Below are 114696 nucleotides of genomic sequence, written 5' to 3' on the forward strand. Positions count from 1 at the left end.
CCCCGGACAGCGTCACCGTCAGCAGCAATGGCAACGACGCCACACTGACCTTCGCCGACGGTCACACGCTGAGGTTGTCGAACCAGGTAGCCACGTGGCAAGCCAGCGACAGCGCTAACCAGTACGGTGTCCAGGAAGTGCACTTTGCGGACGGTACGATCTGGGGCCGTCAAACGCTGCGCGAGATGGCCGGCTACTACATCGGTACGGATGCGGGCGGCGATACCATCAACACGGGTGGTGGCACACAGTACCTGTACGGTTATGCCGGAGATGACAACCTATCGGCCGGCGACGGTAACGACACATTGTATGGTGGCAATGGCAACGATGTGATCAATGGAGAAAGTGGCAACGATACGCTGACCGGCGATGACGGCAATGACACGCTGGATGGGGGTAGCGCCCAGAACACGCTGTATGGCGGTAACGGCAACGACACGTTGACTCTGGGGAGTGGTGCCACCGACTACAGCTACGCTAGTGGTGGGAGTGGCAATGATGTCTTGGTTGCTACCGGGTTGGCGACTTCCAGCTATGGTTCTGTGACACTTTATGGTGAAGACGGCAGCGATACCTTCCGGCTCGACGGCAGTGGCAATGTCAACCTCTACGACTATGTGAATACCACCAACGCCAGTGACAGCAACATCGTCGAATTGGCGGCAGGCATCACCCCGGACAGCGTCACCGTCAGCAGCAATGGCAACGACGCCACACTGACCTTCGCCGACGGTCACACGCTGAGGTTGTCGAACCAGGTAGCCACGTGGCAAGCCAGCGACAGCGCTAACCAGTACGGTATCCAGGAAGTGCACTTTGCGGACGGTACGATCTGGGGCCGTCAAACGCTGCGCGAGATGGCCGGCTACTACATCGGCACGGATGCGGAAGGCGATACCATCAACACGGGTGGTGGTACACAGTACCTGTACGGTTATGCCGGAGATGACAACCTATCGGCTGGTGCTGGTAACGATCAGCTTGATGGAGGTAGTGGCGATGACACCCTTAATGGTGGTCAAGGCAGCGATACCTTGATTGGTGGTGTCGGTATCGATACGTTCAAGTGGGACTTATCCGATGTTGGGTCGGTGGGCGCTACCGCGTTCGATACTGTGCAAAATTTTTCTACCAGCGATCACGATATTATTGATCTTTCTGACCTATTGGACGGAGCCAATAACTACAACTTGTTTGTGAGTAGTGGTACCAATACGACCATTCACCTGACGGATGTCGTTGGTCAAGAAATTCAAACCATTGTTCTCGAAGGCTATGGCACATCGGATACAGCGGCAACCATGCTTCAGAACCTGCTAAGGGCAAACGAAACATTTACAGGCTAGCCATCTTTTTTGTTTGTGACGCTTTACAGCCTACCTCGAACTTAATGCGATCCAGTTAAGGAAAGTAAGCTTCGAACTCTATCGAGAAAGCAGGATGTTTTCTATGTTGAAGTGGTTGCAAATACCTAAGCTGTTGGTGAGTGTCGAACACTGACCATTGGTCAAAATTCAATGCGCATCAATAATTACGGCTGATGTACCCATTGTTTGCCAGTTACTCTTATGGCTGCTTCCAATGCGACAGCAGCCATCTTTCATCTGATATGTGAAGGACCGCTCTGGCCGAGAAGCGGGCCGATCGAATGCTCCAGTAAGCGGTTACATCTGATTGCACCATGAAAAAGGCCCTGTAAAAACAGGGCCTTTTCTTCGTGCAAAGCAAGCTTTCATGTTTGGGCTGTCGGGAATTGCAAATTTTGACTACAAAATTTCAACCTTTCCGATTTCTGACAATTAATGTCGGAGTGGTCAAAACTTGAAAATGACATTCATTGAAATTCAGTAGCTTATGAGAGGTTGTTTGCGAAATGTTTGATCGATAATGCAGGCAAAAATTGAAATGTCTGGTTGCTGCAGCCAAAGGCTGAAATGATCAAGGAAAGAGGCTGAGCAAAGCGGCGAAACGACGGAGGGTATTTGTATGTGTAGTCTCTGGGGCCATCTGACTGTGGCAGATAGTTGTGTGCTCATCTCTCACGCGAGATTAGGGTACGCCCCTTTTATGGAGTAAGCCACTGGCTGAAGTAGCAAGGGCTATCAGATCCCGCATGACAGCTTGGAGGTGACGTTGAAGGTCAGAAAATCTATGCTGTTCTATTTGATGTCCAAATTTGATCTGGCTAACCAGGGCAATCCGGCGTCACAGCAGCTATTTGTGACCATCTTGGAGTGAGCACTCTACCAACGAGCTGCCATGCTATCGTCCAAAATTAGTGCATTTTGGTCATGTCTTGGCTCATTCTGACCAGAAAAACGCGCATGCAGCCATGTAGCCCAGTCAGATGCCCACAGCAGAGATTGAGGAGGCTGGTCTTCTTCCTTTGCTTCTTAGCGCAGTCTCGGGCGCCGCTGCATTCTGCTTGGCATCACGGTCGATTCATCGAGTTGCGCATGGCGGTGTCTTTGGTATTCTCGTACTTATTGGCTTGTGGCTTGCTGGCATGCAATTCGAGGTTTTAGGCATTCAATGGTGTTTCATACGCTAGCATGACACTCACAGGAATACGTTAGGTATCTAATGGCAAAGCGACCGAAGCAACGTGCCACGCTGGCAGTAATCTTGGCTTCCACATCCGATGTCCTATTCCCAGAACACCTCGGCAATGCTCCAGTAATGCTCGATAGCGCAGGATGCGATGGTGACACGCCTCTGCATGTCGTGGTGCGGCGAAACGATCTCTACGCAGTCCAAACCCTCCTTCAAGCCGGAGCAAAGGTCAACGCAATTGGCGACATGAGTGAAACCCCGCTGCACGTTGCCGTCGGGCAGGAGAACACTGCCATCATCGAAGCTCTTCTTAGGGCCGGGGCGCGCTCTGATGTTCGTTCCGAATTCGGTGAAACCGCGACCGAGCGCGCAGCCAGAATGGGAGGTGAAGTTGCCAAGATTTTTGCTCGCAAGCGTGACACCTAACGTTAGTGTCCGCTTTTCCATGAAGGCATCGACTACTTTGGGTCGATACCTGACGTGAGCCCTACGCATTCTACTTAGCCGAAGCACATTGTCATGCTATTGTGCTAGCATGACAGCTGACGGCCAAGAGCCGTCATCCACCCAGCCACACCCATAGCAGACGGTGGAGCTGCCCATATGATTACAGCTGGATAATCAGACAGCGGTCAGATAGTGGGTCTGCCATGCATCGACTTGGAGCCTGACAATGGTGGTCCAGATGATGTCAAATAGCACGGCAGTTTTGCGTCTGAATAACTGTTGGCACCACTGGGGCCATACCCGCCGCCAGCGCCAATTACATTTCTAAGGCTTGAACATGTGTGCCTGCTACTTCCGCGCCCAAGGTGAAGACTTCGACGTCGACTCATTTCTCACTGACTCGCCATGGCACGCAACTGCTACGGCTTATCGAAAAGGCGAATCGAAGTCGAGGGGTGTTCAGCCAAGAGAGCGCTCAGGACTCTCCCTTACGGTCATTGACGACGACAACGCAACAATTTCGCAACAGGTCATCGCTTGCCGTACGTTCATGAACGACCACTTGCAAGAACTCATACGGCTGAAATCGTACGCTGGGGTGGATGCCCGTTGGTTTAGCCTCGCGTATTACCTTCCCATTGGTGAGGTCTACGCTGTTTGCCCATATTTTGAGAGTGATTTTCTCTCTGAGCTAGTGGGCATCGGCGCGGAGTTTGAATTCAATGTGTTTTGCAGTTCGACAGAGTAAGGGCAGAGCATCGTGACGTCTAACTGGTCTGTCCCACTCCACCTGACGCCCAACTGCGGCTCTGGACACCGCTGTTAGGTAGCCTCCGCGGCTTCGCCGCTCCGGCTCAGGTTAACTTCACGTTCCTGAGCGTCCGCTTTCCCTACTCGACTATTTCTGCTTCGGGTCGATTGCTGACGCCCACATTCTCGTCTAAGTATGTCTTCTCTATGTTGGCCAGCGGGCACCAGCGCTCTGGTCAGGTACGACCGGCACGGCGGTCAACGACCACCAGCGCCCGCAGTGCGCATCAGTGTCCAGTACCGGCGCCCTTCCATGCTGGCATACCGCGTCTGGGGCAATGCACCATCAATGTCCAAGAACAAAATCATGAGCAAGCTTTCGATTTGTCCGCATACCAAGCCAGATATCCCGCCCGTAAAGCGCGGGCATCCGCTAGCGCGTGATGAGGCTGCCAATTTCCACCGTATGCCGCTTGAGATGCATGTCTAAAAATGGGATCTCTCACGACGTCGTACTGTAATAGCCATTTTTCTTCGATGCACTGTGGTAGCGGTTGACTACCATTGCCCTGAAGAGCATCAGCCAGGAGCTCCCAGTCGGATGCGTAATCAAAGACTACAGTGATGGGCTCTCTATGTGATGCAAACCATTGATGCAACCGATGGGTGAGATGGGCGGCACTACATCGTGCCTCAGGTACTTTATGCATCAACGGCAGTACCGAAGCCCGCACAAAGTCGCTGCAGGCCTCGAGCATATAATCGTTGCGCTCACCATAGAACTCTCGCCCGTCCTCGGCGACAAGCCCGACACTTATCAGATCCATCTGTACAAAATCAGTGAATTCGGTATCAAGAAATACCAGCATCGGACATTCCTCCTATTGCATTGGCAGCAGCGTTCATTCTTGCTGCTGCAGCTCTCTTGAGCTTTTCGATCGTTTCACGGCGAAAGAAGACTCGAGGCAACTTTCCATAATGCCTGCAGGCAACCGTTCGTAGCTTGGGGCTTGGTAGTGCAGTGACTTAGCTCGCAGGCTATTATAAATTCTTGGTGCAATCGATGACTTATAATATGTTCGGCCTTTATTTTTTTCCATATGATTTATCAATCATTTGAGTTTTTCTGCCGAATTTCTTCCGCTAAAATAATGAGAAAATAACTAAGTTCCATTTTTAGGCCGAAGCTAATTTTCAAGAGACTGTCAAGTGTTGGTGATCTTTGCCCTAGCTCTAATAAAGATACATATGACTTGCTTATTTCAGCCCTGAAGCTCAATTCCTCCTGTGATAACTGCATTTCTCTTCTAATTCGCCTTAATGCCTTGCCAAATATCTGGTTATGGTTCATTTGGATTTCCTTTTCTTGATGGCCCACCTATGGGACTCTGAGAGTAATGCCAATATACCAATGGCGCGAGAGTGGAATTGAAACGCTTTTTTGCTTGACGTCATGTTGATGACTGCTTCTGATAAACAGCCATACTTAGCTTCGTGCTGAATGGTTGCAATGCTAATCCCTGTTTTTACTGATAGCTCTAAGGTTGTGAAAGTTTCCTGATCAGTGCCAAGCTGGGTATTCGTCGGTTTTACGATTTTTCGCCCTCTCCCTGTGCGGCTTTTGTAAGTGTTGCAATCATTTATTCTAAGCAATACTTCAGCTGTTATGTCACTCCGCCGGAAAACATACGTTAAGCCGCCATCAATGGCGGGTCCATGAATTGGAATAATGCCTATTGATATTATTCGATCTGCAATATTGGTTGGGTTGCACATTAATTTACGAGCAATTTCATGGGTGAATATGTAATTTTCGCGAAACGTAGTAAGTTCGTCGATTTCAATGCAGGCGCGCCGCTCATCAAGCCCTCTTGCAGTAAGGAGTTTTGCTTTTATTAATCGATAGATGGCATCTGGATATACTTCCAAAAATTCAGCAGACTTTCGGATGGATAGTGAGCTACTTCTCTCTCCAATGGTCCTGAGTGTTTTGCTTAACGCGAGGCTGGGTAGACCAACAGTAAAGTTGAAGGCAGCAATCCTAATGTACTCTCCGTCAATTTCATTTAGCAGATCCAATCGCTTGGCGTGATCAATTCCATAATGGTCAAAACGGACGATTTTGCCGTTTGGTACAGACTCGTTGAGACTTGATAACCGATGCAAAAGCCTCGCTACACTCTTCCCGTCAATAACTTCCTGTTTATCAATTCGCTTTCGATGGGCTAAGTAGTTATCAGGGACATATATCAGGATTTCTTTTCTTAGCAGCGTCTTGATGATGTGTGATGACACGTTCAATGTGGTGGCAACCGTCGCTATGGACAGAGCAGGGGCTTCATCGTCTGGCGTGTAGTTGTTCACTACCGGAATGGGATGCACTGTGTGCAGCCAATGGTTTGCAATCGATTCCAGCTTCGCATCAAAATTCTCACACAGCCCTAGGCCATGCAGTAAGCTAGTAACGGCATACCGTGGCCCGAGAGAGGGGTACGCTATATATCGTTTTTCAACCAGGTTGATTACTGCGCGCTGACCCTACGGGTGTAGCTGGATACATTTATGCCTGCAATACCGAACCCCAAAAAACAGATGCACTTTCTAAGTTGAAAACAGCAGCTATCCGTGCTGAAAAGGCACGTACAGCGACAGCCAATGGGGACATCAAGGATGCTTTTGATTGGTGGAGCTTGCTTTATAATGATAAATTTCCGAGCTACTACCTATGAGCATCGTCCAAAAGCAGGAGCTGCCAGAAAACATTGAACTTCTGGCGGCTCAAAGAAACCTTTATTCCAAGGCAAAGAACATCATTGGAATACAAATGTTGCTTAGTGTTCCTATTGCCATTGGTGCTGCAATTACCACAATATTGAAGCCAGAATTCAAGGGCTATGTAGCTCTCTGGGGTATCTTGGTTGTGGTTTTTGACCTGTTTGTATTCACACCTTGGGTAAAAAATCTACGCGACAATGCCGCTAGGGTCCAAGAGCTATTTGATACTAGAGTTCTAGGCTTGGATTGGAATGAAATTTCGGTTGGAAAAAAACCAGAGCTCGAAATGATTCATGAAGAAGCACAGGAACATGGACTGACCGATGAAGAAATTTCTGGCTTGCGAAGATGGTATCCCGTAGCAATAAATGAGGTTCCAGAAATATTTGGAATTATTCTCAGCCAACGATCCAATGTATGGTGGGATGCAAGGATGAGAAGGAAGTACACCTTCGCTATCCATATCATCCTGGTTAGTATTGCATTGGGATTGATTGGCTATGGCTTATATGAAAAGAAGGATATTTTTGAGTTTCTGGCATACATCATTGCACCTTTAGTCTCAACCTATGTCTTCGGCTATCGTCAGATGATGGAGCACGGCGCTGCTGCTAATAGATTAGATAAACTGAAAGAGATTTCCGAAAAAATTTGGTCTGATGCTATTGCAGGTAAAGACGTCAATGTACTGAAACTGAAATGCAGAACACTTCAAGATCAGATTTTTGACCATAGAAAGAAAAACCCTCCAATCTTTGATTTCTTGTTCCGCTGGTTTAGAGATGACAATGAAGCTTTGATGAATAAAGGAGCAAAGGTGCTTTTGGCTGAAGTTAAAAATCAAAAATGCACCCTATAGTGCCTTTTTAAGGAATCACTGTGATTGATAAGGAAATTTCTTCTATTATCTGGCCACCGTATCATGCCTTCTATATCCAATCAATGCTATTCAATACATCATCAGCACTTCAGGCATGTGAAAGAGCATCAAATTACGTAAAGGCGATCACTGAAGGAAAGGTCGCCCCTCAAGATAGAAAAGATGAATTGCTTGATTGTCTACAAAATTTCATCAATCACAGTGGAGCTGTGGCACGATATTTTTTCCCATCGTTGATTGGTGGAAAAGGAGACAAAAAGCTATTGCACAAGCAAAGAGCTGAATATTTGTGTAAGGTGTTTTCTATTGACCAGAGCAGTCCTCTGCATGATAAGAAGCTCAGAAATGCCATAGAGCACTTTGACGAGCGGCTAGATAGATATCTTGAAGACGGTATTGTTGGACATATCTTCCCCAGTCTTATTCTTGATAAACCTGAAGATACCGCGATTCCACATCATATTTTTAGAGCTTACCATCTTAATGATGGTATCTATCAGGTTCTAGGTGAGCGGCACCACGTTCAACCAATTTTGGATGAGATGATAAGAGTACACGACATGCTGGTTAAGTTTGATAGAAACGGTGGCAGTTTTCGTGGGGCATGAATATGAATCAACCTAAAAATTTAGTAGAACAAATCAATGCAATGAGCTCAGATGATATTTCAAAGTTTATCCTTGAGTGCATGGGACTAAGAGTGGAAAAACTAGAAGAGCCTGGTGACAGAAAGGAGGCGGACTTTCTTGCATATTATGAGAGTGAGATTTTCATAATAGAGGCGAAGCTGAAAGTGGATGATGAAAAAGAATTGAGTAGACGAGAGCGCGTTTTGACTCAAGGCGAAGTGTATGTGAAAGATGATGTTCTGGGGAGGGATAATACTGTATCTGGAGCACTGAGTAATGCAAGGGATCAGTTAATATCTTCTGCAAAGGTCCATAGGCATGATCTCAGAATTATTTTCCATCTTTCAAAAGGGATCAATGTAAAAGCGAAATATGAAAAAACTACGGACCCATTACTTGGGCGCACAAATATAATTGACATGACAACCCAAAAATACAAGCCGTGCTATTTTTTTAGATATAGCGACTTCTATAAATTCAGACACGCATTTGACGCGGCTATTGTTGGATATGTAGATGGTCACTTCGAATTGCACGCAAATTTATATGCAAATCCCCATTCGCCCAGATACGAGAAGACAAAGAAAAGTAAATTTCTAGCTCGTTATAAATGTAAGGATCCTATGGTCGAAGAAGCCCAAGGAAGGGCATACATTCCAGATGCCAATATTAGCATTAGAGAATCAGAGGAAGTTCTTAACCATCTCCGTATTAAATACAAAAATGCAATGTTAGAACAAATAGATTTTTTTGCTCCAGAAATTACAATCAGAGTTGCAAATGAGTGAATAAAAAACAGTACAAAGAAGGAAAAGTGCCCAATTGAGAGTTGTTCCATACATTGCTTGCCAGTTGTAATTGCTGAAACTTGGCTTTGTTGCACAAATCGGAGCTTGAGCATGCTCGGTAAAATGATGGTATGAGCAAGTCCATCCCACCCAAGTACCAAACTGAGTAGTCCCAACTCCCAAAGTTACTTTTCGATGGCTGATAAACCCCGCAAAGCGGTCGACTATTACACTTAAACTGGAAGGCAGCTCTGGCCGAGAAGCGGGCCGATCGAATACTCCAGTAAGCGGTTACATCTGATTGCGCCATGAAAAAGGCCCTGTAAAAACAGGGCCTTTTCTTCGTGCAAAGCAAGATTTCATACTTTGGCTATCGGAAATTGCAAACTTTGACTACAAAATTTCAACCTTTCCGATTTCTGACAATTAACTCAATCCCAGCTCAGCGCGCCACCAGTCTGATATTCAGTCACTCGCGTCTCAAAGAAATTCTTCTCTTTCTTCAAGTCGATCATTTCGCTCATCCACGGGAACGGGTTGTTCACGCCGGGGAACATCTGATCGAGGCCAATCTGCTGCATGCGGCGGTTGGCGATAAAGCGCAGGTATTCCTTGAACATGCTGGCGTTCAGGCCCAGCACGCCGCGCGGCATGGTGTCTTCGGCGTAGGCGTATTCCAGATCCACGGCTTTTTTGAACAGGTCGGTGATTTCGGCCTTGAAGTCTTCGGTCCAGATTTCCGGCTGTTCCAGCTTGATGGTGTTGATCAGGTCGATGCCGAAATTGCAGTGCATGGATTCGTCGCGCAGGATGTACTGATACTGCTCGGCGGCGCCGGTCATCTTGTTCTGGCGGCCCAGCGCCAGGATCTGCACGAAGCCGACGTAGAAGAACAGGCCTTCCATGATGCAGGCGAACACGATCAGCGACTTGAGCAGTTTCTGGTCGTTTTCCAGGGTGCCGGTCTTGAATTCCGGGTTGCACAGTACGTCGATGAACGGGATCAAGAATTCGTCTTTGTTACGGATGGACGTTACTTCGTGATAGGCGTTGAACACTTCGCCTTCGTCCAGGCCCAGGCTTTCCACGATGTACTGGTAGGCGTGGGTGTGGATGGCTTCGTCAAACGCCTGGCGCAGCAGGAACTGGCGGCATTCTGGGCTGGTGATCTGGCGATAGGTGCCGAGCACGATGTTGTTGGCGGCCAGGCTGTCGGCGGTAACGAAGAAGCCGAGGTTACGCTTGACGATGCGCATTTCGTCTTCGGTGAGCTGGCCGGTTTTCCACTGTTCGATGTCGCGCTGCATGTTCACTTCTTGCGGCATCCAGTGGTTGGCGCACTGCGCCAGGTATTTTTCCCACGCCCATTTGTGCTTGAACGGCACCAGCTGGTTTACGTCGGTGGTGCCGTTGATCACCTTTTTGTCTACCACGTTGACACGGTTGGTGCCGTGCGCGTCCATGGAGTTGCTCGGGGTGGCGGCGGCCAGCGGGGTATCGTCAAAGCTCAGCATGTTAGCTCCAGTTATTCTTAAAGTTGCTTGGTTTCGGTTGCGGCCAACGTTGAGGTTGGCCGCAGTTTGTTCTGTCTTGCCTGCAGCGGGTGGGCTAGTAGCCGCGGCCGACTTTGCCGCTGAACGGCTGCAAGCGGATGGTGCTCAGGTCGTTTACCTTCCACACGCGTTTCATGTGGCCGAAGTCCCGTTTTTGCTCATCGCCAAATTCCACGTCCGGCCGGTAATCCAGGTTGAAGCGCACCTGGCCTAGGTACACGGTTTGGCCGGCGCGTACTTCAAACTGTTTGTCCAGCCGGAAGCTGGCGTTGCCCTGGTAGCCAAACGGCCAACGTTCTGGATCGTCGTTCCATTGTGCGTAGGCCTGTTGCAGCTGGTAGCGTCCGGGCGGCAGCGCCAGCAGTTGCAGCTTGCCGTCTACCGGTGTCATGCCTTCTTCGCCAAACACGGTATCGGTGCCGAAGTTGGCGTACACGACGCCGCGCTGGCCGTTGTCCAGCCCGCGCCAGCTCAGGTTGGCCGAGGCGTAGCTGGGGTTGTAGGTACGCGCGGTCATGGAAAACACGGCATAACCCAATCCCGCCGGCGGTTGCAGGCTGCCGTGCAGCTGGTCCGCCATGGTGCTGCAGCCGGCCAGCAGGGCGGCCAGGCACAGTGTCAGTAAGCGACGCATGGTTGTCTCCTTGGTGACGGGGGTCACTGCGGTTGGACTGGCTGGGTGGAACCGGGTTCGGTGCATCCTGCAGCCGCCTCGCGGGAAGCGGCTGGGAGATGCAGGTTGGCCGCATGCGGCCAACAGTTAAATTAATATTTATTTGTATAGGCGAGCTAACAACACTCTACTAAGCCACTATATTCCTTAGATTTCTTGTCGGTGTTTAGGGCGGCAATTAAGCCGCCCTCCCGACTGACTTTTATTTCATTGTTATTGTCTGCTCAACACCTCTGTGACTTACTTTGTGACGAATTTCGCCGACACAATGCTTTTTCATGTATTCAAACTTCTTAATCGACTGCAAGTGGTGCAGTCTTAAAAGCGTAAGAAGTGCAAATAGAGGAAATGCTAAGAAAAACATTGTTTCGGATAAATTTAGCCAATAAGTAAATCCTATTAGCGCCAAACAGACAGCAACTAAACCCAAAAGAGGCCAGTCGGGGTTTGTCTTGCGTCGTCGCATGACTCACCCCTTTTCTTAAATTACTGGCAGCTCTCGCAATCCGGGTTGTCGATGGAGCAGAACTTGGCGTCGGTGGCCGGAGTGGTGTCCACCACGGCTGCTGGTGCGGCGGCTGCAGCCGGGCCGGAGGCTACCGCGTTCAGTTCGCCGCCGCGGCCAGTGGATTTCTCCGCCGAGCTGGCGCCCAGGGTGCGCAGGTAGTAGGTGGTCTTCAGGCCCTTCACCCAGGCGTGCTTGTACAGCTCGTCCAGTTTCTTGCCGGATGCGCCAGCCATGTACAGGTTGAGCGACTGCGCCTGGTCGATCCATTTCTGGCGACGGGAGGCGGCTTCCACCAGCCAGCGCGGGTCGACTTCGAACGCGGTGGCGTAGATGGCTTTCAGCTCGGCCGGTACGCGGTCGATGCGGCCCAGGCTGCCGTCGAAGTATTTCAGGTCGGCGACCATTACTTCATCCCACAGGCCCAGTTTCTTCAGATCGCGCACCAGGTATTCGTTGGTGACGGTGAATTCGCCGGACAGGTTGGATTTCACGAACAGGTTCTGGTAGGTCGGCTCAATGGAGGCGGACACACCGATGATGTTGGCGATGGTGGCAGTAGGGGCGATGGCCAGCACGTTGGAGTTACGCATGCCGTGCTTGGCGATGCGCTCGCGCAGCTTGCTCCATTCCATGCGTTCGGTGCGGTCTACTTCCAGGTAGCCGCCGCGCTCTGCCGCCAGCAGGTTGATGCTGTCGTGCGGCAGGATGCCGCGATCCCACAGGCTGCCCTTGTACGACGGGTAGCGGCCGCGCTCTTCGGCCAGCTCGGTGGAGGCCATGTAGGCGTGGTAGGCCACGGCTTCCATCGATACGTCGGCAAATTCCACCGCGGCTTCAGAGGCGTAGGCCACGCGCATCTGGTGCAGGCAGTCCTGGAAGCCCATGATGCCCATGCCCACCGGACGGTGCTTCAGGTTGGAGTTGCGCGCCTTCTTCACCGGGTAGAAGTTGATGTCGATGACGTTGTCCAGCATGCGCAGCGCTACGCGCACGGTGCGGCCAACCTTTTCGGTGTCCAGCTCCAGGCCATTGGCGCCTTGCTTCAGGTGGCGCGACAGGTTTACCGAGCCCAGGTTGCACACGGCGATTTCGTCGTCGTTGGTGTTGAGGGTGATCTCGGTGCACAGGTTGGAGCTGTGTACCACGCCCATGTGCTGCTGCGGGCTGCGCACGTTGCACGGATCTTTGAAGGTGATCCACGGGTGGCCGGTTTCAAACAGCATGGTCAGCATCTTGCGCCACAGGCTCAGTGCCGGAATCTGCTTGAATACTTTCAGCTCGCCACGGCGGCCTTTTTCTTCGTAGGCGGTGTAGGCCTTCTCGAATTCCTTGCCCACCAGGTCGTGCAGGTCCGGGCATTCGGACGGCGACAGCAGGCACCACTCGCCACCTTCCATCACGCGCTTCATGAACAGGTCCGGAATCCAGTTAGCGGTGTTCATGTCGTGGGTGCGGCGGCGGTCGTCACCGGTGTTCTTGCGCAGCTCGAGGAATTCTTCGATGTCGGCGTGCCAGGTTTCCAGGTAGGCGCACACGGCGCCTTTGCGCTTGCCGCCCTGGTTGACTGCCACGGCGGTGTCGTTGACCACTTTCAGGAACGGCACTACGCCTTGCGATTTGCCGTTGGTGCCCTTGATGTGGCTGCCCATGGCGCGCACCGGGGTCCAGTCGTTGCCCAGGCCGCCGGCAAACTTGGACAGCAGCGCGTTTTCCTTGATGCCTTCGTAGATGCCGTCCAGGTCATCGGCGATGGTGGTCAGGTAGCAGCTGGACAGTTGGCTGCGGCGGGTGCCGGAGTTGAACAGTGTCGGGGTGGACGACATGAAATCGAAGCTGGACAGCACGTTGTAGAACTCGATGGCGCGGTCTTCGCGGTTCACTTCGTTCAGTGCCAGGCCCATGGCGACGCGCATGTAGAATGCCTGCGGCATTTCGATGCGGGTGCCGTCCACGTGCAGGAAGTAGCGGTCGTACAGGGTTTGCAGGCCCAGGTAGCCAAACTGCAGGTCGCGTTCCGGCTTCAGCGCGGCGCCCAGTTTTTTCAGGTCGTACTCGCCCAGTTTTTCATCCAGCAGCTCGGCGGCGATGCCTTTCTTGATGAAGTCCGGGAAGTACAGCGGGTAGTGGGTGTCCATCTCGGCCTGGCTGATGGCCTCGCCCAGGATTTCCAGGCGGATGTGGCCCAGCAGCAGGCGGGCGGTCACGTAGTCGTAGGCCGGGTCCTGCTCGATCAGCGCGCGGGCGGCCAGAATGGCGGATTTGTTGACTTCTTCTTCCGACACGCCGTCGTAGATGTTCTTCAGCGTCTCGGACAGGATGGCGTCCACGTCGGTGTTGGCCAGTGCCACGCAGGCGGCTTCGATGGTGCCACGCAGACGGGCGACGTCCAGCGGCAGCTTGCGGCCGTCCTTGCGCACCACGTTGATCTGGATCTGGTGCAGCGCTTCGCCACGGGCGGCGCGCTCTTGCGAACGCTGTTCGCGGTACAGCACGTAGGCGCGGGCCACGTCGTGCTCGCCGGCACGCATCATGGACAGCTCTACCTGGTCCTGGATGTCTTCGATATGGATGGCGCCGCCTTCCGGCTTGCGACGCATCAGCGCATTGACCACGCCCTCGGTGAGCTGCGCCACCTTGTCACGGATGCTGGCGGAATTGAGGCTTTCGGCGCCCAGCACGGCCAGAAAGGCCTTGGTCATGGCGATGGAGATTTTCACCGGCTCGAATGCAACAACGGCGCCGTTGCGACGAATGGTCTTGTACTGGCTGAAATCCGCCTGCGGTGCGGCGGCGCGACCCAGTTCGGCGGCGGTGTTCGCTTCGGTAGTGGTCAGTGGCATTGTCTTTCCCTCGTGGTGGGGTGGTTATTCGTATCGACCTGACGGCCCGCTGGCGGGCGGCCATCACGTTGGCCGCGTGTGCGGCGTCGGGCTGACGACCCGGTGGTGGCCCCGTCCGGCGGGTGGGCCGGGCAGGGCGCGAGGTATGGCGCCGGCTGTGGACAATTCTGTTGAAAAGCTGTGAGCTGGCTGTGCACAAACACAATATAGTGGGTTGGCACGTGAGAACGACGCAAATTCTAGTGGTGAAGGGGCGTTGGGACAAGTCTTGACAGGCGGCTGAAAAACCGAAATCCGCGCCAGTATTGGCTTGGCGGGTGGTTCGATTTTTTTAAGAAAATTTCCTGCCGCGGTGGCGTCGGTGCGACATGCCTGTTGCATCAAGGCTTTGCGGCCTGCTCTGCATCGAGGACTGTCCGGCGGTAATCGGGGCTGTGGCAATTTCGATACGGCCAAAACGCAACAAGGGGCGGCCTGGGCCACCCCTTGAACACAATATCTTGTGTCTGTTTGAGTCAGATCAGTTGAGCCAGATCAGACTGGCCATTCGACCAGTGATCTGGTCACGGCGGTAGGAGAAGAAGCGGTCGCGGTCGATCACTGTGCACGCATCGCCACCGTACACCTCGCTGATGCCGAGCGCGGCCAACCGTTGCCGCGCCAGCTGGTAGATGTCGGCCAGGTATTTGCCGTCGTCTATCGGCTGGAAGGCGGTTACAGCATGGATGTCGTGCGCCAGAAAGGCTTCGCGTACCTCGGCGCCTACTTCGAAGGCGTCCGGGCCAATGGCCGGCCCCAGGTAGGCGATCAGGTTGGCCGCCGGCTCGTTCATCGCCTGCACGGTGGCCTCGATCACGCCGCCACACAGCCCGCGCCAGCCAGCATGAGCGGCGCCCACGACTGTGCCGGCACGATCGGCCAGCAATACCGGCAGGCAGTCGGCCGTCATGATGCTGCACACCACGCCGGGGCTGCGGCTGAAGCTGGCGTCGGCTTTGGGCTTGCTGCCGGGGGGCACCGTGGCGGCATCCACCACCACGGTGCCGTGCACCTGCTCCAGCCAGGCCGGCTCGGCCGGCAGTTGCTGGCGCAGCAGCGCGCGGTTGGCGCTAACGTTGGCCGCATCGTCGCCCACGTGGTCGCCCAGGTTTAGGCTGGCATACGGGGCAGGGCTAACGCCGCCTTTGCGGGTGGTGATCAGGCTGCCGACATTGGCCGGCAGCGGCCAGGCCGGGGTGATCCACTCATGGGACATAGTGCACCTCAACGTCGTAATCGTCGTCGTCCCAGTCGTCGTCATCGTCATCGGCGATTTCCGCGCTCTTCAGCGCCTGCTTGGCGTTGGCCGCGGCCAGTTTTTCCTCGGCCTCGGTGCGCAGCACTTCCAGCACCGCTTTCATGTCGTCCGGCACCGAGGCTTTCCAGCTACGACTGATGCCGGTGGCCGGGTGCACCAGTGCCAGGGTGTAGGCGTGCAGTGCCTGGCGCCCCAGCTGCTTGATGATGGCGTCGGCGGCTTCGCTGCCGTGGTGGCGCGGGTTGCCGTAGGAGGGGTCGCCGGCCAGCGGGTGCTTGGCCTCGCGCATGTGGACGCGAATCTGGTGGGTGCGGCCGGTTTCCAGCTTGCATTCCACGTAGCTGAAGTCGGCAAAGCGTTCCAGCACGCGCAGGTGGGTGATGGCCGGCTTGCCGCCAAAACGCACCACCGCCATTTTCAGGCGGTTGTGCGGGTCGCGGCCGATCAGGGTTTCGATCTTGCCGTCGAACGGCACTACGCCGGTGGCAATGGCGCGGTACACGCGTTTTACCGTGCGGGCTTGCAGCTGTTGCACCAGATTGGTTTGTGCCTGCAGGGTGCGGGCCACCACCATCAGGCCGGAGGTGTCCTTGTCCAAACGGTGCACGATGCCGGCGCGCGGAATCTTGGCCAGCTCCGGGTAGCGATACAGCAGACCGTTGAGCAGGGTGCCGCTCCAGTTGCCCACCGCCGGGTGGACCACCATGCCAGCCGGCTTGTTGACCACAATCAGGTGCTCGTCTTCGTACAGCACCGGGAAATCCACCGGCTCCGGCTGGTAGCTCTGCTCGTCCGGCAGGCGGACGATTTCCAGATCGACGATTTCGCCGCCCAGCAGCTTGGTCTTGCCGGCAACCACCTTGCCATCCAGCTTGACCTTGCCGTCCTTGATCCATTGCGTCATCCGGCTGCGCGAATAGTCGGGCAGCATCTTGGATAGCGCGCCGTCCAGGCGTTCGCCGCCCAGCTCGTATGGCACGGTCAGCTGTTTCATCTCGGCTACGGGCTCGCTGCCGGTGTCCAGTGTTTCGTCGTCCAGCAACTCGTCGCCGAGCATGTCTTGTTCGTTCATGGTGTTGGTGCGTGTTCTTCTAAAGGAGTGATTTTAAAGGTTTCGGCGGGGGTTGTCCTGCCGGCCTTTGTGCTGGTGGCTTATGCCGGGCGGGCCGCGCTACTGCACGGGGCGTGCGCGGCGGGCTGTTTTGGTTATAATCGTCCGCAGCCTAAATAGGGACGTCTCATGAAAAAACGCTTTGTATCCTTGCTCGCCGCGCTGTTGCTGGCGGGTTGTGCCACGGTAGACACCCAGGATGAAACCCGCGGCTGGTCGGTAGACCGCATTTATTCCGAAGCCCGCGACGAGCTCAACGGCGGCAACTATACGCGCGCCATCAAGCTGTATGAGACGCTGCAAGCCCGCTACCCGTATGGCAAGCATGCCCAGCAGGCGCTGATGGAGCAGGCTTACACCCATTACAAGGATGGCGAGCCGGAACTGGCGGTGGCAGCGGCCAACCGTTTCATTCGTCTGTACCCGACGCACCCGAGCGTGGACTACATGTACTACCTGAAGGGCCTGGTGTACTACAACGATGACACCTCCTTCCTGTCGCGCATGACCGGCCAGGACATGAGCGAACGCGATCCGAAGGCGGTGCGTGATTCCTACTCCGCGTTCCGCGAACTGATCGTCCGCTTCCCGCAAAGCCAGTATGCCGACGATGCCACCGAAAAAATGCAGCGCCTGGTGGTGGCGCTGGGCGGCAACGAAATGCACGTGGCGCGCTACTACATGAAGCGCGGCGCCTGGATGGCGGCAATCAGCCGTGCGCAAACCGTGCTGAAAGAGTACGGCAATACCGGCTACAACGACGAGGCGCTGGCGATCATGACCGTGGCTTACGACAAGCTGGGCATGAAGGACCTGAGCCAGGACAGTCTGCGGGTGCTGAAGCTGAACTATCCGCAAAGCCAGTTTGCTACCCAGCAATGGCGTGGCAAAGAACTGCCGTGGTGGCAGTTCTGGGGTTGATCTCCACACAATGAAAAACGGCGCCTGCACAGGCGCCGTTTTGTTTGCTGTCGCGTGGCCTAGACCGCGTCTTCGCCAGTCTCGCCAGTACGGATGCGCACCACCTGTTCTACCGAGGTCACGAAAATCTTGCCGTCGCCGATCTTGCCGGTGCGGGCGCTGCTGACAATGGATTCAAGGGCGCGGTCTACCAGGTCGTCGGCAATGACTACCTCTATTTTCACCTTGGGCAGGAAATCCACCACGTATTCGGCGCCGCGATACAGCTCGGTATGGCCTTTCTGGCGGCCGAAGCCCTTGACCTCGGTGACGGTCAGGCCATTGATGCCGATTTCGGATAGCGCCTCGCGCACTTCGTCGAGCTTGAATGGCTTGATGATGGCTTCTATCTTTTTCATGTTCGCAACTCCTTGATTTTTCTTGGCTAACCGGATGGGTGGCATGGCGGCTGTCAGACAATAATCTGGATGCGGCCTTAAAAATATGAGTGATTCCGTGTATTATGACGCGCTTTCCAGATCCTTGTCTCACCTTGTTGCGGGAACCCAATGTCGCACATTCTCAAGCTGCGGGGCGGTGCTGCCCTGTCCCAGTTCCGACTTGATAAACTCCTCCAGGCTGCACGCGAAGCGGGTCTACCCGATCTGACTATCGCTGCGGAATACTGGCATTTCGCCGAAAGCGACATGCCGCTGACCGAGTCGCAAGTCGCCGTTCTGGAAAAACTGCTGACCTATGGCGAGCCGCCGCTGGCGCAAGAGCCGACAGGCGAGTTGTTCCTGGTTACCCCGCGTCTGGGTACGCTGTCGCCGTGGGCCTCCAAAGCCACCGATATCGCCAGTCACTGCGGTCTGGAAGTCATCCAGCGCATCGAACGCGGTATTGCGTATCGCGTGCAATCCGCCACTACATTGAATACCGAGGCTCGCCAACGTCTGGCGGGCCTCTTGCACGATAGAATGACCGAAACGGTGCTGCCGTCGCTGGACGACGCGGGCCGCCTGTTCGTGCACGTCGATCCGCAACCGCTGACCAGCGTGGACATCCTGGGCGGTGGCAAAGCGGCTCTGGATGCGGCCAACGCCGACATGGGCCTGGCGCTGTCGCCGGACGAAGTCGACTACCTGGTGGAAAACTTCATCAAGCTGGAGCGCAACCCGACCGACGTCGAGCTGATGATGTTTGCGCAGGCCAACTCCGAGCACTGTCGCCACAAGATCTTCAACGCCCAGTTCATCGTGGACGGTGAAGAGAAGGCCAAGTCGCTGTTCCGCATGATCCGCGATACCCACGACGCGCACCCACAGGGCACCCGCGTGGCGTACAAGGACAATGCCTCGGTAATCGAAGGTGCCACCATTGAGCGCCTGTATCCGCAGCCGGGTAGCAACACCTATGCCTACAGCGAAGAGCCGACCCACATCCTGATGAAGGTGGAAACCCACAACCACCCGACCGCGATTTCCCCGTTCCCCGGTGCTTCCACCGGTAACGGTGGCGAGATCCGCGACGAAGGAGCCACCGGCCGCGGTTCGCGTCCGAAGGCGGGTCTGACCGGTTTCACCGTCTCCAACCTGAACATCCCTGGCTTTGAACAGCCGTGGGAGTCGCCGTCCTACGGCAAGCCGGGTCGCATCGCCTCCGCGCTCGACATCATGCTCGAAGGCCCGATCGGCGGCGCCGCATTCAACAACGAATTCGGCCGCCCGAACCTGACCGGTTACTTCCGTACCTTTGAAGAAGACTTCCAGGGCGAGCGCCGTGGCTACCACAAGCCGATCATGATCGCCGGTGGCCTGGGCAGCATCCAGGAACAGCAGATCTTCAAGAACGAGATTCCGGAAGGCGCGCTGCTGATCCAGCTGGGTGGTCCCAGTCTGCTGATCGGCCTGGGCGGTGGTGCGGCATCCTCGATGGATACCGGCGCCAACAGCGAGAACCTGGACTTCGACTCGGTACAGCGCGGCAACCCGGAAATCGAACGCCGCTGCCAGGAAGTGATCGACCGCTGCTGGCAGCGCGGTGCGGCCAACCCCATCGTGTCGCTGCACGACGTTGGCGCCGGCGGCCTGTCCAACGCCTTTCCGGAGCTGGTGAACGACGCCGGCCGTGGCGCCATCTTCCATCTGCGCAAGGTGCACCTGGAAGAAAAGGGCATGACCCCGATGCAGATCTGGTCCAACGAATCGCAAGAGCGTTACGTGCTGGCCATCCTGCCGCAGGATCTGGACACCTTCACCGCCATCTGCGAGCGCGAACGCTGCCCGTTTGCCGTGCTGGGCGTGGCTACCGATGACGGCCACCTGCAGGTACGCGACGACCACTTCGACAACAACCCGGTAGACATGCCGCTGAACGTGCTGCTGGGCAAACCGCCGCGTATGACCCGCGACGTGAAGTCCAAGACCGTGGTGACCGGCGAGCTGAACGGCGCCCAGTACCAGCTGAAAGAATCGGCCTACCGTGTGCTGCGCAACCCGACCGTGGCCGACAAGTCGTTCCTGATCACCATCGGCGACCGTACCGTGGGCGGCATGACCGCGCGCGACCAGATGGTCGGCCCGTGGCAGGTGCCGGTGGCCGACGTGGCGGTGACCACCATGGGCTTCAACACCACGCTGGGCGAAGCTATGGCCATGGGTGAGCGTACCCCGGCCGCGCTGTTCGATGCGCCGGCTTCCGGCCGCATGGCGGTGGGCGAGTCGCTGCTGAACCTGGCCGCGGCCAACGTGGGCGAGCTGGGCAACGTCAAGCTGTCCGCCAACTGGATGGCCGCTGCCGGCCACCCGGGCGAAGAGGCCAACCTGTACGCCACCGTGCAGGCGGTATCGGATATCTGCCAGCAGATCGACGTGAGCATTCCGGTAGGCAAGGACTCGCTGTCGATGAAGACGGTATGGCAGGACGGCGACGACAAGAAGGCCGTTACCGCGCCGCTGTCGGTAATCATCTCCGCGTTTGCGCCGGTAGCCGACGTGCGCAAGACCGTTACCCCGCAGCTGCAGGCCGCCGACAGCGCGCTGCTGCTGCTGGACCTGGGCGCCGGCAACAACCGCCTGGGTGGTTCGGTATTCGGCCAGGTATGGAAGGACATGTCCGGCCAGGCGCCGGACGTGGACAGCGCCGAACAGCTGGCTGCCGCCTTCACCGTGATCCAGTCGCTGGTGGACGATGGCAAGCTGCTGTCCTACCACGACCGTTCCGACGGCGGCCTGTTCGCCACCGTGGCCGAAATGTGCTTTGCCGGCCACCTGGGTGCGCAGATCGAGCTGTCGGTACTGACCGGCGGTGATGTAGCCAAGGTCAATGCCGTACTGTTCAACGAAGAGCTGGGCGCGGTGCTGCAAGTGGCAGCCGACGAGATCGACAACGTGCTCAAGCGTTTCGACATCATGGGCCTGTCGCAGCTGGTAACCGTAATTGGCACCCCGTCCGACGACGGCGTGCTGCGCCTGGTGCACGGCGACGCCGAACTGTTTGCCGAAAGCCGCGTAGCCCTGCAGCAGGCCTGGTCCGAGACCAGCTACCGCCTGCAGCGCCTGCGTGACAACCCGGCCGGCGCCGACAGCGAATACGCGCAGATTGCCGACAGCAACGTGCGTGGCCTGTTTGCCGAGCTGACCTTCGATACCGAAGAAAACCCGGCGGCACCGTTCATCGCCACTGGCGCGCGTCCGCGTATCGCCGTACTGCGCGAGCAGGGCGTGAACGGCCAGATCGAAATGGCCGCCGCCTTCACCCGCGCCGGCTTCGAGGCGGTGGACGTGCACATGTCCGACATCATCGCCGGCCGTGTACAGCTGGCCGACTACAAGGGCCTGGCGGCCTGCGGCGGCTTCAGCTACGGCGACGTGCTGGGCGCTGGCGAAGGCTGGGCGAAGAGCATCCTGTTCAACAGCCAGGCACGCGAGCAGTTCGAGGCCTTCTTCGGCCGCGGCGACACCTTCGCGCTGGGCGTGTGCAACGGCTGCCAGATGATGTCCAATCTGTCGGACATCATCCCGGGGGCGCAGTACTGGCCGAAGCTGAAGCGCAATGCTTCCGAGCAGTTCGAAGCCCGCTTCGCCATGGTGGAAGTGACCGAGTCGCCGTCCATCTTCCTGCAGGACATGATCGGCTCCAAGCTGCCGGTAGTGGTGTCGCACGGCGAAGGCCGCGCTGTATTCGCACCGGGTCACCAGCAGCAGGTGCTGACCGCGCTGCGCTACGTGGACTTCAACGGTCAGCCGACCGAAACCTACCCGCTGAACCCGAACGGTTCGCCGGCAGGCATCACCGGTGTCACCACGGCGGACGGTCGCTTCACCATCATGATGCCGCACCCGGAGCGCGTGTTCCGCAGCGTGCAGAACAGCTGGCACCCGCAGGGCTGGGGCGAAAACGGCGGCTGGTTCCGCATGTTCGCCAGCGCCCGCCGCTGGATCGGCTAAGCCGGATACTGCCAGTTACATAAACGCCCCGTTTGGGGCGTTTTTTTTGTCCGCTGCCAGAGTTGCGCCGTGGACACGTTGGCTGCAAGCGCGTGGTTGACCACGGCGGACGACAGCTCCGGCTTTTTTCTGTCGTTATCGGCGGCATGTCTCGCAAGGTGGCATGCCGCTTGCTGTATGTCCGGTATGCAAAAACAGCAGACAAGGAATCAGGCGGTGCTGACGGTGATGCTGGTCAACGATGGCTCGGGCAAGGCAGCGGCGCTGAAGCAGGCGCTGGCCGCTGCCGGCGTGCGCGTGGTGGCGGAGGTGGAGGCCAACCTGCACCTGGCCGACGTGCTGGCCGCCGCGCGCCCGGACGTGGTGCTGATCGACAGCGATGCCCCGTCGCGCGACATGCTGGAGCAAGTCTGCGTGATGGGCGACCAGCATGGCCAGCCGGTGGTGATGTTCACCGGCGACGACAACCGCGACACCATTCGTGCGGCGCTGCAGGCCGGCGTGGCGGCCTATGTGGTGGGAGAGGTGGAGTCCAGCCGCATTCAGGCCCTGCTGGAAGTGGCGATCGCCCGCCACCAGATCGAACAATCCCGCCGTGCCGAGCTGGCCGATGCCCAGCGCCAGCTGGCCGATCGCAAGCTCGTCGAAAAAGCCAAGGGTCTGTTGATGCAGATGAAAGGCCTGGACGAGCCGACGGCGTATAAACAATTGCGCGAACGCGCGATGAAACAGCAGAAAAAACTGGTGGAAGTGGCGCAGGAAATCATCAGTCTGGCCGAATGGCTGCAGAACTGATGGCTGGTGCGTGCTGCGCCATGGTGCGGCGATGCACCAAGCTGATGCAGCCTGCTGCCCGACCGTGCCGTGCCGGCACGGTCTCAAACAAGGAGCACGAGCATTGATTGCCGCTAACAGCATGCCGGTGGGAACGCCGGAAAAAACCGTGGTCAAGGTAGGCTACCTGCCGCTGACCGACTGTGCCGCGGTGATCGTGGCCGCGGCGCTGGGGTTCGACAAACGCTACGGCATCACCATCCAGCCATCGCGCGAGGCCAGTTGGGCCGCCGTGCGGGACAAGCTGCTGATGGGCGAGCTGGATGCCTCGCACGCGCTGTACGGCCTGATCTACGGCGTACATCTGGGGCTGGGTGGCCTGCAAAAAGACATGGCCGTGCTGATGACGCTCAACCAGAACGGGCAGGGCATTACCCTGGCGGCACAGTTGGCCGCAGAGGGGGTACGTGGCGGAGCCGAGCTGGCGCGGCTGCTGCAGCGGGCGCCGCGGCAGTTTACCTTTGCGCAGACCTTTCCCACCGGCACCCACGCCATGTGGCTGTACTACTGGCTGGCGGCGCACGGCATCCATCCGCTGGCTCAGGTGAAAACCATCGTGGTACCGCCGCCGCTGATGGTGGCGGCGCTGCGCGCCGGGCAGATGGATGGTTATTGCGCCGGCGAGCCGTGGCACAGCCTGGCGGCGGCCGAGGGCGTCGGCTTTACCGTGGCCAGCAGCGGCGACATCTGGCCGGATCATCCGGAAAAAGTGTTGGGGACCACGGCCGAATGGGCGGTGGCCAACCCGGCAACTGCGTGTGCGCTGATTGCGGCACTGCTGGATGCCTCGCGCTTCGTGGACGATGTGCGCAACCGCGAGGTGGTGGCCGGGCTGCTGGCGGAAAACGCCGGCCTGCCGCTACCGGCCGGGGTGCTGAATGCTGGCTTGTCCGGCACCTGCGTCGCCGGCGGGTTGAAGTGTTTCGACGATGGCCGGGTGAATTATCCGTATCTGTCGGACGGCATGTGGTTCCTCACCCAGTACCGGCGCTGGGGGCTGCTGCGTGAGGAGCCGGATTACCTCACCGTTGCCCGGCAGATCAACCAGCTGGCGCTGTATCAGCAGGCGGCGCAAATGGCCGGCGTGGCGTTGCCGGCTAGCAGCATGCGCAGCAGCCGCCTGATCGATGGCGTGCTGTGGGATGGCCGCGATCCTGCCGGCTATGCGGTGGGTTTCCCGGTGCAGGGGGCAACGCAGGAAGAATGGGATGCCAGCCAGCGCCAGGCGGCGTGGCAATAACACGCCGCGCCGGCAACGCGGCAGCCTTGCGCTGTGCGGCAGCAGGCCGGGCGCCAAGTCGGGGACGGGCAATAAAAAACCGGGCGCGAGGCCCGGTTTTTATCATCACAGCGGCGACGGCTTAGCGTGCCTGGCGGCGCAAGCCGAACAAGACGCTGCACCAGAACACACCATAGGCCAGCACCACACTCAGCGCCGGCTGCGCGCGGTAGCCGGTGAAAGTGGCCAGGAAGCCCCCCACGCTGCCGTTGTCGCTCAACAGCGCGCTGCTGTCCCATACCGGGTCCAGCAGGGTAGGCAACAGGTCGAGGTTGATCGCCCGTTCGCAGGCATTCACCAGTAGCGAGGCGGCCAGCAACAGCAGCAACACTTCGCTGATGCGGAAAAAACGCTGCCAGGTCAGGAAGCGGCTGCTTTGCTGCAACAGCCAGAACGTTCCCCAGGCCAGCAACACACCCAGTGGCAGCATCAGCCAGAACAGCGGGTTGCCGCCTTCACCGGTGCCAAGGCCATAGAGAAACACCACCGCTTCCGAGCTTTCGCGCGCCACGGCCAGCGCCACCACCACCAGCATGCCCCACCAGTTGGCCTGCTGCTGCGCCTGCGCCAGGCTGCTTTCCAGCTCGCGCTTGAGCTTGCGGCCATGGGCGCGCATCCAGAACACCATCTGCACGATCAACACGGCGGCAACGCCCACCATGCCCAGCTGGAAGTATTCCAGCCCGGTATCGGTCAGCACATCGGCAATGCCGACAATGGCGAAGGCCAGCAGAATGGCCAGCCCGACGCCAACTGCCACGCCGCCCCACAAGAAGCGCATGCCGGTGCCGTGGCCGTGCTGTTTCAGCCAGCTGTGCAGGATGCCTACCACCAGCATGGCTTCGACGGTTTCCCGCCAGACGATGAAAAGTGCGTTACCCATGATGTGCCTGCTGCTTACTTGGCGACAACTTCGCCCTTGGCTTTGTCTTCGTTGAACTCGTCAAAGAACTTGTAGCTGCCGGCTTTCAGTGCCTTCACTTTCACCTGGGCGGTCTTGCCGGCGGCAATCACTTTTTCCACGTGCAGCTGCTTGCTCTCGAACTCCACTGCTTTCTTGCCGGTGTTCTGCACTTCGATCACGAAGGCCTGGCCGGCGGTCACATTCAGCTGCGCCGGGGTGAAGCCGTTTTCGTTGGCGGTGATCTTTACCACGTTGTCGGCAGCGGCAGCCGACAGGGCGATGGTGGCAAGGGCGAGGGCGGCGGCAAATTTGCGCATGGTCTACTCCGGTTAAGCGGTGTTGGGATTCGGGGTTATTGTAATACAGCTACAAACAAGAATGAATCGCGATAGTGTTCTGTTACAAAACAACCCAAGCTGGCGCCGTAAGTATCGCTTCGGTGCGGCCGTGCACCACATTCTGGCGAAAACGTCGGCAAAACCGCGAAAATTGATGCTTTGCAGCAGGCACGGCGCTTGCTCAGTAGTCGGCACAGACCTGGCTGCCAATGGCGGCGCCGGGCCCGGACAACGAGGTCCGCCGCGCAGCACTCCATGCTGCGTCGCGGGCCTTTTTTGCGTTTTGTGGCGACGACTGGCAAGGGAGCAATACAAATGAGCAAGGACTTCTGGAAAGCAGGGCATACCCCCACGCTGCTGATGGCGTTTCTGTATTTCGATCTGAGTTTCATGGTGTGGTACATCCTGGGGCCGTTGGCGATCCAGATCGCCGCCGACCTGCACCTGAGTGCGCAGCAGCGCGGGCTGATGGTGGCAACGCCGATTCTGGCCGGCGCCATTCTGCGCTTCGGCATGGGCTTGATCGTGGACCGGCTGTCGGCGCGCACCGCCGGCATTATCGGCCAGGTGGTGGTGATGCTGGCGCTGGGCGCGGCCTGGGTGCTGGGCATTCACAGCTTTGAGCACGCGCTGCTGCTGGGCGTGTTCCTCGGCGTCGCCGGGGCGGCCTTTGCGGTATCACTGCCGCTGGCGTCGCAGTGGTATCCGCCGGAGCATCAGGGCAAGGCGATGGGCATTGCCGGTGCCGGCAACTCCGGCACGGTATTCGCCGCGCTGCTGGCGCCAGGGTTGGCCGCAGCTTTCGGCTGGGAGAACGTGTTCGGCATGGCGGTGCTGCCGCTGGGCATCGTGTTCGTGCTGTTCTGCCTGTTTGCCAAGAACGCGCCGCAGCGTCCGGCGCCCAAGGCCATGGCCGACTATCTGCGCGTACTGGGCGACAAGGACAGCTGGTGGTTCATGTTCTTCTACTGCGTGACCTTTGGCGGCTTTGCCGGCCTGGCCAGCGCCTTGCCCGGCTACTTCCATGACCAGTACGGTCTGGGCGCCGTCACCGCCGGCTACTACACCGCGGCCTGCGTGTTTGCCGGCTCGCTGATGCGCCCGCTGGGCGGTGCGCTGGCCGACCGTATCGGTGGCATTCGCACCCTGCTGGTGGTGTACACCCTGGCGGCGCTGCTGATCGCCGTGGTCGGTGTCGGGCTGTCGCAGAGTCTGGCGCTGGCGCTGTTTGTCGGTGCCATGCTGGCGCTGGGTTGCGGTAACGGCGCGGTGTTCCAGCTGGTGCCGCAACGCTTCCGCAAGGAAATCGGCGTGATGACCGGCCTGATCGGCATGGCCGGCGGCATTGGCGGCTTCCTGCTGGCGGCCGGCCTGGGTCTGGTCAAGCAGCACACCGGCAACTACCAGCTGGGGCTGTGGCTGTTCGCCAGCCTGGGGCTGGTGGCCTGGGTGGGCCTGTACGCGGTGAAACTGCGCTGGCGCACCACCTGGGGCTCGTCCAGCGTGACGGCAGCCCGGGTATAAGGCAGCGGCCGGGCCGGCAGCGCTGGCCTGGCGATTAAGCGCCACCCGTTCCCTCCCACCGCCAGCCTGAGGCCGGGCGCAGGGAGGGAACGGCGTGGCAGCAAGCAAACCGGCAGTGGGCGCGGCAACCAGCCGTCGCCCACCGCGTTGTTAACGGCGCCGTCTGGGCGGTTGCCGCGCGCCGGCCGCGCTGAGCGGCTTGGCGCAACTGCATTGCAGGGAGACACCATGGCGTTGCAACTGACTATCGGCCAGTGCTCGGAACCGGGCCGGCGCGAGCGCAACGAAGACGCGCTGGGCTGGTGCCTACCGGATGGCGAGGTGCTGGCCGGCAAGGGCGCCTTGTTCGCGCTGGCCGACGGCGTCTCCGGCTGTGCCGACGGCAAGTTGGCCGCCAGCTCCAGCGTGCGCGCGGTGTGCGCCGATTACTACGCCACGCCGGAAACCTGGGAAGTCTCCGCCGCGCTGGACCGGCTGCTGGGCGCGCACAATCGCTGGCTGCGCAGCCAGGGGCGCTCGCTGGTGGCCACGCTGTCGGTGCTGGTGCTGCGCGGGCGGCGCTTTACCGTGGCACACGTCGGCGACTGCCGCGTCTACCGCCTGAACCGCGACGGCCTGCGCTGCCTGACCGTCGACCACGTGTGGGAAGAACCGTCGCTGCGGCATGTGCTCAAGCGCGGCATGGGGCTGGATGCCCACGTGGTGGCAGATTTCAGCGATGGCGACCTGCAGCCGGGCGATGTGTTCGCGCTGCTGTGCGACGGTATCTGGAACGCGCTGGGCGATTTGCGCATCGACGAGTTGCTGCGGCTGCATGCCGATCCGCAGCGGGCGGCGGCGGTGCTGGTGGAGGCGGCGCTGGCCGCCGGCAGCCAGGACAATGTGTCGGCGCTGCTGCTGCGGGTGGACGAACTGCCTGCGGCCAACCTTGGCGACGAATTCTCGCGCGGCGAGGCGCTGCTGCCACCGCCGGCGCTCAAGCCCGGCCAGCAGTTCGAAGGGCTGAAGGTAGAAGAAAAACTGCATGCCTCGCCATCCGGCATCGCCTATCGCGTCAGCGATGCCGCCGGCCGGCGCTGGGTGCTGAAGACGCTGCCGGCGACGCTGGCCGGCGACCGCGAGGCGGCGCAGTCGCTGCTGGTGGAAGAATGGCTGCAGCGCCGTGTCAGCTCGCCGTATTTTGCCGAAGTGGCGCCGCTGCCGGCGCGCAGTCACCTGTACTACCTGCTGCGCTGGTACGACGGCCACACCCTGACGCAACGTGCCGGCGACGGCCAGAGCAGTGTGGCCGAGGTGGTGCTGACCGGGCTGGCGCTCACCCGCGCGCTGGCCACCCTGCACCGGCTGGGCATCGTGCATCGCGATGTGAAGCCGGACAATGTGCACCTGGGGCGCGATGGCCAGCTGCGCTTGCTGGATCTGGGCGTGGCCTGGTGTGCCGGCATCAGCGGCGAGGAGCAGGGCGGCAGCGCCGGCACGCCATCGTTCATGGCGCCGCAGCTGTTCGACGGCGCCGCGGCCGATGCCGGCAGCGATCTGTACGCGCTGGGCGTCACCCTGTACTGGCTGCTGTGCGGCCGCTACCCGTATGGCGAGATCGAGGCGTTTCAGCGTCCGCATTTCGGCGCCCCGCAGCCGGTCAGCCGCTACCGGCCGGATGTGCCGCTGTGGCTGGAACGGGTGCTGGCCAAGGCAGTGGACCCGAACGCGGCGCGCCGTTTCGAAACCGCCGAGGAATTCCGCCTGGCACTGGAGCGCGGCGACAGCCAGCCGGTTACCGCCCGCCAGCACGTGCCGTGGGCCGAGCGGCTGTCGATGCGGGTGTGGCGCCGCGTGGCGCTGTGGTCGCTGCTGATCAATTTGCTGTTGTTGTACGCGCTGCTGCTGCACTGAGCCGCGTGTTCCCCTGTTCGCCCCGGCCTTGCCGGGGTGTTTTTTTGGGGGAGCAGGCCGGCGGGCGAGGGCGAACGGCCGCCCGGCTGCCCACCAGCGGTGCGGTTTCCCTGTTTTCGTGCCGCAATGCACCAAGCCAAGGCAAAGGTTGGCCGCAAACGGCGGAAACCAGTGCCGGCAAGCTGGCACGCCAGTTGCTAAACAGTGTCACGTAAAGGTCTCTTGTGCCAATGGCGGCGCAGGAGCGGGACAAAGAGGTCCGTTGCCGTGGGGGTTCCCCGTGGCAGCGGGCTTTTTTTTTTGGTCTGTACCGCAGCAATGCCGCGGTGGTGCAGCCGGCAAGAAAGGATGCAACGCGATGGACAAACAGAAATTGGTCATGGTGGGCAATGGCATGGCCGGGGTGCGCACGCTGGAAGAGCTGCTGAAACTGGCCCCCGATGCCTACGACATCACCGTATTCGGCGCCGAGCCGCACGCCAACTACAACCGCATCATGCTGTCGCCGGTACTGACCGGCGAGCAGACGCTGCCGGAAATCATGCTCAACGACGTGGACTGGTATGCCGACAACGGCATCACCCTGCATTTGGGCAAGCCGGTGGTGGAGATCGACCGTGGCCGCCGCACGGTGCGCGCCGCCGACGGCACCGCGGTGCCGTATGACCGCCTGCTGCTGGCCACCGGCTCCAACCCGTTCATCCTGCCGGTGCCCGGCAAGGACCTGCCGGGGGTGGTGACTTTCCGTGACATCGCCGATGTGAACCAGATGATCGACGCTGCCGGCAGCCATCAGCATGCGGTGGTGATCGGCGGCGGCCTGTTGGGGCTGGAAGCAGCCAACGGCCTGTTGGCGCGCGGCATGAGCGTGACCGTGGTGCACCTGGGCGAATGGCTGCTGGATCGCCAGCTGGACAAGACCGCGGCGCAGCTGCTGCAGCAGAGCCTGGAAGCCAAGGGCCTGAAGTTCCTGCTGCAGAAGCAGACCGCCGAGCTGGTGCAGGGCGAAAGCGGCCGCGTGTGCGCGGTGCGCTTCAAGGATGGCGATGCGGTGCCGGCCGATCTGGTGGTGATGGCGGTGGGCATTCGTCCCAACTACACCCTGGCCGAGCAGTCCGGGCTGTACTGCGACCGCGGCGTGGTGGTGAATGACTTCCTGCAGACTTTCGACCCGCGCGTGTACGCGGTGGGCGAGTGCGTCAGTCACCGTGGCGTCAGCTACGGCCTGGTGGCGCCGCTGTTCGACATGGCCAAGGTGGCGGCCAACCATCTGGCCAACTACGGCATCGCCCGCTACGTGCCGGCGGCCACCTCCACCAAGCTCAAGGTGACCGGCATCGACGTGTTCTCCGCCGGCGATTTCAACGGCGGCGATGGCTGTGAGCAGATCACCCTATCCGACCCGATGGGCGGCGTGTACAAGAAGCTGATCGTGAAGGAAGACAAGCTGGTGGGCGCCTGCCTGTACGGCGACACCGCCGACGGCGGCTGGTACTTCCGCCTGATCCGCGAAGGCCACGCGGTGCACGAAATCCGCGACCAGCTGATGCTGGGCGAAGGCGCCATCGGCGATACCGGCCACGCCGGCCAGAATCGCGCCATGAGCATGCCGGACGAGGCCGAAGTGTGCGGCTGCAACGGCGTGTGCAAGGGCACCATCGTCAAGGCGATCCAGGAAAAGGGCCTGTTCACCGTCGACGACGTGAAGAAGCACACCAAGGCGGCCAGCTCCTGCGGCTCCTGTACCGGCCTGGTGGAGCAGATCCTGATCAACTGCGTCGGCGGCGCCGCCGACGTGAAGCCGAAGGCGGAGAAAGCCATCTGCGGTTGCAGCGACATGAACCACGGCCAGCTGCGGCAGGCGATTCGCGACAAGCACCTCATCACCCTGGCCGACACCTTCCGCCAGCTGGCCTGGCGCAGTCCGGACGGCTGTGCCAGCTGCCGCCCGGCGGTGAACTACTACCTGATTTCCACCTGGCCGGGCGAGGCGAAGGATGACCCGCAGTCGCGCTTCATCAACGAGCGCGTGCACGCCAACATCCAGAAGGACGGCACCTACTCGGTGGTGCCGCGCATGTGGGGCGGGGTGACCAACCCGTCCGAGCTGCGCCGCATCGCCGACGTGGCCGACAAGTATGAAATCCCGATGGTGAAGGTGACCGGCGGCCAACGTATCGACCTGCTGGGGGTGAAGAAGGAAGACCTGCCCAAGGTGTGGCAGGAGCTGGACATGCCGTCCGGCCACGCCTACGGCAAATCCTTGCGCACGGTGAAAACCTGCGTCGGCAGCGAGTTCTGCCGCTTCGGCACCCAGGATTCCACCCAGATGGGCATCGACCTGGAAAAAGACCTGTTCGGCATGTGGAGCCCGGCCAAGGTCAAGCTGGCGGTGTCCGGCTGCCCGCGCAACTGCGCCGAATCCGGCATCAAGGACGTGGGCATCATCGGCGTGGATTCCGGCTGGGAGCTGTACATCGGCGGCAACGGCGGCATCAAGACCGAGGTGGCGGAGTTCTTCTGCAAGGTGAAGACCCGCGAAGAAGTCATGGAATACAGCGGCGCCTTCCTGCAGCTGTACCGCGAGGAGGCGTTCTACCTGGAGCGCACCGTGCACTTCCTGCAGCGCGTCGGCATGGACTACATCAAGCAGCGCGTGCTGAGCGACAACATTGGCCGCAGCGAGCTGTATGCGCGGCTGAAGTTCGCGCTGTCCTTCGAGCAGGACCCGTGGGCCGAGCGCTACGCCAAGGGCGTGGCCAGCCACGAATTCGCCCCGCTTACCGTGTAATGCCGTGCCCCCGGCGCCTGGCCGGGGGCCGCTCTCAAGCAAAGGAAACCAACCATGTCCGAATGGAAAGCCGTCTGCCAGCTGGCCGACATCCCGTCGCAGGGCGCCCGCGTGCTGAAACGCGAAGGCAAGGTGGACATCGCCATCTTCCGCACCGCCGATGACCAGCTGTTCGCGCTGCACGACAAGTGCCCGCACAAGGGCGGCCCGCTGTCGCAGGGCATCGTCTCCGGCCGCAGCGTGGCCTGCCCGCTGCATAACTGGCATATCGATCTGGCCACCGGCCAGGCCTGTGCGCCGGACGAAGGCTGCACCGGGCACATCGCGCTGAAGCAGGAAGCCGGCACCGTGTTCCTGGCGCTGGACTGATATTCACCCCCGGCAGGCAAGGTTGGCCGCAAGGAGACAAGACATGACAGCAACAACGGGACACAACAACACGGTCTCCTCCATCTGCTGCTACTGCGGCACCGGCTGCGGCGTGCAGGTCACCCCGCTGGGCGATGGCACGGTGCGGGTGATCGGCGACGATAGCCACCCGGCCAACTTCGGCCGCCTGTGCAGCAAGGGCCGCACCCTGGGCGACACCACCGGCCGCCCCGGCGCGCGCCTGTTGCGGCCAACCCTGCGGCTGGCGAAAGACGCGCCGGCGCAAGCAGTCAGCTGGGACAGCGCACTGGCGACGGTCAGCGACAAGCTGGCGGCGGCAATCCGCGAGCACGGCCCGGATTCGGTGGCGTTCTACCTGTCCGGCCAGCTGCTGACCGAGGACTACTACCTGTTCAACAAGCTGGCGCGCGGCCTGGTGGGCAGCAACAACATCGACACCAACTCGCGGCTGTGCATGTCCAGCGCGGTGACCGGCTACAAGCTGACGCTGGGCGCCGATGCGCCGCCGGCCTGTTACGACGACCTGGAGCTGGCCGGCTGCGTGTTCATTGCCGGCGCCAACATGGCCTATGCCCACCCGGTGCTGTTCCGCCGGCTGGAAGAGGCCAAGGCGGCCAACCCGGACATGAAGATCATCGTCGCCGACCCGCGCCGCACCGATACCGCCAGCATCGCCGACCTGTACCTGCCGGTGCTGCCCGGCACCGACGTGGCGCTGTTCCACGCCATGCTCAACGTGATGATCTGGGAAGAGCTGATCGACCGCGACTACATCGCGCAGCACACCGAAGGCTTTGCCGCATTGCGCCAGCGGCTGCGCGAATTCACCCCGCGCGCCGCCAGCGAACTGTGCGGCGTGCATGAGGACGACATCGTCACCGCGGCGCGCTGGTTTGCCAGCAGCCCGGCCACACTGTCCTGCTACACCATGGGCCTGAACCAGTACAGCAACGGCAGCGACAAGAACGCGGCGCTGATCCACCTGCACCTGGCCACCGGCCACATCGGCAAGCCCGGCGCCGGCCCGTTCTCGCTCACCGGCCAGCCCAATGCCATGGGCGGGCGCGAGGTGGGCGGGCTGGCCACCGTGCTGCCGGGCCATCGCGATCCGGCCAATGCCGCGCACCGCGCCGAGGTGGCCGCGCTGTGGCAGGTGCCGGCCCTGCCGGCGCAGCCTGGGCTGTCGGCGGTGGAGATGTTCGAGGCTGCCGCCGAGGGCAAGATCAAGGTGCTGTGGATTGCCTGTACCAACCCGGCGCAATCGCTGCCGGATCAGGCGCTGGTGCGCGCGGCGCTGGAAAGGGTGGACTGCGTCATCGTGCAGGAAGCCTTTGCCGGCAGCGAGACGCTGGCCTACGCCGACATCGTGTTGCCGGCCGCCACCTGGCCGGAGAAGGACGGCACTGTCACCAATAGCGAGCGCCGCATCAGCCGCGTGCGCGCCGCGCTGCCGGCGCCGGGCGAAGCGCGCGAGGACTGGCGCATCGTCGCCGCGGTGGCACAAAGGTTGGCCGCAACCATCGCGCCGCAGCACGTGGCGAAGTTCGCCTTTGCCGATGGCGGCAGCGTGTTTGCCGAACATGCCGCCACCACTGCCGGGCGCGATCTGGATTACAGCGCGCTCAGCTACGCCATCCTTGATGTGCACGGCCCGCAGCAATGGCCGTTCGACGGCAAGGTTGGCCGCAGCCGGCTGTACGGCGATGGCGTATTCCCCACCGCATCCGGTCGCGCGCAGTTTCTGGACGTGGCCTGGCGCACGCCGGCGGACAAGGTGTCGGCGCATTTCCCGATTCGGCTGACCACCGGCCGCCTGCGTGACCACTGGCACAGCATGAGCCGCACCGCGCTGGTGCCGACGCTGACCCGCCATGTGGAAGAACCGGCGCTGGTCATGCACCCGCGCGACATGCAGCGCCACAAGCTGCAGGCCGGCGAGCTGGTGAAGGTGCGCAACAAGCGTGGCGCCATCTACCTGCCGGTGCAGGCCGACGACAGCCTGCGTGCCGGCGTGGCCTTTATTCCCATGCATTGGGGCGGCGCAGCGTTGGGCGGGCAGGGCATCAATGCGCTGACCAGCCGCGCGCTGGACCCGCAATCGAAACAGCCAGAGCTGAAGCTGGCCGCCGTCAGCGTGGAGCCGGCCAAGCTGCCGTGGCGCGCCACACTGCTGCTGCGCGGCGACGTGCAGATGCTGCGCCCGCAGCTGGAGGCGCTGCGTGCCAGCTTTCCGTATGCGGTAGCGGTGCCGGTGAACCTGGCCGGGGCCGAACACCTGCGCCTGCGCTTGGGCGCGGCCAGCGCGCCATCGGGCGAGCTGCTGGCCGAGCTGGCTACTCGGCTGCTGCCGGCGGCGGCGATGCAGGCAGCGTTCGACGATCCGGCGCGCGGCGTGCTGCGCCGGGTGTGGCTGGAGGGCAAGACGCCGCTGGGCTTCGTGCTGGCCGGCGACGTGCGCGCCGACGCCGCGCTGACGGCGTGGCTGGATGGCGGCGACGCGCCGGAAAGCCTGGCCTCGCTGCTGCTGGGGCGCAGTAGCGGCGCGGTGCGGGCGCGGGTGGTGTGTGCCTGTGAAGGCGTGCGCGAAGACGCCATCTGCGCCGGTATCCAGCGCGGACTGGACGTGGACGGCCTCAAGCGCGAATTGCGCTGCGGCACTGGTTGCGGCTCCTGTGTGCCGGAGCTGAAGCGGCTGTGCGCCGCCTAGCGCAGAGCGGCACGGTGCTTGCTTCAGTACGGGGCCGGCGCCGGCGCTGAATATGGCTATTTGGTTATAAAAAAACGGTCTGGCAGAACTTTCGGTATTCGGTATCGTGGCAGCCTGTGCCATTGGCACAGCCGCCCGCACACGCAAAGGAAGCAGCATGAATGGCAAGGTATGGTTGGTAGGCGCCGGTCCCGGTGATGCGGAACTGTTGACGCTCAAGGCGCTGCGCGTGATTCAGGCCTGCGACGTGTGGCTGGTGGACGATCTGGTTGGCCGCGACATCCTGGCGTTTGCCCGTCCCGGCACTCGCATTGTCGAAGTGGGCAAGCGCGGCGGCTGTAAGTCCACGCCGCAGGATTTCATCCTGCGACTGATGGCGCGCTACGCCCGTCAGGGCCGTCAGGTGGCACGGCTGAAAGGCGGCGACCCGTTCATCTTCGGCCGCGGTGGCGAGGAATGGGCATGGCTGGCCGAGCGCGGCATCGAGGTCGAGGCCGTTGGCGGCATTACCGCGGCGTTTGCCGCCGGTACCGATCTGGGCCTGCCGCTGACCCACCGCGGCGTGGCGCGCGGTGTGGCGCTGGTAACCGCGCACACCATGGATGGCTCGCGTCCGGACTGGCAAGGCCTGGCTGCGGCCAACCTTACCGTGGTGTGCTACATGGGCATGGCCAATATCGACGCGCTAAGCGCCGAACTGCTGGCCGCCGGCTTTGCTGCCGGTCTGCCGGTAGCGGTGGTGCATCGTGCCGGCTGTGCCGACCAGCGCCATATCGTCTCCAGCCTGCAAACGTTGGCCGCAGACGTGACCAGCAGCGGCCTGGCCAGCCCAGCGGTGATCGTGCTGGGCGAGGTGGTGGCGCACGCCTGTGCCGTGCAGAGAGCGGACGGGCCGCAAGTGGTGGCGGCCTGATTGGTTGTTTTGTGCCTGTAAAATGCGCAATTTCGAGTTTGAAATTGCGCATTTTTATTTGTAGGCATCGCAAGGCTGCCGTGATGGTGGTTTTGTGCTAGTTTTACTGTCGCTTTTCGTGGTGGCCCGCTGTATGGCGGGCTACGGCCCGTATCAAGAGAGAGAAACCACAAGATCATGTTTGCTCATGTCGAAGCCTACGCCGGCGACCCGATCCTGACCCTGGTTGAAACCTTCAACAAGGACACCCGCAGCCCGAAAGTGAACCTGGGCATTGGCCTGTATTACGACGAGGAAGGCCGCATTCCGCTGCTGCCGTCGGTGCAGAAGGCCGAAGCGCAGCGCGTGGCGGTGGCCGGTAACCGTTCTTACCAGCCGATGGAAGGTGCGGCCAACTATCGTGCCGCGGTGCAGGCGCTGCTGTGGGGGGCCGGTCACGACGCGGTGCAGGCCGGCCGCATCGCCACCATCCAGACCATCGGCGGCTCCGGCGCGCTGAAGATCGGTGCCGATCTGCTCAAGCGTTACTTCCCGCAAAGCGAAGTGTGGGTCAGCAGCCCGACTTGGGATAACCACCGCGCCATGTTCGAAGGCGCCGGCTTCGTGGTGCACGACTACCCGTACTACGATGCAGCCACCGGTGGTGTGAAGTTCGACGACATGCTGGCCTGCTTCAAGCAGCTGCCGGCCAAGAGCGTGGTGCTGCTGCACCCGTGCTGCCACAACCCCACCGGTGTGGATCTCTCCAATGCGCAGTGGGAGCAGGTGATCGAGGTGGTGAAGCAGCGCGACCTGCTGCCGTTCCTGGACATCGCCTACCAGGGCTTTGGCGATAGCCTGGAAGCCGACGCTTTTGCCATCCGCGCCATGACCGCGGCCGGGGTCAGCTTCTTTGTCAGCAACTCGTTCTCCAAGAACCTGTCGTTCTACGGCGAACGCTGCGGCGGTCTGTCGGTGGTATGCCAGGATGCCGAGGAGGCCGAGCGCGTGCTGGGCCAGATGAAGGCCACCGTGCGCCGTAACTACTCCAGCCCGCCGACCCACGGCGGCCAGGTGACGGCACTGGTGATGAACGAGCCGGCGCTGCGCAGCGAATGGGAAGGCGAAGTGACCGAGATGCGCGAACGCATCAAGGCCATGCGCCAGAAGCTGTACGAGGTGATTTCCGCCAAGGTGCCGGGCCGCGATTTCAGCTACTTCATCAAGCAGCGCGGCATGTTCAGTTACACCGGCCTGACCCCGGAGCAGGTGGATCGCCTGCGCGAGGAGTTTGCGGTGTATCTGGTGCGCTCTGGCCGCATGTGCGTGGCCGGCCTCAATAGCCGCAACGTGGAATACGTGGCGGATGCGATGGCCGAAGTGCTGAAAGCCTGAGCAATTTTTGTGTGAACGAATGCCCCGTTGCGACGGGGCATTTTTCATGGAGCGATAAAATGCCCATTCGTCCGTGGTTATGGCTGCTGCTGTTGCTGGGCGCGCTGCCTGTCGCCCATGCCGGCTGGCTGGCCGACAGGTTGGCCGCACGGCTGGAGGCACAGATGCTGGAGCAGGATGCGGTGCCGTGGCGGCTGCGCAGCGCGGACGTGGCCAGGGTTGCTGGCCTGGCCTACGGGCAGGATGCCCGGCAGCTGCTGGATGTGTATTGGCCGCAGGCGGGCGGGCAGGGCATGCCGGTACTCGTCATGGTGCATGGCGGTGCCTGGCGCAGTGGTAGCCGGCAGTCGGCCGCCGTGGTGGCGCACAAGGTCGAACGCTGGGTGCCGCGAGGCGTGGTGCTGGTGGCGATCGATTACCGGCTGCTGCCGCAGGCCACGCCCTTGCAGCAGGTGCAGGATGTGGCGGCGGCGCTGGCCTGGGTGCAGCGCGAGGCCGCGCGCTGGGGTGGCGATGGCCGCAAGCTGGTGTTGATGGGGCATTCCGCCGGCGCCCACCTGGTGAGCCTGCTGAGCGCTTCGCGCGAATTGCAGCGACAGGCCGGGGTGCAGCCGTGGCTGGGAACGGTGGCGCTGGATAGTGCGGTCTACGATGTGGCGGCGGTGATGCAGCGGCCGCATTACCGCTTCTACGATCAGGCGTTTGGCGGCGATCCAGCGGCCTGGTCGGCGCTGTCGCCGATGGTGCAGCTGCAGCAGGCGGTGCCGCCGTTGCTGGCGGTGTGTTCGCAGCAGCGTCCGGATCGGCCCTGCGACGAGGCGGCCAACTTCGTGACACGAGCACGGCAGTTGGCTGGACGCGCAGAGCAACTACCGCTGGCCATGTCGCATCGCGACATCAATCAGCAGCTGGGCGCCGACTCGGGCTACACCCGCGCGGTGGAGCAGTTCCTGCGCGGGCTGGACGTCGCGCTGGCGAGCCGGCTGGCGCGTTAGCCCACCATTGGCGGCGAACACCGCCAGCCGGAAAAGCACAAGGCACCCCTCGGGGTGCCTTGTTCGTTGCGCTTATTCGCGGGCGTCGCGCTCCAGTCGCCGCCGTTCTATCTCGCGCCGGGCGTTGGCGTTGCGCACATCCTTGGGCGTGGTGCGCGGCATCGGCTTGCCGGCCAGTTCGTTGCTGCGCACTTCGGCGCGTACTTGCAGGTATTCGGGGCTGGGATTAAAGCGACGCATGAGGCTTCTCCATTCAACGACCAGAAGTAGTGGTAAGGCAGTTGCCGGGTATTTCCAAGCACACCCTATGCCTGACACTTTGCTACTGTATTACAGCCGTTTGTTATCTGGCACCTCGCCGATGATGCAGTTGCCATTTTGGTCTGTCTCTGTGGTGTCAATGCCGCAAACTACAACATGATGGGCCATAAAATGACCACGGCCCGACAGCTTGTGGCTGGCGGGCCGTGGTGCTACGGGCTGGCGCCGGGTCAGTGGCTGCTGCGACCAACGATGGAGGCAGTGGCAATCAGCTCTTCCAGCAGCGCCAGTGCGCTGCCGCCGCTCATGCAGAACGGGTCCAGCTGCGATTTTTCCGAATAGCGCAGCAGCAGCGACGGATTGACCTTGTTCAGGTTCACTTGGCCCATGGTCCAGCCGGCAAAGCGGCGCTCGCCGATTTCCTCGAAGCTCAGCAGCTCGACATCCTGATGCCGCGGGTCGCTGGCGATGTGGTTGTACAGGGCGGAGACTTCGCTGCGGCCGCCTTCCAGTACTTGCATGAAAATATCGCCGCTGTAGCACAGCACCCCGGTGATGCCGTGGCTGGGGTTGTGCTGCTGCGAGCGGCTCAGGATGGCCTCCAGCAGTTCCTGGGTGTGCGGCTGGGCACTGCGACTGGCGTAGAGCAGGCGAACGAGCATGATGGTTTCTCTCTGGCTTATTTCTTGGGCAGCAGGGACAGGAATTCGCGGCGCAGATCCGGGTTGGTCAGGAACACGCCACGCATCACACTATTCACCATCTGCGAATTACTGTCCTTGACGCCGCGCCAGTGCATGCAGAAATGATCGGCTTCCATCACGATGGCCAGGCCATCCGGATTCATCTTGTCCTGCAGGGTGTTGGCCAGCTGGATCACGGCTTCTTCCTGGATCTGCGGGCGATTCATGATCCACTCGGCGATGCGTGCATACTTGGACAAGCCGATCAGGTTGGAGTGCTCGTTCGGCATCACGCCGATCCACAGCCGGCCCAGAATCGGGCACAGGTGGTGCGAACAGGCGCTGCGCACGGTGATCGGGCCGACGATCATCAGCTCGTTCAGGCGCTCGGCATTGGGGAACTCGGTTACCGCCGGCTGCTGCACATAGCGGCCGCGGAACACTTCATTCAGGTACATCTTGGCCACGCGGCGGGCGGTGTCCTGGGTGTTGTGGTCGCTTTCGGTGTCGATCACCAGGCTTTGCAGCACGTCGCGCATCTTGGCTTCGACTTCGTTCAGCAGCTCGTCCAGCTCGCCCGGCTCGATGAAATCGGCAATATTGTCATTGGCATGAAAACGGCGTTGTGCGCCTTTCAGTCGCTCGCGGATGCGGGCGGATACCGGTACCCGGTAGTCGGCTGGATGTTGCTTCGGGCTTTCTTTGCTCACGCGGTTCATCTCCTGGGCGTGCCGGCGGGCGCGCCTCGGGTTTGTATAGTAGACAGGCGTCTGGAAGATAGCCGCGAAGCAGGGGAATGGCAACTGTTCGGCAGGTAGGGTTATGCGACAAGGATGCGGCCAACCTGGCAGGTTGGCCGCAGTGCCTGGCATCAGTCCACCTTGAACTGCGTCATCAGCGCGGCCAGCCGCTGGCTGGCGGTGGCGGTCTGCTCGCTGCTGTACTGGCTGTGATCCAGCACCGTGCTGATGCTGTGGGTGGCGGCGTTGACCTGCTGCACCTTCTCGCCATAGGCGCGGCTGGCAGCGGCAATGCCGTCGATGGAGGCCACCAGGGTGCCGATCAGCTGCTGTGCATCGCCGTTGTCGCTGGCGGCGTGTTCCGCCAGCCGCAGGCCGTCCTCCATCTCGTGCATGCCGTTGTCCATGCTGCTGACGGCGCCGGTGGCCTGCTGCTGGATGCTGCCGATCATGTCGCCGATCTGCAGCGTGGCGCTGGCGGTGCGGTCCGCCAGCTTGCGCACCTCGTCGGCGACCACGGCAAAGCCACGGCCGGATTCGCCGGCGCGGGCCGCTTCGATGGCGGCATTCAGTGCCAGCAGATTGGTCTGGTCGGCAATGTCGCGAATCACCGCCACGATCTGGCCGATTTCGCGCGCGCTGTCCTGCAGCTGGCGCAAGGTGTGCGACGAGCTGCTGACCGATTGCCGGATGCCCTCGGAGCGTTCGCGAATCAGCGCCACCTGCTTGCCGGAACCTTCCGCCAGCAAGGCCAGCTGGGCGCGGATGCCGCTGGCGCTGTGGCTGGCGTGGTCGATCTGGCGCTGCTGGCTGTCCAGCAGTTCCAGCATGCCGGCCATCTGCGCGACGACGCTCAGCACGCTGCCGGTGGTGTCCTGCTGGCTATGCTGCAGCTGCAGGTTGGCCACCGAGATGTCACGCGAGGAGTGCTGCACCAGGCGGATGGTGCATTCCAGTTGATCGATAAAGCTGTTGAACCAGCTGGCCAGCGTGGTCAGCTCGTCCGGGCGGCGATCACTGCGGTTCAGCCGCTGGCGCAGATCGCCGCCGCCCTCGGCAATGCTGCGCACTGCACGAATCAGCGAGCTGACGCGGTCGGTGACCTGGCGCGCGCCCAGCAGGTAGAACACCAGCACCCCCAAGCCCTGCAGCAGCCAGAACAGGAACAACGACAGCGCCGGCGGCAGCGCGACAAACTGGTCCAGCGCCCAGCCGGCCAGCCCGGCCGGAATGGCAGTCAGCAGGTACAGCCGGGTCAGCCGGTAGCTGAGCGGCCGGCTGCGATACACCTCTTCCAGATCGGCCTCGCACATCATGCCCCAGATGTCGTCGCTACCCGGCAGCTGGAAGGTGAGGCCGCGGCCAACTACCGGGATATGGCGGTAATCGGCATAGCCGGGGTAGAGCACATAGGTGTTGTCGCCATGGCGGATGGTTTCGCGCACGCCCGGGTGCAGCTGGCCGGTAGCCGGATCGTTGAAGGTCAGCTCCAGCTCGGTGTGCTGCTGCACGCGCACGGTGCCAAAGCCGGTGCGGATGCCGTCTTTCAGGTTGTCGCCCAGCGAAAAGGTGTTGTCCTCAAACCGCGAGCGCGACAGCGCGGTGCCAGGGGCGATGCTGTGGTCGAAGCCGGCGCGTGCCATGAACAGGTAGTTGTCACCGGACTCATTAAAGATATGTCCGGCTTCGCGCTGGATCAGATCGCCCAGCACATCGTTGGGTACCCGCCCGCACAGGCAGCGGCCATCGCCCAGCGGCAGGTAGAACATCAGCGTGACAGCGTCGTGAAAGCGCGAGCTGGACGGGCCGATGCGTTCGGTGTCGATGTCGCGGTAGGGGCCGTGCAGAAAGCGCGCGTGCAGGCCGCGCTGCAGTGCCGCCGGCTGGCTGTGACGTTGGCCGCTGCGGCCGCCGGCGGTGGATGCCACCACCACGCCGCCGGTATCGAGCAGGAACAGCTCGGAGAAATCCGGCGCCAGCTGGCGGCGACGCGCCAACACGGCGCCATCCAGCGTATTGCCGGCCCGCTGCTGCGCTGCCAGGCTTTCCAGCTGTTGCCATTGTTCCGTGGCCCAGCGCTGCAGAATGTCCACCCGGGTGGCGGCAATGCTGCCGAATACTTGCTCCAGTGCGGCGTAGCGGTGGCGGTTGAGGGCGCAGCTCCAGCGCATGGCCAGTTTGCCGCTTTTGCCGAACCAGGGGAGCCAGCGCTGTTCCGTAGCGCTCAGGGGCATGGAGAGACTTTTTGCTGACATGGCGATCCAGTAAGTGGAAGAGGAAAATGTCGCAATTCAGCAAAAAGTAGACCAGATTTCGATAGTTTTTGGCAGCTTATGCCAAGTCGCCAGCAGATGGCCGACCCAAATCGGGGCGCGGCAGGGTTGCCATGCGGCAAGATGGTGCTGACATTCGCCGCCGCGGGGATGTGGCCACTGAAAGAAAACAGCGCACGGCGATGACGCGGTGCGCTGTGGTCTGGACAGCTGGCGATCAGCGGTTGTGGAACACGATGTCGCAATCCAGATTGGTTTTCTGCAGCCCCTGCAGCTTGGCAAAGTTGATGATCAGCGGATTGCGCACATTGGCGCGCAGGTGCGTCAGCAGCGGCTGTTGCGGGTCTTCCTGGCCATCGCGATAGATGATCAGCAGCACGCCGACGTCTTCCGGGCGGGTCAGCTGCAAGGAGGCCACTTCGGTATCATCCAGCTGTACTTCGTAGCGGATGCCCAGATTGCCCGGCTCGGTCACGCTGAACAGCACGTCCGGCTCGTCCAGCGACTGCAGCCAGTGCACGCGCGGGCTGTCGCAGTCGGCATCGTGAAACAGCTTGAAACGCTTGCAGTGCTCGAATGCCGGCAGGCCATCGGCAAAAGTGATGATGCTTTGCTCGTCGACATCCACTTCGCCCAGCAGGCTGGTGTTGAACAGCATGGTGTTCTCCTCAGGTCTTTGGTGGCTGAATTATGCATCATGGCAGTTTGCTGGCAATGACAAATCGCAAGCGTGCCACCGGCTGTGCCGCTGGCTGCCGGCACAGTACAATGCCGCCCCATGAATGCAGATGCTTCCCTATATCCGGCCATCGAGCAGCAGCTGCTGGCGACGGATATCGATCACAAACCGTCGGCGGTGCAGGCGCTGTATGCGTGCTGGCAGCAGCGTGCATTGCGGCGCGATGCGACGGCGCCGTTGTACCCGGTGCCGGAGCCGGGGCGGCCGTTGCGGCCAACCCTGGTGCGGCCGGCGGACGTGCCGCGGCGGCGGATGGGCAGCCCGGAAGGGCACGCCGCGATGGTGCATGCCATCGCCCATATCGAATTCAACGCCATCAACCTGGCGCTGGATGCCGCCTGGCGCTTTCGCGACATGCCGGACAGCTATGTGGACGACTGGCTGCGTATCGCCGCCGAAGAGGCCGAGCACTTCCAGCTGCTGCGTGCGCGGCTGCAGGCGTTGGGCTTCGACTACGGCGATTTTCCCGCCCACAATTCGCTGTGGGAAATGGCGGAGAAGACCGATCACGATGTGCTGGTGCGCATGGCGCTGGTACCGCGGGTGATGGAGGCGCGCGGGCTGGATGCCGTGCCTGGGGTGCAGGACAAGTTGCGCCGCATCGGTGACCTGGAAACCGCTGCGGTACTGGACATCGTGCTGCGCGATGAAGTGGGGCATGTGCGCGCCGGCAATTACTGGTTTACCACGCTGTGCGATGCACGCGGGCTGGAGCCACTGGCGACCTTCCGTGACTTGCTGTGCGACTACCGCGTGGGCGAGCTGCGCGGCGCGTACAACTGGGATGCGCGTATCGATGCCGGTTTCAGTGCCTTGGAATTAACCATGTTGCAAGACTTCACCGTGACACGTGAACGTCGGGAGAAAGACACAGATGCAAGCGCTGTTTGACAAGATGAAGAGCAATCGCCGGCTGGCGATTGCCGTGGTGGTAGCGGGAACGCTGCTGTTCATGCTGGCGTCCGCCAGCCGTCAGGCCGCCGCTGGCTCGTGGCTGGTGGAGCTGCTGTCCTCGCTGTGCATGCTGCTGGGCATCGCCGGCCAGTTCCTGGGCCTGGTGGCGCTGCTGAAAAACCCGCGTCGCTGAAATGGCATTAAAAACAGCAGCTTAATGTCGCGTTGTTGACCGGTGGTGTCCTTGACGCCCCACAGGGTGGCGCGCATAATCGCACCGCAACAAAACACATGTAAAAGGCTCCGGATCGGGGCCTTTTATGTTTTGTCTTGTACCCGGAGACACGCATGGATTACCAGGCATTTCTGCGCGCGCTGGAAACACACGCGCTGCCTGCAGAGCAGTTCGATCACCAGGCCCACCTGCAGGCGGCCTGGGCCTATCGTCGCAGCTACACCGCCCGCGAGGCGGCGGCACGCTGTGCGCGGGCACTGTCGCGCTACGCCATGGCCAAGGGCGCGCCGCAAAAATACCACCACACCGTTACCCTGGCGTTTCTCACCATCATCTACAGCCGGCTGGAGCAAGCCCCGGCCCAGGCGATGGACTGGCAAGCCTTTGTAGCGGCCAACGCCGATTTGCTGCACGATGCGCGCAGCCTGCTCGGCCAGCATTACTCCGAGCAAAAATTGCAGGACGACAATGCGCGCCGCCGCTTTGTCGAACCGGACCTGGCACCGCTACCAGTGTCCTGTCTTACCCACTGAATACGCGAAAGACCACCCACCGATGAAAGCCCCCGAACTGCTGCTGCCAGCCGGTACGCTGGACAAGATGCGTGCCGCCTACGACTTTGGCGCTGATGCCGTCTACGCCGGCCAGCCGCGTTACTCCCTGCGCGCGCGCAACAATGACTTCAAGCTGGAAGAACTGCGCATCGGCATCGAAGAAGCGCATGCGCGCGGCAAGAAGCTGTTTGTGGCCAGCAACATCCTGCCGCACAACAGCAAGATCAAGACCTACATGTCGGACATGGAGCCGGTGATTGAGATGAAGCCGGACGCGCTGATCATGGCCGATCCGGGTCTGATTATGATGGTGCGCGAACGTTGGCCGCATGTGCCCATCCACCTGTCGGTGCAGGCCAATACCACCAACTACATGGGGGTGAAGTTCTGGCAGAAGATGGGCGTGGAACGCATCATCCTGTCGCGCGAGCTGAGCCTGGACGAGATCGCCGAGATCCGCCAGGAATGCCCGGACATGGAGCTGGAGGTGTTCGTGCACGGCGCGCTGTGCATTGCCTACTCCGGCCGTTGCCTGCTGTCCGGCTACTTCAACCACCGCGACCCGAACCAGGGCACCTGTACCAACGCCTGCCGCTGGGACTACAAGGTGCACGACACCCAGGGTGACGACGCTGGTGACGTCAAGCCGCAGAAGATCGATTTCGACTTTGGCAAGGCGCTGGAAGAAGCCAACCAGAGCTTCTCCTCCTGCGGCAGCCAGCAGCGCCACCCGCTGGCCGACAAGACCTACCTGATCGAAGAAGCCAACCGTCCGGGCGAGCTGATGCCGATCATCGAGGACGAGCATGGCACCTACATCATGAACTCCAAGGACCTGCGCGCGGTAGAGCAGGTAGAGAAGCTGGTGAAGATCGGCGTGGATTCGCTGAAGATCGAAGGCCGCACCAAGAGCCTGTACTACGTGGCGCGTACCGCCCAGACCTACCGCCGCGCCATTGACGATGCCGTGGCCGGCCGCCCGTTTGACTACAGCCTGCTGGCCGAGCTGGAAGGCCTCGCCAACCGTGGCTACACCCCGGGCTTCCTCGAGCGCCACCAGACGCAGGAGCACCAGAACTACCTGTCCGGTCACTCCATTGCCAAGCAGAGCCAGTACGTCGGCGACGTGATGGAAGTGGATGCCGATGGCTGGGCGCTGATCGACGTGAAAAACCGCTTCGCCGTCGGCGACCGCGTGGAAATCATCCACCCCAGCGGCAACCGCACCGTGGAACTGACCGCCATGACCCGCAATGGCGAGGCCATCGAAGTGGCGTCCGGTAACGGCTTCAAGGTACGAATTCCGGACATGGCCGGCATGGAAAAGGCGCTGCTGGCGCGCCTGCTCTAAGCCGCCCCGGTTGGGTTGCTAGCAAAGCCGCGCCCTGGCGCGGCTTTTTGCTGCCGGCTGATAGCGGCCGCGGCACATTCAAGGTTGGCCGCAGCCCGCTTTGGCCGTAAAATTGCTGCATTGCATTCACGCCGGACGCCCGCAGCGTCCGGCTTTGATTTTCCAGAGGCCCCATGACCATTCAGCAACTGATCAACGACCGTGTCGCTGCCGCGCTGGCAGCTGCCGGTGCGCCGGACGCTCCGGCGGTGGTACAACCCGCATCCAAGCCGGAATTCGGCGACTATCAGGCCAACGGTGTAATGGGCGCGGCCAAGGCGCTGAAAACCAATCCGCGCGCACTGGCCGAGCAGGTAATCGCCAAGCTGGATCTGGCCGGTATCGCCGACAAGGTGGAGATCGCCGGCCCGGGCTTCATCAATATTCATCTGGATCCGGCCTTTCTGGCCGGCCGTGTCGAGGCCGCGCTGGCCGACGACGCGCTGGGTATCACCAAGGCCGCCAGCAAGAAGGTGATGGTGGAGTATTCCTCGGTGAACCTGGCCAAGGAAATGCACATCGGCCACCTGCGCGGTGGCATCATCGGCGATGCGCTGGTGCGCGTGAACAGCTTCATCGGCCATGACGTGATTCGCCAGAACCATGTCGGCGACTGGGGCACCCAGTTCGGCATGCTGGTGGCGCACATGGTGGAATCCCGTGCCGCGGGCGAGGCCGATTTCGAGCTGAAAGACCTGGACGTGTTCTACAAGCACTCCAAGAAACGCTTCGACGAAGACCCGGCGTTTGCCGATCTGGCCCGCGACTACGTGGTGAAACTGCAGTCTGGCGATGCCGAAGTGTTGGAGCTGTGGCACCAGTTCGTGGCGCTGTCGCTGGCACACTGCAACGCCATCTACCAGAAGCTGGGCCTGCTGCTGAACGACGGCGACGTGCGCGGCGAGAGCTTCTACAACGACGACCTGCCGGTGCTGGTGAACGAGCTGCGCGAGAAGGGACTGCTCACCGAGGACCAGGGCGCGCAGGTGGTGTTCCTCGACGAGTTCAAGAACAAGGAAGGCGAGCCGGCGGCGTTCATCGTGCAGAAGCAGGGCGGTGGTTACCTGTACGCCACCACCGACCTGGGCGCCATCCGCTTCCGCGTCGGCACGCTGGGGCTGGACCGTGCGCTGTACGTGGTGGACTCGCGCCAGAGCCTGCACTTCCAGCAGCTGTTTACCACCGCGCGCAAGGCCGGCTGGCTGCCGGAGGGGGCCGATTTCGAACACATCGGCCATGGCACCATCATGGGCCCGGACGGCAAGCCGCTGAAAACCCGCTCCGGCGAGAACATCAAGCTGGTGGAGCTGCTGGACGAGGCGATCTCCCGCGCTTATCAGCTGGTCAGCAGCAAGAACCCTGATCTGGCCGAGGCCGAGCGCCGCCAGATTGCCGAGGCGGTGGGCATCGGCGCACTGAAGTACGCCGACCTGAGCAAGAGCCGCAATACCGACTACATCTTCGACTGGGATTCCATGCTCAGCTTCGAAGGCAATACTGCGCCGTACCTGCAGTACGCCTACACCCGCGTGCAGAGCGTGTTCCGCAAGGCCGACGATTTCAACCCGGCTGCCCGCGTGCTGATTACCGAGCCGGCGGAAAAGCAGCTGGCTGTGGCGCTGGCGCAGTTCGAAGATGTGGTGTTCGCCGTGGCCGACAGCAGCCAGCCGCATCATCTGTGCAGCTATCTGTACAACGTGGCCACGCTGTTCTCGCGCTTCTACGAAGCCTGCCCGATCCTGAAGAGCGAAGGTGACGTGCGTCAGAGCCGCCTGCAGCTGGCCGCCGCCACTGCCAAGACGCTGCAGACCGGTCTGGGCCTGCTGGGTATCGCCGTGCTGGAAACCATGTAAGCGCCGGGTATCCGGTGTCGGACAGCAAAAAGCCCCGCACTGCGGGGCTTTTTTTGGGCTTGCGGCCAACGTTGGCCGCAGGTTCAGCTGGCCGGGTGGCGTTCCTGTAGCGCGTGGAAGGCCGGCAGGAATTCCGGGGTGACGTAGGGCTTGAGCAGTGCCAGCACCTGACGCACGCCGCGGTGGCCGGACGCCTCGGTGATCGGCGCCTTGGGGCGCGCGGTCTGCTCGAAGGCGAACCAGAACTTCACCACCAGCCAGATATTGACCGACACCGGTGCGATATCGTCCAGCGACATGCGCAGTAGTCCTAGGCGGATGAACTCGCGGAAGTGGCCCTCCAGGATGTCTGTCAGCTCGCTATGGACGAACTGCTGGTAATCGGTCTGCAGCTGTGGGTTGCGCGCCATCAGCCCCGGCAGATCGTAGAACATGAAGCGGAAGCGCCACATCGCCTCGAAGGCGGTTTCCAGGTAGTTCACCAGATCGGTGACCTCCATGCTGCGATGCTGCGGCACCGCCAGTCGCTCGGTGATGAAGCGGCGGTACAGCTGGAAGATCTGGTGGACGATCTCTTCTTTGTTGCGGAAGTGGTAGTACAGATTGCCGGGGCTGATGCCCAGGTGGGCGGCGATGTGGTTGGTGGTGATGCTGCGTTCGCCGTGCTCGTTGAACAGCACCAGGCTTTCCTCAACGATGCGGTCGTAAGTCTTGATCCGGGGCTTGGACATGGTCAGGGCGTATCGGCGTGAGTGTCGGGGTGGGGCGCATCGGCTTCCGGGAAGCAGGCAAACAGGAAGCGGTGCAGAATGGCCTGCTCCACGCGCTGGCGCTCACGCGGTGGCACCGCGTAGCGCAGGATGGCGCGGTATTCTTTTTCGCTGGCCGGCTGCAGCGAGATGCGCGGCGTCACCGATGGTGTATCCAGCAGCAGCTTGCTTTCCAGCATCGCCATGTGGGCGCGGGCGCCTTCCAGGTAGGGGGCGCACACCTCGTCGGCGATGTCCTGCAACACCCGCTCCGCCTTGGCCGGCTTCAGGCTGTACGGCAGCGGGATGGTGAGGATGTGCATCACGTAATCGCCGGTGAAGTTCTCGCGCGCCACCGGCTGGGTGAGTAGCATGCTGTTGGGAAAGCTCAGCATGCGGCCGGTGATCTGGTGCGCATCGTGGCGCGGGCCGATTTCCAGCACCGTAGTGGACAGCATGGTGATGTCCATCACCCGGCCGCGCAGGGTGCCGATCTCGATGATGTCGCCCAGCTGATAGGTGTTGCCCAGCGAGCGCACCAGGCCGCCGCCCAGGCACATCAGCAGTTCCTTGGTGGCCACCACCAGCGCGGCGGCGAACGCCACCATCGACAGCGCGATGGTCTGCAGCTCGCGCGCCCAGATCACCACCATGCCGGCCAGGCCGATGATGATCATGGCGTTGCGCAGGTTTACCGTCCAGCGGCGGCGGGTTTCCACCGGCACCCGCGGGTTGGCCGCAATGGTGCGCACGATGCTGCTGTGCACCAGCAGCAGTACCACGATCAGCACGCCGGTGCGGGCGATGTCGGTACCGTATTCGTGCAGCAGTTGGGCAAACCAGGCGGGCATCGGCACTCCTTATCAGTCGTTGAGTTTCACTGCGTGTTCGCGGGTTTCGTGGAACACGATGTCCGGCCAGCGTTCCTGCGTCAGCGCCAGGTTGACGCGGTTCGGTGCCAGGTAGGCGAGATTGCCGCCGGCGTCGGTGGCGATGTTCATCACCAGCGCGTCGGTAAAATCGCCGAGCTTTTTGCGCTCGTCGCAGCTGAACCAGCGCGCCGACCAGATGTTGCACGATTCGAACACTGCGTCCACGCCGTACTCTGCGGCCAACCTGGAGGCAACCACCTCGAACTGCAGCACGCCCACCGCGCCCAGAATCAGGTCGCCGCCGCTATGCGGCTTGAACACCTGCACCGCGCCTTCCTCGCCCAGCTGTTGCAGACCCTTTTGCAGCTGCTTGAGCTTCAGCGGGTTCTTGATGCGTACGCTGCGGAACAGTTCCGGCGCAAAGAACGGAATGCCGGTAAAGGCCAGCTCTTCGCCTTCGGAGAAGCTGTCGCCGATCTGGATGTTGCCGTGGTTGGGGATGCCGATGATGTCGCCGGCAAACGCTTCTTCCACGATCTCGCGGTCGTGCGACATGAAGGTCACCACCGAGCTGGCGGCGATGTCACGATTCAGGCGCAGGTGCTTCATCTTCATGCCGCGCTCGAAGCGGCCGGAGCACACGCGCAGGAAGGCGATGCGGTCGCGGTGCTTCGGGTCCATATTGGCCTGGATCTTGAACACGAAGCCGGAGAATTTTTCTTCCGTCGGGTCTACTTCGCGCAGGGTGGCATCGCGCAGCTGCGGCGCCGGCGCCCAGTTGATCAGCGCATCGAGGATTTCGCGCACGCCGAAGTTGTTGATGGCGGAGCCGAAGAACACCGGGGTCAGTTCGCCGGCCTGGAACTCTGCCAGGTTCCACTCGTTGGAGGCGCCTTTCACCAGTTCGATCTCCATGCGTAGCTGTTCCATTTCCAGCGGGAACAGTTCGTCCAGGCGCGGATTGTCGATACCCTTGATGATCTCGATGTCGCTGATCAGCTTCTCGCTACCGGCTTCGAACAGGATCACCTCGTCCGACAACAGGCTGTACACGCCGCGGAACGATTTGCCCATGCCGATCGGCCAGGTGATCGGTGCGCAGCGGATTTTCAGGATGCTTTCGACTTCGTCCAGCAGCTCTAGCGAATCGCGCACTTCACGGTCGTACTTGTTCATGAAGGTAACGATGGGGGTGTTGCGCAGGCGGCAGACGTTTAGCAGCTTGATGGTCTGTTCTTCCACGCCCTTGGCGGCGTCGATCACCATCAGGGCGCTGTCCACCGCGGTCAGCACGCGGTAGGTATCTTCGGAGAAGTCCTGGTGACCCGGAGTGTCCAGCAGGTTGACGGTGTGGTCGCGGTAGTCGAACTGCATCACCGACGATGCCACCGAGATGCCGCGCTGCTTTTCGATTTCCATCCAGTCGGAGGTGGCGAACTTGCCGCCTTTCTTGCCTTTCACCGTGCCGGCCATCTGGATGGCGCCGGAGAACAGCAGCAGTTTTTCGGTCAGCGTGGTCTTACCGGCGTCAGGGTGGGAGATGATGGCGAAGGTGCGGCGTTGCGCAACTTCGGCGGCAATACGGGTCAATTCGGCGGACATGGCTCGGGTCGGGTAAAAAATGCGGGAAAAACAGCAGATTGTACTTGAGTTTGCCCGCGGCGTAGAGGGGCGCTGCCTTGTCGCCGCAACGCGCCATGCCGTTGTCGCCGCCATGCGGCCAACCTTGATGCCGGCAGGGTCGGCATTTGCCGTGCGCCGCGCTACAATTGCTGCTTTGCCGCAACGGAGATCAGCCGATGTTTACCGGTATCGTGCAGGGAATGGCGCCAGTGGTGGCCATCGAGGAAAGACCGGGGTTTCGCACCCACCAGGTAGCCTTGCCCGCCGAGCTGTTGCCCGGCTTGCAGATCGGCGCCTCGGTGGCGCACAACGGCTGCTGCCTGACGGTGACGCGCATCGACGGCAATGTGGTGGCGTTCGACCTGATGGCCGAGACACTGCGTCTGACCAATCTGGGCGCGGTAAAGGTGGGTGACAGCGTCAACGTGGAACGCGCCGCGCGCTTTGGCGACGACATCGGCGGTCATGCCATGTCCGGTCACATCATGTGTACCGCCACGGTGAGCGAGGTGATCATCACCCCGGACAATCGTACGTTGTGGTTCCGTCTGCCGGCAGAACTCAGCAAATATGTGCTGAAAAAGGGCTATATCGGCATTGATGGCTGCAGCCTGACCATTGGTGACGTGCAGGGCGATACTTTCTGCGTGCACCTGATTCCAGAGACGCTGCAACGCACGCTAATGGGCGTGCGCCAGACCGGCGATGTAGTGAATATCGAGATCGATCCGCAGACGCAGGCGATTGTCGATACCGTGGAGCGCGTGTTGGCCGCACGGGCAGGGCAGTGACGCGGTGACGCTGTTTGTCGAGATTCCGGATTCGGCGCGTGGGCTGGTACAGGAAAACGCGTGGCAGCAGCATTGTCGCGAACAGCAGCAGCCGTTTGTCGCCGTGCGCATCACCGGCATGGGGCATGCCGATGTGTGCTGGGATCACATTACCTATAACCCGCTGCTGGATCAGGCGCTGTTCGCCATCAGTCGGCAGGTGGTGGAAACAATCTTTCGGCGCCATGCCGGCAGTCGTTCCGGCTGCTTCATCGAAGACGGCATGGTGACTTTTACCCGACTGGAATTGAACCGGGCACGACTGGCCGCCGCCGATCTCTATCATCTGGTGCAGCGGGCCGTGAACCAACAAACGGACAAAGAGGGCAACACAATGACTATTTCCCCGATCCAGGACATCATCGCCGACATCAAGGCCGGCAAGATGGTGGTGCTGATGGACGCCGAAGACCGCGAGAACGAAGGCGATCTGGTGATGGCTGCCGAGCACGTGACGCCGGAGGCGATCAACTTCATGGCCAAGCATGGCCGCGGCCTGATCTGCCTTACCCTGACCGAAGAGCGCTGCAAACAGTTGAACCTGCCGATGATGGCCAGCAACAACGGCACCAGCTTCGGCACCAACTTCACGGTGTCGATCGAGGCCGCCGAGGGTGTCACTACCGGCATCTCCGCCGCCGATCGCGCGCATACCACGCTGGTGGCGGTGGCGCGCGATGCCCGCCCGACCGATATCGTGCAGCCGGGACATGTGTTCCCGCTCAAGGCGCAAAAGGGCGGTGTGCTGGTGCGTGCCGGTCATACCGAGGCCGGCTGCGACCTGTCGCGCCTGGCCGGGCTGGAACCAGCATCGGTGATCTGCGAAATCATGAACGACGACGGCACCATGGCGCGCCTGCCGGAGCTGCTGGAGTTCGCGCAACTGCATGGCCTGAAGGTGGGTACCATCGCCGACCTGATCCACCATCGCAGCCGTACCGAATGCTTTGTGGAAGAAGTGGGCCAGCGCTCGGTGGACACCCCGTTCGGTACCTTCCGCCTGCATGTGTTCCAGGATGTGCTGACCCGTGCCACCCATCTGGCCCTGGTCAGCGGACAGCCGGATGCCGAGCGGGAAACGTTGGTTCGCGTGCACGAACCATTGTCGGTGATGGACATCCTGGACCCGATGGCGGGCCAGCACAGCTGGACCGTGCCAGGCGCACTGGAAGAAATCGCCGAGCAGGGCTGCGGCGTGGTGATCCTGTTGCACCGCCCGGAATCCGGTACCGACCTCTTGGCGCGTGCGCTGCCGGAAAAGGTGGATAGCGGTGTGCGTGCACGCTGGGACAGCAAGACCTTCGGCATCGGTGCGCAAATGCTGCGTGCGCTGGGCGTGGGCAAGATGAAGCTGATGGCGTCGCCGGTGAATCTGCCGTCGATGACTGGCTTCGAGCTGGAAGTGACCGGCTTTGCACAGCCGGAACACGTGCACATCGATTTGGATTAGAATAGACCCCTTTTGTGATTGGTTTTTGCCGCGAGGAGCTGCCGCATGCTGGATCAGGTCAACACTATCGCCCCCGATGTTTTTGGTAAGGGTCTGAAAATCGGCGTGGTCATGGGTCGTTTCAACGAAAACGTCTGCCATGGCCTGCGTGATGCCTGCCTGGCCGAGCTGGTTAACTTGGGCGTGGCAGCCGGCGACATTACTCTGGCTACCGTGCCGGGGGCGCTGGAAGCGCCGCTGGTACTGCAAACCATGGCCAAGTCCGGCCGTTTCGATGCCTTGATCGCGCTGGGCGCGGTGATTCGCGGCGAGACCTATCACTTCGAGCTGGTATCCAATGAATCCGGCGCGGGCATTACCCGTGTCGGCCTGGATTTCAACATTCCGATTGCCAACGCCATTCTCACCACCGAAACCGACGAGCAAGCCGAAGTGCGCATGACGGTCAAAGGGCGTGAAGCGGCGCAGGTGGCGATCGAAATGGTCAATCTGCACAAAGCCCTGCGCGCCTGACCAGGCAGCGCCTGCTCTTTACCGAAGGAATTGCCGTAATGAAAACCGCCCGTCGCCGTGCCCGTGAATATGCCGTTCAGGGTATTTACGAGTGGCAGCTGAATGCCGACCGTCCGGCTTCGCTGATCGAAAAGCACCTGCGCGAAAACGATTACTTCCCCAAGGCCGATGAGGCCCTGTTCCGCGAAATCCTGTTTGGCGTGCTGAACGATTCCGCGCATCTGTCCAAGCTGCTGGTGCCGTTCTACGATCGCGATGCCGCAGAAGTCAGCCCGGTGGAACGCGCCATCATGCTGATGGCTGCGTTCGAGCTGACCGCACACCCGCAGACCCCGTGCCCGGTGATCATCAACGAGGCTATCGAGATCGCCAAGACGTTTGGTGGCACCGACGGCCACAAGTTCGTTAACGGTGTGCTGGACAAATTGGCCGCAGAAGTGCGCGCTGACGAAGTGCAAGCCATCCGCACTCGTCGTCAGGGCGCATAAGCGCGCTGCCGTCGAAGCGTGATGTACCGCTGCTTGCGGCCAACGTTGGCGGCATGGCAGGACAAGGCCCGGCAACGCCGGGCCTTGTCATATGTGCGGTGCGGCGCTGAAGTCTGACGTAGTGAGACCCGCAGTGGTGGGCAGCCTGCAAGTGACGTTACGCTTTGCTCGATAGTCTGAGGTAGTGATGAACGAGTTCGATCTGATTCGCCGCTATTTCACCCATGGCACGCCGGGTGCGGTGCTGGGGGTGGGGGATGATGCGGCCATCCTGCGGCCGACAGCCGGCCATGATCTACATGTTTCTGCCGACATGCTGGTGTCCGGCCGCCATTTTTTTGCCGACGTCGATCCGGAGGCGCTGGGCCACAAGGCTCTGGCGGTGAATCTGTCCGATATGGCAGCCATGGGCGCCACGCCACGCTGGGCCTTACTGGCGCTGGCCTTGCCGCAGCTGGACGAGACCTGGGTGGCGGCCTTCGCGCGCGGCTTTTTCACGCTGGCCGCCGCGCACGGTGTCGGCGTGGTGGGGGGCGACACCACTCGCGGCCCGTTGACACTGTCGGTCACCATCATGGGTGAAACCCCGCAAGGGCAGGCGCTGCGCCGCGATGGCGCACGTGCCGGTGATGATATATGGGTGTCCGGCCAGCTGGGGTTGGCCGCCGCTGCGCTGCAGCAGCGGCTGGGCAAGTTGCCGGGTGTCACGCTGCCGGCGGACTGCCTGCGGCAACTGGAGCGGCCGCAGCCGCGGGTGTCACTGGGCAAGCTGTTGCTGGGTATTGCCCATGCCGCGCTGGATGTGTCCGATGGGTTTGCCGCTGACTTGAGTCATATCCTGGCGCGCTCGCACTGCGGAGCCGAGGTGTGGCTGGATGCATTGCCCGCCCATCCGGCGCTGCAGCCATTGCGCGCGCAGCTGTTGCCCTGCATCGCCGCCGGTGGTGACGATTACGAGCTGTGCTTTACCGCGGCGCCGGAGCGCGCAGCCGCCGTGGAGGCAGCTGCCGCTGCCGCTGGCGTCATGGTCTGCAAGGTTGGCCGCATCAGCATGGTGCCGGGTCTGCGCCTGCTGGCAGGCGACGGCAGTGCCGTGCAGCTGGAAAGGCTGGGTTATGACCACTTTGTCTAAGCCGGATCGACACTTTCTGCTGGCCAGCCCGGCGCATTTTCTGGCGTTGGGTTTCGGTAGCGGGCTGATTACGCCGGCGCCAGGGACCTGGGGCACACTGGCGGCATTGCCGCTGGCCTGGGGGCTGCTGCAGCTGGGTCTGGGTGGCATCTGGCTTGCGCTGCTGTCGCTGCCGCTGTTTGTGCTTGGCGTGTACGTGTGCGAGGTCACCGGCCGCGCGCTGGGGGTGGCGGACAGTGGTCATATCGTGTGGGATGAAATCGTCGCCATGCTGCTGGTGCTGGCGTTTGTGCCGGCGACACCGCTGGCATGGTTGGCCGCCTTCGTTGCCTTCCGCGGTTTCGACATTATCAAGCCGTGGCCCATCCGCTGGCTGGATGCAAAGGTGCATGGCGGTTTTGGTGTCATGCTGGATGACATCGTGGCGGGCATCTTTGCCACAGTTGTATTGAAACTGCTGGCGTTTTTATGAAATAGGCATTGTTCTGCCGCTTTTGTCTGCGTAGCATGTGGCAAAAATTCGAGCGGCTATGGCTATGCAGTTTCATGTGGACGATGGCTTGATCGCAAGCCTGGAACAGACGGAGCAATGCTGGCTGGTGCTGGATGCGCATGGTGTCGTTCGCCATCGCAACCCGCCGGCCAGTTTGCTTTTGGGCGAGACGTTGTCGGCGGGGCAACCGTTGCCGGCGTTGCTGTCTGGTCCGCTGTTGCGGGACTGGTGTGCTCCACTCGATCTGGCGCAGTTGCACGTGGGTGAGCTGACGCTGGGGGTGCAGTTGCAGCCGGCAGTGGGTGGTCTGCAACTGTGCCGGGTGCTGGATCTGGCGCCGGTACTGCAGCAGGAGCGTGAGCGGCGCCAGCGCGAGCAGTATCTGTCGGTACTGTCGGCGCTTTCCAGTCTGGCGGAAAAAAACCGCGTACGGCGGCTGGATCAGGCATTGGCACAGGCGGCCGAGGCGCTGGGCATGGAGATGGGGCTGGTGCTGCGCCGCAATGGCGCGCAACTTGAGGTGGTTGCCCATAGCGCGCCGCAATTGCTCAACCATGGCATGACCCTGCCGCTGGAGCTGGCTTACTGCGAGCAGACTTTGCGCAGCGAGGGCCTGTTGGCGTTGCACGACGTGCTGGAGAGCACCCTGGCGCACAGTGGTTGCTATCAGCAAACCGGTATTCGCAGCTACATCGGTGTGCCGCTGGAAGTGGACGGGCAGTGCTACGGCACGCTGGCGTTCTGTGCCGTGCCGCCGCACGCCCCGTTTACCGAGGCAGATGCGCAGTTTGTGCGCCATCTGGCGCGCTGGACCGGGGCGGTGCTGGAGCGCAAGTTGGCCGCAGACGAGCTGTCGCTGTCCTATCGCATTCTGGAAGAACAGCTGGACTGGCTGCGGCTGGCCGGGCAGGTGGCGCGGCTGGGGCATTGGAGTTATTCGCCGCGCAGCGGCTGGGTGACGCTGTCAGCCGAGGCTTGTGCGCTGCTGGAGTTGCCGCGGCAGCACTTGCCGCTGAGCGAGGTGGAGCGGCGCATGGTGGTGGAAGACCGCCAGCGTTGGCGCAAGGCCTTTGCCAGCTGCTTGTACGAAAGTGGCGAACTGCAGCAGGAGGTGCGGCTGCGGCAGCAGGAGGACCGCGTCAGCTGGCTATCACTGCGAGCGCAATTGGTGGAGCGGGATGATGGCCCATTGCTGTTCGGCGTGTTGATGGATGTGACCGAGGCCAAGGAGTCGCAGCAGCTGATCCTGTACCAGGCATCGCACGACGGCCTGACCGGCTGTGTCAACCGCGTGCTGCTGTTCGACCGGCTGACGCAGGAAATCCGGCGCTGTGAGCGCCTGCAGCAGTCGTTCAGCCTGCTGTTTATCGATCTGGATCACTTCAAGCAGGTTAACGACCATCATGGTCACGATGCCGGCGACAAGGTGCTGATGGCGATTGCCGACCGTTTGCAGCGAATGCTGCGCAGCTCGGATACCGTGGCCAGGGTTGGGGGCGACGAATTCGTGCTGCTGTTGCCCGGTCTGGCGCCGGGGCGCAATCTGCTGCGCCTGCAGCAGGAGGTGTTGGCGCAGATCGAACGCCCGGTGCGTGACGGCCGTCATCATTATCGGGTGTCCGCCAGTATCGGTGTGGCCAGCTACCCGCAGGATGGGGGCGACGCCGGTGCCTTGCTACGCTTTGCCGATGGCCGCATGTACCAGGAGAAAAGGCCGGCGGCACGGCGCAGTTAGCAGTGTTTGACAGCTTGGCCGCAGGGCATAAAAAAACGCCGCAGATCACTGCGGCGTTTGTCGTTGGAGCCGGGGCGCTTACACCTTTACGGTGTCGGCGATGTCCTGGTAGTCCTTGATCTGGTCGAAGTTCAGGTACTTGTAAACCTCGGCCCCCTTCTCGTTGATGATGCCGATGTTGGCCTTGTACTCTTCCACGGTCGGAATCTTGCCCAGCTTGGAGCAGATGGCGGCCAGTTCGGCGGAGCCCAGGAACACGTTGGTGTTCTTGCCCAGACGGTTCGGGAAGTTACGGGTCGAGGTGGACATCACGGTGGCACCTTCGCGTACCTGTGCCTGGTTGCCCATGCACAGCGAGCAGCCCGGCATTTCGGTGCGCGCACCAGCCATGCCGAATACGCCGTAGTGACCTTCGTCGGTCAGCTGCTGTGCATCCATCTTGGTCGGCGGGGCCAGCCACAGTTTTACCGGCAGGTCGCGCTTGCCTTCCAGCAGTTTGGAAGCGGCACGGAAGTGGCCGATGTTGGTCATGCAGGAGCCGATGAATACTTCGTCGATCTTGGTGCCGGCCACTTCGGACATGAACTTCACATCGTCCGGGTCGTTCGGGCAGGCCACGATCGGCTCTTTCACGTCGGCCAGATCGATTTCGATCACCGCGGCGTACTCGGCATCGGCATCGGCCTGTAGCAGTTCGCCATTGGCGATCCACTCTTCCATCTTCTTGATGCGGCGTTCCAGCGTGCGGGCATCGGCGTAACCGTCGGCGATCATGGTCTTCATCAGAGTGATGTTGGAGCGCATGTATTCGGCGATCGGTGCCTTGTTCAGGTGCACGGTGCAGCCGGCGGCGGAGCGCTCGGCGGAGGCATCGGACAGCTCGAATGCCTGTTCCACTTTCAGATTCGGCAGGCCTTCGATTTCCAGCACGCGACCGGAGAAGATGTTCTTCTTGCCGGCCTTGGCCACGGTCAGCAGGCCCTGCTTGATGGCGTACAGCGGGATGGCGTTAACCAGATCGCGCAGGGTCACGCCCGGCTGCAGTTCACCCTTGAAGCGCACCAGTACCGATTCCGGCATGTCCAGCGGCATTACGCCGGTGGCGGCGGCAAACGCTACCAGGCCGGAGCCGGCCGGGAAGGAGATGCCGATCGGGAAGCGGGTGTGCGAGTCGCCACCGGTGCCGACTGTATCCGGCAGCAGCAGGCGGTTCAGCCAGCTGTGGATCACGCCGTCGCCCGGGCGCAGTGCCACACCGCCACGGTTGCTGATGAAGGCTGGCAGCTCTTTGTGCATCTTCACGTCTACCGGTTTCGGGTAGGCGGCGGTGTGGCAGAAGGACTGCATCACCAGATCGGCGGAGAAGCCGAGGCAGGCCAGGTCTTTCAGTTCGTCGCGGGTCATCGGGCCGGTGGTGTCCTGCGAGCCAACGGTGGTCATGCGCGGTTCACAGTAAGTGCCCGGGCGCACGCCCTTGCCTTCCGGCAGGCCACAGGCGCGGCCAACCATTTTCTGTGCCAGCGAGAAGCCCTTGCCGCTGTCTACCGGATCTTTCGGCAGGCGGAATTCGGTGGAGGCCGGCAGACCCAGCGCTTCGCGTGCCTTGGCGGTCAGGCCACGGCCGATGATCAGGTTGATACGGCCACCGGCGCGGACTTCGTCCAGCAGCACGTCGGATTTGAGGCTGAATTTCTCAACCAGTTGGCTGTCTTTTTCGATCTTGCCGTCGTACGGGTAGATGTCGATCACATCGCCCATTTCCAGCTTGGAAACGTCCACTTCGATCGGCAGCGAGCCGGAGTCTTCCTGGGTGTTGAAGAAGATCGGCGCGATCTTGCCGCCCAGGGTTACGCCGCCAAAGCGCTTGTTCGGCACGAATGGGATGTCCTGGCCGGTGGCCCATACCACCGAGTTGGTGGCGGACTTACGCGAGGAACCGGTGCCGACCACGTCGCCGACGTAGGCAACCAGGTTGCCTTTTTGCTTCAGATCTTCGATGAATTGCATCGGGCCGCGCTTGCCGTCTTCTTCCGGCGTGAAGGCCGCGTCCGGGCGGGTGTTCTTCAGCATCGCCAGGTAGTGCAGCGGGATGTCCGGGCGGGACCAGGCATCCGGTGCCGGCGACAGGTCGTCGGTGTTGGTTTCGCCCGGCACCTTGAATACGGTGACGGTGATTTTCTGCGCCACTTCCGGACGGCTGGTGAACCATTCGGCGTCGGCCCAGCTTTGCAGCACGGCCTTGGCATTGGCATTACCGCCTTCGGCAAGTACTTGCACGTCGTGGAAGAAGTCGAATACCAGCAGGGTTTTCTTCAGGCCTTCGGCTGCGACGGCGCCGACTTCGGTATCGGCCAGCAGGTCGATCAGCGGCTTGACGTTGTAGCCGCCCAGCATGGTGCCGAGCAGTTCGGTGGCCTTGGCACGGGAGATCAGCGGCGACTTCACGCTGCCTTCGGCAACGGCGGCCAGGAAGGAGGCTTTTACCTTGGCGGCATCGTCCACGCCCGGCGGAACACGGTGGGTAATCAGCTCAACCAGGGTCTCCTCTTCGCCGGCCGGCGGGTTCTTCAGGAGTTCAACCAGTTCTTCAACCTGTTTGGCGTTCAGCGGCAGCGGCGGAATGCCTAGTGCAGCGCGCTCTGCAACGTGTTGGCGGTAAGCTTGTAGCATGGCTCGGGACCTTTGTGCTTGGGTTGTTTGCAACAAGTCTGTCGGCAGCGGGGTGTCTGCGACAGCCACCCGGGGACGCTATGGTTCTACCCGGTGGTGACTACAGGAAGATTACGCGCAAGCACAGGTGAGCACAAACGAGTAATCGAAACACTGGCTGTGAGTTAAAATCACATCATGAGCACTTACCCCCCTCTCAATGCATTGCGTATTTTCGAGGCGGCAGCAAGGCTGGAAAGCTTTTCTGCGGCGGCCAACGAGTTGCACGTTACCCATGGTGCTGTGAGCAAGCAGATCAAGCAGCTGGAAGAATGGCTGGATGTGCCGCTGTTCGAGCGTGCCAGCGGGCGCGTCAAGCTGACCGAGACCGGCTGGCGCTATCTGGTGCAGATTCAGGATGGGCTGGATCTGATTGCCAACGCCACCTCGCAGCTGCTGCAGCCGGACCGCCAGCGCCGGCTGTCGATCAACTCCACGCCCACGCTGGCCATGTTCTGGCTGCTGCCGCGGCTGGCCAGCTTCCGGGCGCAGTATCCGGACATTGATCTGCACCTGGTGACCTCCGATCGCGACATCAGCCGGCTAGAGGCGCCGTTCGATATCGCCATTCGCCGTGGCCCGGGCGACTGGCCTGGACATATTGCCAAGCCGTTCATGAAAGAGTGGGAGCTGCCGCTGTGCAGCCCGGCGCTGCAGGCGGCCAACCCGCTGCAGACTGCTGCCGATCTGGCGCGACACACGCTGCTGTATGCCGATACCCGTCCGACCGCCTGGCAGCGCTGGTTCACCCTGGCCGGGGTGCCGGATCTGAAGCCGGCCAGTAGTCTGCATTTCGACCGCTTTTCGCTGGCGCTGCAAGCGGCGATCGATGGGTTGGGGGTGGTGTTGGGGCCGTTGCCAATGGCGCAGCAGGCGCTGGATGGCGGCCAGCTGGTGGCACCGTTGGCCGCACCGGTGGTGCCTGTGCGCGATTACTGCTGGATCGCGCCGCGCGCGGCGCTGGACGATGGTGCGATCCACGCCTTTTGCCAGTGGCTGGAACAGCAGGCGGCGGTGGTGTAAAAGCCGCACTGTTAAGCATTGGCTTTTTAATAAATGTGCTTTTATGCGGTGTTGGCATTAGCCGGCGTCGGCTTTGTCGGTATGCTGACGGGTAGATAGCTACAGGACAGAGACACAATGTTTGATCTGCACCATCTGACCGTTTGCCTGGTCGAACCGTCGCGCCCGCAGGGCACCATCATCCAAGGCTACCTGCAGCAGTTGGGTATCGAAAGAGTGACGATCTGTACCGATGGTGCCGCCGCACTGGCCTGTATGCGCGCGGTGCCGCGTCCGGACATCGTGGTGAGTGCAATGTACCTGCCGGATATGACCGGCGCCGATCTGGTGGTAAGCATGCGCGCCGACGAAGATCTGCGCGAGATGCCCTTTGTGCTGATCTCCAGCGAAACGCGGCCGCAACAGCTGGATGCCATTCGCCAGGCCGGCGCCATGGCCATCCTGCCCAAGCCGTTCACGCTGGTCCAGCTGGATCGCGGCCTGTGCTCGGCGCTGGACTACCTGAACGCGGAAGAACTGCGTTCCAGTCTGGAAGGCTTCGATCTGGATGCGCGTCAAGTGCTGCTGGTGGACGACAGCGTGACCTCGCGCCACTACCTGCGCTCGGTGTTGGAGCGCATGGGTTTCGAACACATCAGCGAGGCCGGCAACGGTGCCGAGGCGGTGCCGCTGCTGGATGCGCAGCGCTTCGATCTGATTCTTACCGACTACAACATGCCGGAAATGGATGGCAAGGCGCTGATCGAATACATTCGCAGCCATCCGGTGAATATGGCCAGCCCGGTGTTGATGATTTCCGGCGAGCAAGACTTTGCCCGCCTGGCGGCAGTGGAGGAGGCGGGGGTGTCGGCTATTTGCGACAAGCCGTTCGAGATCGACACCCTGCGCCAGCTGGTTACACAGTTTCTGTAGTGGTCTCGGCGCGCGGCGCCACCCACACCAGTTTTTCTGCCGCGGTGGTCTTGCCGGCCTGGCTGCGCCAGTAGCCGGCGCGCACCGTTTGCGGCCAACTTGCCGGCAAGCCGGGCATGCTGGCCAGCAGTACTTCCTGATTGCCACATTTCAGTTGTTCTGCGCGCAGCTTTTGCCGCTCCTTCTGGCCGCCATTGGCCAGCAGCGTGCATGCGGCGGCAGGCAAGGGCTGCAGCCAGTCGCTGTGCAGCTGCAGGCGCGGCTGGGTCAGTAGTGCCAGGGTGCCGAACGCGGCTTGCAGCCACGGCCGCCAGCCCGCCAGTGCCGGGGTGTCCGGCACCTGCACCGAATCCGGATAATTCACCCCCAGCGTCAGGGCCGCTTCCATGCGGGCAAACCACGGCTTGTCCGCCGGGGCGAAGTCCGGCTGTAGCAACAGCATGTCCAGCCGCTTGGCGGTGGCATCATGGGTAACGAAGGCGGCGCCATGTTGGCCGCCGTGTGCCAGTTGCAGCATGAAGGTGCCGTCCGGCAGGGCCGGCTGCGACGGCAGGGCGGCGGGAGCGCGGGTGTGTGCCAGCGCGGCCTGCAATGCGGGCGCCAGTACGTAAATGCGGCGGCCGTCACGAATGAACTGTCCGTAAGCCTCGGCTAGCACGAACTCGGTCTCACGCTGGGTATCGTTCAGGGGATACAGGCTGGCAGCCTGTTCCAGCTCGCGCTGCACGATGCTGGCGGCTTCGGTGCAGGCCTGCGACGCGCTGGCGGCCTGCTGGAAAACCTGGGCGATGCGCTTGGCCCAGGGGCGGCTTGCCTGGTAACGGGAGCTGTGAAAATCCATGCGACTACTGTCCTGCATCATTCAAAAGGGCGCGATTGTAGCGCAAAGCGACGGCAGGCTTGCGCCGGCGTGTCATTGAAATGTCATGGTGTTGCGGGTAATCTGCCGGCACGTCGAGATTTTGCTATCTCTTCGTGGAGTGATCAGCGGTACCACCGTGCCGTTATCAGTCCTTCCCTTGTTGCAATACCTTGACGGGCTGGCCATGTGGCCGGCCCGCTTTTTTTGCGCTGCGCCATTTGGCGCTGGCATCATCGCGGTTCATCGACATGGCGGCAGGGTTGGCCGCAGCGGAGGAGACGTGCGTATCGGATTCATCGGTCTGGGGCTGATGGGGGTGCCCATGTGCCAGCGGCTGTTGCAGGCGGGGGTAGCGCTGACGGTGTGGAACCGCAGCCCGGGCAAGGCCGATGGCTTGTGCCGGCAGGGCGCAGTGCTGGTGCAGAGCGTTGCCGAGCTGGTGGTCAGTTGTGACGTGGTGATGCTGTGCGTGTCGGATACCGATGCGGTGCAGCAGCTACTGTTTGCCGCTGACGGCATCGCCCGCCATGCCCGTGGCGGCCAGCTGCTGGTGGATTTCTCCAGCATCGCGCCGGCGGCGACCCGCGACATGGCGGCCAGGCTACTGGCGCAGACTGGCATGCGCTGGGTGGATGCGCCGGTGTCGGGCGGCGTGCGTGGTGCGGAGAGCGGCCAGCTGGTGATCATGGCCGGCGGCGAGGTGGCGGATATCGATGCCTTGCGCCCACTGCTGGCGCAGCTGGGGCAGCGTGTCACCCGCATGGGGCCGGTAGGGGCCGGGCAAGTGACCAAGGTGTGCAACCAGCTGATTGTCGCCAGCAACGCCATGCTGATCGCCGAAACCGTGCGTCTTGCCACCGCGGCTGGCGTGGATGCGGGCCAGCTGGCGCCGGCGCTGGCCGGCGGCTTTGCTGATTCGCTGCCATTCCAGATTCTGGCGCCACGCATGGCGGCGCACTGTTTCGAGCCGGTGCAATGGCGGGTGGCCACGCTGCTGAAAGACCTGGGCAATGCGCTGGCACTGGGGCAGGAGAGTGGCAGCACACTGCCGATTGCGACGCTGGCGCAGCAACTGATGCAGCAGCACGCCGGGCAGGCAGGCAATGCGCAGCGTGACCTTGCCAGCGTGATCGAGCTATATGACGGAGCGGGGGCATGCTGAAGTTTGCGGCCAACCTGAGCCTGCTGTTTGCCGAGTTGCCGCTGCCGCAGCGTTTTGCCGCCGCGGCAGCGGCGGGCTTTCCGGCGGTGGAAATCCAGTTTCCTTATGATTATCCGGCAGACGTGCTGGCAACAGCGGCACAGGCGGCTGGGGTGCAGGTCATTCTCATCAACGTGCCCGCCGGTGATTTGATGCAGGGCGGGGCGGGGCTGGCCGGCCATCCGGCGCGGGTGGCTGAGTTTGCCGCCGCCTTGCCTGTGGCGCTGGCCTATGCGCAGGCGCTGGGTGCACGCATGGTCAATGTCTTGCCGGGTCGGCTGCCGGCTGGCGTGTCGCGCGCGCAAGCGCTGGTGGTGCTGGCGGCCAACCTGGCGCGTGCGGCGGACTACTTCCGCCCGTTTGGCATTCGCGTGCTGTGCGAGCCGATCAACGATCTGGATATGCCGGGTTTACTGCTGCGTACCGCCGATGAATTGGCGGCACTGCTGGCGGATGGCAATTGTTGTGACGTTGGCATGCAAGTAGACCTGTATCACATGGCGCGCATGCAGCAGGATATTCCGGCGCTGTTGCGCCGTTATCTGCCGGCCATCGCCCATATCCAGTTTGCCGATGCCCCGGGCAGGGGGGAGCCGGGCAGCGGTGCGCTGCCGTTGGCACAATACTTTGCTTTGTTGGGCGAGCTGGGCTACACCGGCTGGTGCGCGGCGGAATATCGCCCCACTGCGCGCACGCAGGACACCCTGCACTGGTTGTCGGAACTTGCTTGATGTTTTTTTGCATACAATCTTGACCGGCGCTGAAAAATCAGGGGCTTGTCGCGGCTTGTCATGAAAATGTCTTGCAATAAAAAAATATTTTCGTTATAGTGCGCCCTCTTCGAAATTAGCCGACGGATTCAACCCGCGCCGCCGGCCTCTGATATTTCATCGCCTCTGACGCCTTTTGGCCTGTTGCCGCCATGTCCTCTTTCAGGACCGCTGTTTGCCGCTTGTCAGGTTGGTTCGATGACCTGTTACCCCTCAAGCGGGCTTACACCCAGCCTATCCGGCTGGACTGAAAGGATAGACATGCATTTCTCCGATCTCGGATTGCCGACCATTGTTGCCAAGGCCATCGAAACCGCCGGTTACGACACCCCGACGCCGGTACAGGCCGAAGCCATCCCGGCCGCCATCGCTGGCCGCGATCTGCTGGTTTCTGCGCAGACTGGTAGCGGCAAGACCGCAGCCTTCCTGCTGCCGGCACTGACCCGTGTCAGCGAGCGCTCCAAAGGTTCCGGCAATGGCCCGCGCGTACTGGTGCTGACCCCGACCCGCGAACTGGCACAACAGGTAGAAAAGAACGCTCTGGTTTACGGTGAAGGCATGCGCTTCCTGCGCACCGTTACCCTGGTAGGCGGCGCCTCCTTCGGCTTCCAGACCCGCGCCCTGTCGCGCCCGGTAGACATCATCGTGGCCACTCCGGGCCGCCTGATGGACCACATGCGCTCCGGCCGTATCGACTTCTCGCGCCTGGAAATGCTGGTGCTGGACGAAGCCGACCGCATGCTGGACATGGGCTTCATTGAAGATATCGAAACCATCGTTGCCGCCACCCCGGCCGAGCGTCAGACCCTGCTGTTCTCCGCTACCCTGGACGGTATCGTTGGCAAGATGGCCGAGCGCATGACCCGCGACCCGCAGCGTATCGAAATTGAGCGCAAGGAAGAAAGCGGCAACATTGAAGAGCATCTGCTGTACGCCGATGACAACAACCACAAGAACCGTCTGCTGGACGCGATCCTGAAAGAATCCAATTTCGATCAGGCCGTAGTGTTCACCGCCACCAAGATCGGTTCCGAAGAAATCGCCGACAAGCTGTGCGACATGGGTTACTCCGCAGCCTGCCTGCATGGCGACATGCCGCAAAGCTGGCGTAACCGTACCTTGAACGACCTGCGTCGCGGTCGCATCAAGATTCTGGTGGCTACCGACGTGGCTGCGCGTGGTATCGACGTACCGGGCATTGGCCTGGTGGTGAACTACGATCTGCCGAAGCAGGCGGAAGACTACGTGCACCGTATCGGTCGTACCGGCCGTGCCGGCCGCAGCGGCGTGGCAATTACCATCGCCGAATCGCGCGAATTCCACCGCGTGCGTCGTATCGAACAATACCTGAAGCGTCAGCTGGCCGAAGCCGTGATCCAGGGCATGGAGCCGACCCGTCGTCCGCCGAAAGGCCGTCGTCCGCAAGGTGCCGGTGCTGGCGCCCGTGACGGTCAGCGTCGCGGTGGTTACGGTGATCGCAAGCCGGGCAGCGGCTACGCTGGCAAGAGCGGCGGCTACGGCGATCGTCGTGGCAGCAGCGGCCCGCGTCAGGGCGGTCACGGTGGCGAGCGTCGCGCACCACGCGCCGAGTAAGCGCTACTCAGCAGAAAAACCCCGCCACGGCGGGGTTTTTTATTGCCTGCGGCCAACTACCACGTTGGCCGCAGGGTTGCCAGCCGCTACCGGCGGGCGCAAGCTTTGGCCAGATCAAGACTGGGGCACACGCGATGAACATGCTGGATAACCTGTTGAAACTGCTGGATGGCCCGCGCGATGGCGCCATGCTGCGCTTTGGCATCGCCAACGAGTACGCCAAGTTGGAAGATTGGGTGCAGGCGGCCAACTATGCGCACTTGGCACTGGAGAAACAGCACGATTTTTCCGCCGCGTGGAGGCTGCTGGGCAAGGCACTGCTGAATGCCGGCGAGGCCGATGCCGCGCTGGCGGCGTATCGCGATGGCATCACCATTGCCGAGGGCAAGGGTGATATCCAGGCGGCCAAGGAGATGAAGGTGTTTGCGCGCCGTATCGAGAAGGCGCAAGGCGGGGATGCTAGCGGCGGTTGAGGTGGCGCAGGTAGCACTGATCCAGCTTGTGCAATATCGCGGCCAACTGCAGAAACGCCAGCAGGTACAGCGTAATCGTTGCCACATTGAGCGAGGCGTTGTTGCTCAGGCCGCTGTGGCGCAATAGCGCGCCTGCAATAAAGGCAGCCAGCAATAGTCGCAAGAATTTGAAGCAGGAATCAGGCAGGATGAGGCGCATGTCGGCTTTGCGGGTCTGAATAAAAGGCCAATTTATGTTTTTGGCATGGCTGGGTCAGGCCGCGCCGCGCTTCAGCGCCCGCATGGCGTCGGCGAGGCCGGCCACGGTGAGCGGAAACATGCGCTCGCCCATCAGTTCGCGCACCACCTGTACCGATTGCGTGTACTGCCACAACTGTTCCGGCAGCGGATTCAGCCACACCGCATGGCGGAATTGCGCCAGCAGCCGGCGCAACCACACTTCGCCCGGCTCGGCGTTCATGTGCTCCACGCTGCCACCCTTGAGCACGATTTCGTACGGGCTCATGCTGGCGTCACCGACAAAGATCAGCTTGTAGTCCTGGCCGAAGGTGTGGATCACGTCCCAGGTGGGGGTTTTCTGGGTAAAGCGGCGGGCGTTGTCCTGCCACAGGCCTTCGTACACGCAGTTGTGAAAGTAGTAGTACTCCAGATGCTTGAACTCGGTCTTTACCGCAGAGAACAGCTCCTCGCAGGCGCGGATATGGTCATCCATCGAGCCGCCGACATCGAACAGCACCAGTAGCTTCACCGTGTTGTGCAGCTCTGGCGCCAGCTGCACATCCAGCAGGCCGCCATTTTTTGCTGTGGCGGCAATGGTGGCTGGCAGATCCAGCGTTTCGGCGGCGCCGGCGCGGGCAAATTCGCGCAGGCGGCGTAACGCCACCTTGATGTTGCGGGTGCCCAGCTCGACCGAATCGTCGAAATTGCGGAATTCGCGCTGGTCCCACACTTTTACCGCGCGGCGGTGGCGCGACTCGTGCTGGCCGATGCGCACGCCCTCCGGGTTGTAGCCGTAGGCGCCGAACGGGCTGGTGCCGCCGGTGCCTATCCACTTGTTGCCGCCCTGGTGACGCTCCTTCTGTTCTTCCAGCCGCTGGCGCAAGGTGTCCATCAGCTTGTCCAAGCCCATGCCCTGGAGTTGCTGCTTTTCTTCCTCGCTCAGGTATTTCTCCACCTGCTTTCTCAGCCACTCTTCCGGAATGGCGGTCTGCAGATCGTCCAGCGCCATTTCGATGCCGTGGGCGTAGTGGGCGAATACCTGGTCAAAGCGGTCGAAGTATTTTTCGTCCTTGATCAGCACGGTGCGTGCCAGCTGGTAGAACTCATCCACACTGCCAAAGGCCAGTTGCTGGCGCAGTGCCTGCAGCAGGGTGAGGTGTTCCTTGAGCGAGACCGGCAGGCCGGCCTGGCGCAAGGCGAGGAAGAAGTCGAGCAGCATGATAAAAAACCGGTGACAAACGCAGAAAACCAGCCTAGAGTCTCAACTCTAAACAAGTGTTTGATAACGCCGGAGCATAGCACATGAAAGCAGGCAGCCCCATCGCCGACAGTCTGCGCGCAAGCCTTGCCGAACTGCAACAGCACGCGGCCCGGGCGCGGCCGGATTATGCCACGCGCCAGCGCTGGCTGGCCGGGCTGCAGTGCATCGTTACCGAGCACCAGGCCGAGTGGATTGCCGCGCTCAACGCCGATTTCGGCTGTCGCAGCGCGGTGGAAACACGACTGGCCGAACTGTTTCCGGCGCTGGAGGGCATCAGCCTGGCGCGGCGCAAACTGAAAGACTGGATGCGGCCACGGCGCCGTGGCGTGTCGCCGTGGTTCTGGCCGGCGCGGGCCGAGGTGCAGCCGCAGCCGCTGGGCGTGGCCGGCATCATCGTGCCGTGGAACTACCCGGTGTTTCTGGCGCTGGGGCCGTTGACCAGTGCACTGGCGGCGGGCAATCGCGCCATGCTGAAGATGTCGGAGCTGTCGCCGCACAGCGGCGAACTGCTGGCACGGTTGTGCGAGCGCTACCTGGGGCGTGATGTGGTGCGGGTGGTCAACGGCGGGCTGGATGTCGCGGCGGCGTTCGGCAACCTGCCGTTTGACCACCTGCTGTTTACCGGCTCCACCCGGGTTGGCCGCATGGTGATGCAGGCGGCTGCGGCCAACCTGACGCCGGTGACGCTGGAGCTAGGCGGCAAATGCCCGCTGCTGATCGCGCCGGGCGTCGACGTGGCGCGGGCGGCGCGCAGCGTGGTGGCCGGCAAGCTGCTCAACGCCGGGCAGACCTGCGTGGCGCCGGATTACGTGCTGCTGCATGCCGCCGACCGCGATGCCTTTGTCGCCGCCGTGCGTCGCGCCGCGCGCCATGCCTACCCGCGGCTGGCCGACAATCCGGATTACACCGCCATCATCAACCGCCAGCACCTCGAGCGCTTGCTGGCCTGGCGGGACGATGCCCGGCTGCGCGGCGCGCGGGTAGAGGCGCTGTGCGATGAGGACGACACCAGCCTGTTGGCGGCCTGCAAGCTGCCGCTGACGCTGATCGAACAGGCGCCGGCAGACGCCGCGGTGATGCGCGAAGAGATCTTTGGCCCGCTGCTGCCCATCATTAGCTACCAGCAGCTGGACGAAGCGCTGGCGCATATCCAGCGGCATCCGCGGCCACTGGCGCTGTACCTGTTCGACAACGACCGTAGCCGCATTGCCCATGTACTGGACGCCACGCTGGCCGGTGGTGTCTGCATCAACGACACCCTGCTGCATGTGGTGCAGGATCAGCTGCCGTTTGGTGGCGTCGGTGGCTCCGGCATGGGCCATTACCACGGCTACGAGGGTTTTGTGACATTCAGCAAGCTGCTGCCGGTGTTCCGGCAATCGCGGCTGGCCGGTACGGCGCTGACCCGGCCGCCATATGGCAAGGTGGTGCAGGGCTTGCTACGCCTGATGCTGGGGCGGATCAAATGAGGCTGTCGCGGCGGCAGTTGCTGCATACCGGGCTGCTGGGCGGCCTGACTCTGGCGGTGGCCGGGCGACTGGCGCTGCCACCGGCGGCGCCGGGCTTTGCGGCCAACGTGGCCGACCGGCAACTGATCACCGTGCTGGCGCGCGGCATGCTGGGGCCGTTACCCGCCAGCGGGCCGCTGCAGGTGACGGGCAATGTGCTGGCGGCGATCGATAGCCTGCCGCTGGCGTTGCAGACCGAGCTGCGCCAGTTGTTCGACCTGCTGCAGCAGCCACTGGCGCGCCGTCTGCTGGCGGGGGTGGCGGCGCCGTGGCAAGACGCCAGTGACGAGGATGTGCGCGCCTTTCTGCAGCGCTGGCGCCACAGCCGGCTCAGCCTGCTGCGCAGTGGCTACCAGGCCTTGCACAGCCTGCTGTACGCCGCCTGGTATGGCGATGCCGCCAGCTGGCCAGGCATCGATTACCGCTTGCCGCCAACGATGAAAGGTTTGCTATGAGCCGATTGCCGGACCCGTGGCAGACCGGACTCGCCGCCGGCTGGCGGGTGACCGATGCCAGCCAGCTGGAACGCGACCTGCAGCTGGAGTGTGATGTCGCCATCGTTGGCAGCGGTGCCGGTGGCGGCATGGCCGCCGAGCTGCTGGCAAAGGCCGGGCTGCGCGTGGTGCTGCTGGAAGAGGGTGCATTGCACAGCTCCAGCGACTTCCGCCTGGACGAGGCGCAGGCTTACCCGCAGTTGTATCAGGAATCCGCCAACCGCCAAACCGCCGACAAGGGCATCACCATCCTGCAAGGGCGCTGCGTGGGTGGCAGCAGCACGGTGAACTGGACCAGCAGCTTTCGCACGCCGGCAGCCACGCTGGACTGGTGGCGCCAGGCGCACGGCCTGGGCGAGCTGAGCGCGGCCGCCATGCAGCCGTGGTTCGAGCGGGCCGAAGCGCGGCTGGGCATCGTGCCGTGGCAGACCGATCCCAATGCCAACAACGCGGTGTTGGCACGCGGTTGCGAGGCGCTGGGGTTGAGCCATGGCCGCATGCAGCGCAATGTACGTGGCTGCTGGAACCTGGGCTACTGCGGCACCGGCTGCGCCACCAATGCCAAGCAGTCGATGCTGGTCAGCACCATTCCGGCGGCGCTGGCGGCCGGTGCGCAGCTGCTGACCCGGGTGCGGGTACGCCAGTTGCAATTGACCGGTGAGCGCGTCGACGGCGTGTTGGCCGATGCCCTACTGGCCGATGGCGTGCGTCGCAGCGGACGGCTGGTGACGGTAACGGCACGGCAGGTGGTGCTGTCGGCCGGCGCCATCGGCACGCCTGCTATCCTGCTGCGCAGCCGCGCGCCGGACCCGTATCGTCAGCTGGGTCGGCGCACGTTTCTGCATCCGGTGCTGTTGTCCGGCGCGATCTTTGCCGAGCGCATCGAGGGCTATTATGGCGCGCCACAGTCGGTGTACAGCGATCACTTTCTGCACAACGGTGCCATCGACGGCCCGCTGGGCTACAAGCTGGAAGTGCCGCCGATCCACCCGCTGATCATGGCCGCCACCTTGCCCGGCAACGGCGCGGCTCATCAGCGGCTGATGCAGCGGATGCCGCATCTCAATGTCACCCTGGCGCTGTTGCGCGACGGCTTTCACCCGCAAAGCGTGGGCGGGCAGGTGCGGCTGCGTGGCGATGGCTCGCCTGTGCTGGATTACCCGCTGGGCGCGGTGGAGTGGGAGGCGGCGCGGCGCGCCCTGCTGAGTATGGCGGAGCTGCAGTTTGCCGCCGGTGCGCGTGCGGTGTTGCCGGTGCACGAGGATGCCGGGCTGGCCCGCAGCTGGCGCCAAGCGCGGCAGATGATTGCCGCGCTGCCGATGCAGATTCTGCGCACCCGGGTGGTCAGCGCGCATGTGATGGGTGGCGCGGCGATGGCCGCGGACCAGCGGCACGGCGTGGTGGATGGCTACGGCCGTCACTGGCAGCTGCAGAACCTGACCGTGATCGACGGCTCGCTGTTTCCTACCAGCATCGGCGCCAACCCGCAGCTGTCGGTGTACGGCTTTGCCTTGCGTGCGGCGCAGGCGCTGCGGCAGCGCATGGCCTGACGGGGGTGCGCTGTACAACGACATGCGGCCAACCTTGGGTAAAGGTTGGCCGCATGTTTTGGGTGGCTGAGCGCCGGCTTAGAACAGCTCGATATCGCCACTGGCCGCGGCATCGCCGGCGCCCAGCGCCAGTTCGCTGGTGCGGGCGCGGTTACGGCGCTGGTCGTTCCATTGGAAGTGGCCCAGTTCAAAGTGGGTCAGGGCGTTTTTCAGGCGCTCGCTGAGCTTGCGCAGGTCTTCCGGCGATACCGCGTGGATGCGGCTGGTGCTCAGTGCATCCTGGTTCAGTTGTACCAGGATATCGCAGGAGCTCTTGGATGCGTTCACCGCCTCGGCCTGGGCGGCAACGGCGTCGCCGATGCCGTTGGCGGCGGTGTTGATGTCGGAAATGGCCGCGGTCACCTGGTCCAGCTTGGCGCGCGAGCTGCCGGCATGGGTGGCGGTGTCGTCGGCGCGCCGCTGCGAGGCGGCCATGGTTTTCACCACGGTGCGGGTGCCATGCTGCACTTCGCCCATGATGTCGCGCACCTGGGTGGTGGCCTCCTGGGTGCGGTGCGCCAGCTTGCGCACCTCGTCCGCAACCACGGCAAAGCCACGACCGGCCTCGCCGGCGCGGGCCGCTTCGATGGCAGCATTCAGCGCCAGCAGATTGGTCTGGTCGGCGATGTCACGGATCACGTCCAGGATGCTGCCAATGCGATCGGAGGCGGCCGACAGCGCCTGCACATCGCGCTCCGATTGTTCCAGCATGCGCGCCACTTCGGTGACGCCGTCGATCACGGTCAGCGTTGCCTCACGGCTGACGCCCATGTCCTGCTCGGCGTTGGCAGCGGCCGCGGTAATCGCCTGCAGTTGGCCGCGCAGCTGTTCCGCCTGGGCGATCATGCTGGCGATGCCCTGGATCAGTACTTCGCCATGCGAGGCCTGCAGCATGTTTTTCTGCAGGATGGCGCTATAGGTGTCGGTAAGCTCCTGCGCCATCGGCATCAGCCGCGCGGCGCTGGCGATCACCTCACCGAAGGAGTCGTCGATGCGTTGAAACACGCCGTTGATGTGGCCGGCGCTGTCTTCCCAGTGCCGGTATTCTTTTTCCGGCAACGGCCGTGCCAAGTTGATCGGATCGGTGGCCAGGTCTTCCAGGTGACGGTTGATGCCCTGCAGGGGGCGGATGAAGTGACGCTGTGCGCGCCAGCCCAGCAGCAGCAGAATCAGCGCGCAGCTCAGCAAGGCAATGGCCAGCTGCAGGCCGCTGGAGGCGGGCAGCAACAGACCGGCAAAGGGCAGTAGCAGTGCAGGTAGGGCGGGTGCAATAAAATGAAAAGTGATGGACTTCATCCGGAGGTTCCCCGATTTTCTTGTTGTGCGGCATAACCCTAGGTGGCGGACGTGTATTATCCGGGCATCTTTCCGGGTGGCAAGACCGCTTAGGGTAATATATCGATACCGGCCTTTTTTAGGCCAGCAAAAAGGCAAAATCATGTGGGATTGGCTGTTGGGTAGCGGGCATCCGGTATCCAGACAGGATGTAGAAGGCGCGGTGGAAATGCTGGTGGAGCAGGTGGAGCCACGGCTGCGACTGCTGCCGGATGGACGGCGCAAGCTGCGGCGCGGGGTCAAGCGCACCCTGCAATACATGCACGAGCTGTGCGAGACGCTGCCCGAATCGCTGGACCTGAGCCTGCCCGGCTACAGTCTGGATCGCCGTGTCGGGCTGCTGTTTTCCTCGCCGCAGTCGCTAAGCGACATTCTGGCCGGCAGCGAATCGCTGCATGATTATTTTGCCCGCCCGTCATCGGCCGATACCGTGCAGCTGATGCTGTCGATGCAACCCAGCGAAACCCACCGCCTGGGTAGCATGCTGATGCCGGATGGCTCGATCCGCAAGGATGTGCCGCAGACGATTTTGAGCTTCGACCGCCACCGTTTCATCGCCGCCGGCAGCACCCGCGACGAGGCGGTGCGCAAGGGGCGCGAGCATGCCTATGCGGTGTGGTGTGCCAGTCTGGGGCAGGGCATGCAGGAGCTGGAAGCCCGCCGCCGGCTGCTGGAAATCGAGCGCCAGGCACTGCAGCTACAGCTGAAAACCGGCGCCGGGGTGCTGAATGCCGAGGCGTTGAACCTGAGCGGCGTGCTGACGCGGGAACAGGCCGGGGAGCGACTGGAGCAGGTGCAGCGCGAACTGGCCGATGGCAGCAAGCTTGGCTCGCTGGCCGGCAAGCTGCAGCTACTGCAGCAGATCGTGGAAGGGCCGGAAGAGTACATCAAGGCGCGGCAGGATACGGTGTGGGTCAACCGCATGGGGGTGCTGACGCCGCCGGATCAGGGTGGCCAGCAGCTGGACTACGCCGAAGTGCTATTGGGCTATGTGCAGCAGCGCCGCCGGGTGGTGTTTCCGGCCACGCTCAGCCGCGATGCCTGGCGCGAATGGCAGCAACGTTGGCCGCAACAGGGCAGCCTGGGCGGGCGGTAAGTCTGGCAGGCGGCTACGCCATGCCGCCGCAGACGATCAGCGGTATCTGCATCTCGGCGGCGCTCATGCCGCCGTGGTTGCCGATCAACCGCGGTCGCTCCTTGTCGTCCACCATCTGCAACAGCCCCCAGTCGTCCTTCATCAGTAGCACGAAATCGCCCAGCCGGGCCACCAGTTGCGGGTGATACGGCGGCGGGCCGAACCACTCGGCGGCCAGCACGTCTGCTGCCTTCAGCACCCATAAGCTATGCCCCAGCGCCGCGGTGACGGCGGCGGGGAAGGAGTCGCGGCATTCCGGTCGCACTTGGCAGAATGCCACCCGCGGCTCACCGGACAGCGGTCGAGCCAGCATGGAGGCCAATTCCGGATAGTCGTTGAGGAACAGCAGCTTCTCCGGCGGGATGTCCAACTGGCCATGGTCGGCGGTGATCAGCAGCCGGGTGTTGCCCGGCAGCTGCTCGATCAAGGCGGCACAGTGGCCATCCAGTCGCTGCAGCAGCTGCCGTGCCCGCGCATGCTGCGTGCCCTTGTGGTGCATCAGCGAATCCAGATCCGGGATATAGGCATACACGAACTTGCGGCCCGGCTGTTGTGCTAGCGCCGCCAGCTGGGAAAACAGCGCATCGTAGCCGTGCCACGGTAGCGCCTCCGCCACGCCGCCGTGATGCTGGCTGTAGCGCGAATCGGCGATATACGCCGGCTGCAGCACATAGGGGCGGCGCGCGCCGGCCGTCAGCGCCGACGGCTGGCGATACAGGGTGGCGGCCAGAATGTCATCCGGCAGCGGCTCGCCATCCTCGCGCCAGTGTTCGCGCAGTGGCAGCGGGGTGGCGATGCAGCCGGCTTCCGGTGCCCAGATGTGCCACGCCAGCAGGCCGTGCTGCGATGGCGCGACGCCGGTCAGCAGCGTGGTGATAGCCGCGGTGGTGGTGCTGGGAAACACCGAGCGCAAACTGCAGTGCGGCTGGCGGGCCAGCCAGCCATCCGGCGCCAGTGCGGCCAACTGTGCCTCGCCCATGCCGTCGATCAACAACAGAATGATGGTTTCCACCTGCTCCAGATCATCCAGCAGCGGGTGCTGCAGCGGCGCCAGCCCCGGCGTGCCGTGCAGGCGCGCGGCCAGGTTGGCAAGGCTGTGCTGGTAGTCGGGTGCCACAAGATCGGCGGGCAGTTGGGCTGGGGTGTGCATGGTGATGTCGGCAAGTGGCGGGTATAGTCACGGTTTTACCATGCCGGGCGGCCCGCTGCCCATTTCACCGCCATGCAAGCACTTCGAGTCAGCTGTACCGAGTGCGGCGCCTGCTGCGCCGCCTTCCGCGTGTCGTTCCACAAATCCGAGCTGGCGCATGGCGATGTGCCGGGGGTGCCGCCAGCGATGGCGGTGCACGAGGTGGCCAACACCATGCGCATGTGCGGCACCGACGAATCGGTATCGCGCTGCGTGGCGCTGGAAGGCGAGGTGGGCAAGCAGGTGTCGTGCAGCATCTACCCGCTGCGGCCGTCGCCATGCCGCGAGTTTGGCCAGCTGGCGGCGGTGGGCATCTACGAGGAAGCCTGCAATCGCGCGCGCAGCCGTCATGGCTTGCCGCCGTTGCCGGTGGAGCAGTGGTAGCCGCTTACCGACCGCTCACATGACACAAGGGCGCCCCGCGGGGCGCCCTTGTCGTTGCGGCCAACCTTTGCGGCGGCGTCTAGCCGTAGGCCAGGCTCAGGTGGTTATCCCATTTCACCGGGTAGCGGCGGCTGCGGCTGGCGTCGATCTGCAGTGTGGCGCTCTCCAGCCACACGATGTCGCCCAGCTCGTTGCTGATGATGAAATAGCGCCCGTCACGCGTCGCCGCCACGCCGGAAGGCTTGGCCAGCGGCACTGCGGCCAGATAGTTGCCGTGACCATCCCAGCACAGCACCACGTCGCCACGGGTGGCGGTGGCGACAATGCGGTTGGCGCTGGCGGCGACGCTGGAGGCGTAACCATCGCAGCTTGTCAGCAGCGCCGCCGGCTGCGGCAGCATGCGTAGGCCGCTGTCCGGCTGCCACAGTGCGGCCACCGGCACGCTGTCGTCGTCACCCTCGTACTGCAGCGCCACCGCGTAGCGGTTGGCCGCCACTCGCGCCAGATGGCGAATGGAGTAGCGCGAGTCCGGCAGCTTGTACTGTGCCACGCTGCCGCCTTGCTGCAGGTCGATCACGTCCAGACTGGGCTGCATGCTGCGCAGGTTCAGCTTGATGCGACCGCTTTCCGGCAGGGTGAGGATACCGCCGTTGGCCACCAGCACGCGGCCATCGTCCATGCCCAGTAGCTCGTGCGGGCCAATGCCGCCGGAGGGCAGCTCGGCCAGCGGCTGTAGCGTGGCCAGGTCGCGCACGGTGAGCAGGCCGTTGCCGCTGTCGATGTCGCTGTCGGTGGTCAGCAGTTGGCCGGCATGCACGATGCCGTGGCCAAAGCCGTGGCGATTGTCCGGGTAGTCGTACCACGCCACGGTGGCGCCGCTGTGCCAATTGAAGCGGGTAATCTGGAAGCCGGGACGGCGTGCGAACACGATGGCTTCCTGTCCCGGCAGTAGCGCCAGGTGGTGGCCGCGTGCCGGCAGGGCAAGCGCCGCCGCGGACCCGGCTGCGCCGGCGCGGTGCTGGTTGCGGCCAACGTCGTAGGCGGACAGCACCCTAAAACTGTCTTCGCCGGCATGGGCATACAGCGGCCACGCCGCCAGTGCCAGTGCACCGGCTTGCAGCAGGCGGCGGCGGGTCGGGTCAATCGCCATCGGATTCATTGAAGCTGAGGGTGATGTCCAGTGCCTGCGTCACCGGGCCTTCCAGCGCATCCATCAGCGCTTCCAGCGCATCGGTGCTGGCGGCGGCGCGGCTGCTGTTGCCCACTTGCACCAGATTGTCCGGCAGCTGCTGCAGGCCGCTTTCCACGGCGGCAACCTTGCTGACCAGCTCGGCTGCCAGAGCCGGCTGTTTGTCGGCCAGCAGCAATGTCAGCCCGCTCTTGTTGTCGGCACCCACCAGCACCGCGTGCAGCAGGGCAAACTGGGTGCGCACCAGCTGTTTGCCACTGGCGCTGCGCTGGCCGATAACCTGTTCCGGTTTGACGCTGCCGATACGCGCCAACTCCTTGTGCAGCTCGTTCAGCCCCGCCAGGGTCAGGTTGACCACTTCTTCCAGTGGCTGCTTGCTGTTGCTGTACGGCGCGCCGGTTTCGCCGCTGCGGGTGAGGTCGGCGGCAAAGCGTTGCCAGTCGGCCAGCAGGACCGGGGTGTGGCTGGCGATTTCCGCGGCGTTGCGCTGCAGCCACTGGCAACGGGCCGGCTGTGACAGTTGGCTGGCGCTGTCGTACAGCGTGTATTCGATGGCGTTGTAGCCCTTGGCGGCGGCGCCGGCCTGCTCGTAGCCCTCGGCGCTGGCGCCCAGCTTCTGGCCGATGGCGGCCTCGATCAGCGCCGGGCGGGTGGGGCGGAAGGCGATCACGCGCTGGCTGCGACGCTCGGCGGTGGGGCCCCAGTTCAGCGGTGCCACGGCCTGCCAGTTGCGGTAGGCAGTCAGCCAGGCCTGGCGGCTAGTGGTCAGCGCGGCTTTGCCCGGCGTACGGCACAGTGCGTCGATGCTACTGGCCAGTTGCCGGCTGCTGTCAGCCACCTGGTGGTAGCGCGGCAGCAGTTCGTGCTGCGTCAGTTGTTGCAGAAACTGTTGCTCGGCCGGAGTGTTGGCCGCAGCCACGGCGGGCAGCAGGCCGGCCAGCAGCCAGCAAGTGGCATGCAGGGTCTTGGGCATAGTGGAGTCCTGATTGGGCTGCGGCGGCAAATGGAACAGTTGCCGCCGCGGGCCATGGGTTACAGCGAGTTCAGAAAGGCGAGCACGGCATCGCGGTCGGTCTTGTCCAGCGCCACAAAGCGCTGGCGGGCGGCCTCGGCTTCGCCGCCGTGCCACAGAATGGCTTCGCTCAGATTGCGGGCGCGGCCATCGTGCAGGTATTCGGTGTGACCGTTAACGTCCTTGATCAGGCCGATGCCCCACAGCGGCGGCGTTTTCCACTCGCGGCCATCGGCCAGGCCATCCGGCCGGTGATCGGCCAGTGGTTCGCCCATATCGTGCAGCAGCAAGTCGGTGTACGGGCTGATCTTCTGGCCGGACACCTCGGGCAGACCGCGCAGGGTGCCGGTGGTGTAGCTGGCCACGTGGCAGCTGGCGCATTGCAGCTGGCCGAACAGCAGCTTGCCGCGGCGCACGCTGGCGCTGTCGGCATTGCGCTGCGCCGGCACTGCCAGCGTCTGGCTGTAGAAAATCACCGCATTCATCTTGCTGGCGGCGATCTCCGGCTGACCGCCGTGCGGCGCGCGCCGGCAATCGCGCTGTGCTGGCATGCATTCTTCACGCGGGAATTGCGGCGAGGTAATGCCCATGTCGCCATTGAAGGCACCGGCCGCCTGGTGCGCGATGGTGGCGACGTTGGCTTTCCAGCCGTAACGGCCGATCAGCGTCTTGCCGGCGTAGGCGTCGTGCACGTAGTTGGCGCGCCCGGATACGCCCTGGCCGGCAGTAGCCTGCTGGCGGGCATTGGCCAGGATGTCCTGCTCGCGGATGGCTTCCAGCAGGCCAAGGCCGATCATCTGCGGTGCAATGCGCGGCGATACCTGCACTTGCGGGTGCAGCGGGCCGTAGCCCAGCTCGTCGAAGCGATACTGTGGCTGGTGCAGGCTGTAGCTTTCGCCATCGGCAAAGCGGCCGGGCAGCTCGCTGTAACGGATGCTGACCTTGCCTTCCGCTTTTACCCCGGGAATGGCGTCGTTGTTGAACTGGCCGCCGTAGTTCGGCTCCGGCCGCGTACCGTTAGCGCCGGGAATTGACAGGCGGAACAGCAGCGCCATCGGCTGCTCGCTCTGCAGGCCGTTGTCGAAGGCCGGGGTGTTGCCGCGGCCATCCAGCGTGTGACAGGCGCCACAGGAGCGGGCGATGAAGTGTGGGCCCAGGCCGTCGCGGGCGGCGGTGGACGACGGCGCCTCCACCCAGGCTTTCTTGAAGAACGAGTTGCCGACGAAGAATCGCGTCTGGCGATCGCTGGCCATGTTGGCCGCAGGCAGCGAGAAGGCATTGCGGCCAACCTCGTACACCGTGGTGTCGCCCCCCAGTTTTTCGTCGCCATCCCGATACGGCGCCAGTTCCGGCGCACCGGTAAAGCCCAGCGTGCCCAGCAGTGCGGCGGTGCCGCCCAGCGCGGTCAGGGCCTTCAAATACATTGGTTTCATCTGTGTTCCAGCAAGTGCCAAACCCGCCGGGACACGCCGGCGGGTTTGGGGGTAGACAAGCCCGGCAGCGCCGGACCGGCATCAGCCGTTGACGTTCAGCTTCTTGATGCCGATGGCCTTGGCGGCTTCCACCAGGCTGCTGGCCTGTTTCTTCAGCGCGGCCACGGTGGCCTGCACCCGCAGGCGGCCATCCTTGCGCACGATTTCCTGATCGAACGGTGCCTGGATGCCTTCCGCCGCCTTCATGGTGGCTTCCATATCGCCGGTCACGCGCTCGGCGGCCTTGGCATTGCTGGCGCTTACCAGGTCACGCAGGCTGGTGCCTTTCACCACGCTGCCGTCGGTACGCTTGTATTCGCCCAGCCACACGTTCTGGATGCCTTTGGCGTTGGTAAACACATCGCGGTGGGTGTTGTCGGAGAAGCAGGAGTGCTCGTCTTCCTGGTTACGGCTGTCCAGTGCCACTTCCATGCGCTCGCCGGCCAGCTCGGCGCGCGACAGCACGCCCAGGCCCACCATCATCTTGCGCACGGCGTCGTTGTCCTTCAAGAAACGGGCGCGATAGTTGGCCGCATTCGGCTTCCAGGCTTCCACCAGCGTGGCCAGATCGTCCACCAGCAGCTCGGCCACGGTTTTCAGGTAGGCGCGGCGACGGTCGGCATTCTGAGTTTTGCCATCGACAAAATCGCTGACCGCGCGCTTGCCCGGACCGGCGGCATCAAAGTCCTGGCCCCACAGCAGGAATTCGATGGCGTGGTAACCGGTGGCGATGTTTTCTTCGCCGCCACGCTCATTCAGCGCCGACAGCTTGTCCTTGGTGATGGCCAGCTTGCGGTTGTTGATGATGCCGGCGTTCGGCTTGCCTTTCACGCCATCGATATAGGCTTCGTCCAGCGGCCAGGAGTTGAGCTGGCCTTCCGGGCCCTTGTCATCGTCCACCGGGCCGCCGTAGAAACGGAACGCCTCGGTCTGGCCGTACGGCTCACGCGCGGCGAGCCAGGCCTTGCGCGCCTGTTGCAGACCCTGCTCGCTGGGCGCGGCGACAAAGGCATCCACCGCCGCCTGCAGCTCGCGGGCGGCCTTGTAGGTGTCTTCGTAGCTGGCGAAAACGATCTGGCCGTAGGTTTCGGCCACTGCCGAGCGGTTGACTTCGGCCGCAGTCGCCAGCGGCGACAGCAGGGCACTGCCCAGCGCCAGAACGAGCAGGGTTTTGCGCATATTGTGGTGTCTCGTGTTGGTTATCTAAAAGATGACAAGGATGATAGTTATTAGCATTTACATGGTCAAGCCATCGGCGCTTTATGCCCAGCGGGTTTTTGCCGGCCACAGGCGTGTTGCAGGCTGGGTTATCACGGCGCTTCGTGCTATCCTTGCGCCCCTTTTTTCTGCGTGACGCGTCACCCAACCCATGCGAGACCCCTGCGATCATTTCACCATCGACCTGATTGGCGGTATCCGTGCCAAACCCGGTCGCAAGCCGCTGGGGGAGCGCGCGATGACACCGGCCGAGCGCAAGCGGCGTAGCCGCGAGTTGCGCCGCAACCGCCTGCAAGAGCTTTCCGTGACGGTGGAGCTGTCGCGCGATGCGCAGAAGGCGCTGGACAAGATGATCGAGTGGTGGGGGGTGAGCAAGAAAGAGGCAATCAACCGCGCCATGCTGATCGCCTGCCAGTCGCAAACCGGTCGCACCGCGTCGTTGTTCGAATTCGAGCTGGAACCACCGGCGAGCCGGCGCAAGTCGCGGCGCCACAAGGCATGAATGTAGAAAGGTTGGCCGCGGCCAACCTTTTTGTTTGCTGGCACGGCCGCTGATCACTACACCGGCAGTGCTGCACAGACCACGCATAAACAATGCAGAAAAATTATCTTGTCACAACCTTTTGTCATGCTGTAAGTACATGCTTACTTATATGACGAAAGGCTGACATGAAAATCTCACAGCGCCTGGCCCTGATGATTGCCGTTGCCGTGCTTGGCTCCTTGCTACTGGCGGGCAATTCCTTCTTGCAGATGCAGCGGCTCAACAGTGAGCTTGCCAGTCTGGGACGTGACGTGTTGCCCACCACGCAAATCCTGGGTGTCGCCGGCAAGGGGCTGGTGGAAACCCGTAACTCGTTACTGGCGCATGTAATGGCAAGTGATCCGGTCAAGAAAGCTGAAATCGAGGCCGACTACCGGGCGAACCTGGCCAAACTGGAGCAAAACCTTGCCCACTACGAAACGCTGGCCAGCGGCGAGCAGGAAAAAAACTATCTGGCTCGCCTGAAAAGCGGCCTGGAACTGCTGCAAAGCAAGTACCAGGCGGTGCTGACGGCATCGCGCGACGGTCAGACCGAACAGGCGATGCAGCTGGCACGCGATGCACGCGACCACTTCAAGGCTACCCAGCAGGTGGTCGATGAGCATATCCGCTTCAACCAGCAGCAAGCAGATGCCGCGCTGCAGCAGGCGGAACAGGTGAGCAGCAGTGCCAGCCTGACATCCATCATCATTACTGCGGCCAACATTGTGGTGCTGGCACTGCTGGGGCTGTGGAGCTACCGCCGCATTGTGGGCAGCGTCAAGCGCGGCCAGCACAGCATCCAGCAACTGACCGATTCGCTGGACTTCACCACCCGCTGCGAGGTGAACGGCAAGGACGAAATCGCCGATATGCTCAGCGCTTTCAACCGGTTGATCGAAAAGCTGCATGGCAGCCTGCGCACCATGGTGGCGGCCTCGCGCGATGTGACCCAGTCTGCCACCGAGCTTGCCGGCTCGGCGCGGCAAGTTGCTGCCGGTTCCAATACGCAAAGTGAATCGGCTTCCACCATGGCCGCCGCACTGGAGCAGATCACGGTCAGCATTAACCATGTCGCCGACCGCAGCCACGAAGCCAACGACCTGGCCAAAGACACCGGCAGCCGGGCACAGAGCGGTGAAGTGGTCATTCGCGATACCAGTCAGTCCATCGAAAGCATCGCCGGGGCGGTGGAGCATGCGGCAGAGGAAATGACGCAGCTGTCAACGCGCACCCGCGAGATCGCCGTGGTGGTCAGCGTGATCCGCGACGTGGCCGACCAGACCAATCTGTTGGCGCTGAATGCCGCCATCGAGGCCGCCCGTGCCGGCGAGACCGGCCGCGGCTTTGCCGTGGTGGCCGATGAAGTCCGCAAACTGGCCGAGCGGACGGCACACTCCACCCAGGAGATCGCCGACATCATCGAGGCCATCCAGCGCGTATCCAGCAGCGCCAGCGAGCGCATGCAAGGCGTCGTGAGCAATGTCGCCACCGGGGTGGGTGACGCAGACAAGGCCCGCGGCGCGATCCGCTCTATCGTCGAAGTCGCCGACCAGAACCGCCAGTTGGCTGGCGAGATCAGTCACGCGATCCGTGAGCAGGGTACTGCGGCCAACAGCATCGCCCTGCAAGTGGAAAACGTGGCACAGATGGCGGAAGAAAACTCGGCCGCCGCCGCATTGGTGACCGATCTGGCCAGCCGCCTGCATCAGTTGTCCGAAGCCATGCAGCAGGAAATCGCCAGCTACCGTGTCTAAAGCCGCTGGCGGGTGCACCACCCGCACTGCTGCCGGCCCCTTTGGGCCGGCTTTTTTATGGCCGCACCACCAAAATGCGGCTATAGGGGTAGTGAGCCGGACATTCCGGTGGCGGGAGGGTGAACATGGACAGCAAAGGATATTGGTGGCGCGGCAGCGTGTTGCTACTGGCTCTACTCGGTGTCGCCGCTAGCGGGCGCGCCGATGAACCGCCTTACCACGCGCGACTGGATAGCGACGGCGTGCAGCGTGTGCAGATCGTTGGCGGCAGCTATTTCTTTCGCCCGGCTCACGTCATCGTCAAGGCCGGTGTGCCGGTGGAGCTGTCGGTGCAGATGGAGCAGGGCATGATTCCGCACAGCTTTGTGCTGGAGGCGCCGCAGGCCGGGCTGGCGCTGCGTACCGAGCTGGCGGTGCAGCCCAGGGTGTTGCGCTTCGTGCCGGCGGTGACCGGGCGTTATCCGTTCTACTGCGCACACAAGCTGCTGTTTTTTGCCAGCCATCGCCAGCGCGGCATGGAAGGCATCTTCGAGGTGGTCGACTAGACCGCCGTCTGGAGAGGGCGCGTCACATGCTGTGGGCACTGTTGGCCGCAAGCACGCTGGGGACCGCTGGCGGACCGGATCTGCTGGCAGATGCCATCGGCCGTTTTCAGGTGCTGGAAAGCTATCGCGTGACCTTGCGTTCCGAGGCGCCGGCACACGCACCGCAGGTGATCCGCTACAGCTACCGGCGGCCTGGCTGGATACGCATGGACTTCGATACCCCGCACCACGGCGCAGTGCTGATTTACGACCCGGACGCGCAGCAGGTGCGGTTATGGCCGTTCGGGCTGCAGCACTTTCCACGGCTGACACTGGCACCGGGTAACCCGCTTATTCGCGATCCGCATGGACATACCATTGCCCGCTCGCATGCCGGCGCGCTGCTGGAGAATGTGCGCCGCTTGCGGCAAGGCGGCAGCCTGGAACTGGGGGCGGAGCAGCGGCTGGGGCGCTGGCAGGCGCTGCCGCTGACGGTAACCGGGGGTGGTACGGAAACGGTGGGTAAGGCGCATCGCTTCCAGTTGTGGCTGGAACGCGAGCATCTGTTTCCGTTGAAGGTGGTCAGCTATGGCACGGACGGAAGCTTGCGGGAGACGGTGTGGCTGGACGATGTCGAATTTGATGTGGCACTGCCCGGCGACTGGTTCCTGCCGCGCTAGGATGGCCGCGAGGATGAGGTGCCAGACATGGCGGAATACCGGTTTTGCACCCTGTGGCGCTTTGATGCCCCGCTGGAGGCCGTGTGGGACATCATCTATGACGTGCGCAGTTGGCCGCAGTGGTGGCGCGGGGTCGAAGAGGTGCTGGAGCTGGCGCCGGGCGATGGTATGGGTGTTGGCGCCCGGCAGCGCTATGTCTGGAAAGGCGCGCTGCCATACCGCTTGTGTTTCGATATGCACATTACCGCAGTGCAGCCGCTGGCGTTGCTGGAGGGGTGGGCCAGCGGCGAGGTGGAGGGTGTCGGCCGCTGGCAGTTTCGCCGGGAGGGTGACGCCACCCTGGTGTGCTACGACTGGCAGGTGCGCACCACCCGCGGCTGGATGAACTGGCTGGCGCCTGTGGCACGGCCGCTGTTCGAGTGGAATCACGACTACCTGATGGAGGCGGGCCGGCGCGGCCTTGGCCTGCAGCTGGCTAGCCGTCGGGACGTTGCCTGCTAGCTGTGGCGGTGACCAGCGACTAGCGCGGCCGCTTGTCGCGCAGTGACTCAGCCCTGGCGCTTGCCGGCGGTGAGCTGGTGGTGCGCGGCCAGTACCTTGTAGCTCTCGCGGGCAACCTGTTGCAGTGCCTCAGCCTGTGGGTGGTCGGTGAATTGCAGCTCGGCATCCAGTGCCCGCAACGCGCGGCGCACGCTGGTGCATACCTCCACCGCGGCGTTGAAGTCGGCGGCGCACAGCACCTTGCCATTGCGGATGCGGCGGCCATATACAGTGGCCATTTGCGCGTATTTGCACGCCAGCTCGCAGCCTTGCCAGGCCGCGTCTTCTTCCAGGCTGGCAAACAGGTTCATCGCCAGCTGGCAGGCAGTTTCGGCCTGAGCGAAGCGTTGCTGTTCCTGCTGCTTGTTATTGGCCGGCTTGCGGGTCTTGTCGTTCATGCGGGTTCTCCGGCGTAAAAACATTGGGCGCATACCGCGTGGTAGCGGCTCTCGTCGCCGATCTCCACTTGCGGGCCGTGGTGCAGGCGCTGGCCGGCGGCGTCGGTGCGGATGTGCATGGTGGCCTTGCGGCCGCAGGTGCAGATGGTCTTGATCTCCTCGATGTCCTCTGCCAGCGCCAGCAGCCAGGCAGCACCGGGAAACGGCTCGCCGCGAAAATCGCTGCGCAGGCCAAAGCAGATCACCGGCAGCTTGCGGGTATGGGCCAGGCGGTGCAGCTGGCGTACCTGCTGCGGGGTGAGGAACTGCGCCTCGTCCAGCAGCACGCAGGACAACCCCGCGTAGTCACCGGCCAGAAAATCATGCTCGGCGTCGAAAGTATCGGCATCGCGCTGGATATTCAGCCGCGAGGTGATCTTGCCGCGGCCGTAGCGATCGTCGATGGCCGCAGTGTACAGGCGCACCTGTTTACCCATCGATTCATAGTTATGGGCGATCTGCAGCAGCATCGTGCTCTTGCCGCTGTTCATGGCGGCGTAGCGGTAGAAAAGTTTGGCCATGGCGGCAGCGTGGTGCGGGAAGGGCGGCTATTGTACCCGCCGACCGGCGCTGGGTGAACAAAGCGTTTCCTGACACCGGGCCGCGATCCCGCGCCAAGGCAAGGCAGGGCGCACACAGCGGTGGAAGCGGCACTTACAAGTAGCAGCGGGGCACCGTTAAATCGCACTCATCGCCATATCGCCGCGGCGGCACCAGTCATGAACATGCTCTTACGTTAACGTCACTGCGCAGCTATCATTGCTGCACTGCACACGGCACAACAACAAGGGCTGACATATGGAAAAGCAACTGCCGCTGCTCGATACCCGCATCATCACCATGCGCTGGGGTGACATGGATGCGGTCGGGCATCTCAACAATACCTATTACTTCCGCTACATGGAGCAGATCCGTGTGGAGTGGCTGGAAAATGCCGGTTTTCCCATCGACCCGGCAGGCATCGGCCCGGTGCTGGGGCATACCAGCTGTAGCTACAAGCGCGAGCTGACCTATCCGGCCACGCTGGCGATCACCATCGAGGTGGAAAAGGTTGGCCGCAGCAGCCTGAAGCTGCGCCACCACTTTTATCGCGACGGCGAGCCGGCCACGGTGTACGCGGTGGGCGAGGCGACTCTGGTGTGGGTGGACTATCAGGCCGGCAAGACGGTGTCGATTCCGGAGCCGGTGCGTGCGCTGCTGCGTGCGTCGGGGGCCGAGGCCTGATGCGGCCAACCTTGCGCGGTTGCCTTGCGGAGCTGCGCCGGGGCAGTCCGGAATATGGCAAAGCAAGCCGTCGATCAGTAGTCGTAGATATGCTCAAGTTCGACCGGTTGGCTGTGTAGTTGACGCAGACGCTCACCAAGCAGGCCAACACGCGTGACGAGTGCAACTCGCTTACGTGTTGGCTCGGTTAGCAGAGGTTGCTCGAATAGCAGCTGGTCTTGATTGCTGCCCGGGCGCCAGCTGACTGGCGTCAGTATGGTTAGCAGCAACTTTGCTTGCGGTGGGTTGCCGGCAATTTCGCGAAAGTTGGTGCCCTGCTGCGCCAAAGCCTCTGCATAGGGGCTGAAGGCCTCGTAGCGCGGCAGGCGAACCAGTTGGCGGCCATCTGGCAGTGTTTGCAGCGGGTGGAAATCCGGTAGCTGTGCGTTTGGGGAAGGCTGGCGGTCGAGCACCACGAGGGTGGTCAGCAGCTCCGTGCCATAGCTGGCCTGGGTGGCTTGTTTGATCAGCCAGCCATAGCCAGCCTTGACCAGATATTCGGTGCTCAGTGCGTAGCGCCGCTCCCATTTGCGGAACAGACTGTCTCCACTGGCGGGGAGTCGCCAGAGCCCATGCATGGCCCGAACGAAGTCGTATTCATACCAAGGCAGGACGCGGATGAAGTTCACGTAGTCTTGCGCAATCCGGGCCGCATAGCTCTCTTCTGCGGTCGGGGCTGGGCCGCGCAGCCATTCGCCTAGTCGACCAAGGGTGCGCTCGTAGGCCAGTCGCAGGCCGTATTCGATCGTGGTGCTGCTGGCGATCACCAGAATCATTACGTGATAGCCGGTGTTGAGCGGGTAGCTGGCGGTGGCTTCGGTCACGCTGGCGTAACTGGACCACAGCTGACGGATATGGCCCCAGAACGGGAAGTCGCTTAGTGGTCGGTCGGCCGTGACATAACGGGCATATTCGGCCGGGCTGTGCACCAGAAACCATTCGGGATAGGTGAGAAAGGTTTGCTCCTCACTGCGGCGGTTGGCATCGGGGGTGATGGGGCTGCTGACTGCCAGCAGGCTGACCAGCAGCAAGATCAACAAGGCAAGGCGGCGCATCAGCAAGGCTCCTTGATGAAAGCCATCAGCACATTGCGGCTGGGGTCGTGCGCTTGCAGCAGACGCTGACCACTGTCGCGTAGACCGACTCGTGCCAGGCGCTCGACCCAGGTGGCAATATCGACGAAATGGCGGCGTTCGGCGGCATTGACTGGCCACGGCTCGCCCAGGCCGGCGTTGAATACGGTGTGGGCCAGGGAAACGAATGCCGCCATCTGCGAGCTGTCGACATCGTGGTCACGCAGGATGAACATGCCGCCCGGAGTCAGGATTCGCGCGATGCTTGCCAGGAATGGCATCAACCTGTCCGGCGCAATGTGATGCAAACCGATGTAGCAGCTCACCAACTCTATGCTTTGGTCGGCGATGTCATGGGTGGCGATGGGGTCGTAATCTCCTAGCGGGACAAAGCGGGCAAGCTGACGCAGCCCGCCGCGTTCAACAATATCGACGGGGCTGTTGCCGGGGGCGCGATCATGGATCAGCACCCGATCTCCCTGCAGTCGCAAGGCGTGCCGAAGCTGGCTGAGGTAGCGCCCGGTGCTGCCGATCTCGACATAGCCATGAAAACGCCGCCGCTCGCCCAGCAACTGTAGGGTCTGGCGCGTCATTTCCTGTTTTTGCTTGGCGAGTGCTGGCAGCGCGTAGCGTAGTTCGGCGAGAAAAGGTTTGATGGTCCGCAGGCTCGCCTGGATGCGACGATAGATGGCTTCGTCGCTACCACCTTCTAGTACTGAATCCAGAATCAAAGTGTGGAGGCGATCTTCCGGATAAAGATGGAAGATATTTTGGAGGAAGCGGTAGAAGTGATCCTGCCAGACTGTGTCGCTGTAGATGGCGTCGAAGTCGCCACGGGGTGGTGGCGGCGACGAGATGTCGTTGAGGGTGGGGGCGTAGTATTTGTCCCAAAGCGCGTTACGCAGTCGGTAGTGCGGATCGAGCTGCAGCTTGAGGGCAAACAGAGAAACAGCGCCCGGATAGGCGCGATGGAATTGCTCGGCTGTGGCGTGCAATTGGTAGGGCAGGTAATAGGTGCCGCCTACCGACAGTACCGCCTCGATCAGCTCCCGTGTCCAGATGGCAACCCGGTTGCAGGCGTTGCGGCGTGTTCGTTGCTTGTAATACAGCACGAAGGCAAATGTCTCCCCGCGTGCCCACGCCAGCAGGGTGCTGGGGTCTGCTGCCGCATGGCGAATCGAGATGTTGAGCACATTGGCACGATGTCGCTGCAGGATTTCTGCCATTTTCGGCACAAACTGCTCCAGTTGGCCGACGGGTATGAAGTATTCCTGTAGCACATAGGTGCGGTGCTGGCGCGATAGCGGCTCCAGCTCGGCGGCGTCATAGCCCGCCTCGTAGTTGCGCCAGTGCACCGGTTTGCTCAGGTATAGCAGGGGGTCGAGCAAGTGCTCGCGTCGCTCGCGCCCCAGCGGGGTCTCGGACATGGCCCATAGAAAGTATTTGTGCAGCGGGTATAGCCGGCGATGGCTGTGCAGGCGCTGTGTCACCGTGACCGGGTGTTTGGTTTCGGTCCAGCTGACTGCCCTGACCTTTTGGTAGTGCGGAGCATAGAGGTCGGCATTGTGGAACACTACGCCGCGCTCCTCCCGTACCTGCGGGCCGAACCACGGACCATAATCGGCTAGTGACATCTTGCGGCTGCTGCGCTGCACGCGCACATTGTTGGTCAGCTGCAATTCGACCTCAACGATGATGCCAATGGCGCCATAGCCGCCAATGGCGGCATAGAAAAGCGCTGGCTGGTGGCTGGGGCTGGCTTGTTCCAGTCGGCCATCGGGCAAGACCAGGGCAATTTGCCGCACCGACAGAACGATAGGCCCCACCCCCATATAGCGTCCATGCGCATTGACCGAAAGCGAGCCTCCCACGGTGAAATTGGCATAGGTCTGCATGATCATGATCGCTAGGTCATGCGGGTCGATAAAGGCCTGGATGTCGCACCAGCGGATACCCGCCTGTACTCGTATCGTCCGTGCCTGAGGGTCGAAACTCAGCACCCGGTTTAGCCGGCGCATATCCAGATGCAGGCTGTCCGGGCTTGCCGTCTGTCCGCCCATGCTGAAATGGCCGCCGCCGACCGATACCGGGCCGTCTGTACGGGCGAGCGCGGCCTGGACTTCTTCTACCGACGTTGGCGCCGAGATCGCAAAGGCCGATATGGGATTGAGCTGGGTTACGTCGTTGACGATCATGTCGGCCCCTTCGTGTGGATCTTCACCTGTAAATAGTCACGATGAACGATATAAGGGTCTTCGCCATACTGGTTCTCACCCACAGTGCCGCGCAGGCAAGTTAGTCGGAAGGCAATCAACAGCGGGCCGAATACAGGCACAAGTAACCAGAGCAGCTGCCAGGTCGAGCGACCGCCGTCATGCAGGCGTTTGATTGCCAGGGCCACGCTCATCCAGCCAAATGGAAGGAGCAGGGCGAGCGAAGCCATGCGCCCTAACAGGGAATCGAGGGCAAGGCTCAGGGTGATGAAAGCCGCCAGTAACAAAGTGGTACTCGCCCACCAGCTGCTGCGGCGCAAGCGTCCAGAAAGCGCGAAGAACAACTGAACCCAGGCCATGGCTTCCTCCGATGTTGATGATTGAATCGCCCTACTTATGCTGGGCGCCCAAGTGGTGTTGCAACGGTGGCAATTTGAATTCTGAAAGCATCAATTGTTGGACCCATGACTTTGGCTTGCCCCGGCTAACCAGGTTGTTGCAGTGCAGGCATTGCCAGCGGCCTTCGGCAGCGGAAATGGCAAGGCCAGCCTGCGGTAATTGCATCTGTGATGATGATCGGCCGTTCTGGTTGGAAACGGTCTTGCAAGATATCCCCTTGGCAACTGGTTTGTCATCGGTAGTTTCAGTGATAGCCAATAATTCCGGCATGAGCAAAGCGGGTCTGCTGCCGGGTAGGCAACGGGCCTGGCATGACTGCAAATAAAAATCGGCCGCAGATTGTTCTGCGGCCGATGGTTGTTGCTGCCGAATGTATTGATCCGAAGGATCAACACGCCGTGTGGCTCCACCTCAGGCAAACGCCTGTAGCAGTGCGGCCAACTGTCCACCGGTGGCGTCGGGCACCGCCATGCGGCTGTCCACGGCCATCATCACCGATAGCGCGGTGATGGTGACGATGGAGAAGGCGAACACCTGGCGTGCCCATACGCGGTCGTCCACATCGGCCTTGCGGCCGGACAGCGCCATCTTCAGCCACCACAGGCTGGTGGCCACCGCCACCACCAGGTAGCCGTAACCGACGTAGCCGCCCAGCATCAGCATGATGGTGGCCACCATGAACGCCAGGATGTACAGCACGATCTGCTGTTTGGCGGCGGACACGCCGCGCACCACCGGCAGCACCGGGATGCCGGCGGCCTGGTAGTCCTGGAAGCGGAAGATGGCAATCGCGTAGGAGTGCGGCATCTGCCACAGGCAGAACATCAGCAGCAGAATGGCCGCGCCCATGTCGAAGCGACCGGTGGCGGCGCAGTAGCCGGCTACCGGCGGTACCGCGCCGGATAAACTGCCCACCACGGTGCCGTATACCGACTTGCGCTTCATGTACAGGCTGTACACGCCGGCGTAGATCACGAAGCCGAACAGCGCGCAGGCGGTCGCCAGTGCATTGGTGCCGAACCACAGCGTGGCAAAACCGGCAATGCCCAGCACGATGCCGTGCGCCAGCGCGGCGCGGAACGACATGGCGCCGGTCACCAGCACGCGGCCCTTGGTGCGGGCCATCTTGCTGTCGATGTCGCGGTCCACACAGTTGTTCAGCGCGCAGCCGGAGGCGACTACCAGCGACAAGCCGATGAGGGTGGCCAGCATCTGCCACAGGTCGACATGACCCTGCGCCGCCAGCAGGTAACCGCCGGCGGTGGAGATCAGGTTGCCGAAGATGATGCCCGGCTTGGTGACCTGCAGATAACGCTTGAGCTTCACGTTGGCCGCACTCAGCTTGGCATCATCAGCGCGTCGGCGCTGAAGATGATCCACACCGACAACACCACCAGCAGCACGATCACCAGTGCGGTGAACAGGAAGGCCAGCGAATTGATGCGGCCTTCCTTGGTGAAGTTCAGGTGCAGGAAGTACTTCAGATGCACCAGGATCTGCACCACGGCAAAGCCGGCGATGGTCAGCAGGGTGTCGTGCGGGTTCAGGCCGCCGTTCATCACCAGCCAGAACGGAATCACGGTCAGAATCACCGACAGCACGAAGCCGGTCAGGTAGGAAGATACGCTGCCGTGGCTGGCGGCGTGGTCGTGAGCGTGGCTCATCAGATCGCCCCTTTCAGATACACGACGGTGAATACGCAGATCCACACGATGTCGAGGAAGTGCCAGAACATGCTCAGGCAGTTCAGGCGGGTCATGGCGCGGCCGGTGAGACCGGTCTTGATCACTTCCAGCATCATTACTGCCATCCAGATCAGGCCGGCGGTCACGTGCAGGCCGTGCATGCCCACCAGGGCGAAGAAGCCGGACAGGAAGGCGCTCTTGTCCGGGCCGTGGCCCTCGGCGATCAGTGCGCCGAACTCGTGCAGCTCCATGCCGATAAAGGTGGCGCCGAACAGGAAGGTCACCGCCAGCCAGCCCAGCAGGCCGGCCTTGTTGCCCTTGTGGCCGCTGATCATGGCGAAACCGTAGGTGATGCTGGAGAACAGCAGCGCGAAGGTTTCCACCAGTACGAACTTCAGTTCGAAGATGTCGTGACCGGCAACGCCCCCTGCCACGTTGCCCACCAGTACCGCGTAGGCGGCAAAGGCGCTGGCAAACAAGATGCAGTCGGTCATCAGGTACAGCCAGAAGCCCAGTTCTACACTGGCGCCGGCGTCGTGATGCTCGTGGTCGTGCGCATGATCATGGTCATGCAATGCGTTTACTTGCGAAGTCATGGCTGCTTACACCTGCTCCAGAGTTTTGGCCTTGTGCGGACGGTTGTTGCTGTCGCGCTCGTCGTAGCGGTCGAAGTCGATGCCCATTTTCTCGAAGCGCTCGCGCTCGATGGCCTCGATCTCTTCCGGCTGCACGTAGTAGTCCTTGTCGTTGTCGTAGGCGCGCGCCAGCATGCTGCCCACGATGCCCAGCAGGCCGACGATGGCCAGCCACCAGATGTGCCAGATCAGCGCAAAGCCGCACGCCAGGGTGAAGCCGCCGATGTAGACGCCGGCCGCGGTGTTCTTCGGCATGTGGATCGGTGCGTACTGCTTGGGAATGTCGTAGGCCACGCCTTTTTCCTTCATATCGGTAAAGGCATCGATGTCATGCACTTGCGGCAGGGTGGCAAAGTTGTAGAACGGCGGCGGCGAGGAGATAGACCATTCCAGGGTATGGCCATTCCACGGGTCGCCACTTACGTCGGCCAGTTGCTTGCGGTCACGCAGGCTGACAAACAGTTGCAGCAGCTGGCAGCCGATACCGATGGCGATCAGCACCGCGCCGATGCAGGCGATGTACAGCCACGGGGTCCACAGCGGGTTGTCGGTGTGATTCAGGCGACGGGTCATGCCCAGGAAGCCCAGCACGTACAGCGGCACGAAGGCGAAGAAGAAGCCGGACTGCCAGAACCAGAAGGCGGCCTTGCCCAGGCGCTCGTTCAGCTTGAAGCCGAAGGCTTTCGGGAACCAGAAGGCGAAGCCGGCCAGGTAACCGAACACCGCACCACCGATGATGGTGTTGTGGAAGTGGGCAATCAGGAACAGGCTGTTGTGCAGCACAAAGTCGGCACCCGGGATCGCCATCAGCACACCGGTCATGCCACCGATGGAGAAGGTGATCATGAAGCCCAGCGTCCACATCACCGGCGCGGTGAAGCGCAGGCGGCCGCGGAAAATGGTGAACAGCCAGTTGAACAGCTTCACGCCGGTCGGCACCGAAATCACCATGGTGGCGATACCGAAGAAGGCATTGACGCTGGCGCCGGAACCCATGGTGAAGAAGTGGTGCAGCCACACCATGAAGCCCAGCACCGAGATCACGCCGGAGGCAATGATCATCGAAGTATGGCCGAACAGGCGCTTGCCGGAGAAGGTGGAGATCACTTCCGAGAAGATGCCGAAGGCCGGCAGTACCAGGATGTAGACTTCCGGATGGCCCCAGGCCCAGAACAGGTTCAGGTACATCATCGGGTTGCCGCCGGCTTCACTGGTAAAGAAGTGGAAGTCCAGGTAGCGGTCCAGCGTCAGCATGGCCAGCGCGCCGGTCAGGATCGGGAACGAGGAAACGATCAGCACGTTGGCCCAAGTGCAGGTCCAGGTAAAGATCGGCATCTGCATCAGCTTCATGCCCGGGGCGCGCATCTTGAGGATGGTCACCAGGAAGTTGATCGCCGTCAGCGTGGTACCGATACCCGATATCTGCAGCGCCCAGATGTAGTAATCCACCCCCACGCCCGGGCTGTAGGCCAGCTCGGACAGCGGTGGGTAGGCTACCCAGCCGGTCTTGGCGAATTCACCAACCCCCAGCGAGATGTTCACCAGCGCGGCGGAGGCCACCAGCAGCCAGAAGCTCAGCGAGTTCAGGAACGGGAACGCCACGTCGCGGGCGCCGATCTGCAGTGGCACCACGATGTTCATCAGGCCGGTCATGAACGGCATGGCCATGAAGATGATCATGATCACGCCGTGGGCGGTAAAGATCTGGTCGTAGTGCTCGGGCGGGAAAATGCCGTGGGCGCCGCCGGTGGCCATCGCCAGCTGGGTGCGCATCATCAGCGCATCGGCAAAGCCGCGCAGCAGCATTACCAGCGCCACGATGATGTACATCACGCCGATTTTCTTGTGGTCGACCGAAGTCAGCCACTCTTTCCACAGGTAGCCCCATTTGCCGAACTTGGTGATGGCGGCAATCAGGGCCAGGCCGAGCAGGCCGGCGCCGGACAGCGCCCCCATGATGATGGGCTCGTGGAAGGGTATTGCTTCCAGAGTCAGTTTTCCGAACATTGCTTGATTACTCCTTGGCTGCTGCGGGTGCGCACAGGCTGTTGCTCAGCGCTTTGAGCTGGCTGGCGCTGAGGCCGGATTCCATGGCGGTCTGGTGACCTGCCATGTACTTGTTCAGCACGCCGTAGAACAGGCCGGGGGTGACGGAAGAGAAGTATTGAACCGGGTTGTTTTCGCTCTGCTTCAGCAGCGCGGCATAGTTGGCCGCATCCAGCGGCTGACCGGCGCGCACCTTTTGCACCCAGCTGTCGAACTCGGCCTGGCTGTTCATCGCCAGTGCCTTGAACTTCATGCCGGAGAAGCCGGCGCCGCTGTAGTTGGCCGACATGCCGTCATAGCTGCCCGCTTCGTTGGCGATCAGGTGCAGCTTGGTCTGCATGCCCGCCATCGAGTAGATCTGGCCGCCCAGTTGCGGAATGAAGAACGAGTTCATGGCCGCATCAGAGGTGATCTTGAAGTTCACCGGGGTATTGGCCGGGAACGCCAGCTGGTTGACCGAGGCGATGTTCAGGTCCGGGTAGATGAACAGCCACTTCCAGTCCAGCGACACCACCTGCACATTGATCGGCTTCACGCTGGAATCCAGCTCGCGGTACGGGTCCAGCTTGTGGGTGCTGTTCCAGGTCACGATGGCCAGGAAGGTCACGATGATGATGGGGATGATCCACACCACGGCTTCAATCTTGCCGGAGTGCGCCCACTTCGGCGTGTAGGTGGCGCTTTCGTTGCTGGCGCGGTATTTCCAGGCAAACGCGATGGTCATCACGATCACCGGCACCACCACCAGCAGCATCAGAATTGTTGCCGTGATGATCAGGGATTTTTCGTCGGCGGCTATCTGGCCCTTGGGGTCGAGAATGCCCCCCTTGCAGCCGGCTAGCAGGGCGGTGATGCCAAGCCCTAGCCATCTTGAGAGGTGTGGAAGTGTGCGTTTTATCATCCTGCGACCTTGGTGGTTTTTAAACGTAACTGGGTTGCGAACACCGCGCGTGGGCGGTGCGACAGGCCGGGAGGAGATGCGCGCGGGCGGTGGGGCGGGCCGATAACAGCTGGGTCGGTAAGTGCGCCGGTTCACCGCCGCGGGCATGTGGCCCGGCGGCTGTCCAAACCTGATGGCATGACAGCGAACATTCGCTGCCCGACTGGCAACTGCGGCCAGGACAAGCGCGGCGCCACGGCAGGGGTGGGCGGGCGTTACGCTTGCCGTGCCTGATAAAAGGCTGGCGGAACGAGTCAGGTACTTCGCTTTGAAAAACGGAAAGCGAATGGAATGGGGTGGTCATTCCATCCTTGGTATGACTGGACGGGCGCGATTGAAAGCGATTTCGCCGTCCGCTTCAAGCCGCGGCGGCGGGATTCGGATACAAAACAGAGTCATGACCAGCTTGCGTATGACGGCCCACTTTGCTGCCGTGCACCAAGTTGTTGAAATAACAGCAGCTATGCTCTTGGTTTTTTCTTGGAAGACTACAAACAGTTACAAAAAAGAACGGTAAAAATATGATTTTCACCATGATCTAGATCAGGTGTTTAGCAAAAGGTCGCAGAGAGTTGGTTGTTGTTTGATGCAGGTCGAAAAAATGGCGACGCAGTACGTCGCCATTGGCGTGGAGCGAGCAGGCTCAGTGCCCGGCTTTGTCGGCCGGTGGGATCAGAAAATCCATCGGCCGGCACACCGCCAGCTTCAGCACCGCCGGCAACAGCGGCAGCGCATCGGTGCCCTTGAGCTTGCGCGCGCGCAGTGCCACCCACAGCGCAAGGGTGAAGCTCACCAGCAGATTGGTCATGCCGATCAGCACCACGCCGGCGATGGCCCACAGCGCCATGTTCAGTGGCACCAGGTAGTCGTAGCTCACCGCCGCGTAGGACAGATAGGCCGACGAGAAGGTGATGTGGCGGATGTCCAGCGGCAGGCCCAGCAGAAAGCCCACCGTACCGGTGATGCCGAGGAACAGGCCGAAGTAGAAATTGCCGGCCAGCCCGCCCAGATTGTGCTCCACATAGTGCGCCAGCCGGCGGGTGCGGCGCTCACCCAGCAGCCGGTTCAGCCATGGCAATGCGGCCAACCTTTGCGGGATCTGGCGGTAGATGGCCTTGTTGTCGTAGTAGCCGGCAATCAGCCCGGCCAGGAACAGATACACGCCGGCAATGGCGGCATACAGCAGCGCCAGGCTGTCGAACGGGTGTTGGTCGTGCAGCAGATGGCTGGCTTTTTCAATGTCGATCACCGGGCTGCCGGTAATCGCCTTCCAGCTGGCGGCGATCAGCCACGCCACCGGTATCGCCACCAGCACGTTGCCGAGGATGGCCACCAGCTGGGTGCGCAGTACCTTGGCCACCAGCTCGGCCAGCTCATTCAGCTGCGGCTTGCCGTTGGCCTGGTGAATCACCGCGGCGATGCGCGCGGCGGTCATCGCTGGTTGCTTGGTGGCGACGGTGAAGTGCAGCACGTGGATCAGCATGAAACCCAGCGAGTAGTTGAGGCCGAAGGCCAGCGCCTCCCAGATCAGCGGCAGGTGCAGCTTGGCCAGCAGCAGCTTGAACAGCGCCATGAAGCCGACGATCAGCCCGGCGCCCATCGCGGCGCGGGCCATGTCTTTCCACTCGCTGCGGTTCTCGGCGATGTAGTGCTCGCCGTGGCGGCCGGCGTGTTCGGTTACCTGGCGCGCCAGCAGTTCGGTGTTGCTGGTGAACACGTCGCGCACGCTGAACTTGCGGTTTTCCGCGCGCACCAGCTCGGCCAGCAGGTGGAACAACGCGCCGTCCTGCGCCGGGCTGATGTCCTGATCCAGCAGCCGCAGCACGGTACGCAACCGTTCGATATGCTGTGTCAGCCGCTGCAGGTGGTAGGTCAGGCTGACCGACACGCCACACTCGAGCGCTACCTTGCGCAGTCGGCCGATCAGCTGCTCGCACTGGTCCAGCAACACCAGCATCTGCTTGTCGTCTTCGGCCTGCAGCGTCGGCTCACTCATCGCCGCGCGCGCGGATTCGACAAAATGCAGCGCCTCGGCCGACAGGTGCAGGAACGGCGATTCGAAGCGTTCGATGTCCGGGTACACCCGCACCAGCTCCGGCTCCAGCCCGATGGCGGTAATGCGCGCGGTCAGCACCTGCACCGCCTCCAGCAATTGCAGCCGGGTAGGGTTGGCCGCGGCCAACGTTTCTTCGTGCCAGGCCAGCGCCTGCCACAGCTCTTGCCACACGGCCGGCTCGACCGCGCCGACCCAGCGGTAGTCCTCCTTGCCGCAGAAAATCACGCCGAACTGGTCGGCCAGGTGGGCATTGGAGCGTGCCGGCGGCAGCAGGCGTTCGCCGATGCGGCGCTTGATGGCCTGGAAAAACGTCTCGTTGGAGAGCAGGCCGGTGTCGGTGTACAGCTGCACCTGGCGCGATTGCGCCAGCAGATCCAGCAGCGCATTACGCAGTGCGGCGCGTTGTTCGCTGTGGCGGGTCAGCAGGTAGGTGAGGGCGCGCAGGTTGCTGGTGGCCTGTACGAGGTCGCCGGCATCGTCCGGGCGCAGCTGGGCCGCCAGCGCGGCCAGAGCGGCGACGGGAGATTCATCCGGCTGGCGCGTGGCCAGCTTGTTAAGCAGTTGATCCATGCGGTTTCCAGAGTTGATTGTATGGTGCCCGGTATCCCGTGGCGCAGTGGCCGGGATGGGCTTGCTAAGGCAAGTGGCGTGCCAGCCGCGGGGCGGCACGCAGGGGTTAAACGCCTGAACAGGCTTGATGACAGACAAGCCGAGCCGGGGTGGAGTTCAATCTTTCTGGCCTGTGGCTTCGCCGGCGGCAACAAAAATGCGGCCAACCTGTGGGCAGGTTGGCCGCATTTTGTGACACGCCGATGTCGCCGCCGGCTTAGTCGAACTGCAGCTGGCCGGCGCGCGCTTCCACCATGATGGTGGATTTCGGCGGGTACTTGCCAGCCAGAATCGCCTTGGCCAGCGGGTTCTCGATCTCGCTCTGGATCGCCCGTTTCAGCGGCCGTGCGCCATATACCGGGTCGAAGCCGGCATCGGCGATCAGGCTCAGCGCCTCGTCGCTTACCTGCAGGCTGATATCCAGCTTGGCCAGGCGTTGTTCCAGCCGTTTCAGCTGGATGCGGGCGATGGACTTGATCTGCGTCTCGCCCAGGCTGTGGAACACCACCAGCTCATCAATGCGGTTGACGAACTCCGGCCGGAAGTGCGCCTTCACCTCCGCCAGCACCGCCAGTTTCACCACCTGGTAGTCGTCGCTGGCCATGCTCTGGATGTGCTGGCTGCCCATGTTCGACGTCATCACGATCACCGTGTTCTTGAAGTCCACGGTACGGCCCTGGCCGTCGGTCAGGCGGCCGTCGTCCAGCACCTGCAGCAGCACGTTGAACACGTCCGGGTGCGCCTTTTCGACCTCGTCCAGCAGGATCACGCTGTACGGCTTGCGGCGCACCTGCTCGGTGAGCATGCCGCCTTCCTCGTAGCCGACATAGCCCGGTGGCGCGCCGATCAGGCGTGATACCGAGTGTTTTTCCATGTACTCGGACATGTCGACGCGGATCAGGTGTTCCTCGCTATCGAACAGGAAGCCGGCCAGCGCCTTGCACAGCTCGGTCTTGCCCACGCCGGTGGGGCCGAGGAACAGGAAGGAGCCGTACGGGCGGTTGGGGTCGGCCAGGCCGGAGCGCGAGCGGCGGATGGCGTCGGCCACGGCGGTAACGGCTTCGCTTTGCCCCACCACGCGCTGACACAACACGTCCTCCATGTGCAGTAGCTTCTCGCGCTCGCCGGTCAGCATTTTCGACACCGGGATGCCGGTCATGCGCGAGATCACCTCGGCGATCTCCTCGGCGCCGACCTGGGTGCGCAGCAGGCGGTTGGGCTTGTCGCCGCTGCCGGCGGCTTCCGCCTCCTTCAGGCGGCCTTCCAGTTGCGGCAGCTTGCCGTACTGCAGCTCGGCCAGTTTCTGCCAGTCACCCTTGCGTTTCAGCTCGTCCATTTCCACCTTCAGGCGCTCGATCTCTTCCTTGATCGACTGGCTGCCCTGCTGGCTGGCTTTCTCGGCCTTCCAGATTTCTTCCAGGTCGGCATAGTCGCGCGACAGGTCGGTGATTTCTTCCTCGATCAACTGCAGCCGCTTCTTCGAGGCCTCGTCGGTTTCGCGCTTTACCGCCTCGCGCTCGATTTTCAGCTGGATCAGGCGGCGGTCGAGCTTGTCCATTTCCTCCGGCTTGGAGTCCAGCTCCATCTTGATGCGGCTGGCGGCCTCGTCGATCAGGTCGATGGCCTTGTCCGGCAGGAAGCGGTCGGTGATGTAGCGGTGGCTCAGCTCGGCGGCGGCGACGATGGCCGGGTCGGTGATATCCACGCCGTGGTGAATCTCGTACTTTTCTTGCAGCCCGCGCAGGATGGCGATGGTGTCCTCTACCGTCGGCTCGTCCACCAGCACCTTCTGGAAGCGGCGCTCCAGCGCGGCGTCTTTCTCGATGTACTTGCGGTACTCGTCCAGCGTGGTGGCGCCCAGGCAGTGCAGCTCGCCGCGCGCCAGCGCCGGCTTCAGCATATTGCCGGCATCCATGGCACCATCGGCCTTGCCGGCGCCGACCATGGTGTGGATTTCGTCGATGAACAGGATGATGTTGCCCTCATCCTTGGCGATGTCGCTGAGTACCGCCTTCAGCCGTTCCTCGAACTCGCCGCGGAATTTGGCGCCGGCGATCAGCCCGGCCATGTCCAGCACCAGCAGTTTCTTGTGCTTCAGGCTTTCCGGTACTTCGCCGTTGACGATGCGCTGCGCCAGGCCTTCGACGATGGCGGTCTTGCCGACGCCCGGCTCGCCGATCAGCACCGGGTTGTTCTTGGTGCGGCGCTGCAGTACCTGGATGGCGCGGCGGATCTCGTCGTCGCGGCCGATCACCGGGTCCAGCTTGCCGGCACGGGCGCGCTCGGTCAGGTCGAGGGTGAATTTTTTCAGTGCCTCGCGCTGGCTCTCGGCATCGGCGCTGCCCACGCTGTCGCCGCCGCGTACCGCTTCCACCGCGGCGTGGATGGCGGCGCTGTTGCCGCCGTGCTGTTTCAGCAGGCGGCCGGTTTCGCCCTTGTCGTCGGCCAGCACCAGCAGGAACAGCTCGCTGGCGATGAACTGGTCGCCGCGCTTCATCGCCGCCTTGTCGGTCAGGTTCAGCAGGTTGCCCAGCTCGCGCGACACGGTGATCTCGCCGCCGGTGCCGGTGACTTTCGGCAGCCGGTCGGTGGCATCGCGCAGGCTGGTCTTCAGCGCGCCGGTGTTGACGCCGGCACGGGCCAGCAGGCTGCCGACGCCGCTGTCGGCATCGTCCAGCATGGCCAGCAACACGTGCTGCGCCTCGATGTAGGCGTTGTCTTCGCCCAGCGCCAGGCTTTGCGCTTCGGCCAGGGCTTGTTGAAACTTGGTGGTCAGTTTTTCGAATCGCATTCCATGCTCCTCGTGTAACGCTTGAATACCTGCAAGTTTGGGAGAGAGTTGCCGGATTTCAAGCACCTGCCATGTGCGCGGGTTGCGATTGCCGCGTGGTTTGATCGTAGACAAAAAAACAGCCCGTGCAGGGCACGGGCTGACGGGGCAAGGTTGGCCGCATGCGGCCAAGCTGTGACGGTTATGGCTGCTGCTTGCGGATCAGGCCGCGCAGCAGGAAGCGGCTGGGGTGAATGGCATCCATGATCGGCTTGGGCAACGGCAGTGGTTCGTCTTCCAGCAGACTGGCCAGCACCTCGCCACACAGCGGGGCGGTGACCATGCCGCGCGAACCGTGCGCGGTGGTGACAAACAGCCCTGGAATATCCGGCGCCGCCGTGTCCGGCTGCAGGCTGGCGTCGCGCGACAGCATGCCGTACTGCGCGGCAAAGGCGTCGCGATCCACCAGCGGCCCGGCGATGGGCAGGTAGTCCGGGCTGGTGCAGCGCAAGGCAGCGCGGCCGCTGCAGTGCTCTGCTTGCAGCTGGCCGCCGCCCAGCGCCTGGTACAGCGCCGGGGCCATGCCGGCCAGCATCGCCAGGTTTTCCTGGTGTTCTTCCGCGGTGGTATCGCCCGCGACTGGCTCGAACTTGAAGGTGGCGCCAAAGCAGTGGCTGTCATGGCGTGCCGGTGAGATATAGCCTTCGCCGCACACCACGCTCTGCAGCGCCCGGCTGGCCGCCGTGGCGGGCAGTACCGACACCTGGCCGCGAATGGCCTTGAGCGGCAGGTGGCTGCTGGCGGGAAGCTGGCGGGTGTCGTTGGCATTGGCCAGCACCGCGATGCGGCCCGTCGCCAGCTCGCCCTGCTGGCCGCTGGCTACCCACTGGCCGTCGGCGGCGCGCCGGCTCAGTTCGTCGACGGTAACACCCAGCTGCAGCCGGATATTGGGGTGCGCCAGCAATTGCCGCACCAGTGCCGGCGGGTGCAGCCAGCCGCTTTGCGGAAAATACAGCGCCGACTGGCTTAGTACGATGCCGGCCAGCGCGCTGGCTTCGTCGGCATCCACTGCGCGCAACAGACCCGTGGGCAGGCCGGCTGCGGCCAACCCCTGCTGGCGTTTGCGCTCGCCGGCGTCGTGCGCCAGCTGCAATACGCCGCAAGGCTGCCAGCTGTCTTCGCCCGGCGGCAGCTGCGCGTGCAGGGTGCGCAGGCTGTAGCTGTAGCCGGACAGCAGCAGGCGGGTAAGCGGGGTGAAGTGTGGCGACAGCTTGGTGTACAGCACGCCTTGCGGGTTGCCGGAGGCTTCGCTGGCCGGCGCCGGCTGGCGGTCGAGTACGGTCACCTGCCAGCCGCGAACGGCCAGGCTGTACGCCACGCTGGCGCCGGCAATGCCGGCCCCGATCACGATGGCGCTGCGCTCGCTGGCGGCTGCTTCGGGGCGGGCATACCACGGCGCCTGCCAGCTGGCGGCCGGCGCTTGCCGTAGTTGGCCGCGGCACATCGCCCATTTGCTACCATGGCCCGGCACCTTTTCTACACTGAAACCTGCTTCGCGCAGCCCGCGGCGCACGCTGCCGGCACAGGTGAAGGTGGCGAGGGTGGTGCCGGCGGCAGACAGCCGCACCAGCTGCGCGAACAGTGCCGGCTGCCACATGTCCGGGTTGCGCGCCGGGGCAAAACCGTCCAGAAACCAGGCGTCGATGCGGGCATCCAGCTGCGGCAGGGTGTCCAGTGCATCGCCCACCAGCAGCGTCAGCGTGACACGGCCGTTTTCCAGCACAAACCGGTGCCAGCCGGGCGGCAGTTCGGCGTATTGCTGCAGCAGTTGCGCGGCTTCGCGGGCCAGTTGCGGCCACAGCGCCAGTGCGCGTTGCAGGTCGTGCGGCTGCAGCGGATGTTTTTCGGTGCTGACATACGCCAGCCGCGCGCTGGCCGGGGCGTGCTGCAGAAAGGTCTGCCACGCCACCAGAAAGTTCAGCCCAGTGCCAAAGCCGGTTTCGCCGATGCTGAACAGCGCGTGCTCGCCGAGGGCGGCAAAGCGCTGCGGCAGCTGGTTGTTGGCGATGAACACGTGCCGGGTTTCGTCGATGCCGCTATTGCGGGAGAAATACACGTCGTCGTAATCGCTGGATCTGGGCTGGCCGCTGCTCCAGTCGATACGGGCGGTTTGAATGGGGGAAGACATGGTTGTGCTGCGCTGAAAGCGAGGTAACGTCGGAACGGCGCACAGTATGCCCGCAGTTGGCGCCGACAGACACGCGCTGGCTCAAGATTTGTGCATGCGCGGCGCTGCTTTTCGCGCGGCGGGTGCGGCAGGGCGCCAGTGTGGTGTACAGGGTACAAGCGTGGCCGGCCCGGCACGACCGGCAAGCGTATGAAATGTATAGATATTTGATTGTCTACAGTCGACACTATGGCTGGCGCAGGCAAAGCTGGCCGATAATTTGCATGTCAGCTGCGACAGGTTCTATAGAATCGACAGCCTATTACAGACGCGCTGCATGAGATCCATGACGGCGCGCCCTTAAAACGTGGAGACAGAAATGAAACACGCGATGCGTATCGGCACGCGGCTGGTGCTGGCCCAGGTCGTACTGATGGTGCTGTTGGTGGCGGCGTTCATGCTGCCTGCCTATTACTTCTCGCAAAAATTGCTGCAGGCGCGTACCCAGGCGGTGCAGCAGCAGCTGATCAGCCAGTCGGTAAACATGATCGAGGGCTTCGACGATGCGCTGAAGATTTCCGCCGCCCAGTTCGAGCGCATGTATGTGGCCAGTTTTCCGGCCACCATTACCTTGGTACCGGGGCAGAACATGCCGCTGGAAGGCGCGGGCGAGGTGCCGGTGCTGAAGTCCGGCGACATGGTGCTCAACAACAATCATGACTTGGCCGGCGAGTTTGCCATTCGTAGCGGCAATGCCGCCGCGGTGCTGGTGCGCGCGGGCGATGACTTCGTGCGCATCTCCACCTCGCTGCTGACCGCCGACGGCAAGCGGGCGGTAGGCAGCAAGCTGGAGCGCGGCAGCGCCGCCTACGAGCGCCTGCTGAAGGGCATGCCCTACCAGGGCAAGATGGTGCTGTTCGACAAGGAGTACGTGGTCAGCTTCAGCCCGATCAAGGACGAGCAGGGCCAGGTGGTGGGTGCCACTTCGGTCGCCATTGGTGCCAGTGAAGGTGTGGGCGGTCTGCTGGCGCGCCTGACCAAGGTGCGCATCGGCGAATCCGGCCATATCAATATCGTGGACGTGAACAAGGGCGGGCGGGATTACGGTCGCTTCGTGCTGCATCACAAACTGTCTGGTCGCAGCGTGGACAAGGATCTGGATACCAGCGGCCAGCCGTACCTGAAAGACTTGCTGGACAGCAAGAGCGGCAGCCTGGCGGTGCAGCTGCCGGGTGAGAACGGCAAACCGGTGGCGCACATGCTCAGCTGGCAGCGGCTGGACGCCTGGGGCTGGCTGATCGTCAGCGACGAGCTGACCAGCGAGCTGCAGCGCGACAACCGCCTGCTGCTGCAGGGGCTGATCGGCGGCTGCGTGCTGCTGCTGGTGCTGATGTCGCTGGCGCTGTGGGTGCTGACTGGCCGACTGGTTGGCCGCCCGGTGCGCACGCTGGTGCGCTCGGTGGGCGAGGTGCGCGATAGCCATGACCTGACGCGACGTATCGAAGTGGCGCGCCGCGACGAAGTGGGCGAGGTGGCGGACGCCATCAACAGCCTGCTGGAGAACTTCCGCCACGCGCTGAACCGTACCAGCGAACATGCTTCCGAGCTGGAGTCGGCCGCCCGCGAACTGGCGGACAAAGCGGCGGCGGCGGCCAACTCGTCCGGCGAGCAGCGCGAAAGCGCCACGCTGATGCATGGCTACAGTCAGCAGCTGGGTGGCAGTGTGCATCAGATCGAACAGGTGGCCGGCGAAGCCAGTCGCGCCGCCAGCGCGTCCAGCGACGCGGCGACGCAAGGCAGTCGCAGCCTGGTGGCGGCGGTGGAGGAGGTGAACCGCATCTCGGGCACGCTGGGTGCTGCCGCCGGCAGCCTGCATAGTCTGGAAGACAGTGCCAAGCAGATTTCCACCATCATCGGCGTGATTCACGATATTGCCGAGCAAACCAATTTGCTGGCGCTGAATGCAGCGATCGAGGCAGCGCGGGCGGGTGAGTTTGGCCGCGGCTTTGCCGTGGTAGCGGACGAGGTGCGCAAGCTGGCGGAGCGCACCAGTGCGGCCACCGGCGAGATTTCCGGCATGATCGGCTCGATGCAGTCGGCAACCGGCTCGGCGGTGGATGCCATGCGCCAGTCGGTAACGTTGGCCGCCAACGGCGCCGCCATCACCGGCGAGGCGCGCCAGGCCATCGACAGCATTCTGGATGCCTCGCGCGAGACCATGGCAGTGGTGACGCAGATTCACCAGCGGCTGGTGGAGCAGCGCGCCAGCGTGCAGCAGATTGTTACCCAGGTGGAGCAGGTGGCGAACCTGGCCGGGGTAAGCAACGAGGCGGCCAACCGCTCGGCGGAAACCGCACAGCACATGACCGGGCTGGCCAATGCGCTGCGCGACGAGGTGAACGTGTTCCGCACCTGAGTCGCGGGTGCCATATCAGTAAAAACGGGCCGTCATGGCCCGTTTTTTATGTGCGACAACGGCTGTTCCGCCCGTAAGGTTGGCCGCTTCCGGCGTGAGCGCTGGTTGCCGAGCGTCCGGCATGGGTGCTCACCAACCGGCTTCGGATCGCCAGCCGGATGTTTGCCATGGTTGCTACCACGCCCTCAGACGTTCAGGGTTGGCCGCGGCCTGCAGTCGCAACGGCAGATAGTCGTCGTTGCTCAGTGGTGTAAAACCGCGGATGCGCAGCATCTGCAGCGTGGGTTGCAGCGCGGGGTCGGCAACGCAGGCAGCCAGGGACTGACGCAGTAGCTGCACCACGGCTGGCGGCGTGTGTCGACCGGTGATCAAAGGCAGCCCGGGAACGAGGGTGCTGTGGCCGATGCAGCGCAGCCTGGCGAATACCGCCGGCTCCGCCTCGGCCAGCAGCCAGGCGCTGACGCTGTCGAGCGCGGCAATGTCGGCGCTGCCATCGGCCACCAGGCGGGCGGAATGGCGGTGTCCGCCACTGAATAATACGCGGCTAAAGAACGGCGACTGAGGCGGTAGTGCGGCGACCAGGGCGCGCAGCGCATGGTAGCCGGATTGCGAGTGTGGTTCGTTGCAGGCGGCGCGGGCGCCGCGAAAGTCGGCAAGTTGCTGACGCGGATCGTCGCGCCGCACCACGAGCTGACTGCTGTACAAGTATCCGCTGCAGCCAGGTACATCGTAATGAAATGCGCCCAGCACGGTCACGGTGTCGGCCAGCAGCGTGGCCACCGGGTAGCCGCAACTCTGGCTTAACAGCAACTGCGGCGTCTTCCAGTGCGCCAGGTAGTCGTCCGGCAGCGTCAATTCTGCCGGTAGTCCGGCCAGCCCACCGGCCTGCAGGCGCTGGCGCAGCGCGGCCCATAACTCGGCCAGTGCCGTCGGGGCATGCGGGTACATTGGCAGGCTGCACAGCATGTGTCACTCCACCGCCGTGTGCGGAGCCAGCCAGGTCGCCAGCCACTCGAACAGTTGATCGGCCACCACGGCCAGTAGGGCAACCAGTAGCGCCCCCTGGATCACGTAGGCGGTATTGAAGCCGCTAAGCCCGACGATGATGGGCAGCCCCAGTGTCTTGGCGCCCACGGTGGAAGCAATGGCGGCGGTGCCGATATTGATCACCACCGAGGTGCGGATGCCGGCCAGGATGACCGGTGCGGCCAACGGTAGCTCCACTTGGCGCAGGGTCTGCGCCGGGGTCATGCCCATGCCCAGCGCCACTTCGCGCAGGTGGGCGGGGATGGCGTCCAGCCCGCTGAGCGTGCCGTGCGCGACTGGTAGTAAGCCGTACAGCACCAGTGCGATCAGCGCCGGCCACTCGCCAAAGCCGATCAGCGGTGCCGCCACTGCCAGCACGGCGACCGGCGGCAGCGACTGGCTGATGGCGATGACGGTCTCGAACAGTGGTCGCAGATCGCGCCAGGCGGTGCGCGACACTAGCAGGCCGGCCCCGGCGCCCAGCAGCACGGCAATACTGCTGGAGGCCAGCACGATGCCCAGATGCGCCAGCACCAGCGTGCCGAAGCTTTCCTGCACATACAGCGGCCGATCCAGCTCTGGGAACAGCCAGGCAAACAGCGGCGTGGCGTGGGGCAGGAGCAGCAAGGCGGCCAGCAACAGGCCGCTGGCCAGCAGCAAGGCGCGGCGGGCCAGCAGTGCACGCAAGGGGCGCATCATGATGCCTTGCCGCCCAGCAGGTCGCAGAACAGCAGGGCCCCGGCATGCTGGCCCTGCTCGTTGACCACCGGCAGGCGGTCCACCTGACGACTGACAAATTGCGACAATGCCTCGCGCAGCGTGCAGTCGCTGCGGATCGGTTCGCCCTCGGCGCGGGCGGTGGGCTGCACCCGGCTGGCAACGGTTGTCAGCCCCAGCAGGCGCACGCCGGCATCGCTCTGGCCGACAAAGTCGCGCACAAAGTCATTGGCCGGTTGCAGCAGAAAGCTTTCCGGCTTGCCCTGCTGCACGATGCGTCCCTTGTCCATCAGCACTATGTGCTGCCCTAACTGCAATGCTTCATCGATATCGTGGGTGACCAGCACGATGGTCTTGCCGGATAGCTTCTGGATGCGGGCGAGCTCCTGCTGCAGGCTGCCGCGGGTTACTGGGTCCAGTGCGCCGAATGGCTCGTCCATCAGTAGTACCTCCGGATCGGCGGCCAGCGCCCGCGCGACGCCTACCCGTTGCTGCTGCCCGCCGGACAGCTGGTGCGGGTAACGCTGGCGGAATGTTTCAGCAGGCAGGTGCAGCAGCTCCAGTAGTTCGGTCACGCGGTTGCGGATGCGCGCTGCCGGCCACTTGAGCAGTGTCGGTACGGCGGCGATGTTCTGTTCCACCGTCCAGTGCGGAAACAGGCCGACTGACTGGATGGCGTAGCCGATGCGGCGGCGCAGGACTTCCGGTGTCTGTTGGCGGATGTCCTCTCCGGCCAGGCGGATGCTGCCGCTGTCCGGCTCGATTAGGCGGTTGATCATCTTCAGTGTGGTGGATTTGCCAGAGCCGGAGGTGCCGATGAGCACCGTCAACTCGCCGGCGGTGATCTGCAGCGACAGCCCGTCCACGGCATTGCTGTGCTGGAAGCGTTTGCTGACGTTAGAAATGTCGATCATGGTTTTTCCTGTCGAGCCAGGCGATGGCCAGTTTGAAGCCGGCGTCCACGGCGATGGCCAGTGCCACTACTGGCAACACGCCCAGCAGCACTTGGTCCAGCGCGCTGCCGGACAAGCCCTGGAACATGATGGCGCCAAAGCCGCCGGCACCGATCAGAGCGGCGACGACGGCCAGACCTACAGCCTGGACGGCGGTAATGCGCACGCCACCGATGAACACCGGCAGAGCCAATGGCAGCTCTACGCGCAGAAAAATCTGCCAGCCTGTCATGCCGATGCCACGGGCGGCATCGCGCACTTCGGCTGGTACCTGTTGCAGCCCGGCATAGGTGCCGCGCGCCAGCGGCAGCAAGGAATACAGGGTGAGCGCTACCGTTGCCGGCAGCATGCCGACGCCGGCGATACCGCTGCCCGGTAGTTGTTTGCCCAGCCAGGCCAGTGGGCCGATCAACAGACCGAACAAGGCGATGGAAGGGATGGTCTGTACGATATTGAGGGCGGGAAACACCCAGTCGCGCAGGCGGGCCAGCCGGAAGGCAAGCAGGCCCAGCGCGGTGCCCAGCAACAGGGCCGGCAGCAGCGACAGTACGACCAGCTGCACGTGTTGCTGTAGGGCGCTGTCGAAGCTGTCGCGAAAATTGTCGTATTCCCTGAGTAGCGACAGCTGGTTCAACTGGCCGCTGGCCAGTAGCAGGCCGGCCGGCAGCAGCGCTGCCAGCGTCAGCAGGGTTCGCCATGGGGAGGTCAATGCAAGCCGGCGGCTGCTTTCCATGTAAAACAGCAGGCTGCCCAGTAGCAGCAGCCAGAATCCGCCACCAAAGGAGATGCGCGCCAGCGACTCGGCATCGCTATCCAGCAGCCGGGCACTACTGCCGGCCAGCCACGGCAGGGCATTGCCCAGCAGGATGGTGGCCAGCAGCCGGGTCCAGTGCCAGGGGCGATTGTCTGGTAGCCACGGCGATGCCAGCAGCACGCCGAGTGGCGCCAGCAGCAGCCAGGGCAGGTAGCCGGGCAGGGCGGTCAACGCGATGCCGTGTCCGGTAAGCAGGCGGTTGGCCGCATGCGTGAGAAACGGCAGTGCACAGCCGCCCAGCAGCAGCAGCGCCAGCAACAGCCAGACCCGATCGGGTCCGGCTGTATGGCCGTTGTGTGCCGGCGTTGCGCTCACTTGATGAAGCCCTTGCTCTTCAGGTAGCTGGCGGCCACTTTACGGGCATCCTTGCCTTCGATGGCAATGCTGGCATTGAGCTGCTGCAGCGTGGCGCTGCTGAGCGAACGGAACACCGGGGCGAGCAACTGGGCGATGCGAGGCTGCTTGGCCAGTGCGTCGGCGCGGATGATGGGTGCCGGCGCGTAGATGGGCTGCACGCCCTTCACGTCGTCCAGTGTTACCAGCCCCAGCGCAGCGACCGGGCCATCGGTGCCATAGGCCATGGCGGCATTCACGCCGGAAGTCTGCTCGGCGGCGGTCTTGATGGTAACGGCGGTATCGCCGCCTGCCAGTGTCAGCAGCTGATCCTGCTTGAGCTTGAAGCCGTAGGCACTCTGGAAGGCCGGTAGCGCATCCGGCCGCTCTATGAATTCCGCGGATGCGGCCAACTTGAAGTTGCCGCCGCTGCTGATGTAGCGGCCAAGGTCGCTCAGCGTTTTCAGCTTGTTAGCGCTAGCCACGTCCTTGCGGATGGCGATCGCCCAGGTGTTGTTGGCAGGGGATGGTGTCAGCCAGGTTAGCTGGTTCTTTTCCTGATCCAGCTTTTTCACCAGTTGGTAGCCGGCGTCGACGTTTTTCCAGGCCGGGTTTTTTTCATCGGCAAAAAAGAACGCGCCATTGCCGGTGTATTCCGGGTAGATGTCGATTTCCCCCGCGGTAATGGCGCCGCGCACGACCTTGGTGTTGCCGAGCGAGACCTTGTTGGTGGTCTTGATGCCGTTGGCTTCCAGCACCTGCACGATGATGTTGCCCAGTAGTGCGCCTTCGGTGTCGATTTTCGAGCCAACGCGGATGGTGTCCGCGGCAAAGGCCGTGGCGGCGTACCCCACACTCAGCAAGGTGAGTAGCGACAGTGACAGCAGGCTGCGTTTGTTCATGGTGTGTCCTCGGGTTGGTGGTGGACTAGTTCAGGCAAAGGGATGGAATTCGCTGATCACTGGCTGGCGTCGATGCCTCCAGAGCAGGGGCAGATAACCGGTTTCGTGAAAGCCGGCGCACTGCTGTAGATAGTGTGCGCGCCGGGCCAGAAACAGCGGGCGCAGACGGTACCAGGCGACGCCCGGATGTTGGTGGTGAACCAAGTGGTAGTTTAGGTTCAGGAATAGCAGGCGCCAAGGTAACGCGGCCTCGTTGATAACGGAGCGGGCGGCGGGTGCCGGCTGTGCACGGTGCTCGTAGAAGGAGCGCACCATGGCCAGCGATAGTGCCGGGTAAGCCACCCCCAGCAGGTAATGCAGCGGGTGAATACCGGCCCGCCACAGGCCGTACAGCAGGGCGGTCACCAAGAGCAGGTGGCTGCTCCAGATCAGCGCAGTGCGGTGGTCGCGTTGGCGGTAGGCGCCGGCCAGTGTGCTGAACCAGCCCAGTGCCGGCCCCAGCAGCAAGCGGCCCGGCGCGGTATTGCGCCAGCGCACGATGGCGCGCCACCGCGTCGGCGTTTTGCCTTGGCGCAGGTAATAGCTTTCCGGGTCGCTGCCCGGCAGGGTCAGGCTGTCGTCGTGGTGATGTGCCAGGTGGGTATCGCGATACACCGGGTACGGGTACCACACTGCCAGCGGTGCCATGCCGAGTAGGGTATTCAGGCGCTGGCTGCGCGTCGGGTGGCCATGAATCAGTTCATGTTGCAGCGACATGTACCAGCAGCTAAACACGATCAGCAGCGAGGTGCCCAGCAGCGGACCAAGGCTGTGCCAGCCCAGCACGGTGCCGGTCCAGCCGCCGTAGATGGTGGCGATGAGCAGCCAGGTTTGCCATTCAAACCGCGCGCCGACGCTGTCGGGAGTGGTCGTGCGTTTGGTGTGTGCGGCGCAGCTTGGCCGCATGGCGTGCTGGGGTGTGCGGTACATGTGGCTCTCACAGAGTCGAGACAGTAAGGGCGCCACTATAAACAGCCGTCTTTTTGAAACTAAACACGAAAAATCGACAAGCAAATCACGTTGGCAATGCAAAGCACATCCACAACAAAGATGTTTGCTCGGGCTGTTGCCAGCGGCATGGCATTGCCGCGGCGGCAGGCTGGCCAATGGTGAGGTGTTGTCGGGCGTGACTGCCCGGGTGGTGCCGGTCTTTGTGTCGGCATGCCCGCTTCTGTCGACAGCGCCGTCGAGTGCTTTATGCCGGGCCGGGTGGTTTGGGTTGCGGGGTTGTTGGTCGGGGTGGTTCTGGCGGAGTTGAGCTGGTTTCGTGCAATAAATAATGTAATACGTAATAAATTATCTTGCTGCTAGCTGTTACAATGCGGCCAACAGGAGGGGTTATGGATATTTATGCGCGTATCCGGCAGGTGGCGTTCGAACTGGTGGCCGAAGGGGTGTGGCCGACCGTCGTGGAGGTGCGGACCCGCCTGGGTACCGGCTCCAATACCACCATCAACAACACATTGAAGCAGTGGCGGCAGGAGTTTCTGGCGCGCATGGCCAGCAATGTGCGGCGCCCGGATTGGCCGGCTGGCCTGGCCGAGGCGGTGGACCAGCTATGGCAGCGTGCCTGCGAGCAGGCCGAAGCCCATCTGGAGGCCCTGCGTGAAGAAGCCAAGGCCGAGGTGGCGCGTCTGGTGGCGGAACTGGCCGAGCAACATCGGCAGCTGGATGCGCGCGGCGCGCAGCTGGCCACGCTGGCGCAGGAACACGAGCAACTCAAGACGCAGCATCAGCAGCTGCAGCTGCAGCATGCGGAAGACGGCCGCCGCCGAGTGGTGCTGGAGGAAAGCCTGGCCGGGCTGAATGCATCGCTGGACGAGGCGCGCAATCAGTTGGTGGCGGTGCAGAAAGACGCCGATGCGCGCGTGGCAGTGCTGGAGCAGCGCCACGACGAGCGGCTGCAGCAGGCGGCGCAAGAGGCTGAGCGGCGCGAGGCGCTGGCGTACGAGCGTTTTGAGGGTATGCGGATACGCCTCTACCAGCAGGTAGAAGAAGAGCGCGCGACAATGAAGCAGCAGATGGCGCAACAGCAGAATCAGCTGCAGCAACTGGCGCAGGAGCTGGAGTCAACGCGGCAACTGCAGCGCCAGCAGCTGGCGGATACCGCACGCGAGCAAGGCAGACTGCAGGCGCAATGCGAGGCGGCGCAGCAGCGGACGCTTACGCTGGAAGGCGAGGTCGCTGCCGCGCGCCAGGTCGAGGCGCAGCAACAGCAGCAACTGGTGCAGCTGAGCAATGAGCTTGGTGCGCTGGGTGTGCACCGACAATTGCTATCGCGCCAGCTGCCGGAATTGCTGCTCTGGCTGCAGCAGGAGCGGGAGGCGCTGCAAACGTTGGCCGCAACGGACTATGTCGCGGCCCTGCGGCAGCGTTTTGCCGGCTTACTGGAACAGGCGGCCTAAGCGGGCGCAAATTTGCTCCAGATAGTCGCGATCGGTATCGTCGAAGCTGGCCAACTCAATCGAGTCAACATCCAGCACGGCGCGTACCGTACCGTGCGGGTCAAACACCGGCACCACGATCTCGGAGCGCGACAGCGACGAGCAGGCAATATGCCCCGGGAAAGCATCGACATCGGGCACCACCAGGCTCTGTGCTTGTGCCCAGGCACTACCGCAGACGCCTTTGCCCTTGCGGATGCGGGTGCAGGCGATGGGGCCCTGGAATGGTCCTAGCACCAGCTGTTCGTCCTTCACCAGATAAAAGCCGGTCCATAGCCAGCCAAATGTGTGGTGAATGGCGGCGCAGGTGTTGGCCATGGCGGCGATCAGGTCGTCTTCACTGTCGATCAGCGCCTGCGCTTGTGGCAGCAGGGTCTGGTAGCGTTCCTGCTTGCTGCTGCCGTCAATGATCAGATTCTCGGCCACGCGAAATCCTTTGTAGATGAGGGGTGGGGCGTGAGGATAACAAAAAAGCCGGAGCGCTTGCTCCGGCTTTTTGCATCCAGCACCCAGGTGCATTACATCATGTGCTGACCGCCGTTGATGGCGAAATCGGCGCCGGTAATGAAGCCGGCGATGTCGGACGACAGGTAGGTTACCAGACCGGCAATTTCTTCCGGCTTGCCAAGACGTCCCACCGGGATATTGGCGATGATCTTGTTGCGCACATCTTCCGGCACGGCCATCACCATGTCGGTGCCGATATAGCCCGGGCTGACGGTGTTGACGGTCACACCCTTGCGCGCCACTTCCTGTGCCAGTGCCATGGTGAAGCCGTGCATGCCGGCCTTGGCTGCCGAGTAGTTGGTTTGGCCGAACTGGCCCTTCTGGCCGTTGATGGACGAGATGTTGACGATGCGGCCAAAGCCACGCTCGGTCATGCCGTCCACCACCGGTTTGCACAGATTGAACAGCGAATCCAGGTTGGTGCTGATCACAGCATCCCAGTCGGTTTTGTTCAATTTGCGGAAGGTAGCGTCGCGGGTGATGCCGGCATTATTCACCAGCACATCCACCGGACCGATCTCAGTCTGGATTTTGGCGACAGCGACCTGGCAGGCGTCAAAATCGGTTACGTCGCATTGCACGGCGTGCACATCAAAACCTTGACCCTTCATGTCAGCCAGCCAGGCACCTTCTTTGCCCGGGCGACTGTAAGTGGTGACCACGGTGTGGCCGGCCTCTGCCAGCGCCTTGCAAATGGCGGTGCCGATGCCACCCATGCCCCCTGTTACCAATGCGATACGTTTTGTCATAGTGCTGGCTCCTTGTCTGTTTGTAGTCTGCGTCGTGCAGGCTACTGGTCACGTATTTTGTTTTGATGACAGATTAGGGGCGTCACGGACAAATGTAAATCGCTTGTAACCGCTAAATTTTAATCATTTTGAATTAATTGCCTGGTTGACCAGCTTTTGCAGCAACTCCAGCCGGGCCGGGCGAATGTGGCCGTCCTTGCTGGCCTGTTTCAGTGCGCAATCCGGCTCCTGGCGATGGGTGCAATTGTGAAAACGGCAGTGGCCGATAAATTCACGCATTTCCGGAAACAGCCCGGCCAGCTCGGTTGCACCAATATGGGATAG

Annotated in this window: 99 protein-coding genes (1 of these 99 running past the window's edge); 48 read left to right on the forward strand and 51 right to left on the reverse strand. The window is 62.5% G+C overall.

Features of this window, described 5'->3' with window-relative positions; all coding sequences use genetic code 11:
* Together ABNW52_RS08280 and ABNW52_RS08285 are read left to right on the forward strand one after the other, a co-directional pair.
* On the forward strand, positions 1-1349 hold a 1349-nt coding region (locus ABNW52_RS08280), incomplete at its 5' end, for a calcium-binding protein (RefSeq protein WP_349586257.1).
* A 1333-nt stretch (positions 1350-2682) separates the two neighbouring features.
* Positions 2683-2982, forward strand: coding sequence for an ankyrin repeat domain-containing protein (locus ABNW52_RS08285; RefSeq protein WP_349586259.1), 300 nt, complete (start codon positions 2683-2685; stop codon positions 2980-2982).
* 1136 nt (positions 2983-4118) lie between these two features.
* Here ABNW52_RS08285 and ABNW52_RS08290 read toward each other — a convergent pair.
* From ABNW52_RS08290 to ABNW52_RS08300, 3 genes are all read right to left on the reverse strand, one after another.
* Positions 4119-4622 carry a hypothetical protein gene (locus ABNW52_RS08290; RefSeq protein WP_349586261.1) on the reverse strand — a complete coding sequence of 168 codons (504 nt, stop codon included), beginning with the start codon at positions 4620-4622 and terminating at the stop codon, positions 4119-4121.
* A gap of 239 nt (positions 4623-4861) precedes the next feature.
* Positions 4862-5104 (reverse strand): helix-turn-helix domain-containing protein, encoded by a 243-nt coding sequence (locus ABNW52_RS08295; protein WP_349586263.1) that lies wholly within the window; start codon positions 5102-5104, stop codon positions 4862-4864.
* Complete coding sequence (locus tag ABNW52_RS08300) at positions 5101-6117, reverse strand: hypothetical protein (RefSeq protein WP_349586266.1); 1017 nt, start codon at positions 6115-6117, stop codon at positions 5101-5103. Before ABNW52_RS08300 ends, ABNW52_RS08295 begins: the two co-directional genes overlap by 4 nt.
* Positions 6118-6478: 361 nt before the next feature.
* On the opposite strand from ABNW52_RS08300, the gene ABNW52_RS08305 reads away from it, so the two are divergent.
* The 3 genes from ABNW52_RS08305 to ABNW52_RS08315 are packed head-to-tail and all read left to right on the forward strand — an operon-like array spanning position 6479 to position 8825.
* On the forward strand, positions 6479-7387 hold the full coding sequence (locus ABNW52_RS08305) for an S-4TM family putative pore-forming effector (RefSeq protein WP_349586268.1): 909 nt from the start codon (positions 6479-6481) through the stop codon (positions 7385-7387).
* A gap of 20 nt (positions 7388-7407) precedes the next feature.
* Positions 7408-8016, forward strand: a complete 609-nt coding sequence (locus ABNW52_RS08310) for a hypothetical protein (protein ID WP_349586270.1) — start codon at positions 7408-7410, stop codon at positions 8014-8016.
* 2 nt (positions 8017-8018) lie between these two features.
* On the forward strand, positions 8019-8825 hold the full coding sequence (locus tag ABNW52_RS08315; RefSeq protein ID WP_349586272.1) for a hypothetical protein: 807 nt from the start codon (positions 8019-8021) through the stop codon (positions 8823-8825).
* A gap of 431 nt (positions 8826-9256) precedes the next feature.
* Here the strand turns inward: ABNW52_RS08315 and ABNW52_RS08320 are convergent, their stop codons facing one another.
* From ABNW52_RS08320 to rluD, 5 genes are all read right to left on the reverse strand, one after another.
* Positions 9257-10339: a ribonucleotide-diphosphate reductase subunit beta gene (locus ABNW52_RS08320; RefSeq protein ID WP_349586275.1), complete on the reverse strand. Its 1083-nt coding sequence runs from the start codon at positions 10337-10339 to the stop codon at positions 9257-9259.
* A gap of 94 nt (positions 10340-10433) precedes the next feature.
* Positions 10434-11012, reverse strand: a complete 579-nt coding sequence (locus tag ABNW52_RS08325) for a hypothetical protein (RefSeq protein WP_349586278.1) — start codon at positions 11010-11012, stop codon at positions 10434-10436.
* A gap of 525 nt (positions 11013-11537) precedes the next feature.
* The gene (locus ABNW52_RS08330; RefSeq protein ID WP_349586281.1) at positions 11538-14399 is read right to left on the reverse strand and encodes a ribonucleoside-diphosphate reductase subunit alpha; all 2862 of its coding nucleotides are present in this window, start codon (positions 14397-14399) and stop codon (positions 11538-11540) included.
* Between the two features lie 520 nt (positions 14400-14919).
* Entirely contained in the window at positions 14920-15699 is a 780-nt protein-coding gene (gene pgeF / locus ABNW52_RS08335; RefSeq protein ID WP_386107603.1) for a peptidoglycan editing factor PgeF, read from the reverse strand.
* Positions 15644-16768 (reverse strand): 23S rRNA pseudouridine(1911/1915/1917) synthase RluD, encoded by a 1125-nt coding sequence (rluD, locus tag ABNW52_RS08340; RefSeq protein ID WP_386107420.1) that lies wholly within the window; start codon positions 16766-16768, stop codon positions 15644-15646. Before rluD ends, pgeF begins: the two co-directional genes overlap by 56 nt.
* A gap of 168 nt (positions 16769-16936) precedes the next feature.
* Between rluD and ABNW52_RS08345 the strand changes: the two genes are divergently transcribed.
* Complete coding sequence (locus ABNW52_RS08345) at positions 16937-17728, forward strand: outer membrane protein assembly factor BamD (protein WP_349586286.1); 792 nt, start codon at positions 16937-16939, stop codon at positions 17726-17728.
* A 59-nt stretch (positions 17729-17787) separates the two neighbouring features.
* Here the strand turns inward: ABNW52_RS08345 and ABNW52_RS08350 are convergent, their stop codons facing one another.
* Complete coding sequence (locus tag ABNW52_RS08350) at positions 17788-18126, reverse strand: P-II family nitrogen regulator (protein ID WP_349586288.1); 339 nt, start codon at positions 18124-18126, stop codon at positions 17788-17790.
* A 150-nt stretch (positions 18127-18276) separates the two neighbouring features.
* On the opposite strand from ABNW52_RS08350, the gene purL reads away from it, so the two are divergent.
* The 3 genes from purL to ABNW52_RS08365 all read left to right on the forward strand — a co-directional run bounded on the left by purL (position 18277) and on the right by ABNW52_RS08365 (position 24232).
* The gene (purL, locus tag ABNW52_RS08355) at positions 18277-22158 is read left to right on the forward strand and encodes a phosphoribosylformylglycinamidine synthase (protein ID WP_349586291.1); all 3882 of its coding nucleotides are present in this window, start codon (positions 18277-18279) and stop codon (positions 22156-22158) included.
* Positions 22159-22344: 186 nt separating this feature from the next.
* Entirely contained in the window at positions 22345-22953 is a 609-nt protein-coding gene (locus tag ABNW52_RS08360) for an ANTAR domain-containing response regulator (RefSeq protein WP_349586294.1), read from the forward strand.
* 103 nt (positions 22954-23056) lie between these two features.
* Positions 23057-24232: a CmpA/NrtA family ABC transporter substrate-binding protein gene (locus ABNW52_RS08365; protein WP_349586297.1), complete on the forward strand. Its 1176-nt coding sequence runs from the start codon at positions 23057-23059 to the stop codon at positions 24230-24232.
* Positions 24233-24353: 121 nt separating this feature from the next.
* Here ABNW52_RS08365 and ABNW52_RS08370 read toward each other — a convergent pair whose 3' ends face one another.
* Together ABNW52_RS08370 and ABNW52_RS08375 are read right to left on the reverse strand one after the other, a co-directional pair.
* Positions 24354-25154: an FTR1 family iron permease gene (locus tag ABNW52_RS08370; RefSeq protein WP_349586300.1), complete on the reverse strand. Its 801-nt coding sequence runs from the start codon at positions 25152-25154 to the stop codon at positions 24354-24356.
* A gap of 14 nt (positions 25155-25168) precedes the next feature.
* A complete protein-coding gene (locus ABNW52_RS08375; protein WP_349586303.1) occupies positions 25169-25492 on the reverse strand; it encodes a cupredoxin domain-containing protein in 324 nt (107 codons plus the stop codon).
* A gap of 336 nt (positions 25493-25828) precedes the next feature.
* Here ABNW52_RS08375 and ABNW52_RS08380 point away from each other — a divergent pair, with 336 nt between their 5' ends.
* From ABNW52_RS08380 to ABNW52_RS08415, 8 genes are all read left to right on the forward strand, one after another.
* Complete coding sequence (locus ABNW52_RS08380; protein WP_349586306.1) at positions 25829-27037, forward strand: nitrate/nitrite transporter; 1209 nt, start codon at positions 25829-25831, stop codon at positions 27035-27037.
* A gap of 228 nt (positions 27038-27265) precedes the next feature.
* Entirely contained in the window at positions 27266-28930 is a 1665-nt protein-coding gene (locus tag ABNW52_RS08385; RefSeq protein WP_349586309.1) for a bifunctional protein-serine/threonine kinase/phosphatase, read from the forward strand.
* Between the two features lie 358 nt (positions 28931-29288).
* Positions 29289-31721 carry a nitrite reductase large subunit NirB gene (nirB, locus tag ABNW52_RS08390; RefSeq protein WP_349586311.1) on the forward strand — a complete coding sequence of 811 codons (2433 nt, stop codon included), beginning with the start codon at positions 29289-29291 and terminating at the stop codon, positions 31719-31721.
* A gap of 54 nt (positions 31722-31775) precedes the next feature.
* A complete protein-coding gene (gene nirD / locus ABNW52_RS08395) occupies positions 31776-32090 on the forward strand; it encodes a nitrite reductase small subunit NirD (RefSeq protein ID WP_349586314.1) in 315 nt (104 codons plus the stop codon).
* A 43-nt stretch (positions 32091-32133) separates the two neighbouring features.
* Complete coding sequence (locus ABNW52_RS08400; RefSeq protein ID WP_349586316.1) at positions 32134-34818, forward strand: nitrate reductase; 2685 nt, start codon at positions 32134-32136, stop codon at positions 34816-34818.
* 157 nt (positions 34819-34975) lie between these two features.
* The gene (cobA, locus tag ABNW52_RS08405; protein ID WP_349586318.1) at positions 34976-35731 is read left to right on the forward strand and encodes a uroporphyrinogen-III C-methyltransferase; all 756 of its coding nucleotides are present in this window, start codon (positions 34976-34978) and stop codon (positions 35729-35731) included.
* Positions 35732-35908: 177 nt separating this feature from the next.
* Entirely contained in the window at positions 35909-37105 is a 1197-nt protein-coding gene (locus ABNW52_RS08410) for an amino acid aminotransferase (protein ID WP_349586320.1), read from the forward strand.
* A 59-nt stretch (positions 37106-37164) separates the two neighbouring features.
* Positions 37165-38100, forward strand: coding sequence for an alpha/beta hydrolase (locus tag ABNW52_RS08415; protein WP_349586322.1), 936 nt, complete (start codon positions 37165-37167; stop codon positions 38098-38100).
* Positions 38101-38172: 72 nt separating this feature from the next.
* Here the strand turns inward: ABNW52_RS08415 and ABNW52_RS08420 are convergent, their stop codons facing one another.
* From ABNW52_RS08420 to fliW, 5 genes are all read right to left on the reverse strand, one after another.
* On the reverse strand, positions 38173-38340 hold the full coding sequence (locus tag ABNW52_RS08420) for a hypothetical protein (RefSeq protein ID WP_349586325.1): 168 nt from the start codon (positions 38338-38340) through the stop codon (positions 38173-38175).
* 251 nt (positions 38341-38591) lie between these two features.
* Complete coding sequence (locus tag ABNW52_RS08425; RefSeq protein ID WP_349586327.1) at positions 38592-39023, reverse strand: BLUF domain-containing protein; 432 nt, start codon at positions 39021-39023, stop codon at positions 38592-38594.
* Positions 39024-39040: 17 nt separating this feature from the next.
* The gene (folE, locus tag ABNW52_RS08430) at positions 39041-39754 is read right to left on the reverse strand and encodes a GTP cyclohydrolase I (protein ID WP_386107431.1); all 714 of its coding nucleotides are present in this window, start codon (positions 39752-39754) and stop codon (positions 39041-39043) included.
* A 161-nt stretch (positions 39755-39915) separates the two neighbouring features.
* The gene (locus ABNW52_RS08435) at positions 39916-42018 is read right to left on the reverse strand and encodes a methyl-accepting chemotaxis protein (RefSeq protein ID WP_349586331.1); all 2103 of its coding nucleotides are present in this window, start codon (positions 42016-42018) and stop codon (positions 39916-39918) included.
* Between the two features lie 256 nt (positions 42019-42274).
* Positions 42275-42715: a flagellar assembly protein FliW gene (fliW, locus tag ABNW52_RS08440; RefSeq protein ID WP_349586334.1), complete on the reverse strand. Its 441-nt coding sequence runs from the start codon at positions 42713-42715 to the stop codon at positions 42275-42277.
* Between the two features lie 120 nt (positions 42716-42835).
* On the opposite strand from fliW, the gene ABNW52_RS08445 reads away from it, so the two are divergent.
* The 5 genes from ABNW52_RS08445 to argS all read left to right on the forward strand — a co-directional run bounded on the left by ABNW52_RS08445 (position 42836) and on the right by argS (position 47722).
* Positions 42836-43687: a ferritin-like domain-containing protein gene (locus ABNW52_RS08445; protein ID WP_349586337.1), complete on the forward strand. Its 852-nt coding sequence runs from the start codon at positions 42836-42838 to the stop codon at positions 43685-43687.
* Positions 43671-43883 carry a hypothetical protein gene (locus ABNW52_RS08450; RefSeq protein ID WP_349586340.1) on the forward strand — a complete coding sequence of 71 codons (213 nt, stop codon included), beginning with the start codon at positions 43671-43673 and terminating at the stop codon, positions 43881-43883. Before ABNW52_RS08445 ends, ABNW52_RS08450 begins: the two co-directional genes overlap by 17 nt.
* 155 nt (positions 43884-44038) lie before the next feature.
* Complete coding sequence (locus ABNW52_RS08455) at positions 44039-44458, forward strand: hypothetical protein (protein WP_349586343.1); 420 nt, start codon at positions 44039-44041, stop codon at positions 44456-44458.
* Between the two features lie 22 nt (positions 44459-44480).
* Positions 44481-45830, forward strand: a complete 1350-nt coding sequence (trhP, locus tag ABNW52_RS08460; RefSeq protein ID WP_349586345.1) for a prephenate-dependent tRNA uridine(34) hydroxylase TrhP — start codon at positions 44481-44483, stop codon at positions 45828-45830.
* Positions 45831-46003: 173 nt separating this feature from the next.
* Positions 46004-47722: an arginine--tRNA ligase gene (gene argS / locus ABNW52_RS08465; RefSeq protein WP_349586348.1), complete on the forward strand. Its 1719-nt coding sequence runs from the start codon at positions 46004-46006 to the stop codon at positions 47720-47722.
* 83 nt (positions 47723-47805) lie between these two features.
* On the opposite strand, the gene ABNW52_RS08470 is transcribed toward argS, so the two are convergent.
* From ABNW52_RS08470 to ABNW52_RS08480, 3 genes are read right to left on the reverse strand one after another with little or no spacing between them, the layout of a single operon-like run.
* On the reverse strand, positions 47806-48453 hold the full coding sequence (locus ABNW52_RS08470) for a TetR/AcrR family transcriptional regulator (RefSeq protein WP_349586350.1): 648 nt from the start codon (positions 48451-48453) through the stop codon (positions 47806-47808).
* Between the two features lie 2 nt (positions 48454-48455).
* On the reverse strand, positions 48456-49322 hold the full coding sequence (locus ABNW52_RS08475; RefSeq protein WP_349586352.1) for a mechanosensitive ion channel domain-containing protein: 867 nt from the start codon (positions 49320-49322) through the stop codon (positions 48456-48458).
* Positions 49323-49334: 12 nt separating this feature from the next.
* Entirely contained in the window at positions 49335-50945 is a 1611-nt protein-coding gene (locus ABNW52_RS08480; protein ID WP_349586355.1) for a peptide chain release factor 3, read from the reverse strand.
* Positions 50946-51142: 197 nt separating this feature from the next.
* Here ABNW52_RS08480 and ABNW52_RS08485 point away from each other — a divergent pair, with 197 nt between their 5' ends.
* From ABNW52_RS08485 to ABNW52_RS08515, 7 genes are all read left to right on the forward strand, one after another.
* On the forward strand, positions 51143-51757 hold the full coding sequence (locus ABNW52_RS08485) for a riboflavin synthase subunit alpha (RefSeq protein ID WP_349586356.1): 615 nt from the start codon (positions 51143-51145) through the stop codon (positions 51755-51757).
* A 373-nt stretch (positions 51758-52130) separates the two neighbouring features.
* Positions 52131-53246 (forward strand): bifunctional 3,4-dihydroxy-2-butanone-4-phosphate synthase/GTP cyclohydrolase II, encoded by a 1116-nt coding sequence (ribBA, locus tag ABNW52_RS08490; protein ID WP_386107606.1) that lies wholly within the window; start codon positions 52131-52133, stop codon positions 53244-53246.
* Between the two features lie 45 nt (positions 53247-53291).
* Positions 53292-53759: a 6,7-dimethyl-8-ribityllumazine synthase gene (gene ribH, locus ABNW52_RS08495; protein ID WP_349586360.1), complete on the forward strand. Its 468-nt coding sequence runs from the start codon at positions 53292-53294 to the stop codon at positions 53757-53759.
* A 38-nt stretch (positions 53760-53797) separates the two neighbouring features.
* Positions 53798-54247, forward strand: coding sequence for a transcription antitermination factor NusB (gene nusB / locus ABNW52_RS08500; RefSeq protein WP_349586362.1), 450 nt, complete (start codon positions 53798-53800; stop codon positions 54245-54247).
* A gap of 187 nt (positions 54248-54434) precedes the next feature.
* Positions 54435-55379 carry a thiamine-phosphate kinase gene (gene thiL / locus ABNW52_RS08505; RefSeq protein ID WP_349586365.1) on the forward strand — a complete coding sequence of 315 codons (945 nt, stop codon included), beginning with the start codon at positions 54435-54437 and terminating at the stop codon, positions 55377-55379.
* On the forward strand, positions 55363-55851 hold the full coding sequence (locus tag ABNW52_RS08510; protein WP_349586367.1) for a phosphatidylglycerophosphatase A family protein: 489 nt from the start codon (positions 55363-55365) through the stop codon (positions 55849-55851). The genes thiL and ABNW52_RS08510 overlap by 17 nt, the downstream gene beginning before the upstream one ends.
* A gap of 58 nt (positions 55852-55909) precedes the next feature.
* The gene (locus ABNW52_RS08515; RefSeq protein WP_349586370.1) at positions 55910-57607 is read left to right on the forward strand and encodes a sensor domain-containing diguanylate cyclase; all 1698 of its coding nucleotides are present in this window, start codon (positions 55910-55912) and stop codon (positions 57605-57607) included.
* Positions 57608-57685: 78 nt separating this feature from the next.
* Here the strand turns inward: ABNW52_RS08515 and acnB are convergent, their stop codons facing one another.
* Entirely contained in the window at positions 57686-60277 is a 2592-nt protein-coding gene (acnB, locus tag ABNW52_RS08520) for a bifunctional aconitate hydratase 2/2-methylisocitrate dehydratase (RefSeq protein WP_349586373.1), read from the reverse strand.
* Positions 60278-60454: 177 nt separating this feature from the next.
* Between acnB and gcvA the strand changes: the two genes are divergently transcribed.
* Both gcvA and ABNW52_RS08530 read left to right on the forward strand, forming a co-directional pair.
* Positions 60455-61339: a transcriptional regulator GcvA gene (gene gcvA, locus ABNW52_RS08525; RefSeq protein WP_349586375.1), complete on the forward strand. Its 885-nt coding sequence runs from the start codon at positions 60455-60457 to the stop codon at positions 61337-61339.
* Positions 61340-61456: 117 nt separating this feature from the next.
* The gene (locus tag ABNW52_RS08530) at positions 61457-62251 is read left to right on the forward strand and encodes a response regulator (RefSeq protein ID WP_349586378.1); all 795 of its coding nucleotides are present in this window, start codon (positions 61457-61459) and stop codon (positions 62249-62251) included.
* Here the strand turns inward: ABNW52_RS08530 and ABNW52_RS08535 are convergent.
* A complete protein-coding gene (locus tag ABNW52_RS08535; protein ID WP_349586381.1) occupies positions 62235-63092 on the reverse strand; it encodes a hypothetical protein in 858 nt (285 codons plus the stop codon). The genes ABNW52_RS08530 and ABNW52_RS08535 overlap by 17 nt on opposite strands.
* 205 nt (positions 63093-63297) lie before the next feature.
* On the opposite strand from ABNW52_RS08535, the gene ABNW52_RS08540 reads away from it, so the two are divergent.
* The 4 genes from ABNW52_RS08540 (at position 63298) to ABNW52_RS08555 (ending at position 67150) form a co-directional block, all read left to right on the forward strand.
* Complete coding sequence (locus tag ABNW52_RS08540) at positions 63298-64275, forward strand: NAD(P)-dependent oxidoreductase (RefSeq protein WP_386107443.1); 978 nt, start codon at positions 63298-63300, stop codon at positions 64273-64275.
* A complete protein-coding gene (locus ABNW52_RS08545) occupies positions 64269-65045 on the forward strand; it encodes a hydroxypyruvate isomerase family protein (RefSeq protein WP_349586385.1) in 777 nt (258 codons plus the stop codon). The genes ABNW52_RS08540 and ABNW52_RS08545 overlap by 7 nt, the downstream gene beginning before the upstream one ends.
* A 300-nt stretch (positions 65046-65345) precedes the next feature.
* A complete protein-coding gene (locus ABNW52_RS08550; RefSeq protein ID WP_349586388.1) occupies positions 65346-66677 on the forward strand; it encodes a DEAD/DEAH box helicase in 1332 nt (443 codons plus the stop codon).
* 134 nt (positions 66678-66811) lie between these two features.
* Positions 66812-67150, forward strand: a complete 339-nt coding sequence (locus ABNW52_RS08555) for a hypothetical protein (RefSeq protein ID WP_349586390.1) — start codon at positions 66812-66814, stop codon at positions 67148-67150.
* On the opposite strand, the gene ABNW52_RS08560 is transcribed toward ABNW52_RS08555, so the two are convergent.
* Positions 67137-67349: a hypothetical protein gene (locus tag ABNW52_RS08560; protein ID WP_349586393.1), complete on the reverse strand. Its 213-nt coding sequence runs from the start codon at positions 67347-67349 to the stop codon at positions 67137-67139. The two genes, ABNW52_RS08555 and ABNW52_RS08560, sit on opposite strands and share 14 nt — an antisense overlap.
* Positions 67350-67403: 54 nt before the next feature.
* Entirely contained in the window at positions 67404-68588 is a 1185-nt protein-coding gene (locus ABNW52_RS08565) for a vWA domain-containing protein (protein ID WP_349586395.1), read from the reverse strand.
* An 83-nt stretch (positions 68589-68671) separates the two neighbouring features.
* Between ABNW52_RS08565 and ABNW52_RS08570 the strand changes: the two genes are divergently transcribed.
* Genes ABNW52_RS08570 through ABNW52_RS08580 form a run of 3 tightly spaced genes read left to right on the forward strand, consistent with a single transcriptional unit; the run spans position 68672 to position 72182 of the window.
* Positions 68672-70099 (forward strand): coniferyl aldehyde dehydrogenase, encoded by a 1428-nt coding sequence (locus tag ABNW52_RS08570; protein ID WP_349586398.1) that lies wholly within the window; start codon positions 68672-68674, stop codon positions 70097-70099.
* Positions 70096-70593, forward strand: coding sequence for a hypothetical protein (locus tag ABNW52_RS08575; RefSeq protein ID WP_349586401.1), 498 nt, complete (start codon positions 70096-70098; stop codon positions 70591-70593). Before ABNW52_RS08570 ends, ABNW52_RS08575 begins: the two co-directional genes overlap by 4 nt.
* Positions 70590-72182 carry a GMC family oxidoreductase gene (locus ABNW52_RS08580; protein WP_349586403.1) on the forward strand — a complete coding sequence of 531 codons (1593 nt, stop codon included), beginning with the start codon at positions 70590-70592 and terminating at the stop codon, positions 72180-72182. The genes ABNW52_RS08575 and ABNW52_RS08580 overlap by 4 nt, the downstream gene beginning before the upstream one ends.
* Positions 72183-72260: 78 nt before the next feature.
* Here ABNW52_RS08580 and ABNW52_RS08585 read toward each other — a convergent pair whose 3' ends face one another.
* A complete protein-coding gene (locus ABNW52_RS08585) occupies positions 72261-73517 on the reverse strand; it encodes a methyl-accepting chemotaxis protein (protein ID WP_349586406.1) in 1257 nt (418 codons plus the stop codon).
* Positions 73518-73659: 142 nt separating this feature from the next.
* Here ABNW52_RS08585 and ABNW52_RS08590 point away from each other — a divergent pair, with 142 nt between their 5' ends.
* Positions 73660-74652, forward strand: coding sequence for a hypothetical protein (locus ABNW52_RS08590; RefSeq protein ID WP_349586408.1), 993 nt, complete (start codon positions 73660-73662; stop codon positions 74650-74652).
* 13 nt (positions 74653-74665) lie between these two features.
* Here the strand turns inward: ABNW52_RS08590 and ABNW52_RS08595 are convergent, their stop codons facing one another.
* Positions 74666-75841, reverse strand: a complete 1176-nt coding sequence (locus tag ABNW52_RS08595) for an alkaline phosphatase family protein (protein ID WP_349586411.1) — start codon at positions 75839-75841, stop codon at positions 74666-74668.
* Positions 75842-75913: 72 nt separating this feature from the next.
* On the opposite strand from ABNW52_RS08595, the gene ABNW52_RS08600 reads away from it, so the two are divergent.
* Entirely contained in the window at positions 75914-76264 is a 351-nt protein-coding gene (locus ABNW52_RS08600) for a YkgJ family cysteine cluster protein (RefSeq protein WP_349586413.1), read from the forward strand.
* A gap of 79 nt (positions 76265-76343) precedes the next feature.
* Here ABNW52_RS08600 and ABNW52_RS08605 read toward each other — a convergent pair whose 3' ends face one another.
* From ABNW52_RS08605 to ABNW52_RS08620, 4 genes are all read right to left on the reverse strand, one after another.
* Positions 76344-77414: a DUF1513 domain-containing protein gene (locus ABNW52_RS08605; RefSeq protein WP_349586416.1), complete on the reverse strand. Its 1071-nt coding sequence runs from the start codon at positions 77412-77414 to the stop codon at positions 76344-76346.
* Positions 77404-78426, reverse strand: a complete 1023-nt coding sequence (locus tag ABNW52_RS08610) for an imelysin family protein (protein WP_349586419.1) — start codon at positions 78424-78426, stop codon at positions 77404-77406. The genes ABNW52_RS08605 and ABNW52_RS08610 overlap by 11 nt, the downstream gene beginning before the upstream one ends.
* A 59-nt stretch (positions 78427-78485) precedes the next feature.
* Positions 78486-79898: a di-heme oxidoreductase family protein gene (locus tag ABNW52_RS08615; RefSeq protein WP_349586421.1), complete on the reverse strand. Its 1413-nt coding sequence runs from the start codon at positions 79896-79898 to the stop codon at positions 78486-78488.
* An 81-nt stretch (positions 79899-79979) separates the two neighbouring features.
* On the reverse strand, positions 79980-81116 hold the full coding sequence (locus tag ABNW52_RS08620) for an imelysin family protein (protein WP_349586424.1): 1137 nt from the start codon (positions 81114-81116) through the stop codon (positions 79980-79982).
* Positions 81117-81306: 190 nt separating this feature from the next.
* Between ABNW52_RS08620 and ABNW52_RS08625 the strand changes: the two genes are divergently transcribed.
* The 5 genes from ABNW52_RS08625 (at position 81307) to ABNW52_RS08645 (ending at position 85140) form a co-directional block, all read left to right on the forward strand.
* Entirely contained in the window at positions 81307-81657 is a 351-nt protein-coding gene (locus tag ABNW52_RS08625) for a hypothetical protein (RefSeq protein ID WP_349586426.1), read from the forward strand.
* Positions 81658-81824: 167 nt separating this feature from the next.
* Positions 81825-83435 (forward strand): methyl-accepting chemotaxis protein, encoded by a 1611-nt coding sequence (locus ABNW52_RS08630; RefSeq protein ID WP_349586428.1) that lies wholly within the window; start codon positions 81825-81827, stop codon positions 83433-83435.
* A gap of 125 nt (positions 83436-83560) precedes the next feature.
* Positions 83561-83980: a quinol oxidase gene (locus ABNW52_RS08635; protein WP_349586431.1), complete on the forward strand. Its 420-nt coding sequence runs from the start codon at positions 83561-83563 to the stop codon at positions 83978-83980.
* 26 nt (positions 83981-84006) lie between these two features.
* Complete coding sequence (locus ABNW52_RS08640) at positions 84007-84639, forward strand: LolA family protein (RefSeq protein ID WP_349586434.1); 633 nt, start codon at positions 84007-84009, stop codon at positions 84637-84639.
* Positions 84640-84666: 27 nt separating this feature from the next.
* Positions 84667-85140 carry an SRPBCC family protein gene (locus ABNW52_RS08645; RefSeq protein ID WP_349586436.1) on the forward strand — a complete coding sequence of 158 codons (474 nt, stop codon included), beginning with the start codon at positions 84667-84669 and terminating at the stop codon, positions 85138-85140.
* A gap of 47 nt (positions 85141-85187) precedes the next feature.
* Here ABNW52_RS08645 and ABNW52_RS08650 read toward each other — a convergent pair whose 3' ends face one another.
* Together ABNW52_RS08650 and ABNW52_RS08655 are read right to left on the reverse strand one after the other, a co-directional pair.
* Complete coding sequence (locus ABNW52_RS08650) at positions 85188-85577, reverse strand: hypothetical protein (protein ID WP_349586439.1); 390 nt, start codon at positions 85575-85577, stop codon at positions 85188-85190.
* Complete coding sequence (locus tag ABNW52_RS08655; protein ID WP_349586442.1) at positions 85574-86137, reverse strand: thymidine kinase; 564 nt, start codon at positions 86135-86137, stop codon at positions 85574-85576. The genes ABNW52_RS08650 and ABNW52_RS08655 overlap by 4 nt, the downstream gene beginning before the upstream one ends.
* 277 nt (positions 86138-86414) lie before the next feature.
* On the opposite strand from ABNW52_RS08655, the gene ABNW52_RS08660 reads away from it, so the two are divergent.
* Positions 86415-86840 carry an acyl-CoA thioesterase gene (locus tag ABNW52_RS08660; RefSeq protein WP_349586445.1) on the forward strand — a complete coding sequence of 142 codons (426 nt, stop codon included), beginning with the start codon at positions 86415-86417 and terminating at the stop codon, positions 86838-86840.
* A 74-nt stretch (positions 86841-86914) separates the two neighbouring features.
* Here the strand turns inward: ABNW52_RS08660 and ABNW52_RS08665 are convergent, their stop codons facing one another.
* From ABNW52_RS08665 to mnmC, 11 genes are all read right to left on the reverse strand, one after another.
* The gene (locus ABNW52_RS08665) at positions 86915-87934 is read right to left on the reverse strand and encodes a hypothetical protein (protein WP_349586448.1); all 1020 of its coding nucleotides are present in this window, start codon (positions 87932-87934) and stop codon (positions 86915-86917) included.
* A complete protein-coding gene (locus ABNW52_RS08670) occupies positions 87934-90147 on the reverse strand; it encodes an FAD-binding protein (protein WP_349586451.1) in 2214 nt (737 codons plus the stop codon). The genes ABNW52_RS08665 and ABNW52_RS08670 overlap by 1 nt, the downstream gene beginning before the upstream one ends.
* A complete protein-coding gene (locus tag ABNW52_RS08675) occupies positions 90144-90524 on the reverse strand; it encodes a DUF805 domain-containing protein (RefSeq protein WP_349586454.1) in 381 nt (126 codons plus the stop codon). Before ABNW52_RS08675 ends, ABNW52_RS08670 begins: the two co-directional genes overlap by 4 nt.
* Positions 90525-90975: 451 nt before the next feature.
* A complete protein-coding gene (cyoE, locus tag ABNW52_RS08680; RefSeq protein ID WP_349586456.1) occupies positions 90976-91944 on the reverse strand; it encodes a heme o synthase in 969 nt (322 codons plus the stop codon).
* Entirely contained in the window at positions 91902-92228 is a 327-nt protein-coding gene (cyoD, locus tag ABNW52_RS08685) for a cytochrome o ubiquinol oxidase subunit IV (RefSeq protein ID WP_349586459.1), read from the reverse strand. The genes cyoE and cyoD overlap by 43 nt, the downstream gene beginning before the upstream one ends.
* Positions 92228-92845: a cytochrome o ubiquinol oxidase subunit III gene (gene cyoC / locus ABNW52_RS08690; protein WP_349586461.1), complete on the reverse strand. Its 618-nt coding sequence runs from the start codon at positions 92843-92845 to the stop codon at positions 92228-92230. Before cyoC ends, cyoD begins: the two co-directional genes overlap by 1 nt.
* A gap of 6 nt (positions 92846-92851) precedes the next feature.
* Positions 92852-94891 (reverse strand): cytochrome o ubiquinol oxidase subunit I, encoded by a 2040-nt coding sequence (gene cyoB, locus ABNW52_RS08695; protein ID WP_349586464.1) that lies wholly within the window; start codon positions 94889-94891, stop codon positions 92852-92854.
* A gap of 7 nt (positions 94892-94898) precedes the next feature.
* A complete protein-coding gene (cyoA, locus tag ABNW52_RS08700; protein WP_349586467.1) occupies positions 94899-95831 on the reverse strand; it encodes a ubiquinol oxidase subunit II in 933 nt (310 codons plus the stop codon).
* 682 nt (positions 95832-96513) lie between these two features.
* Positions 96514-98496, reverse strand: a complete 1983-nt coding sequence (locus ABNW52_RS08705) for a site-specific recombinase (protein WP_349586470.1) — start codon at positions 98494-98496, stop codon at positions 96514-96516.
* A 256-nt stretch (positions 98497-98752) separates the two neighbouring features.
* Complete coding sequence (gene clpB / locus ABNW52_RS08710) at positions 98753-101326, reverse strand: ATP-dependent chaperone ClpB (RefSeq protein ID WP_349586473.1); 2574 nt, start codon at positions 101324-101326, stop codon at positions 98753-98755.
* Positions 101327-101507: 181 nt separating this feature from the next.
* Positions 101508-103493 (reverse strand): bifunctional tRNA (5-methylaminomethyl-2-thiouridine)(34)-methyltransferase MnmC2/FAD-dependent 5-carboxymethylaminomethyl-2-thiouridine(34) oxidoreductase MnmC1, encoded by a 1986-nt coding sequence (gene mnmC, locus ABNW52_RS08715; RefSeq protein ID WP_349586476.1) that lies wholly within the window; start codon positions 103491-103493, stop codon positions 101508-101510.
* Between the two features lie 358 nt (positions 103494-103851).
* Between mnmC and ABNW52_RS08720 the strand changes: the two genes are divergently transcribed.
* On the forward strand, positions 103852-105888 hold the full coding sequence (locus tag ABNW52_RS08720; protein ID WP_349586479.1) for a methyl-accepting chemotaxis protein: 2037 nt from the start codon (positions 103852-103854) through the stop codon (positions 105886-105888).
* A gap of 174 nt (positions 105889-106062) precedes the next feature.
* Here ABNW52_RS08720 and ABNW52_RS08725 read toward each other — a convergent pair whose 3' ends face one another.
* Genes ABNW52_RS08725 through ABNW52_RS08750 form a run of 6 tightly spaced genes read right to left on the reverse strand, consistent with a single transcriptional unit; the run spans position 106063 to position 111602 of the window.
* Positions 106063-106854, reverse strand: coding sequence for a phosphate/phosphite/phosphonate ABC transporter substrate-binding protein (locus ABNW52_RS08725; RefSeq protein WP_349586481.1), 792 nt, complete (start codon positions 106852-106854; stop codon positions 106063-106065).
* 3 nt (positions 106855-106857) lie between these two features.
* Positions 106858-107613 carry an ABC transporter permease gene (locus ABNW52_RS08730; RefSeq protein WP_349586484.1) on the reverse strand — a complete coding sequence of 252 codons (756 nt, stop codon included), beginning with the start codon at positions 107611-107613 and terminating at the stop codon, positions 106858-106860.
* Positions 107610-108545: an ABC transporter ATP-binding protein gene (locus ABNW52_RS08735; RefSeq protein WP_349586487.1), complete on the reverse strand. Its 936-nt coding sequence runs from the start codon at positions 108543-108545 to the stop codon at positions 107610-107612. The genes ABNW52_RS08730 and ABNW52_RS08735 overlap by 4 nt, the downstream gene beginning before the upstream one ends.
* Positions 108529-109656 (reverse strand): ABC transporter permease, encoded by a 1128-nt coding sequence (locus ABNW52_RS08740; protein WP_349586489.1) that lies wholly within the window; start codon positions 109654-109656, stop codon positions 108529-108531. Before ABNW52_RS08740 ends, ABNW52_RS08735 begins: the two co-directional genes overlap by 17 nt.
* A gap of 53 nt (positions 109657-109709) precedes the next feature.
* Positions 109710-110633 (reverse strand): glycine betaine ABC transporter substrate-binding protein OsmF, encoded by a 924-nt coding sequence (gene osmF, locus ABNW52_RS08745; RefSeq protein WP_349586492.1) that lies wholly within the window; start codon positions 110631-110633, stop codon positions 109710-109712.
* 30 nt (positions 110634-110663) lie between these two features.
* Positions 110664-111602: a fatty acid desaturase gene (locus ABNW52_RS08750; protein ID WP_349586495.1), complete on the reverse strand. Its 939-nt coding sequence runs from the start codon at positions 111600-111602 to the stop codon at positions 110664-110666.
* Positions 111603-112012: 410 nt separating this feature from the next.
* Here ABNW52_RS08750 and ABNW52_RS08755 point away from each other — a divergent pair, with 410 nt between their 5' ends.
* Positions 112013-113077 carry a DNA-binding protein gene (locus ABNW52_RS08755; protein WP_349586497.1) on the forward strand — a complete coding sequence of 355 codons (1065 nt, stop codon included), beginning with the start codon at positions 112013-112015 and terminating at the stop codon, positions 113075-113077.
* On the opposite strand, the gene ABNW52_RS08760 is transcribed toward ABNW52_RS08755, so the two are convergent.
* From ABNW52_RS08760 to rsgA, 3 genes are all read right to left on the reverse strand, one after another.
* Positions 113057-113542 carry a GAF domain-containing protein gene (locus tag ABNW52_RS08760; RefSeq protein WP_349586500.1) on the reverse strand — a complete coding sequence of 162 codons (486 nt, stop codon included), beginning with the start codon at positions 113540-113542 and terminating at the stop codon, positions 113057-113059. The genes ABNW52_RS08755 and ABNW52_RS08760 overlap by 21 nt on opposite strands.
* A gap of 92 nt (positions 113543-113634) precedes the next feature.
* Complete coding sequence (gene phbB / locus ABNW52_RS08765; RefSeq protein WP_349586503.1) at positions 113635-114372, reverse strand: beta-ketoacyl-ACP reductase; 738 nt, start codon at positions 114370-114372, stop codon at positions 113635-113637.
* A 123-nt stretch (positions 114373-114495) separates the two neighbouring features.
* Positions 114496-114696, reverse strand: the end of a protein-coding gene (gene rsgA, locus ABNW52_RS08770; RefSeq protein WP_349586506.1) for a ribosome small subunit-dependent GTPase A. It continues 669 nt past the right edge of the window; 201 of the gene's 870 nt are visible here — the last part of the coding sequence; its start codon lies off the right edge, out of view; its stop codon occupies positions 114496-114498.

Source organism: Vogesella oryzagri, assembly GCF_040148885.1.
Taxonomy (GTDB): Bacteria; Pseudomonadota; Gammaproteobacteria; order Burkholderiales; family Chromobacteriaceae; genus Vogesella; species Vogesella oryzagri.

Bases quoted from the DNA above. Each gene is read 5' to 3' on its own strand.
- ABNW52_RS08285 (WP_349586259.1), top strand. From the start codon at position 2,683: ATGCTCGATAGCGCAGGATGCGATGGTGACACGCCTCTGCATGTCGTG.
- ABNW52_RS08290 (WP_349586261.1), bottom strand. From the start codon at position 4,622: ATGCTGGTATTTCTTGATACCGAATTCACTGATTTTGTACAGATGGAT.
- ABNW52_RS08295 (WP_349586263.1), bottom strand. From the start codon at position 5,104: ATGAACCATAACCAGATATTTGGCAAGGCATTAAGGCGAATTAGAAGA.
- ABNW52_RS08305 (WP_349586268.1), top strand. From the start codon at position 6,479: ATGAGCATCGTCCAAAAGCAGGAGCTGCCAGAAAACATTGAACTTCTG.
- ABNW52_RS08315 (WP_349586272.1), top strand. From the start codon at position 8,019: ATGAATCAACCTAAAAATTTAGTAGAACAAATCAATGCAATGAGCTCA.
- ABNW52_RS08320 (WP_349586275.1), bottom strand. From the start codon at position 10,339: ATGCTGAGCTTTGACGATACCCCGCTGGCCGCCGCCACCCCGAGCAAC.
- ABNW52_RS08325 (WP_349586278.1), bottom strand. From the start codon at position 11,012: ATGCGTCGCTTACTGACACTGTGCCTGGCCGCCCTGCTGGCCGGCTGC.
- ABNW52_RS08330 (WP_349586281.1), bottom strand. From the start codon at position 14,399: ATGCCACTGACCACTACCGAAGCGAACACCGCCGCCGAACTGGGTCGC.
- pgeF (WP_386107603.1), bottom strand. From the start codon at position 15,699: ATGACGACGACTGGGACGACGACGATTACGACGTTGAGGTGCACTATG.
- rluD (WP_386107420.1), bottom strand. From the start codon at position 16,768: ATGAACGAACAAGACATGCTCGGCGACGAGTTGCTGGACGACGAAACA.
- ABNW52_RS08345 (WP_349586286.1), top strand. From the start codon at position 16,937: ATGAAAAAACGCTTTGTATCCTTGCTCGCCGCGCTGTTGCTGGCGGGT.
- ABNW52_RS08350 (WP_349586288.1), bottom strand. From the start codon at position 18,126: ATGAAAAAGATAGAAGCCATCATCAAGCCATTCAAGCTCGACGAAGTG.
- purL (WP_349586291.1), top strand. From the start codon at position 18,277: ATGTCGCACATTCTCAAGCTGCGGGGCGGTGCTGCCCTGTCCCAGTTC.
- ABNW52_RS08360 (WP_349586294.1), top strand. From the start codon at position 22,345: ATGCAAAAACAGCAGACAAGGAATCAGGCGGTGCTGACGGTGATGCTG.
- ABNW52_RS08370 (WP_349586300.1), bottom strand. From the start codon at position 25,154: ATGGGTAACGCACTTTTCATCGTCTGGCGGGAAACCGTCGAAGCCATG.
- ABNW52_RS08375 (WP_349586303.1), bottom strand. From the start codon at position 25,492: ATGCGCAAATTTGCCGCCGCCCTCGCCCTTGCCACCATCGCCCTGTCG.
- ABNW52_RS08380 (WP_349586306.1), top strand. From the start codon at position 25,829: ATGAGCAAGGACTTCTGGAAAGCAGGGCATACCCCCACGCTGCTGATG.
- ABNW52_RS08385 (WP_349586309.1), top strand. From the start codon at position 27,266: ATGGCGTTGCAACTGACTATCGGCCAGTGCTCGGAACCGGGCCGGCGC.
- nirB (WP_349586311.1), top strand. From the start codon at position 29,289: ATGGACAAACAGAAATTGGTCATGGTGGGCAATGGCATGGCCGGGGTG.
- nirD (WP_349586314.1), top strand. From the start codon at position 31,776: ATGTCCGAATGGAAAGCCGTCTGCCAGCTGGCCGACATCCCGTCGCAG.
- ABNW52_RS08400 (WP_349586316.1), top strand. From the start codon at position 32,134: ATGACAGCAACAACGGGACACAACAACACGGTCTCCTCCATCTGCTGC.
- cobA (WP_349586318.1), top strand. From the start codon at position 34,976: ATGAATGGCAAGGTATGGTTGGTAGGCGCCGGTCCCGGTGATGCGGAA.
- ABNW52_RS08410 (WP_349586320.1), top strand. From the start codon at position 35,909: ATGTTTGCTCATGTCGAAGCCTACGCCGGCGACCCGATCCTGACCCTG.
- ABNW52_RS08415 (WP_349586322.1), top strand. From the start codon at position 37,165: ATGCCCATTCGTCCGTGGTTATGGCTGCTGCTGTTGCTGGGCGCGCTG.
- ABNW52_RS08420 (WP_349586325.1), bottom strand. From the start codon at position 38,340: ATGCGTCGCTTTAATCCCAGCCCCGAATACCTGCAAGTACGCGCCGAA.
- ABNW52_RS08425 (WP_349586327.1), bottom strand. From the start codon at position 39,023: ATGCTCGTTCGCCTGCTCTACGCCAGTCGCAGTGCCCAGCCGCACACC.
- ABNW52_RS08435 (WP_349586331.1), bottom strand. From the start codon at position 42,018: ATGCCCCTGAGCGCTACGGAACAGCGCTGGCTCCCCTGGTTCGGCAAA.
- fliW (WP_349586334.1), bottom strand. From the start codon at position 42,715: ATGCTGTTCAACACCAGCCTGCTGGGCGAAGTGGATGTCGACGAGCAA.
- ABNW52_RS08445 (WP_349586337.1), top strand. From the start codon at position 42,836: ATGAATGCAGATGCTTCCCTATATCCGGCCATCGAGCAGCAGCTGCTG.
- ABNW52_RS08450 (WP_349586340.1), top strand. From the start codon at position 43,671: ATGCAAGCGCTGTTTGACAAGATGAAGAGCAATCGCCGGCTGGCGATT.
- ABNW52_RS08455 (WP_349586343.1), top strand. From the start codon at position 44,039: ATGGATTACCAGGCATTTCTGCGCGCGCTGGAAACACACGCGCTGCCT.
- trhP (WP_349586345.1), top strand. From the start codon at position 44,481: ATGAAAGCCCCCGAACTGCTGCTGCCAGCCGGTACGCTGGACAAGATG.
- argS (WP_349586348.1), top strand. From the start codon at position 46,004: ATGACCATTCAGCAACTGATCAACGACCGTGTCGCTGCCGCGCTGGCA.
- ABNW52_RS08470 (WP_349586350.1), bottom strand. From the start codon at position 48,453: ATGTCCAAGCCCCGGATCAAGACTTACGACCGCATCGTTGAGGAAAGC.
- ABNW52_RS08475 (WP_349586352.1), bottom strand. From the start codon at position 49,322: ATGCCCGCCTGGTTTGCCCAACTGCTGCACGAATACGGTACCGACATC.
- ABNW52_RS08480 (WP_349586355.1), bottom strand. From the start codon at position 50,945: ATGTCCGCCGAATTGACCCGTATTGCCGCCGAAGTTGCGCAACGCCGC.
- ABNW52_RS08485 (WP_349586356.1), top strand. From the start codon at position 51,143: ATGTTTACCGGTATCGTGCAGGGAATGGCGCCAGTGGTGGCCATCGAG.
- ribBA (WP_386107606.1), top strand. From the start codon at position 52,131: ATGACTATTTCCCCGATCCAGGACATCATCGCCGACATCAAGGCCGGC.
- ribH (WP_349586360.1), top strand. From the start codon at position 53,292: ATGCTGGATCAGGTCAACACTATCGCCCCCGATGTTTTTGGTAAGGGT.
- nusB (WP_349586362.1), top strand. From the start codon at position 53,798: ATGAAAACCGCCCGTCGCCGTGCCCGTGAATATGCCGTTCAGGGTATT.
- thiL (WP_349586365.1), top strand. From the start codon at position 54,435: ATGAACGAGTTCGATCTGATTCGCCGCTATTTCACCCATGGCACGCCG.
- ABNW52_RS08510 (WP_349586367.1), top strand. From the start codon at position 55,363: ATGACCACTTTGTCTAAGCCGGATCGACACTTTCTGCTGGCCAGCCCG.
- ABNW52_RS08515 (WP_349586370.1), top strand. From the start codon at position 55,910: ATGGCTATGCAGTTTCATGTGGACGATGGCTTGATCGCAAGCCTGGAA.
- acnB (WP_349586373.1), bottom strand. From the start codon at position 60,277: ATGCTACAAGCTTACCGCCAACACGTTGCAGAGCGCGCTGCACTAGGC.
- gcvA (WP_349586375.1), top strand. From the start codon at position 60,455: ATGAGCACTTACCCCCCTCTCAATGCATTGCGTATTTTCGAGGCGGCA.
- ABNW52_RS08530 (WP_349586378.1), top strand. From the start codon at position 61,457: ATGTTTGATCTGCACCATCTGACCGTTTGCCTGGTCGAACCGTCGCGC.
- ABNW52_RS08535 (WP_349586381.1), bottom strand. From the start codon at position 63,092: ATGGATTTTCACAGCTCCCGTTACCAGGCAAGCCGCCCCTGGGCCAAG.
- ABNW52_RS08540 (WP_386107443.1), top strand. From the start codon at position 63,298: ATGTGGCCGGCCCGCTTTTTTTGCGCTGCGCCATTTGGCGCTGGCATC.
- ABNW52_RS08545 (WP_349586385.1), top strand. From the start codon at position 64,269: ATGCTGAAGTTTGCGGCCAACCTGAGCCTGCTGTTTGCCGAGTTGCCG.
- ABNW52_RS08550 (WP_349586388.1), top strand. From the start codon at position 65,346: ATGCATTTCTCCGATCTCGGATTGCCGACCATTGTTGCCAAGGCCATC.
- ABNW52_RS08555 (WP_349586390.1), top strand. From the start codon at position 66,812: ATGAACATGCTGGATAACCTGTTGAAACTGCTGGATGGCCCGCGCGAT.
- ABNW52_RS08560 (WP_349586393.1), bottom strand. From the start codon at position 67,349: ATGCGCCTCATCCTGCCTGATTCCTGCTTCAAATTCTTGCGACTATTG.
- ABNW52_RS08565 (WP_349586395.1), bottom strand. From the start codon at position 68,588: ATGCTGCTCGACTTCTTCCTCGCCTTGCGCCAGGCCGGCCTGCCGGTC.
- ABNW52_RS08570 (WP_349586398.1), top strand. From the start codon at position 68,672: ATGAAAGCAGGCAGCCCCATCGCCGACAGTCTGCGCGCAAGCCTTGCC.
- ABNW52_RS08575 (WP_349586401.1), top strand. From the start codon at position 70,096: ATGAGGCTGTCGCGGCGGCAGTTGCTGCATACCGGGCTGCTGGGCGGC.
- ABNW52_RS08580 (WP_349586403.1), top strand. From the start codon at position 70,590: ATGAGCCGATTGCCGGACCCGTGGCAGACCGGACTCGCCGCCGGCTGG.
- ABNW52_RS08585 (WP_349586406.1), bottom strand. From the start codon at position 73,517: ATGAAGTCCATCACTTTTCATTTTATTGCACCCGCCCTACCTGCACTG.
- ABNW52_RS08590 (WP_349586408.1), top strand. From the start codon at position 73,660: ATGTGGGATTGGCTGTTGGGTAGCGGGCATCCGGTATCCAGACAGGAT.
- ABNW52_RS08595 (WP_349586411.1), bottom strand. From the start codon at position 75,841: ATGCACACCCCAGCCCAACTGCCCGCCGATCTTGTGGCACCCGACTAC.
- ABNW52_RS08600 (WP_349586413.1), top strand. From the start codon at position 75,914: ATGCAAGCACTTCGAGTCAGCTGTACCGAGTGCGGCGCCTGCTGCGCC.
- ABNW52_RS08605 (WP_349586416.1), bottom strand. From the start codon at position 77,414: ATGGCGATTGACCCGACCCGCCGCCGCCTGCTGCAAGCCGGTGCACTG.
- ABNW52_RS08610 (WP_349586419.1), bottom strand. From the start codon at position 78,426: ATGCCCAAGACCCTGCATGCCACTTGCTGGCTGCTGGCCGGCCTGCTG.
- ABNW52_RS08615 (WP_349586421.1), bottom strand. From the start codon at position 79,898: ATGAAACCAATGTATTTGAAGGCCCTGACCGCGCTGGGCGGCACCGCC.
- ABNW52_RS08620 (WP_349586424.1), bottom strand. From the start codon at position 81,116: ATGCGCAAAACCCTGCTCGTTCTGGCGCTGGGCAGTGCCCTGCTGTCG.
- ABNW52_RS08625 (WP_349586426.1), top strand. From the start codon at position 81,307: ATGCGAGACCCCTGCGATCATTTCACCATCGACCTGATTGGCGGTATC.
- ABNW52_RS08630 (WP_349586428.1), top strand. From the start codon at position 81,825: ATGAAAATCTCACAGCGCCTGGCCCTGATGATTGCCGTTGCCGTGCTT.
- ABNW52_RS08635 (WP_349586431.1), top strand. From the start codon at position 83,561: ATGGACAGCAAAGGATATTGGTGGCGCGGCAGCGTGTTGCTACTGGCT.
- ABNW52_RS08640 (WP_349586434.1), top strand. From the start codon at position 84,007: ATGCTGTGGGCACTGTTGGCCGCAAGCACGCTGGGGACCGCTGGCGGA.
- ABNW52_RS08645 (WP_349586436.1), top strand. From the start codon at position 84,667: ATGGCGGAATACCGGTTTTGCACCCTGTGGCGCTTTGATGCCCCGCTG.
- ABNW52_RS08650 (WP_349586439.1), bottom strand. From the start codon at position 85,577: ATGAACGACAAGACCCGCAAGCCGGCCAATAACAAGCAGCAGGAACAG.
- ABNW52_RS08655 (WP_349586442.1), bottom strand. From the start codon at position 86,137: ATGGCCAAACTTTTCTACCGCTACGCCGCCATGAACAGCGGCAAGAGC.
- ABNW52_RS08660 (WP_349586445.1), top strand. From the start codon at position 86,415: ATGGAAAAGCAACTGCCGCTGCTCGATACCCGCATCATCACCATGCGC.
- ABNW52_RS08665 (WP_349586448.1), bottom strand. From the start codon at position 87,934: ATGCGCCGCCTTGCCTTGTTGATCTTGCTGCTGGTCAGCCTGCTGGCA.
- ABNW52_RS08670 (WP_349586451.1), bottom strand. From the start codon at position 90,147: ATGATCGTCAACGACGTAACCCAGCTCAATCCCATATCGGCCTTTGCG.
- ABNW52_RS08675 (WP_349586454.1), bottom strand. From the start codon at position 90,524: ATGGCCTGGGTTCAGTTGTTCTTCGCGCTTTCTGGACGCTTGCGCCGC.
- cyoD (WP_349586459.1), bottom strand. From the start codon at position 92,228: ATGAGCCACGCTCACGACCACGCCGCCAGCCACGGCAGCGTATCTTCC.
- cyoC (WP_349586461.1), bottom strand. From the start codon at position 92,845: ATGACTTCGCAAGTAAACGCATTGCATGACCATGATCATGCGCACGAC.
- cyoB (WP_349586464.1), bottom strand. From the start codon at position 94,891: ATGTTCGGAAAACTGACTCTGGAAGCAATACCCTTCCACGAGCCCATC.
- cyoA (WP_349586467.1), bottom strand. From the start codon at position 95,831: ATGATAAAACGCACACTTCCACACCTCTCAAGATGGCTAGGGCTTGGC.
- ABNW52_RS08705 (WP_349586470.1), bottom strand. From the start codon at position 98,496: ATGGATCAACTGCTTAACAAGCTGGCCACGCGCCAGCCGGATGAATCT.
- clpB (WP_349586473.1), bottom strand. From the start codon at position 101,326: ATGCGATTCGAAAAACTGACCACCAAGTTTCAACAAGCCCTGGCCGAA.
- mnmC (WP_349586476.1), bottom strand. From the start codon at position 103,493: ATGTCTTCCCCCATTCAAACCGCCCGTATCGACTGGAGCAGCGGCCAG.
- ABNW52_RS08720 (WP_349586479.1), top strand. From the start codon at position 103,852: ATGAAACACGCGATGCGTATCGGCACGCGGCTGGTGCTGGCCCAGGTC.
- ABNW52_RS08725 (WP_349586481.1), bottom strand. From the start codon at position 106,854: ATGCTGTGCAGCCTGCCAATGTACCCGCATGCCCCGACGGCACTGGCC.
- ABNW52_RS08730 (WP_349586484.1), bottom strand. From the start codon at position 107,613: ATGATGCGCCCCTTGCGTGCACTGCTGGCCCGCCGCGCCTTGCTGCTG.
- ABNW52_RS08735 (WP_349586487.1), bottom strand. From the start codon at position 108,545: ATGATCGACATTTCTAACGTCAGCAAACGCTTCCAGCACAGCAATGCC.
- osmF (WP_349586492.1), bottom strand. From the start codon at position 110,633: ATGAACAAACGCAGCCTGCTGTCACTGTCGCTACTCACCTTGCTGAGT.
- ABNW52_RS08750 (WP_349586495.1), bottom strand. From the start codon at position 111,602: ATGTACCGCACACCCCAGCACGCCATGCGGCCAAGCTGCGCCGCACAC.
- ABNW52_RS08755 (WP_349586497.1), top strand. From the start codon at position 112,013: ATGGATATTTATGCGCGTATCCGGCAGGTGGCGTTCGAACTGGTGGCC.
- phbB (WP_349586503.1), bottom strand. From the start codon at position 114,372: ATGACAAAACGTATCGCATTGGTAACAGGGGGCATGGGTGGCATCGGC.